The sequence below is a fragment of the Kaistella antarctica genome (genome assembly GCF_900109615.1).
GTDB classification, from domain to species: Bacteria; Bacteroidota; Bacteroidia; order Flavobacteriales; family Weeksellaceae; genus Kaistella; species Kaistella antarctica.
This window is the reverse complement of record NZ_FOIX01000003.1, coordinates 461,374-576,716: the sequence shown is the minus strand read 5'-3', so window position 1 is coordinate 576,716 and position 115,343 is coordinate 461,374. Positions and strand designations below refer to the sequence as shown.

The following is a 115,343-nucleotide window of genomic DNA, read 5'->3' as shown; positions in this document are numbered from 1 at the left end:
TCAGTACGGATGTTTCGCACCACATATCGGCGATAGTTGGAAGTATGCGGATGCAATTCGTGCTGGTAAAAAGAAGTGTGCGATAGCTACCAAAAATGTAGTGGATTATGTAAGGGATAATCGAGTGAAATTGAAAGCACTTCCAGATGATACTTAATTTTACTTATTACAGAATAGCATTGTCGTGCAAAATGCAGAGGAATTTTACCGCGAGAGCTTAGCTTCAGACGGACCTGCTTCTTGGAACTCAAGAGTTCATCATATGCATGCAACTGTTAATGATTTATTAGCGTTTTATGGAGATCATGCTAAAGGAATAGTTTGGGCACACAATACGCATATTGGCGATGCAAAATATTCCAGTATGCAAAAACGGGAAGAGAAGAATATTGGGCAGCTTAGCCGTGAAGACATGGGCGCCGATAAGGTATTGTTAATCGGCTTTACTACTTTTGAAGGTAAAGTAATTGCAGGATCTGGTTGGGGTTCGCCCATGCAGGAAATGAGCATTCCGCCTGCCATTCCAAATAGTATTGAATATAGATTGAATAAAATAGCTGACGAAAAATTCTATATGATTTTTGATCAGAAAGACCGAGAGGAGAAAAATCTAAAAATAATGGGTAATAGAGCAGTAGGAGTAGTATACAATCCTACCAGAGACGAAAGACAATTTGTACCGACAGTAATTCCTATGCGTTATGATGCCTTGTTTTTCTTTAAGAAAACTACAGCATTGAAAGTTTTAGAAAAATGACCCCTTTTTAGATGTGAACATGATTACTAACCATCGTGAATCTACTATAGATAAAAATATTTTACCATCAATATAAATTCCGTTTTTTATCATGACGGGATTTTTTTATCACATTCCTGAGATTGCCATTATCCCAGAAGTTACCGACAAGATGAAAACCCATTTCTAACAATTGAATTTTATATTTTTTAAATATATAGTTGTTGAAACTAAGGAAAATATCATGTCACAATCAGGATTTAATTTTTTCTTTCTGGTGCGCAATGATAATTAAGGCAATCATGATCGCGATTGAAATTAGCGATGCATTCAAAGTTCCCAAGTCCAAGCCACCTTTAGCAATAGGCTTGGTTAAAAAATCTCCGAAAGTTGCACCAAACGGGCGTGTAAAAACAAACGCAATCCAGAATAAAAGGATATGGTTGATTTTGGTAAAGGAATGCAGTAAGACGACCACGATAATAACTGACAAAGTAATCGCTGCTCCGACCAGATAACTCAAACCTAAACCATCATTCAAATAATCTCCAAAGGCAGTTCCTAAACTGTTTGAAAATAAGACTGCAACCCAGAAGAAGATTTCCTTTTGTTTTTCGACAATCGGCGAGACTTCCAGATTTTTGTATTTTAAATACCAAAGATAGAGGGTTAATAAAAGACAGGCAATCAGGATTAAACTTCCAAGCGCATAACCTAAATGCAAACTTCGGTCTATAAAATCTGAAATTTCAGTTCCTAAAGTTGTCGTTCCAATAATGACTAACCAGAAAAAAGCGGGAACATATTTCTTCGCTGAAAGTTGTAAGCAGAGGGTAATTAAAAAGAAAACTAAGGTAATCCCAATTCCTACAAGATACCCGAGATTTAGAGTTTGAGCGATAAAATCACCTAAAGTTTCGCCGAGTGTTGTGGCGACAATTTTCATTAGCCAAAAGAGTAAGGTGATTTTTGCTATTTTATTTAGCGATAAGTCTTCAGCAGAATTCATTGGTTTATTTTAAGTTGCACGCATCAACTTTGTATCCAATATTTTTCTAGTCCAAATAAAATTTTGTTAAATTTTTTCCGAAATTTCACAACTCAAAGAAATTACAAACTCAAAATAACGCCGTTTTCTTTCAATTGTTGAATTGGTTTTGAAAACCAGAATAAATCAAAATCCTCAAAAGTTTCTTCAAATTGAGTTTTCAGTTGTTGAAGCGTAATTTTCTTAGGATTATCGGTTGAATTCTCCGCGAATATTTTCATGAGCCAGTCTGCTTTAATACGGTCTAGTTCGATTTTTACAATATTGGTTTTAAGATGAAACGTTAATCTGCTTAACTCAAAAGCTCCCGCTCTAGTGTTTTTTACGAAAGTCTCTACATTTGCATTCTTATCCAGAAAAAGCAATTTTGAATTTCCCTTGAAAACCAAGCTTTCCTCTTCCAAAAGACAATCATGGATATAATCTGGGTGAATGGTTGTTTTGGGGATTTTAAAATCAAACCAATCTTTCAATGGGAGGTCAAAATTAATTCCGTGCATAAAGTTCAATAACGATTTCTTTAAACCAAAACTGAATTTATTATGATCAATTCCAGTTTCATCGGTAAAGTCGATATCGTTATGCGCAAAGAGTATTTCTTTCTTCAAAGGTTTTACGCCAAACTCTTCTGGGTTATTTCCGATCGGTGAGTGAGCAGTCATGGCAAACTGATGCCAGAAACCACTTTGCACAATTCCCATTTCAAATAATTGTCTGACCATTTCCAAGGAATCCACCGTTTCCTGAATGGTCTGCGTTGGAAATCCGTACATTAAATAAGAATGAACCATCACGCCAGCTTCAGTAAAATTGCGGGTCACTTTTGCGACTTGATGTACAGAAACACCTTTGTCTATTAATTTAAGCAAACGATCACTGGCAACTTCGAGTCCACCAGAAACAGCAACTAAACCTGAAGTTTTTAAAAGGAAACATAAGTCTTTGCTAAAGCTTTTTTCAAAACGAATATTCGTCCACCAAGTGACTACCAAGTTTCTTCGTAAAATTTCTAACGCTACTTCTCTCATCAAAGCTGGCGGTGCTGCTTCATCTACAAAATGGAAACCTGATTCTCCAGTTTGGGCGATCAATTCCTCCATCCGATCCACCAAAATTTTAGCGGAAATCGGTTCGTATAATTTAACGTAATCTAAAGAAATATCACAGAACGTACATTTTCCCCAATAGCAGCCGTGCGCCATGGTCAATTTATTCCAACGTCCGTCGCTCCATAAACTGTGCATCGGATTGGCGATTTCAATAACGGAAATATATTGGTCTAAGAGCAGATCGGTATAATCGGGCGTTCCGATGAAAGCTTGTTTATAATCAGATTTCGTTGTATTGTTTTTGTAAGTGACTTCTTGATTTTCTAAGACAAAAGTTCTTTTGAATTCACCTTCTGCTATCTCTTTCCCTGAAATCACATTTTCATAAACCAGTTCAATGGGCAATTCGCCATCATCTAAAGAGATGTAATCAAAAAATTCGAAGACGCGAGAATCCTTTAACTCTCTCAACTCCGTATTCGGAAAACCACCGCCCATCACAATTCTAAGTTCCGGATAATGTGTTTTAATAAATTGAGCGCACCGGAAAGCAGCGTATAAGTTTCCGGGAAAAGGAACAGAAAAACAAACCAATTTAGGCTGAACTAAATCTATTTTTTCTTTCAATAATTTTAAAGTAAAATCATCCGTAAAAGTTAAGTTAGAATTTAACTTTGAATAGAGTTCATCATAGGAATTCGCACTTTGACCAATCCGCTCCGCATATCTGCTAAACCCGAAATCAGCATCAATATTCTCTACGATATAATCTGAAATGTCTTCTAAGTATAACGTCGCCAGGTGTTTGGCCTTATCCTGCAAACCCATATTTCCGAACGCAAATTCCAGGTCATCAAGCTGATTAAAACGGGAAGCTTCTGGCAGAAAATTCATACTGCAGATTTGCCTTGCTAAAGTTGGATTATGATTTTGAAGGAATAGAACAACCTGATCGATGGTCTTAACATATTCTTCCCTCAATGCAAAAATTCGCTTTGAGTTTTCTGAAGTTTCTACTAAATTGATGTCTCCTGCAAAAACATTTTCAATTCCACTTTTTGAAAATAATTCTAAGATCACTTCAATTCCCAAATCAATCTGATAACTTGAAATATTTTTGGTATTCAAAAAACCTTTAATATAAGCCGTGGCCGGATAAGGAGTGTTGAGTTGGGTAAAAGGCGGAGTGATGAGGAGCAGATCTTTCAAGCGATTTTCTTTTTGCAAATTTATTTTAAATCTTTGGATTTAAGGCCATTGATTTTATTTTGAAAAAAACCGTCAGATGGTTCTAACGGTTTTTTAATTCTTTAATATCTCGTAATTTACAGTTCAAAATCTCCAGCAGATTCTGGCTGATAGAGTACTTCATCAATTACAATTTTCGTCATGCCTGAAGGAATTAGCCAATCGATTTCATCACCGACACGATAGCCAATCAATGCGGACGCAACAGAGGAAAAGATAGAGATTTTGCGCTCTTTAATATTCGCATCCGCTGGATAAACTAACGTAAACTCCATCGTCGTTTTATTATTCTGGAAATGAATTTTTACAATCGAATTCATAGTGACGACATCGCCGTCTACTTTGTCTTGTTCTACAATTTTTGCTGATTTCAATTCTGCTAGAAGTTTCTCAGCTTCTTCAGGTTTGATGCTGTTTTTAGCTTTAGCATCGGTAATAGATCTATGGATTTTATTGAAATCTTGTTTGGTAATAATAACTTGGCTCATGTTTTTAATGGGGATAAAATAAATAGAAGACCGTCTGAATTTTTCAAACGGTCTATATAAAAATATATTCTGAAAAATTTTACGAATCCTTGAATTGGAGATTTTTTTCCTCCAATAATTCTTGCTCTTGCTTTTTGTAAAAGCCGGAAGCTAGTTTTTCATGAATCGCCTCAAATGCTGCTAAAGTTTCATTAATTTCTGAATCGGTATGCGACGCAGTTGGAATTAATCTCAGCAAAATCATTCCTTTTGGAATAACTGGATAAATAACGACTGAGGTGAAAATTCCAAAATTCTCTCTTAAATCTCTGGAAAGTAGGGTAGCCTCTACGGTAGAACCTTCCATCATTACTGGAGTTACACATGTATTAGAGCCTCCTAAATTGAAACCTCTTTCTAATAATCCATTCTGTAATTTACGAACGTTCTCCCAAAGTTTTTCTTTGATTTCAGGTCTTGTGCGTAATAATTCTAGTCTTTTTAATCCTCCAATAACCATTGGCATTGTTAAAGATTTTGCAAAAACTTGCGAACGTAAATTATATTTTAAAATTCGGATAATATCCTTGTCTGCTGCGATAAATGCGCCGAAACCTGCCATCGATTTAGCGAAAGTTGAAAAGTAAACATCAACCTGATCTTGACAACCTTGTTCTTCACCAGCACCAGCACCTGTTTTTCCCAAAGTTCCAAAACCGTGAGCGTCATCAAGTAATAATCTGAAATTGTATTTTGATTTCAAATCGCAAATCTCTTTAACTTTTCCTTGCATTCCGCGCATTCCGAAAACTCCTTCTGTGACTACTAAAATTCCACCACCTTGTTCTTCTGCAACCTTAGTTGCTCTAATCAAGTTTTTTTCTAAACTCGCGATATCGTTGTGCTTATAGGTGAAACTTTTACCCATATGAAGACGTACACCGTCAACGATACAAGCGTGTGAATCGGCATCATAAACAATTACATCATGTCTGCCAACTAGGGCATCTATGGTAGAAACCATTCCTTGGTAACCAAAATTTAAAAGGTATGCAGATTCTTTCTCTACGAATTCGGCTAATTCTCTTTCTAATTGTTGATGCTGTTCTGTTTCACCAGACATCGCTCTCGCACCCATTGGGTAAAACAATCCGTATTCAGCCGCAGCTTTTGCATCAGCTTCTAAAACTTCTGGATGGTTGCAAAGACCTAAATAGTCATTTGCACTCCAGAATATAACTTCTCTACCTTGAAATCTCATTCTCGGACCGATAGGACCTTCTAGTTTTGGAAAAACAAAATAACCCTCGGCATAATCGGCAAATTGTCCCAATGGTCCTGGGTTTTCTCTAAGGCGATCAAAAATATCTTTCATTATTTAAATGTTATTTGTAACTACTCAAAGTTAATTATTTTAAACTAAAAAAACCTTTCGCTCATTACAAAAAGGTTTTTTCTTTATTTTTTTTTAATATTATCCTATTTGATCAATTCTGTTTTATAAACTTTGTCATAATTGTGAACTCCATTGTTTATAAATCCTTGGTCTGCCATCCATTGATCACTGTATACTTTAGTAATGTATCTGGACCCATGATCTGGATAGATCATCACCACGATATCGTCCTTTTGAAAAGGATTAGCGTTCGCATATTGTAAAAGTCCTTGCGTTACGGCACCAGTTGTATAACCACCCATGATAGCTTCTTTCAAAGCAATTTCGCGTGTTCGATAGGCAGCCATTTCATCATTGACCCGAACGAATTCGTCAATCTGATCAAATAATAAAGCTCCTGGAATTAGATTTTTTCCCATCCCTTCAATTTGGTAAGGATGAATATCTTCTTCATGAACTTCGCCAGTTTCATGATAGCTTTTCAGAATAGATCCAGAAGCGTCAACACCAATGATTTTGATATTAGGATTCTTCTCTTTTAAAAATTTAGCAGAACCTGAAAGTGTTCCTCCTGTTCCTGTACAGGCAACTAAGTGCGTAATTTTACCATCAGTTTGCGCCCAGATTTCGGGACCCGTACTTTGGTAATGAGCATCTATATTTAATTCGTTGAAATACTGATTGATGTAAATGGAATTGGGAGTTTCTGAAGCGACTCTTTTCGCAACCTCATAATAGGATCTGGGATCGTCTGCTGCTACATTTGCGGGACAAATATAAACAGTAGCTCCTAAAGCCTTCAGATAGGCAATTTTTTCTTGCTTCGTTTTATCACTTACCGCCAAAATACAGTTATAACCTTTGATGATGCAAACCATCGCGATTGAAAACCCCGTATTTCCAGAGGTGGTTTCAACGACGGTTGAGCCAGGTTTTAAAAGGCCTTTTTTCTCAGCTGCTTCGATGATATGAATTGCAATACGGTCCTTGGTAGAATGGCCAGGATTATATGATTCTAATTTAGCATATACGGTAGCAGGAATCTCTTTGGTAACTTCATTCAGTCTAACCAAAGGAGTATTACCAATTAGGCCCAGAATGTTATCGTGAACATTAGTCATTATTCTTCATTTTAGTCTATTAAAACCGAATGCAAAAATACTAAAAAATAAATAATTGAACTATCATTACCTTGGTTTGTATTTCAATCTATGAGATATGTCAGTGGACAACGTATTTTGCAGCGTTGTACATTTCTTGTAGAAACTTAGCGTATTGTTTAAATTTTGTTAAAATCATCATATAATAAGTTAAAAACCTTATTTTCGCAACATTGAAAATTTAATATGAAAAATTGGGCTTTTAAACAGTGGAACACCGTTTTAGGTTGGGTCGTGTTCGTCATTGCTTTTCTCACTTACCTCTCAACCATGGAGCGGAATTTTAGTTTCTGGGATACAGGAGAATATATTTCTTCTGCCGTTAAATTAGAAGTTACCCATGCTCCAGGTGCCGCACTTTTCCAATTGGTTGGTGCTGTTGTAGCCATGCTTGCTTTTGGTAATGGTGAAAATTATTCAGTCGTGATCAATGGATTGTCCGCTTTATTTAGTGCCTTCACCATTTTGTTTTTATTTTGGACGATTACGCATCTTGTGCGAAGATTATTGCATAAAGATTTTAATGAAGTTACCCAGCATCAAGAAATCTCCATCTTATTTGCTGGAGTTATAGGCGCCTTGTGTTTTACTTTTTCAGACACTTTTTGGTTTTCAGCTGTAGAAGGTGAAGTTTATTCAATGGCGTCAATGTTCATCGCCCTTTTATTATGGTTAATTACCAAATGGGAAAATGAATATTTAGAATCAGATAACGAACGCTGGATTATTCTAATTTTCTTTGTAACTGGTTTGTCAGTTGGGGTTCACATGATGGGAATGCTAGCGATACCAGCCGTTTGTTTCATTTACTACGCTCGAAACTATACCTTTTCCTGGAAAAGTTTTCTGTGGGCAAATGTTATTACTCTAGTGATTTTAGCGATTGTATTTAAAGGAATCTTCCCTCTAATCATGACTTTGTTTGGAAAGATGGAAGTTTTTGCCGTAAACGGAATTGGGATGCCTTTCCATTCGGGAACAATCATCGCGTTTATTATTTTAGTTGCACTCTGCTATTTTGCGTTGAAATACGCTCGGAATATTAAAAAGAATATCTACCAAACCATTATTCTTTCAGTGGTTTATATGATGATTGGTTTTTCTTGTTGGATGGTAATTCCGATTCGTGCAACCGCAAATCCACCTATGAACTTGAACAATCCTGATAATGCAATTGGGATGCTCGATTATTACAATCGGGTACAATATGGTGACTGGCCAACTTCTTACGGTCAAAATTACACCGCCTATTTAGATGCTAACGGAATTCAGAAAAACGAAGACGGAAGTTATAAAACGAGAAAAACTGACGATGTCTATGAAAAAGATGAAAAAGCAAAAACCTACCGTAAAGTAGGCGAACGATTCGATTACGTTTTCAGCCAAGATCATGTAAGCATTTTGCCAAGAATGTTTAACGAAGATAAAGGGGTGATGGAAAACTATATCGCCATGTACGGTGCGCCAGATTTCTCCTTTAATTATGAAAATGCAGACGTAGCGGATAGTCCGGAAGCTATTCAGATTTTTGATGATCTTCGTAAAAAATATGAGGATGGTACAATCAAAGCAGCTGATTATTTACAAGTCAAACCTTATAATTTAATCAATGTTCAAAAGCCTTCTTTAGCCCAAAATTTAGACTATTTCTTCACCTTCCAAAATGGATATTACTTTGTAAGATATTTGATGTGGAACTTCGTCGGTCGCCAAAATGACCTCGAAGGGAATATGGAAAACAACCGCGGAAACTGGATTTCCGGAATTTCATTTATCGATAATGCGATGTATGGCGATCAAAGCAAGATGCCGGCAAAATTTAAAAATGAAAGTACCGTCGGCTTTTTCTTTTTACCTTTACTTTTAGGATTAATCGGTTTCTTTTTCCAGCTCAATCGTGATTTCGGACGATTCTACGGCATCTTATCCTTGTTTATTATCACAAGTGTCGGAATTATTTTCTACACCGGTGTAAAACCCTTCGAAGTGCGGGAAAGAGATTACGCCATGGTCGGCTCTTTCTATGCTTTTGCGATTTGGATCGGTCTGGGAGCCGGTGCAATACTTTGGTATTTACAGGAAAAAGTAAAATCAAACTCTTTAAATATTGGAGCCGGAGTTATTCTTCTCGGAATTCCATTAATGATGGGTTTTCAGAACTATAATGTTCATGACAGAAGTGGGAGATACGCCGCTTACGATTACGCATATTCTACTTTAAAATCTTTACCGAAAAACGATATTCTATTTGTTTACGGTGATAATGATACCTACCCAATTTGGGGAATGCAAGAAACTTCCGGCATGCGACCAGATGTGAAGGTGGTGAATTTTACTTTGCTTTCCACCCCTTGGAATATTGATCAGGTAAAAAGAAGAACCTATGAATCCATGCCGGTTCCGTCGGTGTTTACGCATGAAGATTACCGTGATGGAACGAATGACCAGATCTTCATTATGGGCAAAAAGGATTGGGAGAATATTTTTTCAAATATGAAAGAGCAAGGAGCTCCTGATGATGTTTTCCCAGAATTTAGAAAGTTTTTATCCCAAGATTCGATGACGCTAAAAGAAGCCGTCAATTTTATTAAATTAAAATCTGATAATAAAGATGAAATTTTAAAGATGATTTTTGGGGAAGCAAAATATGAGAAGTTCAATTTCCTGCCTGTTTCTAAATTCGTTTTACCGGTCAACAAACAAAACGCTTTGAAATCGGGAACAATTGAGCAGAAGGATTTAGCAAGTACCGTTGATCAAATTACGATTGAATATAAGAAAACGAGCATGTTCAAAAACAATTTATTGTTGATGGATATTTTGGCAAACTTCGATTGGAAGCGACCGATTAACTTCTCTTCAGGCGGTATTTATGATCCTGAAAACTTATTCTTTTTGGGAGATTATTTGCAATATGACGGATTTAGTTACCGTTTAGTTCCGATTGAAACCAAAGAACGTGAAGATGGAGAAATGGGTAGAGTAGACGCCAACTCCTTATATAGTATTGTTAAAAATTTCAGATGGGGTAATTTCAAAGATTTGAATGTTCATTTCGACGAAACGTGTACTCAGAATATTGTAAGTTATAGAAGTTCTGCCAGCCGTGCTGCCGAAGCACTTTCTCTTTCTGGACAAAAAGCCAAAGCTGTGGAAGTATTAGATTTAGCTTCCAGAGAAATTCCAGTTTCAAAATATAATGATCCGCGTTCTTTAAGTTCAATGGTTTACGGCTACATCGTGGCTGGCCAAGAACAGAAAGGATTAAAGCTTGCCGAGGAATTGAAAAAAGGAATCTTTACGGAGTATGAATATTATAACAGTTTATCTGAAAGAGAACAGCGATTTGTCGGCAGACAAATGCGAACCAAACCAATGGAATATTCATTAGTAGTGGGAGCGGTTTCCGATGCGTACGCGAAAATCGGTCAGAAAGATAAAGGTTACGATTACTTGGTAAAATCTCTCGAACCAATAGATAAAAAATTCAATACTTTTATTAAAGATTTACAAACCATGGGCAAAGAAAAAGCTTTTAGTGAAGCAGATAAAGTTCAAAAGATTACGCCTTTTTACACCTATTTGTTTGACATTATGGAGCCTTATGATTCCACCTACTCAAAAGAAAAAGAAAGCCAAATTACCTCTGCGATTATGAAGGCCACGCAGTAAATTAAAAAAAAATTAAGTAAAATGACAGCATTAGAATATATTAAGCAAGTTCCGAAAGCAGAATTACATCTTCATATTGAAGGAAGTTTTGAACCGGAACTCATGTTTGAAATCGCTCAAAGAAATAAGATTGAAATTCCTTACGCAACGATTGAAGATGTAAATAAAGCGTATCAATTTAGCAACTTACAGGATTTTTTGGATATTTATTACGCCGGCGCAAACGTGCTGATCCACGAGCAGGATTTTTATGATTTGACGATGGCTTACTTTAAACAATGCGCCAAAGAAAACGTGCTGCATGCCGAAATCATGTTTGATCCGCAAACACATACCAAAAGAGGAGTGGAATTTTCTACGGTGATTAATGGAATCCAGCGCGCGCGTGAAGAAGCTGAAAAAGAATTTGGGATTTCTTCACTATTAATAATGAGTTATCTGCGTCATTTATCAGAAGAAGATGCTTTCGAAACACTGCAACAATCGCTTCCATACAAACATCTCATAAAGGCAGTTGGACTGGATTCTTCGGAAAAAGGAAATCCACCATCAAAGTTTCAAAGAGTTTTTGAAGCTTCTATTAAAGAAGGTTATGTTCCAGTAGCACACGCAGGTGAAGAAGGTCCCGCAGAATATATTTACGAGGCTTTGGATTTATTAAAGATTGCCCGAATCGATCACGGAAACAATTGCTTAACTGATCCTAAGTTAGTGGAAAGACTGGTTCAGGAAAAAATTGGTTTAACGGTTTGTCCGCTGTCGAATACGGCACTTCGAAATGTTGATCATATCGATAATCATCCTTTGAAAAAGATGTTGGATTTAGGTTTAAAAGTAACAGTCAATTCTGATGATCCTGCTTATTTCGGTGGCTATTTAACTCAAAATTATATTAGTTGTATTGAGGCTTTGGATTTATCGCTACAAGAGGTAAAGCAATTGGTTCGTCATTCTTTTGAATATTCTTTCCTTTCAGAACAAGATAAAGAGAAATTTTTAAAAATGGTATAATTAGACTTTTGATATTTAAGATGAAATTACTTTTATTTTAAGAAAATATTTTTATAAATCAAAAACGATAAAAAGAAGGAGCTAACCTGCGGGAAAGCTCCTTGTTCGTTATGGCCTTTAAGAGAGTTATTCAAATTTATTGATACGTCAAATTTTTTGCATAAATAGGTGAAATCACCCAAAGATTTTTATGATTATTTGTTATTTTTGTAAAAACATAACACCATGAAAAAATTACTACTCCTCTTTATCTTATCGTTCGGAATGTTATATTCCCAACAGATTACAGAAAATGAAATACCTGGAAAGGTTTATCCACTGACGATTCTCTCCCTTCAAAAAGCTGTAAACAATCAGAAGTCGTCTCCTAAACTGATTAAAAATTTGAACATCACTTTGCCAAATATGAACGGGCAAAAAGTTGTTTATAAGTTAATTGAAAATGATCTCACCGAGCAAAGAGCTGCAGCTGTAACTACTTTCAATGGCGTATCTGCAGATGGAAAATCAACATTGAAACTTTCTTTGTTTGAAGATCATATTATTGCCATCTTAAAAAACAGCGAAGGCTATTTTTATGTAGAACCGTACAATACTTCTACAGGAAATTATAGAGTTTATCCAGCGTTTGCAGATTTCGGAGTGAACTTTACCTGTGATAATGCCTTCGATTCAAATCTGATGCAAGAGCTGAATTCCGTGAGAGATAATCTAATATCAAAAGGTTCTGCGCCGAATTTTCCGTATGGCAATCAGCTTAGAAAATTTAGAATGGCCATTGCAACAACAGGAGAATTTACTCAGGCGTTTTCTGGTGATCAAAATATCGCTTTAGCTGAAGCTTTAAGTATGTTAAATTTGATCAATTTGATTTACGAATCTGAAGTTTCAATGACTTTTAATGTAATCTCGAAAACCACCGATAAAACATTAATTTTTACAGATCCAAATACAGATCCTTTCACAGTAAGTCCTTCATTTGCGAGTGCAGCAAATTCCCAAACTGGTTTTACGACCATGAATACAAACGGAACGTTGCCATATGCCTTATATGATATTGGCCATACTTTCCACATTATGACTGGTGGCGGAGCTCAAGGACAAGCTGGATCGCAACCGTGCACTGCTACGGCAAAAGCAAGAGCTTGGAGTCAATGGAACATCACGATGCCTAAGGCGATTACCGCAAATCTTATCGTTCATGAAATGGGTCATCAATTTACAGCAGGGCATACTTATAATGCGGTTGGAGGAAGCGCTGGAAGTCCAACTTTCTGTACTTCTGGCTGGAGCAGTACTGCAGCTGTAGAACCAGGCGCTGGAACAACCATTATGAGTTACGGAAATAATTGTACCGTACCAACCAATCAAACCAATACAGGAAATAATGGTTTAAGTTACTTCAATGCGAGAAGTTTGGACCAAATTACGAGTAATCTAACTGGACCGGCTAACTGTTTTACAACACAGGGAACCGGCAATCAGCTCCCTGTCGCAAATGCTGGGTCAGACATTACAATTCCAAAAAACACCCCCTTTAAATTAAATGGTATCGGTTCTGATCCGAATGATACTAATTTGTCTTATACTTGGGAACAAGCAGATATTGCAACAGCCAATGATAAAGGAGCGTTTGGCAGTACTATAGCCGGAGCGGGTGGTTATGTTGCGAGCAATAGTACGGCGAATGCTCCTCTCTTCAGATCTGAGCAAAGTAATTCAAGCACAGAAAGATATTTTCCGAAATTAACTTATGTTCTAAACAATCAGAATTTACCGCCAGTTAATGATGCGGAAGTTCTTCCTGCAGTAGCACGCACAATGAAATTTCGATTTACGGTGAGAGATAATAACGCACTATCGGGTGGCGTAGATTCTGATGAAATGGTCGTGACAGTTGATAACAGTGGACCGCTGCAGGTTACTTATCCGTCAGTCACGGGTATTACAATACCAGCTTTATCCGCTGCAACAATTACCTGGAGTGTCAATGGTACAAATGCTTTAAAATCAACGGTAAACATTTTACTCTCAATTGATGGTGGAAATACTTACCCTTATAACCTAGTCATCAATACACCTAACGATGGTTCTCAAAGTATCACAATGCCAAACGTCCCTCAGACATCTACTGCACGGGTAAAAATTGTGGCAGCTATCAATGCTAATGCAGAATTTTATGATGTTTCAGATAAAGACTTTACGATTTCATCCAGTTGTTTAGCTTACAGTTCATTTATCAATCCGACGTCAAGCGTTGTGGCCACAGTTGGAACCGCAGCCAGCAATCTTAATATGGTTGCTCCAGGCGCCGCAAGTAATTCGTACACCATTAAAAATATTGATTACACTACCGCAACATCGAATAATATTTTTGCTTACAGTGATATTACAATGACAGCACCTCAATTGGCAGTCAATAATTATCCTTCTGTTACCTACAGTTTTAAGGTGACCAAAACAGGTAGCTACGTATTTACGAAAACAGGTGCGTTTCTAATCGTAACAATCCATTCTGGCTCTCCTTATACGCTGGGCAATTTTGTAGCATCCAACGCTTACAATGTTAGTGGTAGCAGCTATTCTTCTTCCACTTCTACACAAAACATGGTTTTGCAGGAAGGTGTTACCTATTATGCCGTAATTTGTAATTTCAGCAATCCTGCTAATAATTTAACGTATGACATTATCAGCACGGGCCCTGGAAGTTTGTATAATTCTTTAACAACTCCAGCAGGCTTCAATTATACTTTCTTAGCAATTAGTAATCTAGACAGTAAAATAAAAGCAGTGAGCAGTACTGCTAACTTCACCTCTTTGCCAGTTGGAACTTATACTGTAAAAGGAATTTCTTATCCAACTGCAGTTAATAGCGCTCTGTTCGTTAATCAAACAGTTGCAGAAATCGCTACCGCGGGAACATGTTTTGCGATAAGTGGTAATGAAAGATCTTTGCAATTAACCAGTGGCTTAGCTACTTCGGAGAATTCTGATCAGCTTCAAGGATTTATGATTGCTCCTAATCCAGTCGATAATTATCTGACTGTTGTAAGCAAGCAAAAAATCACTAGTTACCAGATTTTGGATATTTCAGGAAGATTAATTGAAAGTAATGTTCTTAAAAACAAGACGATCAATTTCAGCCGTTTAAAAACCGCAACCTATCTCCTTTTACTATTAGATGAAGGCAAAGTGGTTCATCAGGAAAAGATTATTAAAAAATAATTAACTTTGAAAAGCCATCGTAAAGGTGGCTTTTTTTAATATCCATTATTATGAAATTTAATGCACTATTCATCTTTTTGCTTTGTTTCGGATTAGTATCTGGGCAGAAATCGCAGCAGTTTATTTTTAAATTCAATGTGAAAAAATGGAATCAAGAATTTACAAAACAGCAAAAATTAACCAGGGATGGAGTGTCTTCAATCAATCTTTTTGATGTTGATGGAAAGCCTGTTTTATTTAAAGTGTCAGAACGAAGCATCTCTGAAGTTGCCGTTCCAGATTTAAAAATCCTTAAAGGAAAATCTGCGGATAATCAAAAAATCATATCACTAACTATTTTAGCGAAATCGATGAGTGGAGCCTATTTAGAAAATGGCCTGCAATATTTTATAGAACCTGTTAAAGGCAGCTGCAATAAATATAAAGTTTATATCAAACCAAACTTAAATGAAAAGGGAGAGGTAGGACAAATCAATGATCATTTGAAATAAGGATTAGGGTGAAATTTTAATAAATAAATGGTCAACAAAATTTAAATAAAATTTGGAAAAATATTGTGCTTTTCTACGCGGTGTTAATGTCAGCAGAACTTCGATGAAGATGACAGAGGTTATCGAAGTATTTGCCGAAGCTGGAATGCAAAAAGTCACCACTGTATTAGCAACTGGAAACATTTTGTTTTCTTCCAATAAAAACCAGTCTGAATTAAAGCGGATTCTAGAGAAAGCGATGTCAGACTATTTTAATTATGAAGCTTTTATTTTCCTAAAAACGGAAAAAGAAGTTGCTGAAATTTTAAAAAACAATCCGTTTCAAAAATTGGAAGACCTCCACATTTATGTTTTTATAGGAGTCGAAAATATTGCCCAGCTACTTTTAGAACAATTCAATCAATCTACAAAATCTGAAAGTGAAAAAGGAGCGATTATCGATCAAACCTTTTATTGGCAGGTGGAGAAGGGAAATACTTTAGCTTCAACCTTCGGAAAAGTTTTAGGGAAAAAATTATTGAAAGAAAAAATGACGTGTCGGAATTTAAATACGATGGAGAAAATTTTAAAGAAATTTTAGTAAAAACCAAATATCAGTAACTGACTTTGGATCAGTTTTTTTTGTAGATCATTTTAAAACCGTTTAGTAAATTACTGAAATAATTCATCAAAAAAATCCGTATTTTTGTGACTCAACCGAAAGTCCAACATTAAACATCAATAATGATTCAATATCTAGAAAATATCCACCATAAAAATTCAAAAAACTTTTTCCTAATTGCGGGTCCGTGCATCATAGAAGGCGAAGAAATGGCTTTAAATATTGCCGAGAAAATTGTGGAGATGACTAATAAATATGAAATTCCTTATATTTTTAAAGGCAGTTTCAAAAAAGCAAATCGCAGTAGAGTAGATTCTTTCACCACCATTGGAGAAGAAAAATCTCTGGAAATTCTCAGAAAAGTAGGCGAGACTTTTAACATCCCAACCACAACAGACATTCACGAAAATAATCACGCCGCTTTGGCCGCTCAATATGTTGATGTTTTACAAATCCCAGCATTTTTAGTTCGCCAAACTGATTTACTAATTGCAGCCGCAAAAACTGGAAAATGTGTTAGTTTGAAAAAAGGACAATTTCTGTCGCCGGAATCAATGCAATTTGCCGTGCAGAAAGTGAATGATTCGGGCAACCCAAAAACGGCAATTATCGAACGAGGAAACTCTTTTGGCTACACCGATTTGGTTGTTGATTTCCGCGGAATCCCAACGATGCGAAATTATGCTCCGGTGATTTTAGATGTCACTCATTCTTTGCAACAGCCGAATCAAAGTTCTGGTGTTACAGGTGGAAGACCGGAATTGATTGAAACCATAGCAAAAGCTGGAATCGCTGTTGGTGCAGATGGGCTTTTCATCGAAACTCATCCAGATCCGAGTTGTGCACTATCCGACGGAGCCAATATGCTGCGCTTAGATAAATTGGAAGAGTTGCTGCAGAAATTAACACGCGTTCGAGAAGCAATTCTCTAATTTTTCGTTATCTTTAAAATCTAAATTTTTTACCTTGAAAAAAATTCTATTACTCCTTTTGGTGATGCCCGTTTTTGCGTTTTCGCAAATTAATCTGAAAGTGTTGGATGAAGATGGCAAACCGGTTTCCGAAGCCAATGTATCTTACAACAATCAAAATTTTACGACTGACGATACCGGTTTTGTAAAGATTCCGATTGCGGATGCTGAGCAACTTCTTTCTGTACAAAAAGGAAATTTTAGGGGTTTTAATAAAAACATTAAAATAACTCCAAAACTCCAAAATGTAAATGTTCTGTTCGTAAAAGCCGAAAGAGAAACTGAAATTGAAGAAGTTGTTTTTCAGAAAAAAGGAAAAGTAAAAGTGACCGACTTAACTTCAATGGAAATTTCTACCAAAGAAGCACAGCAAGTTGCTTCACTTTCTGGTGGTGTAGAGGGACTTTTGAAAACTTTACCCTCCGTAAATTCCAACGCCGAACTTTCTTCGCAATACATGGTAAGAGGTGGAAACTATGATGAAAACCTTATTTACATTAATGATATTGAAATCTATCGTCCGTTTTTAATTCGTAATTCTTTACAAGAAGGATTGAGTATTATCAATCCCGATATGGTTCGGTCTATTAATTTTTCGGCGGGTGGATTTGAAGCGAAATATGGCGATAAGATGTCTTCATCTTTAAATATTTACTACCGTCAACCCACGAAATTCGAAATTTCTGGTGAAGCGAGTTTAATTGGTGGAAGACTATCGACAGGTTTTGCGTCCAAGGATAAAAAGTTATCAGCAATGATTTCTGGACGGTATCGAAACACCAATTTGGTTTTAAATACTTTGAAAGAGGACACTGACTTTAATCCGCAGTACATGGATTTCCAAACCTACATCAATTATAAATTAAATGATAAATGGGGATTTTCTTTCATCGGATATTGGAGTAAAAACGATTACGAAATGATTCCTAAAGTGAAGGAAGTTGAATTTGGAACGTTGCAATCTCCTTTAAAACTGAGCGTTTTCTACAATGGAAAGGAAGATGACAAGTATAAAAATATGATGGGCACGGCGTCCATTAACTTTAAACCCAATAAAAAATGGGCTTTTACTTTAGATAATTTTGCCTATCAAAATCGCGAGCGTGAATATTATTCGATTGCCTCTGGTTATATGTTGCAAAGCTTTGACCCAGTTACTGGCGAGCCGATTGCCTCTTATGATGTGGGTGGACAAATTGATCATGCACGAAATGACTTATTGGTAAAAACGTATGGTGCTCAGTTTAAGACGAAATTTTCACCTAACGTCAACACTGATTTTGAAGTCGGAGTAAAATTCGAAAAAGAAAATTTAAGAGACTTTACGAATGAATGGCAGTTAGTCGATTCATTGGGTTACAGCACGCCTCGGAATTATGCAGAGCCTGGAACTTTGGATCCATCTCAGCTTCGTTTGAGATATAGTATTTCTGGCGCAAACCATATTCAGCCGACTAGAACTTCTGGCTATGCGCAATATTCTAAAAAGTTTTATTGGGGTGAAAACAGAATGTTCGTCAACGCTGGAGTTCGTGCTTCTCATTGGGATTTTAATGATGAAACCATTATTTCGCCACGTGCTCAAATTGCCATTAAACCAAATTGGGATATGGATATGTTATTCAAAGTTTCTGGGGGAATTTATTACCAAGCGCCTTTCTATAAAGAGATTAAAGATGTCGATGGGAAGTTTAATCCAGATATTAAATCACAACGTTCGATGCAAATTATCTTGGCGAATGATTACGAATTTAAAATGGTTGACCGCCCTTTCAAGTTGACCACAGAAGTCTATTACAAGAAAATGGATCATTTGATTCCATATTATTTAGACAATGTAAGAATCAGATATTCTGGTGAAAATAATTCTGAAGGTTATGCTTACGGAATTGACACGAGGTTGTTTGGAGAATTTGTGCCAGGCGTAGACTCATGGATTTCTGCCAGTTATTCGCGAGTTTATGAAAATATTGATGGGCGCGGAGATATTCCAAGACCGACCGATCCCCGTTTTAGATTCTCGATGTTTTACCAGGATTATATGCCTAAGTTTCCTTCAATGAGAGTCAATTTGACTTTGGTTTATGCCAACGGACTTCCGTCGGGAACACCGATTTCCTTGGATGAATTTGGCAAACCCGATTTTGAAGCACCTTACAAATACCAAAGATCTTTGCCTTCTTATAAAAGAGTTGACATTGGTTTATCAAAAGTATTCATCGATCAAAAAGACAATAAAGTGAACGGTGGTTTCTGGGGAAATTTTGAAGAACTAACTTTAGGAGTACAGATTTTCAACGCGTTCAACATTATCAATACTGTTGCCAATCAATGGGTGAATGATGTGAATACGGGTTATCAATATCCAGTTCCGGTGAGATTGACGGGGAGATTCTTTAATGTGAAGTTGGAATTTAAACTTTAAGTATTGTGATGAAGAAATTTAAAAATCGTTTTTCATTTGATTCTGTTCTATATAAACTACAAACCCACTGCAATTGCATTTGGTTTTGTTTTTTATGGATATTTTCCTGGATTTTGAGAGGTATGAAAAATGGCTTTAATAGTAATTACTTTTAAATTTTCGTCAATAGTATAAAAGACGATGTACGGGAATTTTTTCAGTGGTAATCCTCGGAAATTCTTATAGTAAATTTGGTAGTAAGGATTTTGTTTAATTTTATAAAGTGTCTTTTCGTAATCTTTCAAAAAATTCTGCGCAACTTTTAAAGTAGCTTTCTCTTTATAGTATGCCACAGCTTGTTTTTGATTGGTTTTGGCAACAAGTGTTATCTGAACCCTAAAGTCCATATTCTTTTTTTAATTCTTCTAGAGAATTAAAAGCATCTACACAATCTTCGGGAAGAATATTGTCTTGACTGTCCAAAATTTGCTTTTGGTCCTCAGAAAGAGTGAAAGGATTTCCGATTTCCAATACATTACTTTCAGAAATCACAAATTTCATTTTCAATGCTTTGATAAAAGCCTTTAAAGCATCGGCTTGCTCTGAAGAATTTGGTTCTATAATGAAAATATTTTGTGTCCGCATTGTAGTAAAAATATATAAACAAATGTACAAATTAATTTTCCCATCGAAATATTCTCAATGTAAATTCTAATATTTATACCCATAAAAATCCCGAAACTAAAATGGTTTCGGGATCTATTTTTATTCTGTGTCCGAATCAGTTTCGGTATTATATGAAATCGTATCATATAAATCCTTTCGGCGGTCACTCATCGTTCGCACCGCACCATAATGATGCAGTTCTTTCAGTAAATTCAAATCGACATCAACAATTAAAGTCATCTCTGTATTTGGTGTCGCTTCCCCTTTTATCGCATTGGAGGGAAAGGCGAAATCAGATGGTGTAAAAACTGCCGCTTGTCCGTATTGAATATCCATGTTATTAACACCTGGTAAATTTCCGACGCAACCTGCAATGGCAACATAGCATTCATTTTCAATGGCTCTCGCAGAGGCACAATTCCGAACGCGCATGTAGGCATTTTGAGTATCGGTAAGATAAGGCACAAATAAAATCTTCATCCCTTGATCGGCTAAAATCCTTGGTAATTCAGGGAATTCTACGTCGTAACAAATCACCAAACCAACTTTTCCACAGTCGGTGTCGATCACTTTTATTTGGTCACCACCTTTCATTCCGTAGAATTTTTTCTCATTCGGCGTGATGTGAACTTTGCGATGTTCGTCAATTTTCCCGTCTCGGTGAAGCAAATAACTGACGTTATACAACTCGTCATTTTCAACTAAAGGCATACTTCCACCAATAATATTGATGTTGTAACCGATGGCCAATTGCGAAAGTTTATTCTTAATTTCTTCAGTGAGTTCAGCCAGTTTAAACATACTGTCTCTCTCATTCAGATCATTGAAAGGAGCGAGTAGAGGCGTGTTGAAGAACTCTGGGAACATTATGAAATCTGATTTATAATCTGCCATTACATTTATGAAAAACTCAACTTGTTCGTAGAACGCGTCGATATCTTTAAAATGGCGCATTTGCCATTGAACCAAACCTAGTCGAATCACAGAATCCTGCATGGTATTGGGTTTCTTACTGTAATAGATGTTATTCCATTGCAGTAAAACGGCGTTTTCAGCTGAATGCAAATCTTCGGGTAAATAATTTTTTAAAACCCGAACTGGTAGAAAATTATTGGCCAGCTGAAAACTTAAAACCGGATCATATAATTCTTTCTTGCGAACTTGCTGAATATATTTTCTGGGAGAAAGCTCATGGCTATGCAAGTGATAATTCGGAATTCTACCACCGATGATAATCGATTTTAGGTTAAGATTTTCGCATAATTCCTTCCTCGCATCGTATAACCTCCGGGCCAATCTCAACTCTCTAAATTCTGGATCGACAAAAATTTCAATTCCATACAAAACAGTTCCCGTATCAGAATGCGTGTTAAAAGTATAGTTTCCTGTTATTTCTTTATACGTATGATCATCCCCATACAACTCATACTGCACAATTAGGGACAAGCAAACCGCCGCAATTTTGTCATCAACCGTAATACAAATTTGCCCAGCTGGGAATATTTTGATTAGTTTTTTAATACTTGTTTTTGACCAGATGTTTTCCGACATCGCCGGATAGGCTTTCTGCATCGTCTCTTTAAGCTCTTCGTAATCCTCTATTTTTAAAGGTCTAATATCTATTTGCATCTAACTTTTTTTATTTTTTTAAACTAATATTCCGGAACAGTGATCGTGCGAACTTCCCGTGGCTGAAGACAAAACATTGTTTTCATTGGTCATTCTTAAAACTCCCATCAACGCAAAAATCAGCGCTTCTTTAAAGTCAATGATTTCCTTTTCTGGAATGATGATTTCAGTTTTAGTTTTACTTTGTATTATTTCAACCAAAAAAGAATTATACGTTCCTCCGCCCGTAAATAATACTTTTTTTAGGTCATGATCATTAAAGACTTTTGCAACTTGCACCGCGGCATGTTCTGTAAATGTTGCTAATATATCTAAAGGATTTTCACCCTTTAACTTTGGTATAATATGTTCAGAAACCCATTCCATTCCTAATGATTTCGGAGGGTTTTCTTTATAATAACTGATTGAATTTAATTCTTCTAAAAGTTCAATGTCAACTTTTCCGGCTCGTGCAAAATCACCATTTTCATCAAATTCTTTTCCTAATTTATTGGCAAAAAGATTCAAGACAATATTAACGGGGCAAATATCAAAGGCGATTCTTTTTCCATTTTCTTTAAAAGAAATATTAGAAAATCCACCAATATTTAAACACGCATCATATTCAGAGAATAACTTCTCATCGCCGATAGGAACTAATGGTGCGCCTTTTCCACCCATTAAAACATCCTGACTGCGGAAATCATAAATTACGGGAATATTGGTGACTAATCTAATCGCTCGTCCATCTCCAATTTGAACGGTAAACTTTTTCTTTGGCTGATGAAAAATGGTGTGTCCGTGAGAAGCAATTAAATCGATCTTTTCTAAAGAGTTTTGGTTAATAAATTCTTGAACTTTTTGACCCAAATAAAATCCGTATTCCGAATGGAGTTCGAAGATTTCTTCTGCAGATAAATGAATAGCATTTCTTAACTTATTTTCCCAAATTTCAGAATAAGGAAAAGTTTCAGCATTTAAAATTTTAAAGTTCCATGTGCCAGAAACCTCTTTTTGGAAAGAAGCATAACAAATATCCAATCCGTCGAGGCTGGTGCCAGACATTAAACCCAAAGCGTGGAATTTCATGGTTTTAAAATTTTTTAAATATATGAATTTATGCTCGAAAGTGAAGAGATGCACGAATGCAAAGCAGCGAGCTTACCTTCCTTTTTCTGGAATTTTTTGCGCATTGATATCGCCCGAATTATTGTAGAAGGTATAAGCGGAGAAATCATCTTTAGCCCGCATTCCATTGGCGCCAACCAAGGTAGAGCCATCTTTATCAGTCACATAAACAGTGTCGGTGGTATACATTATTTTTTTTGCCTGATCCCAGTAAACCGACTGCATCGCGAACATCTGATTCTCATTACTGATAATTTTTACATTGCCTTTCGCTTCGTAAAATTTCTTTTTCTCGTTGAACTTCGCATATTTCGCAGATATTTTTCCCGGCGCGTCTGGTTTCTTTTTATCATAGAAAAGAATATTAATTCCCTTTCTGGCCACGATATACGGCGAATCTACATATTCATATTTCTCAATCAGTGGAGCCGTAGCACGCAACTTTATCAGCCCCGAATCCCGCTGAACGATATTGGCATTATTAATTATTTGCGACGGAAAATTAGTGTTCCTGTTTTTATTAATCTTAGTCAAATCTTCATCACAGGATATTAAAGCAAAAAATATAGCACAACTTAAAAAGCCGGCTATATTTTTATAGAATATTTCTTTAATGAAATTCATCTCTTAATCATAAAGTCGTTTATTAAACCACTTATCTGCAAAATTAATTCCTATTTTCAGGTTAATAAAGTTTTGACGAACAAGATTATTATCCAACGTTCCTCTTTTCCCCAGTTCAAGTCCCAAGTCAATTCCACTCATTCTGCTGGCACTCTTATTTTCAAAAGGAAGGGTCATTCCACCTGTAATTGCAAATTGGTTAATATTCGTTCCGTTAAAAGCGAGATTTCCCTTTTCATAATAGGCTCCATAACGATAAGTTACGCGAGAGAAATAATTTCTAAAGTTGTTGTAGTTTGGCAAATACCAACCTCCAGCAGCAATTTTGTACGAGTTATCATTAACAAAAGGCTTTCCTAAAAATTGAATCGTTTCCCCTTTTTTATAATCAACCTGAGTTCCTACAAACCACTTGGCGTCTTTACCATAACCCGCTCCTAAAGAGAATTCCATCGGAATTAGGTTTTTATCTTCGCTATATTTTTCCTCAATAATACTTTCATTATTTTTGGTTTCTCCAGCGGAGTAGTAATAAGTACTGTTAATATATCGGGTTTCCATTTGACCGGTATTTCCGAAAGTATAAGTTGCTCCTAGAGTGAACTTTTTATCGTTCTCTAATTTTTTCTGGTAAGCGGATCCTAAAGTAAAGTTGAAAGTTTTCACTTTATTCTTGGTTTCGTAACCGTTAATCAATTCAGCTCCTGAAAAGGTAACCTCGTTGATATCATATAGATTACCAAAGAAGAAGTTAGATCGAAGACCAAAAGCAAACTCAGGCGTAATCTGATAAGATAAAGCAGCTTGAACCGTGCTCAAACTTCCTTCACCGCGATAAAGGCTTGCCTGCTTGGTTCCAGTTGCTAATACTTCTGAAGTTAAAACAGTGTATTTTTTTGAACTATACGGTTGATAACCTAACCCAAATTTAACTTTATTGGAAATAGGGAAAGCAATCGTAACATTTGATAAATACGATGAATGCTTCGTCACACTCAAATTATCATTATTAGATTTAAAGAAGTTATTCTCATTACTTCCTTCAATTTTCAAAGTGGTTAACTCTAAATTCTTGTTAGCAGCTGGGTTGCTAAAGTTAAAGTTGTTGTTGAAATCCCAAATATATGCGGTAGAAATGCCACCCATCGCACTGATATCAGTCGTATTATCGTACTTAACATCACCGATTCCAAAGGCAGCATATGGAGAATTACCAATCGTTTGTGCGTTCAGGAAAAAACCTGCGGCAATCAATGGTAATACAAAAATTCTTTTCATTCTCTCTTTTTAAAAATAATGCGCAAATATCTTAAATATTACTGAATTGTGAAAGTAAGTTTGGTTAAAGTTTGTTAACCTTATCAAACGGAAAAATTTCTGTTATTTTGGTTAAAATCTTATTCCAGACTGATTTTTATTTGACAGCGATTTTAAATTTTTAACTTAAAGAAAACTGATAATTCCTGCAAGATAAAGAAAATTGTCAGCACTTTTGAGGTTGTTAAATATAACCTTTAAACTTAACGATTACCTTTTAAATCATCCAACAAAAATATTTATCTTTGAACCATGAATTGGGAACAAATTGTAGGTCACGAAAATCTGAAAAAGCTTCTGAAAGATAGCATTAGTAACAATCGGGTTAGCCACGCGCAGTTATTTGTCGGCAAAGATGGGTTTGGAACTTTGCCCTTGGCGATGGCGTTTGCTAAAGAAATTTTAAGAAAAGAAAATGACCAATCTTCGTCTAAAGTTGATCATCTCAATCATCTTGATTTGCATTTTAGTTTTCCTGTATTCAAGTCCAGTAAGAGCGGATTGGCAGATCAGTTTTTTGATGAGTTTAGAGAGATGATTTTAAAAAACCCCTATTCTAATAATGAAGATTGGAATGAGATTTTAGAATCAGAAAATAAGCAACTCAGCATTTACGTCGAAGAAATTGACGAGATCAATAAGAAGTTCGCCTTAAAAAGTTTTGAAGGAGGCAGTAAAATTCTCATCGTTTGGCAAGCCGATAAAATGAATACAGATGCCGCAAATAAATTCTTAAAATTTTTAGAGGAACCCCCAAAGAATACCTACATCATTCTCACTGCATCTAATACAGATTTCATGCTTCCGACGATTCTTTCCAGAACACAGATTGTGGAAATTCCAAGTATTAGTGAAGAAGATCTTGATCAGGTTCTACAAAAGAACCGCGAAATCAGCCCTGACAGAAGACGGGAAATTGTTTTTCAAGCACAGGGAAATTTTAATACCGCTCAGAAATTAACCCACTCTGATAATACAGAGTCTGAATTTGAAGAACATTTCGTCATGTGGGTTCGAAACGCTTTTCAAGTGAAGAAGAAACCTGAATTTCTGAAGAACATTGTTCTTTGGGGCAGAAAAATAGCAACCTGGAATCGTGAAAAACAAATGAACTTTCTAGAGTATTGTGCAGAAATGTTTCGGCTGGCTTTGCTGCAAAATTATGGTAATGAAAGTTTGGTCTACAGAAAGATAGAGTCGGGCGGTTTTAAATGGGATAGTTTTTCTAAGTTTATTCACGGTGCCAATATCGAAGCCATTCTAGAAGAGATTTCAACCGCAGATTATCATTTAGAACGCAACGGAAATACCAAAATAATCTGGACTGATTTAGGAATCAAGCTTTCGCGCTATATTCATAAAAAGATATAAAAAAACCACCAATCGGTGGTTGTATTTCTAAGCGGTTTTCTTCGTCTCTGATTTCTTTTCGGAAGCAGTACAGGCGCCTTTGCAATCTTTGTGATCTTTCATTGTGCAAACTTTCTCTGATTTTTTATCAGCCATCTTGCAATCTTTTTTGTCCTTTCCGGCGCAGCAAGATTTTTTCGGTGCTTCTTGGGCAAACCCTAAAGTGAAGAGTGAGATGGCCAGAACTGAAATAACTTTTTTCATTTTGCTTTGTTTTTTTTGTTGTTGAAGAATCAAAGTTAAATTAATTTTTAATTAAAGATGAATTTACTTTAATAATATTTAGCAATTAAAAGAAAGATTATTTTTCAAAAAATGCCAGTGAACTACCAATCCAAATCGCGTCTTTCTTATTAAAGTCAACATTAGCCATGGCAACTTTAGTCATTCTAGCTAAGTTGTCCATCAATAAAGGGTTCTCTTCATTTTCTTTCCAGAGGTAAAGCATGCGGATTTCTGATTTAGAAAACTCGCCATTGACGTCTTCAAAAAGAGGTTCGTAAAAGACTTTTCTTTGCATGATGAAATTATCTTTATCTGAAATAACATCGATGTCTGCTTGAACTGGATCGAGGTTAACGCCGCTTCCAGCAAAAGAAAACAAAGGTTTCAAAACAAAATCTTCTAACTTTTCTGAAGCAGGAAATTCTGACAGAAAATAACTTTTCGGCACGTACTGATGTTCTAATTTAGGCAAGATATATTTTGAAACTTTGAAAAACCAGTTTGGATGCGTCACCCACGTAACGTCAACTTCATCCCGGAAATCAAATTCGGTTTTTAAATTAAGGATGTGATCTAGTTCATCAAAAATCACACGGTTATAAATTCGATGAATCGGAATTAGTCTTCCCTCATTTTCATAAAAAAGTTTTTTACCTTCTTTTTTTACTTTGGTCAAACAAACCGTTTTAATTCCTAAATACTTTTCCGTTAAAGCAAAGTCAATACTGGTTTTTTGTTTCTCTGGATAAATTTCCATTAAAACTACATTCTCAGGATTTTCATTGCCAACAATAACCTCCTTTAAATACTGAATGTACTCGGGTTTGGGAAGTGAAGTTCGTAAATCTTTTAAAAAGGGAAAGAGCTCAGAAACCACTTCTTCGTATTCCTCCTGAAAAGCATAAAGAGTAGGGAAGGCTTGTAATTCAATCAATTGAGGTTCGATTTCTCCAGTTTCTGGATTTTTGCAAATCCCAAAATCGATAGCTAAAAAGTGAGGTTTGTGATGGTCATTCGGCACGCGACAATTATCCGGAACTGCTTGATCTAATTCCTCAGGCGACATTTTTTTGATCTGGTCAATAATGCTGTTGCATGCATCATCTAATTTATCTTTAAAGTCTCTCGTTAAAAATATCGGACTTTCTGAAACTCGAAAAAGTGCCTCTGTTCCTGCTCGTTTAGCAAGTTCATCTTTAAGCGCGGTATATTTTTCAGTGGTATATTCAGCATTAAATTGCTGTCGATATTTTGGAATCATGGTATTCGTTTTATTTAAAAATCAATGCGGGGAATTTATTTCCCACGTCATCAATTTATTTTTTTTAAAGTTTTAAAGCTTTTGCGAATACCGGCTGCATCATTAATAAAAATGACTTAAGCCATCACTAAACTTTTCATAATTTCTTGTGAAGCGTGTTGTAAAAATCTTGGTAGAATTTGCGCTTGGGTTAAGACAATTTTATCGGAATCGTCCATTCGGTCGACAGTTTCGAGATATTTCTCAACGCCGTAATTCTCAATCATCGCCGTTCTATTCTTATCAATTTTTAAATTTTCTAACATTCCTTTTGGATCTGCTTCTGGATGAAACTGAGTTCCAAAGATTTCAGGTGAAAATCGAATGGCCATTACGGCTCGTTCCAAATGAATATGTGGACGAACCTTCTCCAAAGCCACGACTTTCGTTCCCATCTCATTGATGGTTTCGTAATTGGGTTCGATAAATTGATAACTTCTGGAATCAACCGCATAGAAAGGTTCTGGTAGATTCTTCAACAAGAAATCTTCTTTACCTTCTGCAGTTCTATGAATTGGCATCACCCCAAACGAATACGATTTTCTTTTACAAATGTTTCCCAAATTCCAGTGGATACACGCGACCTGAAAAGAATGACACACTAAAAACGCAAACTTTTTTTGGTCCGAAACTCTATTGTGTTCTAAAAGATTATCTAAAAAATCGGCATATTTTGGTTCCCAAGCATAGCCTTCTTTGTGCGGATTTCCGGGACCGCCAGAAGAAATAAATATATCGAAATCCTGAATATCAGGGATTTCATCTTTAAATCTTACATCAAAAAGAGTAATCGAAACATCTTCATCAGCATGTTCCTTAAACTGTTGTGAAATTTCTCTGATATTGCGCATCCCTTGATTAACATGATTATTGTTCATATCAAGCAAGGCGATTTTTAACTTTTTCATTTTCTTTAATTACGATGCAAATTTAATAAATTCAAATTTATTCGTACGTAATTCCAAATTCAGTTTCTGCAATCATGTAATCTACAACTGCTTTCAGGTCTCCTGTTTCTTCGTAAACCTTTAACTGACGGTCTGCTCCAGTACCATTTTTCATAATTTCCCAGGCATATTCGACTTCTTTTCTGCAATCTAATTCATCAACTACATCATCAATAAATTCAAGTAATTCCTTCAATAAAGCCACAAAAGGAACGCTGGTTTCTTTTCCAAAATCGATGAGATGAGCATCAATTCCTTCTTTAGAAGCACGCCATTTATTTTCATTGAGTAAAAGTCTTCTGTAACTTCTGAAACTCATATTTTGTTCGTGCAGTTTATAAATCTTCGCGACCAAACATTGCATAATTGCTGCCAGACAAACCGTTTCATCAGTTCTCAAAGGCATATCGCAAATTCTAAATTCAATCGTTGGGTAGAATGGATGAACGCGAAGATCCCACCATATTTTCTTAGCATTATCAATGGTTCCGGTTTTAATCATCAAATCAATGTAGGCATCAAACTCCGCGACTGAATTAAAATAACTCGGAATTCCGGTTCTCGGGAATTTCGCAAAAACTTCGTGTCGATAAGATTTAAAACCAGTTTTACTTCCGACCCAAAAAGGGGAGTTGGTGGAAAGCGCATAGATATGAGGCAAAAAATAACGCATCACATTTTGAATTCTAATTCCTTCTTCCCGGTTTGGAATCCCAATATGAACGTGCAATCCGAAAATTAAATTGGAGCGGGCAACATCTCCCAAGTCACTCACGATTTTATCGTACCGCTGATCTTTCGTAATGGGATTGTTTTTCCAGTGAGAAAAAGGATGGGTTCCGCCGCCAGAAACACGCAGGTTATTTTCGTGAGCAACCTTAATCAGCCTTTTACGGAGATCAGTTAACTCAGCACGGACGCCAGATATGTTTTGGCAAATACCAGTTTCCATTTCAATAACAGATTCGTGCATTTCATGTTTTAAGTTTTCCTTTAAAGTTGCGTGGCCACCTTCAATTATTTTGGAAACATGTGAAACCAAATCACGACTTTCTGCATCAATAATTTGATATTCTTCTTCAACGCCAATGGTAAATCTATGCATCGTTTTTGTGTTTTTAAGGATTAAAATAGGTCAGTTTAAAAATTGATCTTTGTTACTTTTAAACTGAACTAAAAAAGTTATTTGATCGAATCTTTCACAAATGTTCCCCACGAAATATTAGGTTTACCTGCAACATATTCCTTCGCTTTTTCAATTGCTAGCTTAGCCGAATGTTCAACAATCCAGGCGAAATTTTCTTCACCCACCGAGTTTCTATCGGCATCTGGCGCAGGATTACAGAAATCAATGGCGTAAGGAATTCCATCTTTCACGGCAAACTCTACCGTATTAAAATCGTAACCCAAAGCTTCATTCATTTCAATGGTGTAATCATGAATAACTTTCAAAAGTTTTTCTCTTGCTTTTCCTTCTGTTTTGTGTGTCGTCGCATATCGTAAATGGTGCTCATTTCTCGGTTCGTAAGGCATAATGTGAACGTATTTTTTCCCTAAACAATAGACTCGATAATAATCTTCAAAGAAAATTTCTTCCTGAAGCATCATCACCAATTGTCCCGTTTCGCCTAATTTCGTCCACATATCTTCAGCATCTTCTACGCGGTAAACATTCTTCCAGCCGCCGCCATCGTGAGGTTTCATATAAGCCGGGAAGCCGATATAATTAAAGATATAATCCCAGTCATGCGGAAATTTTAGGTTTCGAAAAGAGGTTTCAGTGGTGTCGGTAGGTCGGTCATTTGAGGGTAACAAAACCGTTTTCGGCAAGGGAATTCCTAGTTTTGACATTAATGCATTATTAAAGAATTTCTCATCGGCACTCCACCAAAACGGATTGTTCATAATATAAGTCCCATTGAGCGCCGCATTTTTTAAATACGCTCGGTAAAAAGGAACATCTTGCGAAATTCGATCAATAATGACAGCATATCCATAATCCTCACCTTGCTCTAATTTATCGATCATTACGGGTTCGGCGATGATTTCTCCCTTACCGAGTTCATTTACTTTATCAATAAAAGCCCAGGGAAAAGTATCTTCCATACCGAATAAAATTCCTACTTTCTTTGCCATAATATTTTATTTTTTTTAATTAATGTGGTTTTTTTTTAAAATGTTTTTCTTTAAAACTAAGAGAAAAATCTGCCGATAAAAGTGGGGAAAACCATTCGCCAAAGTGGCCAGTCATGGTTAATCCATTTTTGCTCATCATACCAATGATCGATTCCTTTCGAAGCTAAAATGCCCGCCATTTCACGCGTCTGCTCTAAACAAATATCCTGGTCAGAAGTGCTTAAGACAATGTGCATATGATGGTATTTAAAGCTTTCGTCATTTTTAACAAATTCCCGTGGGCAGTTGTAATAAACCAAATCATTGCTAAAACCCTCCATAAAATTCCGGATTGAAAATGCACCAGAAAGACAAAACATATGAGAGACCACATTTGGAAAACGAAACGCAAAATTAGCCGCATGATATCCACCAAAACTTGCTCCTGCAACCGCCACGCGATGCACAGAATGCATTTGTTGAATGTAGGGCACAAACTCCTGAATTAAAAACTGCATATACAGCTCGTAATTTCTGATTCGTTCTGCCGCAGAAATATTCTTGTCATAGAAACTGAACTTATCTATAGTTTCAATATTATACAATTTTACTTTTCCCTGATCGATGAAATGATTAATACTTTCATTCAATTTAAAATCATGATTTTGAGTGTATTGCCCATTTGATGTTGGGAACATAATGATCGGATGGCCGAAATGTCCCGTAACTTCAACTCTCAAACTCATTCCTAAGATATGCGAGTAATAATCAGTGTGCTCAATTCTTGGCATAATGGTTTTAGATTTATTAAAAGAAAATTTAGGAAGTTGGTTTTGATTTCGGCGGCATAATACTAAGGTGATGGTCATTAATTTTCATTGCTGCATCATCCAAAAGTTCCTTAATCCTCTCTGATTTATCTGATTGATAAACCAAACCTACGTGGTAATCCATTGGTAGAAATTTGTATACTTCTGGTGCTTCAAATTCTTTACAGTCTGGATTTTTATCTCGAGATAAGCAGATGATCAGTCCGCCATAAAGATCAGTTGGTTTTGTTAATTGATAAGGTGTATCATTTAACCAGGCGTTTTCTATTCTTGCCCATTCGCGCCACAGATTAATTCCCGTGGAAGCTTCAACCAAATCTGGAATATGTGCGCCACCAACTCTTGAAGAAGTTTCTAAGAAATACCATTTTCCATCTTCTTTCCCACGGATAAATTCGGTATGAGTTGCGCCATGTTTCAGACCAAAGCTTTTTAAAACTTTTTTATTTGCTTCTTCTAAAGCAATAAATTCTGGTGATTTTTTTCCTAATGTTTTTGATCTGAAAATCCCGCCGTCGTGCGAAACTTCCATCGGTGGTGACAAATATTGCGAAGCCGAAACGAAGCAGATTTCGCTGTCGTAAACCAAACTGTCGACGTGAAAAACATCGCCAGGTTTAAAACTTTCTAAAAGAAAATGAAATCTTTTATCTCCCAGATTCTCGATGGCGATCCATAACTCTTCTTTTGTTTTAATTTTAACAATTCCTGTTGCAGAAGCTTCAGACCGTGGTTTTAAAACCCAAGGTGGTGCAATTTTATCTACAAATTCATTAACTGTTTCATCATTAAAAATGGAAGAGAATTGAGGAATATCAATATATGAATCTTTCGCCATTTGCCTCATGGCCAATTTATCGCGAAAGTAACGCTGCGTAGTTTGACCCATTCCTGGAATGCGAAAAGACTCGCGAAGCAAAGCTGCTTTTTCTACGTCGTAGTCATCTAAGGCGATGACTCTATCTATTTTTGTTCCTTTTAATAAATAAGAAAAACCCTGTACTAAATGGTCTAAATTCCAAACAGATGGTTCCACTTCTGGCATATAATATACTTCGTCTATCGCATGCCATGGCCAGTTTTTTTCTTTCGTACTCTCGGAAACAATTAGGATAACTCTATTGCCGAGCTTTTTCATCTCGTCGATAAAATCATATCCTTTATAATAGCAGGAAATACAAACAATTGTTTTCTCCTTCATGTAATAGAATTTAATAATTATTGAATTATCAAAAATTGAAACACTTTTACCTTAAGTATTTAATATCAATTATCGAAGTATGTTCAATATTTGAAAATTCTATTTCAATTATACAGAGAAAATTTTAAATATGCTAATTTTAGTTAAAACTTTTGCAGGAAATCGACCAATAATTGAACGCCGTATCCCGTTGCGCCCTTTTCTTTCATATATTGTACGTTTCCGAAAGCAACACCAGCGATATCAAGATGCGCCCAATTCGAATGCCCTTCAATAAACTGTTCTAAAAATTTGCCGGCGACAATACAATCTCCAAAAGGTTTTGATGATATATTTTTGAAATCGGCAACGTCCGATTTGAAGTCGTCTTTCCAAATATCCCAAAGAGGAAGATTCCATAACCGCTGATTCGTTTCATCTCCAGATTTTTCCAGTAATTTTTTCAATGCTTCATTGTTAGAAAAGTAAGCGCTACAAGTAGAACCAAACATTCTAACAGAACTGCCAGTCAGCGTTGCCAAATCGATTAAAGCATCGGTTTTATAGTTTTTCGCGAGATAGGAAAGTCCGTCGGCGAGCGTCATTCTTCCTTCGGCATCGGTATCTAAAACCTCGATTGTTTTACCGTTGTAAGCCCTAATTACATCGCTCGGAATATAAGCAGTATTAGAAACTGCATTATCCGTAATTGGTAAAATAACAATCAAATTCACAGGCAGTTTTAAAGTGGCCACAGCAATTAAAGTTCCGATAACGGCCGTAGCTCCGCCCATATCAGATTTCATGTAATGCAGATTTTCTGAACCTTTAATCGAAATTCCACCAGTATCAAAAAGAACACATTTACCAACCAAGCCGACTGTTTTTGCATTAGCAACTCCAGATTGATATTCTAAAATAGTAAACGCTGCTTCTTGCGAACTTCCCTGATTAACAGAAAGGAAAGCACCCAATCCTAATTCCTCCGATTTTCTACGATCGAAAACGGTTTGTTTTAAACTATATTTTTCTGCAATTTGATTCAGAAATTCAGAGATATGCGGAACTCTTTTAAAATTTTGCGGTTTATTTAACCATTCCATACAAGCAAATTGTCCTTCACAAATCGCTAATGTTTTAAGTTCTATATTTTTTAAATCTTCCTCTGAAACTTCATTTAAGATCAGCTGAAAATCAGAATGGAAGACTGCATGTTTCGCTTTAAATGGATATTCATAAGTTCCAACATATAAACCTTTTACTAAATTTTCAATCTGATCATTATTAAAATTTTCAGTATTGATGGAAGTCTTTTCTGATTTTATTTTTTTTCTATAATCGTACGTAAATTTTTCAGCGGTCGCCTGAATTTCAAAATTCTTCGGATCGGCTCCAAGTCCTATTAAATAATGAACAGCCTCATCTTCCAAAAGGATAAACGTTTCGTCCTTTTTCGCGGAGAATAAACTCTTTAATTGATCTTTAAAATTATCCTTTTTACTTTCCCACTGTTTTTCGGAGAAAAAAGAAAACTTTTGAGAAACTGATTTTATCTCTTGATTACTTAAATTGATGTTGATCATATTGTGTTTGGGATTACATTTATTTAATGTTGGTTGACTAAATCTAAAAATTCCTGTTCATCCAAAATTTCAATGGTTCCGATATCTTGCGCTTTTTTGAGTTTGCTGCCAGCTTTTTCACCAACGACTAAATAATTGAGGTTTTTAGAAACGGCAGAAATATTTTTTCCACCGTGTTTTTCGACCATTTCTTCGGCCGCTTCTCTGGTGAAAAGAGAAAGTTTCCCCGTGAATAAAAAAGTTTTATTTTCTAAAACTGTACTTAAAACTTCACTCGTGCTTTCTCCTTTTTCCAAATGAACGCCGTAAGATTTTAAACGTTCAATCATCAAGATATTTTCTGAATCATTAAAGAAGTTCACAATACTTTCTGCGATTTTTCCGCCAATATCGTCTACCTGAATGAGGTCTTCTGCCGTGGCATTTTTTAAATCATCAATCGTATCAAAGTTTTTCGCCAGTTTCTTAGCAACCGTTTCTCCCACATGTTTAATCCCAATTCCAAATAAAACTTTTTCAAATGGAATTTGTTTTGAATTTTCAACACCATCGATAATATTCTGGGCTGATTTTTCTGCCATTCTTTCCAAAGGCAAGATTTGTTCTTTCGTTAAGGTATAGAAATCAGCCGGATTCTCAACCAGTTTTTCACGATACAGTTGTTCGATCGTTTCAGCGCCCAAACCTTCTATGTTCAAAGCTTTCCGAGAAACGTAGTGAATCATTCTTCCCACAACCTGCGGCGGACAATGCAAATCATTCGGGCAAAAATGAATCGCCTGATCTTCAGTTCTGACTAACTCAGTTCCACATTCTGGGCAATGCGTAATATATTGGATTTCTTGACTATCAGGCTTTCTTTTATCTTCGTTAATACCGACAATCTTTGGAATAATTTCGCCACCTTTTTCGACATAGACAAAATCGTGTTCATGCAAACCGAGTTTTTTGATAATATCCTCGTTATGCAAACTTGCTCTTTTAACAATGGTTCCAGCTAATAAAACGGGTTTCAGGTTGGCGACAGGAGTAATTGCACCAGTTCTCCCAACTTGATAAGTGACGGTAACCAATTCAGTTTCTACTTTTTCTGCTTTGAATTTGTAGGCCATTGCCCAACGCGGAGATTTGGCGGTAAACCCTAATTGTGATTGCTGTTTTATTGAATTTACTTTTAAAACAATTCCGTCAATTTCAAAGGGAAGTTTGTGACGATGTTCATCCCAATAATTAATGAAGTCTTTGATTTCATCTAAATTCTTACATAATTTCGCCTGATCTGAAACTTTAAAGCCCCATTTTCTGGAATTCTGCAATAATTCCCAATGCGTTTCTGCCGGAGTTTCTGCAGAGATAAACTGATAGAGTACGGCTGATAATTTACGCTTACTCACTTCCCCAGAATCCTGCATTTTTAAACTTCCCGAAGCTGTATTTCTCGGATTCATAAATAAATCCAAACCTTCTTCTTCACGACGGACATTTATATTGTCAAAGTTTTTTCGCGTCAAATAAATTTCGCCACGCATGAAAAATGGACTTGGGAAATCACCTTTTAATGTTAAGGGAATATCTGAAATTGTTTTCACATTGGCCGTTATTTCATCACCCTGAAAACCGTCGCCGCGCGTTACGGCTTGTTTCAATTTTCCATTCTCATATAAAATAGAAATCGAAGCACCGTCATATTTTAGCTCAGCTACAAATTCGACCGGTTCATCAATGGTTTTGATGAGGCGTTTTTCCCAATCTTCTAAATCATCAAAATCGTAAGAATTATCCAGTGAATACATTCTGAATTGATGTTGAATAGTCGGGAAGTTTTTAGTGATTTCGCCACCCACTCGCAAAGTAGGAGAGTTGGCATCGTAAAACTCAGGATGCATTTTTTCAAGTTCCTGAAGCTCCTTTAATTTTAAATCAAATTCAAAATCAGAAATAGGAGCGGCATCTAAAATATAGTAATCGTAATTATACTGATGAAGTTCTGCACGCAGGTCTTCTATTCTTTGTTGAATTTTTTCGGGCATCTTAAGTAAGGATTTGTACAAAAATACTAAAACCTTTAAAACTTCTAAGTGATTATTTATGATTTAGCAAAACATCTCTTTGAGTGATAAAAATAGGTACAATATTGAAATGAATATGTTTTTATAACTGCCTGCGCCCCGGATAGCAATGGAAATCCTTTTTTTTTTGGAAGGATTTAGCCAAGGCAAAAAAAAGATTGCAATGGATAGCCGGAAATCGAAGATTCGACGTAGTCAAATGTGCGCCCAAAAACATGTTCAATAAATTTTTTTATTTATATTTATTCAACAAAAATTTCAAGATGAAGAAGAAAGATATTTTCCTAATCGGAGCTGCAATTTTAGTGGCAGGTGGAACAGGATTTGCGACCCATTTAGGTTTCAATTCCGTTTTATTATTTTCACTTGCTGCGGTCGCATTGGTGCTCGTCGCAATGATTGTTGGCAAAGCCACGGAACAGTTAGGAAGCAGGATGGGACCGGCAGCGACGGGAGTTTTGCAATCTGCTTTGGGAAATTTACCAGAACTTTTCGTCTGTATTTTTGCCTTACGAGCGGGATTGGATACGGTAGTTAAAGCAGCATTGGTAGGATCGATTTTAGGAAATTCGGTCTTGGTTTTTGGAATGGCTATTTTGTTTGGAGGTTTAAAAAACGGACGGCAGTATTTTCATTCTGAACCACCGAAAATGAATGCAGTGTTGATGATTTTAGCAGTCGCAGCCATGGCTGTTCCGACCTTGACTTATTATTTACATACGCCGGCAGAAAGTCATTTGAATAGCTTGGACGTGATTGTAGCGGTCGTGCTGCTGATTGTTTTCGGAGCTTATTTAAGTTTTTCAATTAAAGGAGATAAATCAATTACGCCGGACAAAAATGGTGAGGCGGAGGAAGCGACTTGGACTCTGCCAATCACGCTGATTGTTTTGGCAGCCTCAGGAGTTGGTGCTGCATTTGTGTCGGACTGGTTTGTTGAAGCGCTGAAACCTGCCATGGATTCTTTAGGAATTAATGATGTTTTTGCAGGTTTGATCGTAGTTGCGATTGCTGGGAATGCTATTGAGAATTTGGTTGGAATTCAGTTGGCCTTAAAAAATAAAGCAGATTATGCAGTTAGTGTGATTATGAATTCTTCGCTACAGATTGCGCTGGTTATTTATCCTTTACTTATTTTACTTTCATTCTTTTTGGGAGGTGCAATTTTATCTTTCGTGTTGAGTCCACTTTTATTAGCAGCTTTGGCACTTTCAGTGATGGTAAGTGCATTCATCGTTTTTGATGGCGAAAGTATTTGGTTGGAAGGAGTTGCTTTAATTGGATTGTATATTATTATTGCAACGGCTTTTTGGTGGGGATAATTATGTAACAGAAACCACAATTCATTAAAAACCTTGAAGATTTGTGTAATGAAAAGTTTAAATATTTCCGTAAAAACAAAAAACTTAATGTTGAACGATACAACATTAAGTTTCATTTAAATTTATAAAAGGAAAGTTTAATTATTGACTTAACATTTCTTCTATTTTCTGGGTCAATTTTTCGGCATTTGGAAGCATTTCTTTTTCTAAAACTAAATTGATCGGAACTGCGGGTAGGTTGAGTGAACCCATGGCTTCAACTGGCGCGTCTAAATACCGGAAACATTCGTTCGAAATACGGTGTGCAAAAGCTTCTGCGAAGGAGTTTTGAATTTGTTCTTCTGTCAGCACCAAACATTTTCCGTGAAGTTTTGCTCGTTCAAAAACTAGTTTTTCATCAAGTGGAATAATAGTTCTTAAATCGACAATTTCAACTCTTCCTTCGAAATTTTTCACCGCTTCTTTCGCCCAGTAAACTCCCATTCCGTAAGTGACGATGAGCATTGTTCGGCCTTTTTCGGTTTCCGCTTCGTCTGCTTTTAAGAGGATGTTTGCTTTGCCAAATGGTAAGATATAATCTTCGGCCGGTTCGACTGTTTTTGCATCTTCTGTTCCAGGAACTTTGCTCCAGTATAACCCTTTATGCTCCAACATCACGACAGGATTTGGATCGTAATAAGCTGCTTTTAATAATCCTTTGAAATCGGCTGCGTTGCTTGGATAGGCAACTTTAATTCCTTTAATATTTGCCAGAATACTTTCGACACTTCCGCTGTGATACGGTCCGCCGCCGCCATAAGCGCCAATCGGAACGCGGATGATATTGCTTACTGGAAATTTGCCGTTGCTCAAGTAGCAAGATTTTGAAACCTCCGTTATCAGCTGATTAATTCCCGGATAAATATAATCGGCGAACTGAACTTCAACTATTGGTTTTAAACCAACCGCACTCATTCCAACGGTAGACCCAATAATGTATGCCTCTTGAATTGGAGTATTAAAAACTCTTTTATTACCGAACTTTTTTCCTAAAGTCACGGTTTCTCTGAAAACACCACCAATTCTTTCGCCCACATCTTGTCCGTACAGCAAAGCTTCCGGATGTTTCCACATAATTTCCTGAATCGCGTGAATAGCTGCATCAACCATCACAATTTTTTCTTGTCCTTCTGGCTCTCTTTCGCCAACTTCTTCTGTAATTGGAGTGGGAGCGAAAACGTGGTCTTCAACGGTTTCAGGTTTAGGATCTTCGGCAGCGATGGCTTTTTGAAAATCTTGTTCGACTTTTAATCTGGCTTTCTTTTCTATTTGTTTTAAAAGTTCTTCGTCGGTGCCTTCTTCAAGCAATCGCTTTCTGAGTAAGACGCCTGGATCTTTGGCGCGGTGTTTTTCTAAATCGTCCTCATCACGATAGAATTCTCGTCGAACTCCAGAAGTGTGATGACCAATTAGAACTGTACTTGCACAAACCAGCATTGGTTTTCTTTCAGCACGTACAAAATCAACTGCCTTTTTCATAGCTTCGAAACTGGCTTCGAAGTCCGTTCCATCAACTTTCATTCTATTCAATCCGACAAATCCGGCGGCAAAATCATAGGCATCAGAAGTTCTGGCTTCTTCTTTGGTTACCGAAATTCCCCATTCATTATCTTGAACTAAAAATATAATTGGCAATTGATGAAGAGCGGCAAACTGAAAAGCTTCGGAAACTTCACCTTCTGTAACGGAATTATCGCCGAAACTGCAAATGACAACTGGATTTTTTTCGTATTCTTTTAACTTAAATTCTTGAATATATTTAATTCCTTGCGCAACTCCTGTAGTTGGAATAGCCTGCATTCCGGTGGCGGAACTTTGATGAATTATTTTTGGAAAATCTTCTGCTAAACTTGATGGATGGGAATAATAAGATCGTCCACCAGAAAAAGGATCGTCTGATTTTGCCAATAATTGCAGCATTAATTGATAGGGTTCGAAACCAATTCCTAACAACAAACTTTCATCTCGGTAATAAGGAGAAACCCAATCTTCTTTGGTTAACTGATAAGCGGTGGCGAGTTGAATCGCCTCATGACCGCGGGAAGTAGAGTGGACGTATTTGCAAATATTTCGGTTTTCTTCGTAAACATCTGCGGTAGCTTTGGCAATCATCATGTGACCAAATGCCTTCAGCAATATCTCTTGAGAAACAATTTCTTTTTTAATAATTTCCATAGTTAACAAAGATAAAAATTTTTGTGGAAGATAGAAATGATTAAGATTATGGTATATTAATCTTTTATTAAAAATTTGCTTTAAAGTTTTCTTCTTGAATTACCGGATTAGACAGTTTATCTTTATTCAGTGCGACTAAAAATAGTTCCGTTTTTGCAACTTTTTTTAAAAGAAATTTAATGCTAATTTTACCAAAATTCTTTTTAAATGTTCCTAATCTTCGATACTGAAACCACAGGTTTACCCAAAAACTTCAACGCTCCAATCACTGATTCAGACAATTGGCCCCGAATGGTGCAGATTGCCTGGCAACTGCACGACAGGGAAGGTAATTTGCTTGAAAATCAGGACTATATCATCAAACCAGAAGGATATGACATTCCCTTTTCGTCCCAAAGAATTCACGGAATTTCTACTAAAATGGCGACTGAAGAAGGTCGTGATTTGAACGAGGTTTTATTAGAATTTAAAGAAGCACTACAGAAAGCAGAAGTCGTTGTTGGACACAATATTGTTTTCGATTATAATATCGTCGGCGCTGAGTTTTTCCGCAAAGAAGTTGAGAATAATTTGCAGAGTATTCCGTCTGCAGATACCATGAAATTGGGTACGGATTTCTGTAAATTAGGTGGAGGAAAAAGTGGCAGGTATAAATCTCCCAAACTGACGGAACTGTACGAAAAGTTATACGACGAGAAGTTTGATGAAGCGCATAATGCTGCAGCCGACGTCAATGCAACGGCGCAAGTTTTCTTCGAGATGATGAGGATTGGTATTATTCCTTCTGAAACGCTCAAATTAACGAGCGCGGAATTACAACATTATATTAATCATCATCCTGGTTCGATTTCACCTTTTCCGATTATAATTAGACGACAAGTTGCTGACTCTAAAAAGAAAAAGAAAACATCTTTTAATAATACCGACGAAATTGAGATCGGAAGTTATTTTAATTTTCACAATCACAGTATTTACTCCTCGCTTCAAGCATCTTCGCATATTCATGAGTTGATTAAAAGAGCGCTGGATAATAATTTCCCTGCGGTTGGAATCGTGGATTTAGGAAATATGATGGGTGCGTTTAAATTCGTTTCTGAAGTGGAGAAAACCAACGGGAACATTAAAAAAACCTATCAGGAATATTTAGAAAAAAAACAGAAAGCGGAAGACGAGGGAACTGAATTTACAGAATCAGAACCTCGAAAAGAAGAGTTAATTCCAATCATCGGTTGTGAATTTTACATTTCAGATCGACCAGATCAAAAGCAATTTACCAAAGACGATCCCGACCGCAGAACGAATATGGTGCTGTTGGCGAAAAATTATAATGGCTATAAAAATCTGGCAAAACTCTCTAGTTTAGGTTACGTAAATGGATTTTATTTTGGAGTTCCCCGGATTTCTAAAAAGATGATTGCGGAATATAAAGAAGATTTAATCGCTGTAAGCGCTGGAACAAATGGTAATATTCCTAATGCTATTCTGGAATTTGGAGAGCAAAAAGGAGAAGATGTTTTTCAATGGTGGAAAACAACTTTCGATAATGATTTTTATGTCCAACTTCAAAATCATGAAATCGAAGAAGAGCATTATTTGAATGATGTTTTATTGACTTTCGCCGAAAAATATGAAGTCAAAATTTTAGCCCAAAACGAAACCTTTTATACCGAAAAATCAGAAGCACATATTCAGGATATTTTATACTGTATTAAAGATGGTGAGAAATTATCATCGCCAGTGGGAAAGGGATTTGGAAAGAGACGTGGTTTACCATCACATGAATATTACATCAAAAACACAGAAGAACTTAAACAAACTTTCCGTGAATTTCCAGATGCTTTTGAAGCGTATGATGAATTTGTGGCCAAGTTCGAACCCTATACTTTAAAGCATGATGTCTTGTTGCCTGAGTTTGGTATTCCTAATGAATTCTTGAATGAGGAAGATAAATTAGATGGCGGTAAACGTGGCGAGAATTCTTACTTGAGACATTTAACTTACGAAGGTGCTGAAAAAAGATACGGTGAAATTACGGATGAAATTAGAGAACGACTTGATTTCGAATTAGAAGTAATTGCCAAAACTGGATATCCAGGTTACTTTTTGATTGTGCAGGATTTCTGCAATGAAGCCCGAAACATGGGCGTTTGGGTTGGCCCAGGTCGTGGTTCCGCTGCAGGCTCTGCAGTTGCTTACTGTACCGGAATTACCAATGTTGATCCCATTAAATATGATTTGCTATTTGAGCGTTTCCTAAATCCAGAAAGGGTTTCGATGCCTGATATCGATATTGATTTTGATGATGAAGGTCGTGATAAAATCATCAAATGGGTAGTTGAAAAATATGGAAAAGCCAACGTTGCACAAATTATCACCTATTCTGTTTTAGGTGGAAAATCTGCCATTAAAGATGCGGGAAGAGTTTTAGATCTTTCAATCTTTGAGACTAATAATATTGCAAAATTAATTCCGGCTGTACCAGGAATGAATATTGCGAAAGCGTTTGCTAAGTTTGATAAATTATCTCCTGAAGATAAAGCCTTAGCGCAGGAAATGAAAGATATTCTGGCCAATCCAAAAGACGAACGTTATGAAGTTCTATCCGCTGCTCAAAAAATGGAAGGTTGTATTCGAAATACCGGAATTCATGCGTGCGGAGTAATCATCACGCCAGAAGATATTTCGAATTTAGTTCCGATCACGATTGCTTCAAAAGACGCTGATATTTTGGTGTCGCAATTTGATAACTCGGTGGCGGAAAATGCAGGTTTGTTGAAGATGGACTTTTTAGGTTTGCGGACTTTAACAATCATCAAACACGCCATTAAACTCATTAAAGAAAAACACGGCGTTGACATCGATCCAGACACCATTCCGCTGGATGATGCTAAAACTTATCAATTATTTAAAGAGGGTAGAACGGTCGGGATTTTCCAGTATGAAAGTCCAGGAATGCAAAAATATATGCGTGAACTGAAACCAACAGAATTTGCCGATTTGATTGCCATGAATGCTTTGTACCGACCGGGACCGATTAAATATATTCCTCTTTTTATCGCTCGTAAAAATGGGGTAGAAGAAACTATTTATGATTTAGAAGAGACCGAAGAGTTTTTAGGGGAAACCTACGGAATTACAGTGTATCAGGAACAGGTGATGTTGCTTTCTCAAAAACTGGCCAACTTTACAAAAGGGGAAGCGGATACTTTGCGTAAAGCAATGGGTAAAAAACAACGTGATGTTTTGGATAAAATGTATCCAAAATTTATTGAAGGTGGGAAAATAAATAACCTTGACGAAACCAAATTGAATAAAATCTGGAAAGACTGGGAAGCCTTTGCAGAATATGCCTTTAATAAATCTCACTCCACATGTTATGCCTTAATTGCTTATCAAACTGCCTATTTAAAAGCCAATTATCCAGCGGAATATATGGCGAGTGTCATGTCCAATAACATTAACAACACCAAGCAAATCACTCTCTTCATGGAAGATTGTAAAGGTATTGGTGTCGATGTTTTAGGTCCCGATGTGAATGAATCACAATATGCATTTGCGGTGAATGAAAAAGGACAAGTTCGTTTTGGGTTGGGTGCTATAAAAGGAATTGGTGAAGGTCCGAGTGAAGCAATTGTTGCTGCCAGAAAGGACGAACGGTATAAGAACATTTACGATTTCTTTGAAAAAATTCCATCTTCACAAATGAACAAAAGGGTGGCTGAAAGTTTGGTGATTGCTGGAGCTTTTGACGAGGTAGACCGCTATCATCGGGCTCAATATTTTGACATTGATACTACTGGAAAAACCAATGTAGAAAGGTTATTGCGTTACGGACATAGTTTTCAGGACAGTAAAAATGAAATTGAAAATTCATTGTTTGCAGATTTTGCAGATGAAGTACAAATAGAACAGCCCAAAATCAATCCGGCACCAGAGTGGCAAAACATGCACAAACTCAATAAGGAAAAGGAAATCATTGGTTTTTATCTTTCGGCGCATCCTTTAGATGAGTACAAATATCAGTTTCAGTTTATACAAGGTGCTTTGAGTAAAAAGGAAATTTTGGAAGGTAAAAAACAAGAAACTTTAGAACTTGAGAAAGTTATTCTGCCGATTGAAGTTTCAGAAATTGACGATTCAGATGATGATTTGGTCGATCTTCCGCCGGAGATTTTAGAAGGTGAAGACGATGCTTTGATTGAAGAACCAACGAAAATTGTGGAGCCACGCGGAACTTTTAATTTTCTAAATCTCGATGAAATTGAAAATTTTAAAAATGCGGTGTTTGCCAATCAACAAACTGATTTATTTAATAATGATAAATTAAGCTGGAAGGAAAAGCAAGCGTTGAAAAACAATTCGCCAGAATATATGGTTGCTGGATTAGTGACTGAATACACCGTGAAAGATGGAATGAATAGCGGAGAAAAGGTTGCCTTTTTGCTCCTCGAAGATTACAGCGGAAGTTATTCTTTCCGTCTGGGTGATCGCGATTATATGAAATTGCGCGATAGAATTGATGTTCAGAGATTTGTGATTTTTAAAATTAAATTCTCGCAAGCTAAGGACGGACGGGTTTTCGTCAACGTTTCCGATGTAATTGATCTTAAAGAAGCCTTTGAAAAATTCGCTAAAAAAATGACCATTGTTGTTGACATTAATGATTTAAGAAAATCTGATTTAGAGTTTTTCCGAAATCAATTTGATGAACATAAGGGTGAGCAAAAGCTCAATTTTTTCATTAAAAATCCAGAAGATGAAAGCCAACTCGAATTGATGAGTATGCAAACTATGATTCAGGTGAATGGCGATTTGCTGGAGGTCTTTAATGAAACTCAGAAGTATCAAATATTTCTAAATTAATCTTCTCAAATAACAATCTTAACTAATACAAAAATAGAAGCAGCTCCCACGAGCTGCTTTCTCGTTTTTTAAATAACATCCATAATTATCCTAAAAATAAACTAGGAAACTAATTTTGTTTACTAGTTTTCTTTCGTATATTTGCACGCTAATTATGGAAGATAACACCAATTTTATAACAAAGGTTTCGCAGCTGTTCATTGAAAACGGCGCGAAAACTTTAACGATGGATGATATTGCGAAAGCGTTCGGAATCTCGAAAAAGACGCTTTACGTAAAGTATAAGAATAAGGAAGAGTTGATTGAAGAAGTTTTGCAATTTAAACTTGAATCAATTATTACAAGATTAAAATACTTAGATCAAACCATCGAAAACGCGATTGAAAGAATGTTTTGCCGCGATGAAGAAATCGACAAAGTAGCAGATTCTAACAATTCGATGCTCATCAAACAATTGATCAAATATTATCCGACCATTTTCAATAAACACATGATTGAGTTTTCTGATAAATTTTCAGAAGTGCTGGTTCATAATATTTTGAAAGGAAGAGAGCAGGGTTATTATCGCGACAATTTTGATGCAGAAGTTTATGCAAAATTGTTCTTCCAGTTAATTATGTCAATGGAAAATCCTCTTTATATGGATCTAAATACTATTGATAGAGTATACTACAAACATGAGGTCATGAGCATGTACATGAATGCCATTACGAATGAAAAAGGAAAAGAAATTTTAAAAAATTTAAATTATTAATATGAAGAAAGTATTTCAATTCTTCGCACTCACCGCATTTTCAACTTTGACTTTTGCACAACAGAGTTTCTCGCTGGAGGAGTCTTTGCAATATGCAATTGATCATAATGTGAATGTTAGGAAAGCAAAAATAGACCGCACCATTGCGGATCAAAAAGTAAAAGAAACCATCGGAATTGGTTTGCCGCAGCTGGATGGTCAGGCAAAATATAATTATTTTCTTAACATTCCCGTGCAGCTACTTCCAGCAGAATTTTCAGGTGGTGAACCAGGAACTTACATTCCAGTGAAATTTGGTCAGAAACAAAGCATGACGGGCGGATTAACCTTAAGTCAACTTTTATTTAATGGTTCTTATATCGTAGGATTACAATCTTCTAAAACCTACAAAGAAACTGCAGCTTTAGTAGAAGAGAAAACAGAAATCTCTATAAAGGAAGGAATTATGATGGCATATTCGGCGGTCTTAGTGACCGATGAAAACATCAATACTTTAGAAGAAAACAGAAGAGTAGTTGAGAAATCCTTGTTCGATACCAAAGAAACTTACAAAGTTGGATTGATTGAATTTCAAAATGTAGAGCAGTTAGAATACAGTTACAAAAGTCTTTTAGCGGCTCAGCAAAATCTGAATAGAAGCCGAGAAAAAGTAGTGATGGCGCTTAAATATTTAATGGGCTATCCTCTAGACGAAAAAATAAGGCTGACTTCCACTTTAGATGAACTGTTAAAAAAGAATGAAACTTTAGTTGATTTAGATGGAAACATCAACACCGAAAATCATATTGATTCCCGCTTAGCAGAAAACGCAAAAACGATCTCCGAACTTATGCTTAAGCTGGAAAAATCGAAAGCATTGCCGACACTTGCAGCGGCACTTGCCTCAAACTATAATGCGTACAGCGACCAGTTCAGTTTTTTGAAATCTTCTCAGCAATGGTTTAACACATCTGTGATTGCAGTGCAATTAGATATTCCAATTTTTAGTGGTTTGCAGAGACATTGGAGAACGCAACAGGCCAAGTTAAATCTGGAAAAAGCAAAACTTGATGTTGAAGATACCAAGCGAAATATCAGCAACAAAGCCTTCGCAGCTACAATTGATTATAACAACGCTTATAATTCTTACAAAAATGCAGAGGAGTTAATCGCGCTTTCCTCTAGTATTTACAACAAACAGAGAATCAAATTTAATGAAGGAATGGGTACGAGTTTCGATCTTCAGCAAAGTGAAACCCAATTGTACGATTCCCAAGCAAAATATTATCAGGCAGCCATTGAGTTAATTCAAGCGAAAACAAAACTCGACGAAGCTTTAGGAAAACTTTAATAAAAACGATAACGACAAAATCAATTCAATGAAAAAAATATTAATACCAATTGTTATTTTAACCGGACTTGCAGCTTGCAAGAAAGAAAATAACGTACAAAGCGAAAAACTTGAAATTCTGATCAAGAATAAAGATATCAAAGGAATCGAAGCGTATAAAGAAAGACAGAAATTTAAAATCGACAGTCTTAATCAGGTGATGCTGAACATCGACGAAAATTTAGTTTCGATGGGAGTTGTGCCAGACGCAAGTGGCGTAGTTTCTACCAAAGAATTAGAGATTTCTAATTTTGTTCACAACGTAGAAATTCAAGGAAATGTAACGACTGATCAAGATGTAAAAGTTCAACCGCAATTCTCTGGAACATTATCCTTATTTGTAAAGAAAGGACAAAATGTAAGCCGAGGACAAGTGATTGGTAGAGTAGCAGATGGTGGTTTACGCGACCAATATCTGCAGGCTCAAAACGGAGTTGCTGCCATGAAAGCCCAAGTTGCGGGTGCGCTGTCTAACACCAACTTGGCGAAAATCGCTTACGAAAAGCAAGCCGCGCTGTGGAAACAAAAGATTGGGTCAGAGTTTCAATTGCTGCAAGCGAAAGCAAATTATGATGCGGCTTTAAAATCAGTTTCTGCGATGAACAGTCAGGTTTCTGGCTTGCAAAGAGCTGCCGATGCGGTGAAAGCCAACTTAGCGAAAACAGCCATCGTAGCTCCTTTCAGTGGCGTGGTTGATGAAGTTATCACCCAGAACGGACAAGTTGTTTCGCCGGGAACTGATATTGTAAAATTAATTTCTCTAGGAATGATGCGGGTTGAAGCTGATGTTCCAGAGACCTATCTAGCAAAAGTGAGACAAGGAACTTCGGTGAAAGTTTTCTTACCAACTTTAAATCAAACTATTAGTTCGAGCGTGAGATTGGTTGGGAATTACATCAATCCAACCAACAGAACCTTTAAAATTGAAATTCCAATTTCTAATAGTGGAGGCGTTATCAAACCCAATTTATTAGCGCAGGTGAAAATTGAAGATTACGTCAATCCTAATGCAATACAAGTTGCGCAGCAATATATTTTCGAAGATGCTTCAAAACGATCTTATGTTTTTGTCGCCACGAACATCAAAGGAAAAGATGCCGTCGCCAGAAAGGTATTTGTAAATCCAGGCGAGAAATCTGAAAATGTGGTTGAAATTACAACTGGCTTAAAAGCAGGAGATATCATCATTACTGATGGATCTAAAAACTTGAGTGACGGTCAGAAAGTGAAATTAGCGAACTAAAAAGAATTTAAATTAATTCGATTTTAATTAAAAAATATGAACGAAAATAAACACCACCAGAAAGAATCTTTCTTCTCGAGTTGGGCGGTTGATAATAGAACGACAGTTTACGTACTGACTTTTATTATCGTACTTCTTGGGATTTTCTCTTTCTTTTCGATGCCCCGAGAAAATTTCCCGGAGGTGGTTCAAAACAATATATACATTTCCTCTGTCTATCCTGGAAACTCTGCGGAAGATGTTGAAAAGGTAATTACCAAGGAACTTGAAGATAAATTTAAAAATGTCTCGGGCGTTACCAAAGTCACCTCCAACTCCTTTCAGGATTACTGTTTGATCGTAGTTGAGTTTGATGCGAAATTAAAAGTCGCAGAAGCAAAACAGCGGATTAAAGATAAAGTTGATGAAGCCAAAGGCGATCAGGATTGGCCAAGTTTAGATTCTGGCTCCAAAGTAGAACCCAGCGTTTTCGACTTGAATATTTCGGAAGAACTGCCGATTCTGAACATTAACTTAAAAGGGAATTATCCGAAATTCACTTTAAAACAATACGCCGAAGATTTAAAAGATGATTTGGAAGATGTGCCAGAAGTGAAAGAAGCGGTGATTCTGGGAGTTGATGACAATGAGGTGGAAGTCGCTTTGGATTTATTCAAAATGAATGCAGCGGGCGTAAGTTTCGACCAAGTTATCGGTGCCATTAAAAATGAAAATATCACCATTTCTGGTGGTAATTTAGTGACGGAAGGAAACCGGGAAAATGTTCGTATTAAAGGACAAATTTCGTCTCCTTCAGATTTGAATAATTTCATGGTAAAACCGGGCGTAAAAATTCGGGATATTGCCAGCGTAAATTTTCAGGAAAAAGAAATCACTACTTATGCGCGTGAATCGGGTAAAGATGTAGTGATGATCAACCTGAAAAAAAGGGCGGGAACCAATATGATTTCGGCAATTGATCAGGCGAAAGTTAAAATAAAAAATGCTCAAAAATCATATTTACCAAAAGATTTAGAAGTGACTTTAACTTCTGATCAATCATCAGAAGTAGAACATCAGGTTAATGAATTAGCCAATCACATTCTGATCGGAATCCTATTGGTAATGGCGGTTTTAAGTTTCTCTATGGGAATGAAAAACGCCTTATTCGTTGGAACGGCAATTCCATTATCGATGTTGATTGCTTTTGCAGTGCTTCAAATGGCGGGAATTACTTTGAACACCATGGTTCTTTTTGCAATGGTAATGGGTCTCGGGATGCTGGTGGATGATGGAATTGTAGTCGTCGATAACGTCTACGCCAATATGGAAAAAGGTTTGCCAAGGCGATTAGCCTCAAAATATGGTATTGGTGAAATTGCCTTTCCAGTTATTACTTCCACTTTAACTACTGTTTTTGCGTTCCTTCCGATGCTTTTGTGGCCGGGGATTATGGGTGAATTCATGAAGTATTTCCCAATCACCATTTCCGTAACCTTGATGGCCTCGCTTTTCGTCGCCTTAATTATTAATGCTTCGATGACAGCTGGTGCCATGACGCTGGAAAATAAAAATATCTCTAAAAATACGGCGAAGAAATACACCATTATTTTCGGAGTTCTTATTGTCGTTTTTGGAATTTTGAGAATAGCTACGGGCGTAAAATATTTCTTGGGAGTTGTTACTTTTTCCATCTTGGCCATTATTGCCATTTGGTTGTATAAAGGATTCTTCCACGACCGTATTGAACATTTTCAACATACCTTCTTCCCCAATTTGGCAGAGAAATATCAAAAATTTATCAGCAACTTATTGGAGGGTAAAAAGCCGAGAAATGCCTTCTTGGGAGTAATTGGAATTCTGGTTTTCTCATTCGTTCTTTACGGGGCGATGATGGGAATTGGTCGTTCCAAAGTTTTATTCTTTCCAGAAAATATTCCTCGACAGACCATTGTTTACATGGAATATCCACAGGGAACTGATATCGGAAAAACCAATATTGCCACCAAAAGAGTAGAAGGCCAAATTTTACAAGTTCTAAAAAAATATAAAGAGTCTGATGGGTCCAATTTCTTAGTAGAATCAATGGTAACATCAGTTGGAAAAGGCGCAACCAATCCACAAGTTGATGCCGGTTCACAAGCTGATACGCCCTTTAAATCTAAGATTACCGTTACTTATGTTGAGTTCGCAAACCGACGCGGAATCAATACCGCAGATGTGATGGAAGACATTAGAATGGCGATTCCAGATATTCCTGGATTTACTTATACCGTAGAAAAAGACGCCAACGGTCCGCCAGTTGGATATCCGATTTCTATTGAATTGAAAGGTGACAACTACGATGATTTGCTTGATGAAGCTCATAAAATGATCACCTACGTAAATGGTCAAAATATAGCTGGAATAGAAAAATTACAGGCCGACATTAATAAAGACAGCCCTGAATTGATTATCGATATCGACCGGGAAACTGCTGGGAACTTAGGGGTTTCTACGGCTTACACGGGAATAACTTTGCGTAGAGCTTTGTTTGGTCAGGATATTTCAACGTTCAAGGATGTGAAAGAAGATTACGATATTTCGGTAAGGTTGCAGCAGGATCAACGTAGAAATACGAGTATCTTATTCAACCAACCGATTACGCTGCAAGGTCCAAATGGAACGGTGCAAGTTCCGATGTCAACTTTCGCAACGATGAAAGAAGATAACACTTTTAACAAAATTAAAAGAAAGGATAACAGCCGTACCATTATGGTTTATTCGGGAGTTCTGAAAAATGCCAACTCTAATGAAATTGTGCAGAAAATTCGGTCTTCATTGAAGAATTATCAAACACCAGCTGGCATATCTTATACCTTCGGCGGTGAACAAGAAGAGCAAGGTAAAAACCTGAATTTTCTTTTGTTTGCGCTGTTCTTAGCGATGTCGCTCGTAACTTCAATTATCGTCTTCCAGTTTAACTCACTGTCGAAAACTTTAATTATTATGATGACGATTCTCTTAAGTTTCTCTGGAGTATTCCTAGGACTATCGATATTCGGAATGGACTTCGTAATCTTAATGACGATGATGGGAATTATTTCCCTGGCGGGAGTTGTGGTGAAGAACGGAATTGTCTTAATGGATTTCTTTGTGCTGAAGCTCGATGAGAAAGTCTTCGAAAAAGGAGTGGAAACTCATGATGACTTAGAATTGGAAGAAGTGAAAGAAATAATCGTGCAATCTGGGAAGGAAAGATTACGTCCGGTATTGTTGACGGCAACGACAGCGATTTTAGGATTGATTCCTTTAGCCATCGGATTAAATTTTGACATCGCGTCCTTTCTAACTACTTTGAATCCGCATTTCTCTTTAGGCGGAGATAACGTGGCGTTCTGGGGACCTTTAGCTTGGACGATTATTTTCGGACTTTCGTTTGCAACTTTCTTAACTTTGATTATGGTTCCAGTGATGTTCTACATTATCTCGAAACGAAAAATCAACAACCGAAGAAAGTACTTGAAAAAGCATTTGCATGATGCAGAGGAGGAAGCTGCAGAAATCGAAAGACTTCGCAACCTTTATCCTGATGACAGTCATTTACAAAATTTGCAATCAGAATAAATTTAATTTAAAATAGAAATCCCTGAAGATTAATTTTCTTCAGGGATTTTTTATGTTGTTAGTTCAACTGCTGTTAAGTACTAATTGTAAAATTAACTTTTCAATCTCGACTTTTATTACGAAACCCTAAACTTCCAATAATTTTAAGCCACCTCACTCGCCCTAGAAAAAAAGGATTTCCAATCAGGTCGTGCAGTAATTAGTTCGCTATATGATTGGTCCTTATTTTAATTTCCTGCTCGTGCTAACGATAAGTCAATATCAATAGTCAACAAGATATCCAATATTTCTCGCTAAATTTTTAAAATAAGAATAGCTATAAGCTTTAAACAAAAATCCCTGAAGATTAGTATTCTTCAGGGATTATATTAATAAAATGGAACAGCGTCTATTTTTCTCTGAGAAAGTTTAAAGAATCTAATGACTAAAAGAATGGCGGAAATTGTAAGTCCTAAACCGAGGGCAATCCACATTCCGTAAGCACCCATTTTCATGGTTACGGTTAAGAAATATCCTAACGGAATGGTGATAATCCAATACGCTACAAAAGTAATAAGAGAAGGAACTTTCACGTCTTGAATTCCACGCAATATTCCTAGAGCAACAACTTGTACACCGTCTGATAACTGAAATAATGCCGCGATAATCAATAATTTTGAAGCCAGTAAAATAACCTCTACATCTTCTTTTTGAGTAAAGAAAGTCGGTAAAATATTTCGACCTACAATAAAGAATAATCCGCAGAACAGCATGAAGATAAAGACGATTTTTATATTGTTGATTCCAACTTTTTTCAAACCGACAAAATCCCGTTCACCTGCTCTACGACCAATCATAACGGTTGATGCCACGCTAAACCCAATACTTAGATTAAAGGTGAAGGAAGCCATTGACAAAGCAATCTGGTGAGAAGCGATGTCATTTGCAGAAACTAATCCACAAATAAAAGCTGCTCCCGCAAAAGCCGTCACTTCGAAAAACATTTGTAGGGAAGTTGGGAACCCAATTTTAATCATTCTGGAAAACATCTCCTTTGAAAATCCAACAACTTTTAAAGAGAAATGCTTGATGTATCTTCTAGTTCCAGGCTGTTTCACTAAAATATAATATAAGAAAACGACCATGAATATTCGTGCAATTAAACTTGCTAAAGCAGAGCCGCGAACTCCCATTTCTGGAAAGCCAAACATTCCTTTAATAAAGACATAATTCAAAACAATATTAATCACATTGGCAATGATCGTCGCCTTTGTAACGCCGATCGTAAAGGATAATCCCTCACTAAATTCGCGCAAAGTTTGAAAGGCCATAAAAGGGACAATACTTAAAGTCATAATCGACAAAAACCCAATCGTATCTGGAATAACTTCTGGCGGCTGATCCATATGATAGAGTAGTGGTAGCGCCAATAATAGTAGAATCATCAGTAGTAAACCAATCGACATATTAATAATAAATCCATGGCGGAAAACCGAATTGATCGTATTGTGATCATTTCGAGAATGAGCTTCGGAAACCAAAGGCGGAATCGCCAATGAAAAACCTAAAGCAAAAACAAAAATAGAGAAGAAGACTGAATTACCCAGCGACACTGAAGCTAAAGCTTGTGCACCTAGCAATTTTCCCACAATTATATTGTCAAATAAATTTACAGAAACTTGTCCCACCTGCGTGAGCATTACGGGCAAAGCTAATTTTAAAAATGGATTGGTGTATTGTTTATCTAAGAAGGCTATTTTCATAAAAAAAATTAGCAGCAAATTTACTGCAAACTTTTTACATAAATTTATTTAAAGATTTTTGTTTCCGATAATGCTAAGAGTCAGCGTCGATTTGGTTAGCTGCGATTTAAATAATCATATTTAAATAAAGCGCATTTTTAATTGCAGCAGTTCCGTAGGTGTTATTAAAAAAGATAAAAGAGGTTCCTTTAAATTTCAAAATTTCAGCCGCTAACTTTTTAAGTTCCGTTTCAGCGTATTCAGATTTAAACATTTCAGGATTACCATGAAGCCTGTAATAAGCGAAATCATCATTGTTGATGATAAAATCAGTAGGAATATCTTTCGGAATAGAAACCCCAGCGAAGACAATATTATTTTCATTCAAAGAATTTTGCACTTCAATATTCCACCAGGATTGATGGCGAAATTCTACGACATTCAAATAGTTCTTATCTACTGTGGCGATTATTTTAGCTAAATTCTCAACAGTGTAGTGAAAGGATGGAGGAAGTTGAAAAAGGAAACCAGCTAATTTTGTCCCAAGATTTTCGGCCAGATATTGACAAAATTCTGTCGTCTCGTTCTTTGTATCATCCAACTTCTTTAGATGCGTAATGGTTTTGGGAATTTTAATAAAAAATTTGAAATTAGCTTCCGTTTCCTCAACCCATTTAAGAATTGTTGAAGGTCTGGGTCTTCTGTAAAAAGTACTGTTAATTTCGACAGCATTAAGATGTTTCGAATAGAAATTTAAATAGTCCTTTGACGGTAAATTTTCTGGATAGAATAGCCCTTTCCAGAAACCTACCGCAAATCCCGAGCATCCTATGAATGGTTGCTTATTCACCTTTTATTAATCCATTAGTTAAACCTTCCCACTGAATTTTACTGCCAAGCAACATTCCGCCTAACGCCACGGTTTTATTACGGATTTTCTCTAGAACTGTTTTGTCTTTCGTATTAGGAATTTCATTTCGAGCATAAACTTCTGCAGAGATTGTTTTGTTCTCTCTTCTTATTATAAAGTTAGACGTTGCATCGGAATCTAAAAAGTGCGTGATCTTGTCAGAGGGAAGAGTTGGATTAGAAGTCGGTCGAAGCCTCATATAAATTTCTTCAGAATGGTCTTTTATTTCTTCTTCGTAAACTTCCACCTGAACCCAATCTAAACCATCTTCAGCTGGATTATGAAGTAACGGAATCTTGATGCTGATGTAGTTTCCGACTTGGGGTTTCTCCAGCGATAATATACCAGTTGAACCGTGCAAGGTAAATTCAGCTTTCTCTTTCCCCGCAAAAAACTCCCAGGAATTAACATCTAAAAAACGTTTTTTTACTAGCTCAAAATGATTAATTGCCTGCTGTTCCGTTTCTAAATCTATCTTCGAGATTGCTATACTTTCAGCACCTTTTATTTGTGGAGGAATTTGATTTTTCATAAGTCTTGCATTTTTAATTCTGATTAGTATATAAAAAAATAGCGATCAATAGACCGCTATAATTTTTATTTAGCTTTAATGTTGATTTCAGTTTTAGCCAACTTGGTTAAGTCTTTATCGCAGGTTTTTTCTTCTCTCAAAGTTTCCAGCAATAATTTTAAAACTGCTTTCTCTCCAAGTAACTTCGCGTAAGTTGCCATGGTGCCGTAGGAAGCGATTTCGTAATGCTCTACTTTTTGCGCCGCGGCAATAATTCCGGCATCTCTTACTGCTCCCGGCTGCGTTTCCTCCATAATTTCTTTGGCTTCTTTGAGCAGGCCAGCCATTGCTTCACATTTTACTGCTTCTGCCTTTATTCCCAAAGCCTTGAAGGCATCTTCTAACCTAACCACCTGATTTTTTGTGTCTGCTAAGTGATCATTAACCGCTCTTGCCAAATGAGGGGAAGTAGCATTCTTAGCCATTTTTGGTAAATTTTTCACTAAGGCTTTTTCTGCCCAGTATAAATCTTTTAATCCATCAATCATGAAATCTTTCAATTCATCTGCCGCATCTTTTTTCGGTGCGATTTTTCCTTTTGGTGTTGCTTTCTTTGCCATAATATTATTTTTAATGTTTATGAATTTGAAATAATCTGTTGCAGTTTATTTCTAGATGCTGGAATAGTATCATGTAGTATGCCAAAAAACTAACGCTTTAAAAACGCCATTAAAAAAAGCCAAATAAATTTTATCTGGCTTTAATCTTTTAATAACGAAATACAATTTGTGTAAATCTTAATTATTTTCTTACGAAACTTGCAACATCTTCGGCACTAATCGTAGCAGATCCTAGAATAATTAATCGCTCTACAACATTTCTAAGTTCTCGAATATTACCGGTCCAGCTGAAATTTTCTAAAGCTTTAATCGCTTTATCATCGAAGCTTTTTAAAGCGGTCCCATGCTCATCAGAAATAATTTTAGCAAAATGTTTGACCAAAAGTTTAATGTCATCTTTTCTTTCATCCAAAGAAGGAACGTAAATTTCAATGACAGAAAGTCGGTGGTAAAGATCTTCTCTGAATTTACCAGCTTTAATTTCGTCCTGCATATTCTTATTGGTTGCAGCAACAACTCTAACGTCAACTTTTATTTCTTTGTCGCTTCCCACGGGTGAAACTTTACTTTCCTGAAGCGCGCGAAGAACTTTGGCTTGAGCAATCAAAGACATGTCACCAATTTCATCCAAAAAGATGGTTCCGTTATTGGCAAGCTCAAATTTTCCTTGCTTATCTTTTATTGCTCCAGTAAAACTTCCTTTAACGTGTCCAAACAATTCTGATTCAATTAATTCCGACGGAATTGCCGCGCAATTCACTTCGATCATCGGTCCTTTGCTGCGATCACTTTGAGCATGAATGGCGTGCGCAACCAACTCTTTTCCGGCGCCGTTGGGTCCTGTAATGAGGACTCTTGCATCTGAAGCGGCTACTTTTTCAATCATATCCTGAATCTTTTTCAAGGCAGGCGACTCGCCAATCATTTGATATTTCTTATTGACTTTCTTCTTTAAAGTCGTGTTTTCATTTTTTAAATGCATGTTAGATTTCTGTAGATTTCTTTTATCTAAAGCATTTTTAACACTTGTAATTAATCTGTTAATATCAATAGGCTTCGATATAAAATCATAAGCGCCAACTTTTAAACAGTCAACAGCGGTGTCGATATCAGCATGACCAGAAATCATCACAAAAGTAGTGTCTGGCTTTATTTGGAGCGCTTGCCTCAATAATTCTGTACCAGAAACTTTAGGCATTTTAATATCGGAAACCACCAAAGCGAAATCTTCTTTTTCAATTTGTTTGAAGCCTTCTAAACCATCTTCAGCAATAATGAATTCGTATTCAGGCAATTCTTCAGAAAGTATACTTTGTAAGACGCCAGAAATGGCTTTTTCATCTTCAACAATTAAGATTTTTTGCATTATAAAAATTTATGGATTTAATAAAAAATTCGTGTGAATTTGGCAAACTATGTAGCAATAATCGTACCTAAAAGGTTTTTATTGGGAATCTCGCGCACCAAAAATAGCAGATCCAATTCGAACCGAGTTGGCACCACATTCAATTGCGATTTCATAATCGCCGCTCATTCCTAAAGATAAAGTTTCTAGCTTTTGTTTTTGAGAAAGCTGGCCGAAAAGTTGCTTTAAGACGTTAAACTCTTTCGTAACCTGTTGCTTATTGTCGGTAAATGTTGCCATTCCCATTAAGCCTACAATGCTGACATTTGGAAATTTACCATTCAAATATTCTAAATATAATTCCTTTGTCTCATTGATTTCCAAGCCATATTTGGTATCTTCTTCAGCTATTTTAACCTGAAGTAGTACCTTAATATTTCGCTCGTTATTTTTAGCCTGCCTATCAATTTCTAGTAATATTTTTTCGGAATCAACACTTTGAATGGTATCGATAAACGGTGCGATATATTTTAGTTTATTGGTTTGTAAATGACCGATTAAATGCCACTGAATATCCGACGGTAATTTTGGATGTTTCTCGATCAGTTCTTGCACCCTATTTTCTCCAAAAACGCGTTGCCCTAAATCATAAACTTTTTTAATGCTTTCTACAGGATGAGTTTTAGAAACTGTAACAAGTTGAACATTAGAAGGTAAACTGGAATTAATTAGTTGATAATTCTCTGCAATATTAGAAAATTCTTGCATGCTAAATATAGTTTTATATGAGAGATAGTTAGAAAAATTTCGAATTTGTAATTTAAGGAATTATTCTTTTATTTACAATAATATTTAGCTAGATGCAGTCATCTTCAGAAATAAATTTTGATTTGGGTGTATTCACGTATATTTATTTACAATTAATTTTTAGATTTGTTTAAACTAAAAATACAACATGATGAGTAATTTAGAAAAACATTTAATTACAAAAAAGGAAAGTGACCTGTTAGCCAGCGAATATGAAAAAACCAATTACGGCGCAATAAATTCCAAACGACCCGCCAATAAACCTGACGCTAGACATTTTTCTTACGATTTAGAAGTATTGCAAGACTATATTAATTTGATTCGGGAAGAAATGGGAAAGAGAGGAGTAAATAAAAAAGGCATCAGAGTAACGTTGGGAAAATACCCTGATAATAATTTTGATCCTCGATTAGATCCTATCTGCAGTGGCTATCAAACGATCTTTTTCTCCGCAGAAAACATGGATTCAGCTGAACAAATCGAAAGTGTAAGCCGAACCAATGATTTAGAAGATCTTCCTCAAATGAATTATGGCCAAATTCGTCCACCTTACTAAAAATAGATAAAATGCTTGAATGGAACAGAAGTGTGGTGAGCATCATCCAACTTTTATTAGTGATAGCATTTTTTCTACTGCTACTCTTTAAAAGGAAGAAATTAGGAAAGGGAATTATTTATTTGATTATTTCAAGCTGTATTGTGGTAATCATTGATACCTTTCTATTTTTTACAATTTTGAACAATCCCAAATTTAACAGTACACCCGTGTACACCATAGGAATGAACTTGTTTGTTTTTCTACTTTTCTTCTGTTACTTTCGCAAGATTTTACAAACAAAAGTTTTTAGAGCAATAAACTTGATCTTGATTCTGGTTTTTTTGGCGAGCTTCCTTTCATTTGCAATCTTTTCTGAAACTTTTTTCACTCAATTTTCTATCAAATTTTACGTCATAGAAGTAGTTATTTTAATGTGCAATATTTATTTAGTTCTTAATGAAACTTTCAATTCTGACAAAATTCTAAACATTAAATTATATTATCCGTTTTGGGCGTGTATTGGCTTGATGTCTACGTACTTAGGAGTGACTCCTTTACTGATTATTAGTAATACTGCTTCAGAAACGATGAATATCAATATATTTTTCATAATTTTATTTGTTGTTAATCTTATCGGATATTCTATTCTCATAACAGGGATATTTTACGCGAAAAATATTAATTCGAATAAATGAATCTTACGGAAACTGATTTTCTGCTGACTATTACTACGTTCATCATTTTAATAGTTATTTTAATGATGGTTCTAGTTTATGGCATCTTCATTAAGAAAAAATCAGAACTTCTTTTATCTCAACAAAAAAAAGAAGCGTTATTCGAACAAGAATTAGCGATCTCTCAGGTGGAAATAAAAGAACAAACCTTAGACTATATCGGGCAAGAACTGCATGACGATCTGGGTCAGAAACTTTCCGTCGCAAGATTGATGACCAGCAAAATAGCAATGGCTGATGAAAAAGACAAAACCAATATAGCCCACGAAATTAACATGTTGATTGGGGAATGTATTCAGGATATCAGAAACTTGTCGAAGTTATTTATCAGCAAACAAGTGCGGCATTTTGGATTTGTTGAATCTTTGGAGCGCGAAATTTTTAGAATTGAAAGATTGCATTTGATGGAGGTGGAGTACAAGATAAACAATCATCATATAGAAATTAATGCGGACCATGCCCTGATACTTTTTCGAATAGTACAAGAGTGTATCAATAATGTGATTAAACATGCAAGATCCAATAGAATCTTGATTAAAGTTGAAGATCATTTAAACTTTATTCAAATTAATATTAACGATTATGGAATTGGATTTAATGCAAAACATAGAAATGACGGAAGTGGGTTAGCAAATATAAAAAATAGGGCAAAGATTATTAATGCAGATTTTAAGATTAAATCAGCCGAAAATCTTGGCACCGAGATTACCATTACTTATAAAAAATAGCCAGGATGGAAAGAATTAAAATTGCAATTGTAGATGATCATAAATTGGTCTCTAAAGCAATAGAAAATATGATTTCATTTAATCCAAAATTTGAAGTGGTAATGAACTGCGCTAGCGGCGAGGATTTCTTGAAACAATTAGATTCTCGGAAAGTTCGTCCAGAAGTAGTTTTGATGGACATCAATATGCCGCGAAAAAATGGCATCGAAACAACCGCAGAATTGTCTGCGAAATATCCTGAATTAAAAGTAATCGCTCTGACAATGGAGGATAATGAAAGCACCATCATCAGTATGCTGAAAGCAGGCGCTAAAGGTTATTTGCTAAAAGATATGTCGCCAGATATCCTTTTTGATGCCATCAATATCGTTCATGAGAAGGGAGTTTTCTATACCGATTTGGTTTCCCAAAGTCTACTGAAAATTAAAATTGAACAAAAGGCCGTGCGAGAACTCAACAATCTATTAAAAGAGCGTGAAATAGAATTTATAAAGTTAGGATGTTCCGAATTAACTTACAAGGAAATCGCCGAACAAATGTGTGTAAGTCCCAGAACCATCGATGGCTACAGAGATTCTGTTTTTGCAAAGCTCAATGTGAAAACCCGAGTAGGAATTGTGCTTTTTGCTATTAAACATGATATGTGTTAAATTAGGGTGATTTCACCCTTTTATTCTATTGATTTAAATAATACTTTTGTCTCACAAATGAAAACACAAATTGTGAAAAGAAAAACAAAAAGCCGATTTTAATCGGTTTTTTGTTTTTTTTAAAAGTCAATTGTATCAAGTAAAATATTTATAAAATATCGATATAATCTAAACTGCTTAATCTACTTTCCATCAATCCTCCCCAAAATAGTATTTTTAAATAACTCCATTCCCTCTGTAGCTGACGTTTTAAAATAATTTTCGCCTTGCGTGTAGCTATTTGGTAAATTTGGATCGATGACAAATACTTCACAATTCTCAGGGATATAACTAATCAGACCTGCTGCGGGATAAACACTCATGGATGTTCCAATCACTAAAAATATATTGGCCTGAGAACATATTTCCATAGCTTTATCCATCTCTGGCACCATTTCGCCAAACCAGACAATATGCGGACGTAATTGAATACCTTCCAAATTAAGATCGCCTAAATTTAAATCTTGTTCCCAATCTACAATTGCATTCTCAGAATCTACAGGTCTTGCTTTTTTTAGTTCACCATGAAGATGAATTATCTTTGTTGATCCCGCACGCTCATGTAAATCGTCAACATTTTGGGTGATAATCTGAACATCAAAATACTTTTCCAGTTCTGCTAAAATTAAGTGTGCTTTATTGGGTTCGATTTCATTAAGCTGCCGTCTTCTTGCGTTATAAAAATCCAATACCATCTTTGGGTTTTTCTCAAAACCTTCTGGACTCGCCACATCTTCCACGCGATGATTTTCCCATAAACCATCCGAATCGCGAAAGGTTTTCACCCCGCTTTCTGCAGAAATGCCAGCGCCCGAGAAAACAACTAGTTTCTTTTTCATTTGACTTTTTTTTTAAAACTACAAAAAATTACAAACTTTTCCTAAGTCCTGCTATTTTCAATGTAAAGCAAATCTTTATTAAATTTGTGTAATAAAAATAAATTCAATGTCAAAAGTAGACGGAAAATTTTCACTTAGACAAGCCACTTTAAATGATCAAGAAAATATTTGGAAAATTCTGCAACAGGCTATCGAAAGGAGGAAACTCGATTTTAGCAATCAATGGCAAGATGGATATCCTAATCCCGAAAGCATTAAAAATGATATTGAAAATAATTTTGGTTTTGTGTTGGAAGCAGAGAATGAAATTATAGGTTATGCTGCAATCATTGACGAGATTGAACCTGCTTATGAAATAATCGAGGGACAATGGCTATCAAATCAAAAGTATATGGTTGTTCATCGCGTGGCTGTTTCAAATAAATATATAGGAAAAGGAATTGCAACTATAATCTTTCAAGAAATTGAAAAAATAGTAATCTCAAGAAAAATTCATAGTATCAAAGTAGATACTAATTTTGATAACATTCCGATGCTAAAAATTTTAGATAAACTGAGCTATGCCTATTGTGGGGAAGTTTATTTTCGTGGCTCTGCCAGAAAAGCTTTTCAAAAATTACTTATTTAAAGTGATGACCTTTTCTAATTTTATTCGCAATTAATCGCTAAACAATTGTTTAATCACTAAATTTGTATTCAACCAAAAACAAAATAGAAATGTCAAAAAAAGCTATTTTAGCAATACTCGACGGATGGGGAATCGGACTCGATCCTAGTGTTTCTGCAATTGCCCAAGCCAACACACCTTTTATTGATTCTTGCTACGAGAATTTTCCACACACCACTTTAGAAGCAAGTGGTATCGCAGTGGGATTACCTTTCGGTCAAATGGGTAATTCTGAAGTTGGACATATGAATTTAGGTGCTGGAAGGGTAGTTTACCAAAATTTGGTAAAATTAAATATGGCTGTTGAAAATGCCACTTTAGGCAAAGAAAATGCCATTACAAAGGCGTTCGAATACGCTTTTCTTAACAATAAAAATATACATTTTATCGGTTTAGTTTCAGATGGAGGAGTTCATTCCCACATCAATCATCTTAAAGGTTTACTCACAGCCGCGCATGAATTTGGCCTAAATAAAAATGTTTACGTACACGCTTTCACAGATGGTCGCGATTGCGATCCACACTCGGGCAAAGGTTTTATTGAAGACCTTTTAGATCATATGAAAAAAACTACCGGCCAGTTAGCAACAGTTGTCGGGAGATATTACGCGATGGATCGTGACAAAAGATGGGAACGGGTGAAAATTGCTTATGATGCCATGGTAAATGGGATCGGAGAAAAAACTCGTGAAGTACTACAGATAATTGAAAAAAGTTACAAAGACGAGATTACCGATGAGTTTTTAAAACCGATTATTTGCCTTAAAGACAATAGTTTACCGGTTGCAAAGATTGAGAATGATGATGTTGTATTTTGTTTTAATTTTAGAACAGATCGAGGAAGAGAAATCACTGAGGTTCTTTCTCAGCAAGCGTTTCCGGATTTCGGCATGCATCCTTTAAATCTTTATTATGTAACGATCACAAATTATGATAAAAAGTTTCAAAATATACATGTAGTTTTTGATGAAGAGGTACTGCAAGAAACGATGGGCGAGGTTTTAGAGCGAAATGGAAAGAATCAAATTCGTGTTGCTGAGACAGAAAAATATCCGCACGTTACCTTTTTCTTTTCAGGCGGACGTGAAGCGGAATTTGTAGGCGAAAGCCGATTGTTGTGTCCAAGTCCGAAAGAAGTGCCGACTTATGAGTTTAAGCCAGAAATGTCTGCTTACGATATCACTCAAAAAATACTTCCCGAAATTGAAAATGAAGCTGCAGATTTTATTTGTTTAAATTTTGCCAATACCGATATGGTTGGTCATACAGGCGTTTTTTCTGCAGCAGTGAAGGCCGCAGAAGTTGTTGATGAATGTATTTCTAAAGTTGCAACCGCAGCTTTTGAACATGGTTATACCGTTTTCATCTTAGCAGATCATGGAAATTCTGATGTAATGAAAAACCCAGATGGCAGTCCAAACACCCAACATTCCACTAACCTCGTTCCTTTAATTGTAATGGATAAAGATAGAAAATGGAATTTAAAACCAGGAAAATTAGGAGATATTGCTCCGTCAATTCTAAAAGTAATGGGCATTGAAATCCCGGAAATAATGACAGGTGAAATTTTAGTGAGCTAATTTTTTATTTATTAATTTCAATATTCAAAGCGGTAACGAGGGTTGCCGCTTTTTTCATGTAATGTAATTGACATTTATTTTTAAAAAAAACGAGATTAGAGTATAACATCAGACAGTCAAAATATAATCTGATAAAATTTGGTTCCCTAATTTATATTTTACTAATTTTCTAAATTAATAATAGAATAACTTTGATTTAATAGTTTTTTTTATGATTTTTGCTTAAAACGGCAGAATTTTGGTTAGCACTACTAGTTCAATTCAACAAAGCAATTATGCTATAAATAAGATAAATAAATTATCTTTGTCTACAATATAAAAGAGTAAAAATGTATAATAAATTAATAAGAATAGAAGTGATGAGAACTCTTGGCAAAAATGTCAACGAGTATATCGACTCCTATCTGACGCCCGCAGAAAAAATATGGCAACCCACAGATTTTTTACCTGATCCTTCTTCAGATAGCTTTCATCACGATGTAGAAGAGCTTCAAACCTACGCTCAGGAAATGGGTTATGATTTATTTGTAACCTTGATTGGAGATTGCATTACAGAGGAAGCTTTGCCAAGTTATGAATCTTGGATTATGGGAATTGATGGCGTAAATCAGGAAGAAAGATCTGGTTGGTCACAATGGGTTAGAAACTGGACAGCCGAAGAAAATCGCCACGGTGATTTGCTCAATAAATATTTATATTTATGCGGTCGCGTAAATATGCGTGAAGTTGAAATTACAACGCATTATCTTATACAGGATGGTTTAGATATTGGAACGACCATGGACCCGTATCGTAATTTTGTTTATACAAGTTTTCAGGAGACTGCAACCAATATTTCACACCGAAGAGTAGGTTCTTTGGCGAAACAAAGTGGAAACACCAAACTTTCCAGAATGTGCGGAGTAATCGCTGCTGATGAAGCGCGACATGCCAAAGCATACAAACATTTCGTGACCAAAATTTTCGAACTTGATCCTTCAGAAATGATGCTTGCTTTCGAAGATATGATGCGTAAAAAAATTGTAATGCCTGCTCATTTAATGCGCGAATCTGGCCAGAAAGCAGGCGAGCTTTGGGGACATTTCTCCGATGCAGCACAAAGAGCGATGGTTTACACCGGACAGGATTACATTAATATTTTGAGTGAACTATTAGAAGACTGGAAAATTGAACACATTACGGGACTCAATGAAAGTGCAGAAAAAGCGCAGGAATATTTAATGAAACTTCCTGGCAGATTGCAAAGAGTTACCGACAGAATTTCAACTCCAGATCAGGAATACCAGTTCAAATGGATTAAATCTTAGACAACCAAATCTTCATATATAAATGCCAACTAAGCCAATGTCTTATTTGGCATTTTTTTATCTTAACGGAAGAGTACTAATCGTCGCTAAACACTAATAACGACCTAAATTTATTATCTTTGCACCATTGAAATTTTAGAAATAATGAAGAACAGTAAAAAACTTGCTATTGATTTTGACGGAACTATCGTTGATGATGGATATCCTGGAATTGGAAAAACAAAAACTTTTGCTTTTGAAACCCTTAAAAAACTGCAGGCAGAAGGCTACAGATTAATTTTGTGGACGTACCGACATGGAAAAACTTTGGATGAAGCAGTAGAGTTTTGTAAAAAAAATGGCGTTGAGTTTTATGCGGTGAATTCTAGTTTTGAAGGAGAAGTTTTCGATAATGAAAACGCGTCTCGAAAAATTGATGCTGATCTCTTTATTGATGACCGAAACCTTGGCGGATTCCCAGGTTGGGGAGAAATTTATAATATCATCAATGATCGAATAGAATTTCGCGTTGAAGGAAAGGAGGTTTTGGCTTATTCTAAAATGAAAAAAGATAAAAAGAAAGGATTATTCTGGTAACAATTTATCCGCAATTTTTAAATCTTTCCTCTAACTCTTAAGACTCTTTACTACATTGATACAATTAAAAACAATAGAAGAACTTCGCTTAATGCGAGAAAGCGCACAATTGGTTTCGAAGACTTTGGGCATGTTGGCCAGGGAAATAAAACCCGGCGTAACTACTTTACACCTTGACAATTTAGGTGGACAGTTTATTCGCGATCATGGCGGTGAACCTGCTTTTTTAGGAATGTATGGCTTTCCAAAAAACCTTTGCATTTCTCCAAATGCTGAAGTAGTTCACGGAATTCCGAATGATAAACCTTTGGTAGAAGGTGATATTTTATCAGTCGATTGTGGCGTTTTTATGAATGGATTTTATGGCGATCACGCGTATTCATTTGAAGTTGGTGAAGTTACACCAGAAGTTAAAAAATTATTAAAAATCACCAAAGAATCTCTTTATAAAGGAATCGAGCAATGTGTTCGCGGAAAGAGAGTAGGAGATATCTCAAATGCCATTCAAACCTATTGCGAAGCTCACGGCTACGGAGTTGTTCGTGAATTGGTCGGTCACGGTTTAGGTCGGAAAATGCATGAAGATCCACAAGTTCCCAATTATGGTAAAAAAGGAAGTGGTAAGGTTTTAAAAGATGGAATCGCTTTGGCAATCGAACCGATGGTGAATTTAGGGACTGAAAAAGTGAAATTTCACGATGATGGCTGGACAGTGACTTCCCTTGATATGTCACCATCAGCACACTTTGAACATGATGTTTGTATCATTGCTGGAAAACCGGTTTTACTTTCAACTTTTAAGTATATCTACGAAGCGCTGGGAATTGTCAGTGACGAAGAAAAACCATTTACTTTGGATTTTTAATGAAAAAAATTACCAAATTTCTTTTAAACAAAATACCAAGACCTTTGCTTATCAATTTAAGCATATTTCTAAGACCTATCATTTATCTATTTTTTAAAGGAACTAAATTTTCCGATCCTATTGATGGAAAATCCTATCGAAAATTTCTTCCCTATGGTTATGGAAAACAACGCGAGAATGCACTTTCTCCAGGAACTTTAAGTTTGGAGCGCCATCGTCAAATGTGGCTGTTTCTTCAAAATGAAACCGACTTTTTTACCAAAAATTATAGAGTTCTTCATATCGCGCCAGAGCAGGAATTTCTGCGTAGATTCAAAAAAATGAAGAATCTGGATTATACTTCTGCAGATTTATATTCACCGATTGTCGATGTAAAAGCAGACATTCTAGATTTGCCTTTTGAAAATGAAAGTTTTGATGTTGTCTTTTGCAATCATGTTTTAGAACACATCGAGGACGATCAAAAGGCGATGAGCGAATTATATCGGGTTATGAGAAAAGATGGTTGGGGAATCTTTCAAGTTCCAATGAAGAATTCTTTAGAGAAATCTTTTGAAGATTTTTCTATCAAGGATCCTAAAGAAAGACAAAAACATTTCGGGCAATACGATCACGTTCGCTGGTACGGAATGGATTATTTCGATCGGTTAAAAAAAGCTGGATTTGTAGTCGATATTAATTTTTATTCAAAGAAATTCAGCAAAGAGGAGATTGCTCGTTTTGGCTTGATGGAAAATGAAATTCTACCAGTCGTTGCCAAGAAATAAAAGTATCATCTGAATGAAAAAGAAATATTTCATCCATCTTGTAAAGTCGATTCCTTTGTTGCCGATTATTTATTTTCAGGGAAAGAGAATTAAAAAAGAGATTCAGTTTTTACCTGAAGCAAAAGATCCCGAAGGTTTTTTTCGTAGCAATTTTGATAAAACTTTAAAAGTCCTATTTATTGGGGAGAGTTCCTTTGGCGGAGTTGGATCCGATTTTCATAAAAACAGTTTTGCTGGATATTTTTCTAGAGAATTAAGTGCTGCATTTCACTTCAATGTCGACTGGAAAGTTTATGCAAAAACGGGTTATAACGTAGAAAAAGTTCATCAAACAATAATTCCTAAAATTGTAGAAAATGAATGTGATTTATTGGTGATTGGAATTGGTGCAAATGATTCTTTTGAATTCACGCAGCCAAAAAAATGGCTGGAAAACATTCAAGTATTAATCGACTCTTTAAGAAAGAAATTTCCAGAAACTCCAATCTCGTTTGCGCAGTTGCCGACAATCGAAGCGTTTCCCGCGCTTACAAAAGAGATGCAATTTGTTTTAGGAAATCATAAAGATCTTCTTGCACAATATCTTTACATCCAAACTTCAAAAAATAAAAACATCTATTTTCCGACTAACAAAGTTAATATTAAAGAATGGTTGAAACAATTAAATGACGATCAAACGATTGCAGATTTTTTCAGTGATGGCGTTCATCCGTCAGAGCTTACTTATAAGATATGGGCTAAGGAAAGTGTAGAATTTTTATTAGACTCCAAATTAAAATTTTCTTAATCCTTCGATAGATTTTCCAGGGCTTTCAACATATCGATTCCTTTTCCTAAGACTGGTTTAAATAAATCTCCATTCTTTTTAATTCGTTCCAAAGCATTATGAATATTGAAGTCAGTCGGCTTCAAACCAGCTTGCAGTTCCTCCCATAAAATTGGCATTGAGACTGGTGCTAAAGGTTTCGGGCGGATACTATAAACACTTGCTAAAGTCTGTCCTGTACGGTTTTGCAGATAATCTAGATAAATTTTTGCTTTATCGCGTTTTTTTAAACTTCGTTCCAAAGTGGTTAATTCAGGTAATTTCTGCTGGACTTTCTGCATTAGAAGATGGGCAAAATTCTTCACTTGTTCCACCTCATAATCTTCTCCCATCGGAATAAAAATATGAACTCCAGAACTTCCAGAAGTTTTGCAAAAACCTTTAATTTTTGTTTGATCCAAAATATCTTTTACACACAACGCAGTTTCTATCACGTCATCGAAAGTGTTTTTATCCGATGGATCTAAATCTAAAGCTAACCAAGTCGGTTTCGTCAAATCTTTTACTGTAGAATTCCAGGGATTCAAATCGATACAACCTAAATTGTTGAGGTAAGCCAAATCATCAGCGGTATTGCAGATTAGATATTCGATATCTTTTTCATTAGATTCAGAAAAAACGGATACTTTCTCAATCCAATCTGGAGCATCGCTTCCAGCATCTTTATGATAAAAACTTAAACCATCAATTCCATTAGGAAAACGATTTAAAGATTGCGGACGTTTTTTTAAATGTGGCAGAATATATTTAGCCACTGATTGATAATATTGGACAACTTCACCTTTGGTAATCCCGCTTTCAGGAAAATATATTTTATCTTGATTGGTGAGTTTAACCGTTTTATTTACGGTTTTGGTTTTAGTTTTCAAAGGTTCTTCTTTCCGATTTTTCAAAGAAGAATTATCATCAATTTTTTCACTTTCTTCTTCCAATAAATCTTCTTTTTCTTTATCAGTGCGAAGTCCCATAAAAACAGGATGACGGAAAATTCCATCTTTCGTTTTTTCGGTATATTTAATTTCACAAACCAACTCTGGCTTCATCCAGGTTGCAGATCCATTGGTTTTTGGGACTTTGTCAAACGGAGAATTTTTGACAATTAAAGGCTTGAATTGTTCATACAAAGACTCTAATGTTTTATCAGAAAACCCAGTTCCAGCATGTCCGCAAAATTCCAGGTGACCGTCGATAAAAGTTCCTAAAATAATCGCACCGAAATTTTTTCGACCTCCGTTTGGTTCGGTAAAACCACAAATCAAAACATCTTCTGTATTTTGAAATTTAATTTTCAACCAATCCGACGATCGAACGCCTTCAGAATAAATGCTGTCAGCCTTTTTTGCAATCATTCCTTCTAATTCCATTTTTTTAATCTGATCAAAAAAATCAATCCCTTTTTCTGGAATATGTTCGCAATATTTTGCCACATCATTTTCGACCAAAGCTTCCTTCAATAATTCTTTGCGTTGAAGTAAAGTTAAATTTTCAGTCGAATGTCCGTTCAGCCAAAGCAAATCAAAGACTTGATAAGTCATCGCCAAATTTGGGTTTTCGCCTATTTTTTGCAAAGATTGAAAGTCGGGTTTTCCATTGCTGTCGTAAGCGACGATTTCACCATCCAAAACCATCTGGTGATTTTGATCGTCGAGGGCATCAACAATTTTCGAAAATTTATCGAAGTAGGAGAGTCCATTTCGAGAGTAAAGTTGAATGTCTTCTTCTCGCAAATCAGCGATGGCGCGGTAACCATCCCATTTAATTTCAAAAATCCATTCTTCATTATCAAAAGGTTTTTCACTGCTTTGAGCCAACATCGGTTTGATATAATCTTTCAATTTTTTCTCGCCACTAAGCGCTGGCGCGTAGTTTCGAAACGTTTGAGATTCTTTAACTGGAGATTTTACTTTTTTTTTACTGGGACGATTCTCCTCTCGAACTGTTACTTTAGATTTTTTAGGAACATGTTCTTCGGAATCGTATTCATCTAGGGCAAATTGATCTTTATGTTTGATGAGCAACCAGGCATTTCCGTCTTTTGGATTTTTAATTTTAACTAAAGCAAATTCACCTTTTAACTTTTTGCCATGAAGAATAAACTTGAGCGATTCTTTGTGAAGCTCATGTCTCATCACTAAATCATTCGATTTACCTTCTACTTTTTCCAAAGGTTCGTACGTTCCGGAATCCCAAATTTCAACTTCGCCACCGCCGTAATTTCCTTCTGGAATCGTTCCTTCAAAATCTTTATAAGAATACGGATGATCTTCCGTCATCATTGCCAAACGCTTATCTTTAGGATTAAGCGAAGGACCTTTCGGAACCGCCCAACTTTTCAAAACTCCATCCATTTCTAATCTGAAATCATAATGCAGTCGAGAAGCAGAATGACGCTGAATCACAAATTTTAATTTGCCGTCATTTTTTTGCAGTTCACCTTCTGGCTCAGGGGTTTCCTCAAACTTTCGTTTTTTGTTATACTCTTCTAAAGGCATGATTAGGAAACTTTTTTAGTTTTTTTGGAACCTTCTAAACTGGCTTTTAATTGAGCCATCAAATCAACAACCTTTCCGCTGTCCTCTTTGGTATCTTCTACCTTTTTTACCTTTTTGCCTTTTGCCTTTCTTTTAATAATCTTCAATAAATCGGCAGAATACGTATCTGTGAAAGTGCTCGGATCAAATTTTTCTGAAGTCTGCTCAATTAAGGAAACAGCCATTTTCATTTCACCAGGTTTGGGCGTTTTCTTGGTCGGAATCTTTAAATCATCATAAACCCGAATCTGCTTAGCAAACCGCAAACGGTTAACAATTAGAACATGATCGTCATACGGTCGGATCATTCCGAATATTTCTTTATCTCGCATCACAAACGTACCAATACCAGCCATTTTTGTTTTCTGCAGCGCTTTTAATAATAAGTTGTAAGCATTCTCAGCATTTTTCTGAGGTTCCAAAAAGTAGGGAACTTCAAAATAAACGGAATCAATTTCGGCTTCTTTTACAAAGTGTTCGATAGAAAAGACTTTGGTTTTTTCGGGACTTGCGGCGGCATAATCATCAGCATCTAAAATAACATATTTGTCATCCATTAAATATCCTTTAACGATGTTTTCCCATTTCACTTCTTTGCCTGATTTCTCATTAACTCTTTTGAATTTAATATTGGAAAAATCACTTTTATCCAGCATATCTAAATCGAGTTTGCTATCCTCGACGGCAGAATACATTTTTACGGGAATATTAACCAATCCAAATCCTATCGCTCCGTTCCAAATTGACTTCATAATTTATTATTTAAGGTTTATCAATAATGAAATAATTATGCCTTTAAAAAAAATCAGATATTTAGTTGTGGAACTGCGTCATTTTAAATTACACAATCAAAACAACACCCACGAAAATTCCTTAACTTTGCCCTTACTTTAAAATTAAAATACATTGAGCGATCATAAAGCAGGCTTCGTAAATATAGTTGGAAAACCCAACGCAGGTAAATCAACACTTCTTAATCAACTGATGGGCGAGAAGCTCGCGATTGTTACCCAAAAAGCGCAAACTACCAGGCATCGTATTTTCGGGATTTATAACGAAGACGATTTACAGATTGTCTTTTCAGATACGCCAGGCGTGCTGGATCCAAAATATGGTCTTCAGGAAAGAATGATGGATTTTGTTAAGGATTCTTTGCAAGATGCCGACGTTTTTCTTTTCATTATTGATATCACCGATCGCGCAGAGCACAGTGAGTTTTTAGTTGAGAAATTAAATAAGATTCCAGTTCCTGTTCTGATTTTGATTAATAAAATTGATGCTTCTAACCAGGCTGATTTGGAAAAAATGATGGAATTCTGGCACGAACAAATTCCAAAAGCAGAGATTCTTCCGATTTCCGCCCTAACTGGATTTAATACCGAAGTGATTTTACCCAAATTAAAATCAATGCTACCTATAAATCCGCCATATTACGACAAAGATCAATATACGGATAAACCAGAACGCTTCTTCGTCAATGAGACGATTCGCGAAAAAATCCTTTTAAATTATGATAAGGAAATTCCATATTCGGTAGAAGTGGTGACCGAGCAATTTAAAGAAACTGATGGCATGCTCTTCATTGATTCCGTGATTTATGTTGAACGCGATACGCAGAAAGGGATTATCATTGGTCATAAAGGTGACGCCATTAAAAAAGTAGGAACGGAAGCAAGAATTGATTTAGAAAAATTCTTTTCGAAGAAAATACATATAAAACTTTTTGTTAAAGTTAAAAAAGATTGGCGTAAGAATGATCGGGATTTAAAAAATTTCGGTTATTGATCGATGCTAAGATGAAAATTTTGTATTTTAGAGGTTTTTGTTAATTCCCTAATCTATTTATTTAAATGAATTACTTTTCTTCAACCAAAGACAATCCTACAGTTAACAATATAATTATGTTGTTGGTGCGAGTTTTTGTCGGTATCGCAATGATTATTCTACACGGCCTGCCGAAATTAGAAAAATACATGGCGGGTGGTGAAATTAAGTTCTATGATTTTTTAGGAATGGGTGCAGGCGCCACTTTGATACTTGCGATTTTATTAGAATTGATTGGTGCCTTTTTAATTATGATTGGCCTATTCACCCGAGCGGCCGCCTTAGTTCTAATGGTGGTGATGTTTATCGCAGCCTTCGGCGCTCATTATGGAGATCCATTTAGTGTGAAAGAGAGTAGCCTTTTATTTCTTTCGATTTTTGCTTTGATATTTACTTTTGGACCCAGAAATTTTTCAATAGACAGTATGATTTCGAAACGAAGAGAATCACGCTGGTAAATAAAATCAACTTAAAATAACCATCAATTACACAAGCTGTTTTTGGTGGTTTTTTTATTTAAATTTCCTACTTGCTAGAAACATTAATTTTCGATACTTTTGAAAAAAGAGTATACATGAAAAAAAGACTGACTGCTATTGCATTACTTTTCGTAGTTTTTGCAAGTGCTCAAGAAAGCATTACGTACCAAAAACCATCCTCTGAGATTATGCAGCTGGCAGATTTCGAACGAGCGCCTTCGGTTATTATGGACAGCAAAAGAGAGCAAATGATTTTCTCTTATCGAGATACCTATAAATCATTAGATGATCTGAATCAAGATGAAATGAAATTGGCAGGATTACGAGTAAATCCCGTCACCAACATTGCGAGTACGATGACTTACGTTAATAATTTAAAGACCCGTAAGTTAAAAGATAAATCAGAAGTTCAGGTAAAAGGCTTACCTGCAAATGCAAGAATCGCTTATCTTGGATTTTCTCCCGACGAAAAGAAACTGGCTTTTACTAATACAACCAAAAATTCAGTTGAATTATGGATCTTGGATCTTGGTTCAAATACCGCAAAAAAGATTTCAAATCAACCACTGAATGCCAACTTAGGAAGTCCTTACGTTTGGATGGCCGATTCTCAGAATTTATTGATCAAACAGATTCCTTCTAACAGAAGTGCTTTGATTGATGAGAAACAAAATCTGCCAACTGGTCCAACGGTTTCTAACTCAGACGGCCAGGTTTCTCAAAATAGAACCTATCAGGATTTGCTTAAGAATCCACAGGATGAAGCCAACTTTGAAACGTTAGCAAAATCTGAATTGGTCAAAATCTCCGTTAATGGAGATCAGCAAAAATTCAAGGGTGATGCCATCTACACCTCAATGAACTATTCGCCAGACGGCAATTATTTGATGTTAACGACAATTGAAAAACCGTATTCATACATTGTTCCTTTAAATAGATTTCCAATGAATTCTATGGTCTATGACAAGAATGGAAATTTAGTAAAAACAGTTAACGAAAGTCCACTTAATGAAATTATGCCAAAAGGTTTTTCATCGGTGAGAGAGGGAAAAAGAAACATGAGTTGGAGAGCTGATCAGCCGGCAACTTTGGTTTACGCCGAAGCTTTAGATGGAGGAGATCAAGCAAAAAAAGTGGCTTATCGTGATGAATTGTTTGTTTGGGAGGCACCATTTAATGCAGCACCAAAATCATTCTTTAAGACTCAACAAAGATATAGCGGAATCGATTGGTCCAATGGAAATGTCGCGATTGTTTCTGATAGTTGGTATGACACCAGAAATTCAAAATCCTATTTAATTAATTTAAAAGATAATTCTTCCAAAATTATTAATGATCGGAATTATCAGGATGTGTATAGCAATCCTGGGAATTTTGCCGAAAATAAAAATCAATACGGAAGAAATGTAATTGACATTAAAAACGGAAAAGCGCATCTTATAGGTGCCGGTTTTACAAAAGACGGACAGTTTCCTTTCATTGACGAGTTAGATTTAGGATCGATGAAAAAGAATAGACTTTACACGTCTAAATTAAAAAATTCTAAAGAAAGTATCGTCGATATCTTAGATGCGAAAACTGGACAGGTTTTGGTGGTTGAACAATCGCCAAGTCAATATCCAAACTACTTTGTAAGAAATATTAAAAACGGAAAAGCAACTGCGGTAACCAATTTTGCTAATCCTTTTGAAAGCATTAAAGATGTATACAAAGAAGTCATTACTTATAAGAGGAGCGATGGAGTAGAACTGACCGGAACATTATATTTACCTGCAAATTACGATCGTAAAAATCATAAAGAAAAATTACCTTTACTAATTTGGGCTTATCCAAGAGAGTTTGTTAATAAAGATACAGCGGGACAAAACACCCAGAATCCAAATGATTTTACGTTCCCGAGCTATGGTTCATTTATTTATTGGGTGACCAAAGGTTATGCAGTTTTAGATGACGCTGCGTTCCCGATTATCGGTGAAGGAAAAGCACAACCCAATGACACTTTTATCACGCAATTGGTAGCCAATGGCAAAGCGGCTATCGACGCAGTCGATAAATTAGGATACATCGACAGAACGAAAGTTGCCGTTGGTGGACACTCTTATGGAGCGTTTATGACAGCGAATCTATTGACCCATTCCAACGATTATGCGTGTGGAATTGCAAGAAGCGGCGCCTATAACAGAACATTGACACCATTTGGTTTCCAGAGTGAGCAAAGAAATTATTGGGATGTTCCGGACATCTATAACACAATGTCACCATTTATGACTGCTGATAAAATGAAAACACCATTGTTATTAATTCATGGTGAAGCAGATAATAATCCGGGAACATTTACTTTGCAAACGGAAAGATATTTCCAAGCTTTGAAAAATTTAGGAGCTCCAGTGAGAATGGTTCTTTTACCAAAAGAATCTCATGGTTATGCAGCCAAAGAAAGTATTTTGCACACGTTATGGGAACAAGATCAGTTCTTAGAAAAATGTTTAAAAAACAAGTAATATTTAAAAGAGTCTTCCAAATTGGGAGGCTTTTTTTTATTTAAATTAAAGTGAAATATTTTTAAAATACCGTGTAAACACCAGCTGATTTCCGACCTAATAATTTTAATTTTATCGGTGAAACCTAAAAACCTTTACCCATGGAAATTTTTAAATCTAAAAACGGCGTGAGTGTTCGCGCTTACAAAGGAGATGCAATCACGCTTTTAGCTTTTGACGTGACGAACAAACTGGCTAGCAACCTGGCTGGTTTTACTATTTTTTTTCGATGCAAACAGAAGAACGATGTGGGACAGTTTCTTTACAATAGATTAACCTTTAATCCGGATTTTATAAGTGAAAATCAAATTCCCTTAAACGATAAAAATTCTACTTTGTATTCGCCGATACAGAAATTTAATTGGGTTCACGTTCCCAATACAGATATCAGTACGCGTCAGGCAGTATTCGGAGATTACGTCTATACCATTACGCCAAGACACATTGTGGACGGAAAACTACTTCCGCTAGATCCTGACTTATCGGTGGAAATTGAAATTCCTGTCAAACCTTTCGAAGAGAAAAGCGCTTCGGTAGGATTTACGAGAGGTTTCGTTTCTTCGGTGGCGTATGCGACCCGATTTAGCCGGAAAAATAATGCGGTAAGACCTAAAAAAAATGATTCCCTGACATTCGATAATAAACAGATTGCCGACACCGCTAAAAGGTGGAGTACTACGAAAAGAAAATATGAACAAGTTGCTTATACCTTCGAAGAGCAACATGAATGGTTAGGATGGCAGGCGAGAAATAGAATCCTGGAATTTCTGGACGAGACGATCCAGGATAAAAAATTAAGTCTGAAGGTTTTTGCTTTTGATTTAAATGAACCTGAAATTTGTAAAAAATTACTGCAGTTGGCTAAAGAGAATCGGCTGTTGATGATTTTAGATGATTCGAAAGGGCATTCCGAAAGTGACGCTTGGGAAAGTGTTTTTGAAACAGAATATTTAAAAATCGGTGATCCTCAAAAATTAAAAAGAGGTCACTTCAGCGCCTTGGCTCACTGTAAAGTAATGATTCAGCTAAAAAATGGCGTTGCACAAAAAGTACTCACAGGATCTGCGAATTTCTCCACTAATGGTTTGTACGTCAATAGCAATCATGTAATCATTTTTAAAAATAGCAAAGTTGCCAAACTGTATTCAGATATTTTTGATGAATCTTTTGGAGCTGAGAAAATGAAAAATTTTAAGAGCAGTGCAATGGCAGCTGTAGACCATGAGATTTTAAAAAGTACCAGTTCGCCAAAAATGACAGTTACTTTTGCACCGCATAAAAAAGAAGATGCAGAGCGAATTTTCACCAGAATCAGGGAGAAAATTGAAAAGAGCGATACCACAGATTTACTATTTGCCCTTATGAATGATCGCAGTGCAGGCAGCATTTTAAGTTCTGTGCGAAAGCAGATCAGCAATGAAAACGTTTTCAGTTACGGAATTACCGATACGATTGGCAAAAACGATAGTGATTTCGGCATCTTCCTTTATAAGCCAAATTCTAAAAAAGGAATAAGAGTCGCCGCGCGCGGAATCGAAAATAATTTACCCGAACCTTTTGGAACAGTTCCCGGAATCGATGGTTATGCGATTCATCACAAATTTATTGTAGTTAATTTCAAAGGGAAAAATCCGGTAGTGTATTGTGGCAGCAGTAATTTGGCTTTTGGACCTGAACAAAAAAATGGAGATAATCTGTTAGAAATTTTTGACAAACATATCGTGACTGCATTTGCAATCGAAGCCTTAAGACTGGTAGATCATTTCCATTGGAGAAATACAAAACTAAACAACTTAGATCACTTATATCTGGATAACCTTCAAAACCATAAAAAGTGGTTTGATTCGTGGATGACCGAGGGTGATTTGAAATGCAGACAACGAAAACTGTATATTAGAAAGTAATTTTGCCGCAAGAGGGAAAGTCTTACCTCGAATCACAAAACATAATCCAATTTAACATAATATAAATTATAGGCCTTTTTGTGATTTTGTGGATTAACGGAATCAATCGTAAACACTTAATTTTTGCAATACTGTATTCCGACCCTCATTCAATTTAAATTCGTACAGCCGATTCTCAACGTTTAGGTTTTAGAATAAAAAAATCCTAAATTTTCTACTCTGCATATTTGATGGGATTTTCAGGAAAAGTATTTTTTAAGGAGATAATCTGCCCGTTTCTGGAAAGTTTACATTCGGCAGGTTTATTTTTAAATATTTTAAATGTTATTAGTATTGGCTCAGCTCCATTATTTTCATTTAATTTTCGGAAAGCAGCTAGAATTTCATTTGCCTCAAAATAATAATCAATGCCATATTTGTCTGTATTTCCAAATCTTACGTGAAATGTTTTTGGGATGTTTTCATTAACATTTAAATTTTCTTCTTCTACATCATAAATTTGTTGCTCAGCAAATGAATAAGCATTAGCGTTCATTAAATGATCGCCGGCTTCTAAATCTGTCGTCAAAATCCAATGATATTTGTTTTGAAGCAAATCTGAAAAATCATTAATACTATCAAGTCCTTCAAAATCTTTGTATTTTTCGCCCAGACTTTCTTTATAAATCAACTGTTCCAGATCTCCTGTTGTTTCTTTTGCCTGGTAAGAAGCAATTTTAATGGAAGGAAAATCTTCCTGATCTATTTTCAAAACCATTTTTCCTTTTGGTAAAATCTCAAGCGATAATTTGGTAAGATTGGCAACTTTGCTTTCCGCGTTTCTGATCAGATCGTACGGAATTTTTGTTTGTAAATGATAGAATTTTCTTTCATCCACAGAGAAATATTTCAAATTTATTGAATCTGGTAATAGTTCCTCATATGTTGGAAAATAAATTGATTCCCGGCTTTCAGAACTTGTCAAATCCCTTGAGTCTGAATCAATGGTTCTGGTCGAGTGATTAAAATTATTATAAAAAATACCATCGATTACTTTAATAATGTTAGTATTCTTAGATGCTGCGTTTTCAGAAAAACTTCTAATTTCAGCAGTCCATGAAACTTTTTCATTTTCCTTATTCTTAACTTTCGTTATAAAATAAAGCATAATGAGTATTGCTAAAATGCCCGTCAGCAAAATGTTGACGATATTTAAAATTTTATTTTTCATATCGATTTAATGTTGATAGGCTTTTGCTAAGGCCCCTAAAAACCAAAAGACTGAAAAACCAATGATAGAAGCTATAATGAGAAAGATGGTGAAATATTTAAAAGTCTTATTGTAAGGCTCCCCGACCAAGGACAGTTTCAAAATAATAGCGATGATGGGTATGGTGAAGAATGAAATCACCATCAGTAAATCTTCATCGCCAGCAGAAAAAAGATTAAGATAATCCACATAAATAAACACCATCACTTGAATGCAGAAAAGTAGGAAAATTGTTATAAATGGATTGTTTTTAATCATTATTTATTAAAACTACACAAAAATAGGTATTCGTCAAAATTAAATGTATTAATTCTCTGTAGTTAGATTTAATACTGCGTTAAAGTACTTTTCTTATTTAACATAATATATTACTTCCAAAATAATTATCGTAATTTTAAGGATCAAAAATTTAACTTTATAAAATATGAAAAAGATTATTCTATCTGCACTTGTAATGTCGCTGACCATGATAAGCTGTGAGAAAAAAACAACGGATTTGGTAACAAGCGATGATTCTTTAGATTCAATGATAGTGGTACCAGAAACCAATGAGCCAATTGAATCTTCTTCTTTGCAAACGTGCTATATGCAGGCCACTGGGAAAGATTCCGTTTTTGTGTCGTTAGAAGATAACTTAGGAACTATTATCGGAAAAATGCGCTACAAAAATTTTGAAAAAGACAGTTCTGTTGGAGATTTGGTCGGAAGTCAAAATGGGGATACTTTGAAATTAATGTATACTTTTGAAGCGGAAGGAACAACTTCTGAGCGTGAAATCTATTTCTTAAGAAAAGGTTCAGATATCATCGAGGGAATTGGTGAGCACACCACTGAGGGAATCAAATCTAAGTACGAAAATTCGGCAAAACTTAAATACGAAGGTCATATCTTAACCCAAGTTGACTGTACTGATTTTGAAAAAAAATTCAAAACAAAGTAAGTCGGTCCTTTATCAATAAAATTGAATACCAGCGATAGAGATAAAATTTCACTAAATATTTCCTTAAAATCTTTAATTATCCTAAATTAGAACAAACAAAAAAATATGTCATATTATCCACTGAACTCTATTCCAGATTATTTCGGAATTGACAGTTTACTTACTGAGGAACACTTACTTATACGCCAGTCTGTTCGTGATTGGGTAGAGAGTTTTGTGATGCCGAAAATTGATGAAGCCGCTCAAAATCATACTGATATCCCTGACTTAATGAAAGAACTAGGAAAAATCGGCGCGCTCGGTCCTTATATTTCTGAAGAATATGGCGGTTCTGGCTTGGATCAAATTTCTTACGGAATCATTATGCAGGAACTAGAAAGAGGCGATTCCGCTGTTCGTTCCGCAGCGTCTGTACAGAGTTCTTTAGTCATGTTTCCAATTAATGAATATGGTTCTGAAGAGCAAAAGAAGAAATTCCTTCCTCAATTAGCAAGTGGTAATATAATCGGAGCTTTTGGGTTAACTGAGCCTAATCATGGTTCTGATCCTAGCTCTATGGAAACTTATTTCGTCGACAAAGGCGATCATTATTTATTGAATGGCGCAAAAATGTGGATTACGAATGCTCCGGTTTGCGACATCGCCGTAGTATGGGGGAAAAACGAAGAGGGAAAAGTTCAAGGTTTAATTGTTGAAAGAGCTTTCGATGGTTTTACCACTCCAACAACTCATAATAAATGGTCACTTCGTGCCTCTAAAACTGGTGAATTAGTTTTTGATAACGTGAAAGTTCCGAAAGAAAATCTATTGCCAAAAGTGACTGGATTGAAAGGTCCGTTATCTTGTTTAAATTCTGCGCGCTATGGAATTTCATGGGGCGTAATTGGAGCTGCGATCGATTGTTATTGTACCGCGGTTCAATACGCAAAGGAAAGATCACAGTTCGGAAAACCGATCGCTTCATTTCAATTACAACAGAAAAAATTAGCCGAATTTTTAACGGAAATCACCAAAGCACAATTGCTATGTCTTCAGTTAGGAAATTTAAAAAATGATCATAAAGCAACTCCAGCTCAGATTTCAATGGCGAAACGAAACAACGTCAAGATGGCGATTGAAATTGCCAGAGAATCCAGACAAATTCTTGGAGGCATGGGCATTATGGGAGAATTCCCGATGATGCGACACGCTGCAAATCTCGAATCAGTCATTACTTATGAAGGAACGCATGATATTCATTTGCTGATTACCGGCATGGATATTACAGGAATTAATGCTTTCGGATAAGAAAATTTAAACCTTCAAGATTTTAAAACTTGAAGGTTTTTTTTACCACGTTTGTTTCACTTCTTCAACAAAATCGCTGGCTGGATTCAAAATTTCAGCAATGACGTTTTTAACCCAATTCATCGGACTTACCAAGGATTGATTGGAAATTTCTTCCTCACCATAAATCTGCAAATTCTGAACGCCTTTGTTTGCTTCTGCAAAACTCCAAATTCCGCATTCTATAAAGTTGTCAGGGTATTTATTATCATTTAAAACGGCATAGGCGTACACACATAACTGCATCGCCTGTTTAAAATCATCTCTGAAAAATAACTGCTCCAATTTTTCTGCCTGTTCCTCTTTTTTTGCTTCTTTAATTAAAAGGTTTTTCGTCTTCGCCGTTTTATAATCGATGATTCTCAACTTTCCATTGAGTCGGTCAATTCGGTCGATGAATCCGTAGAAGGAAACTTTATCCGTTTTTCCTTCGTCTAAATAATAATCAACATTCTCAAAATTCCCTTCAACGCTTAAGATTTCTAAGGTATTTCCGTCCGCAATTAATTTCTTATCAAATTCTAGAATAGTGCGCACTACCCTTTCCGCAATTGATTTATGAATGTAGTTCATTCCTTTTTCATAGAAATCAGTTTGATGATTCAATTTAATAATCGCCTGACTCATTACTTCAACCAATTGTTGATTTGAAAACTCTAAATCATTAACCGATAACTTTTTACCCAAATGCTTCTCATAGATAATTTGAAGTGCATAATGAACCAGATTCCCATAACTTCTCTGGGAAAGTTCCTCTTCCATTTCGCTGGTTTCTCTCGTTCCCAAAATTTTTGTCAGATAAAAATCAACCGGATTATAAATGAAAGAAGTAAGATGAGACGGCGAAACTCTCTTTTTCCACTCTTCTAACTTTTGCAGGACAGAAGACGATTTTTCAATTTGAATGACTTGTTTATTAATTGGTTCCGAGGAATTTTCAATAATGATATGTTCAATTTGATGATGTTTATCTTCGATTTCAATTTGAGTGATAAATCTGCTTTTTTCACCCGTATTAACTCCAGAACTTAAAGCATTAAAAAGCAAATGAACATTTTGGGAATCCTGTAAAAGACGATAAAAATGATAAGCATAAATACTGTCATTTTCTAAAAAAGTATGCAAATGAAAATGTTGACGAACATCAAACGGTAGATAGGTGTTTTGCGAATTTCCAAGCGGAAGCTTTCCTTCGTTCGTTGAAAGTAGAATGATATTTTCAAAGTTTAACAATCGTGTTTCCAAAAGTCCCATAACCTGCAAACCTTGCAACGGTTCCCCTTGAAAATCAATCGTTTCAGAACTGACTAGTTGATTAATCAATACCTCCAGCGTTTCCATTTTTATTTCAAATGAATACGGAGAAAGTTGATTTTTAATAATTTTAAAACTCTTCTCAAAGTGAGAGATATTTTCGTATAGAATATCATCTAACTCTCTGAATTTTAATTGATAACAGAAAGAAATTAACTCATCAATGAATTGATTAACCGAAGTTGGCTTTTCAAATAAATTAAAATAAGAAAGGTCTGAAAGAAAATCTTTGAACTGCTTCTTTGAAATGTAGACAATATTTCTCTGTTCAATTTTTGCTTTAAAATCTAAAATGATTTGCTGATCAATCTCTTCATTTGGAAGTTCTTCTAGAACCGATAAAACATCATTATAATAATAAGAAGAATCTTTTTTCTCTAATTGTTTTTGCAAATAGAAAAGTTGCTTCATCGCATTACTAAAACCGAGATTCTTCAACGGAAATCCCATCGTAATATTCAAATGTTCTACACTACTCATCGCATCTAGACACGTGGGAAGTAGATTTTCATCTAACAAAACAACCGCGGTTTTTGATAAGTCTTCATCATTTATCTCATTGAAAATTTCAGGTAACACTTTCGCTTGCGTTATATTCCCGGAAACTTCATAGACTTTGATGTTCTTCGATTGAGCAAAATCATTTTCAATCCAGTTGAAATTTCGGGTTTCAGTAAACTCCTTCCAGGTTTTAATGATGCGCAAAAACTTACCAGCTTCTTGTCTTTCATCATTAATATAATATTCATCAGCTTGGAAAAAACATTGCGCTTTGTCCCACTGCATTAAGTTTCGAACTAGTTTTTCTTCCACTGGCGTAAAGGCATTGAATCCACAAAACACAAATTTTCCGTCTGTATTTTGAGCATAATCCGCAATTTTATTCTTCGCAGATTCATGAATCATTCCTGATGTTGCCCAGTTTTTTTCATTTAACTTTTGCTTTAATAAAGGTAGAAACAAATTCATTCTCTGCCAGAAATTAAGGAACTTTCTTAATGATCCATTTTCGCGAACTTCTAAATTCTCCGACCAGTTTTTAATTTGCTCGTCATCAAACATATATTCTAAGACCGCTTTGTCGGAATCAGAAAATTTCAAAATATCATCCCAGTCTTTTAATATTGTTGGAAACCATTTCAAAAAATTAGCGAAATCTTCTGACTGCTGAATTTCCCGATATACGTCAAAAGAATAAAGCCACAAGGCAATCCCTTGAACTGGTTGCTTGTCTGCGATATCTTTAATCAAGTCCTCTATCGTGAAAAAGTTCGGCAACATCCCCGAATATTGCTTTTCTTTTAATATTCTCTTAATAAAGACAATGGGCCTTTTACCAGGAAGAATAATATTAAAAGTCGAAAGATCCGAATCTTGCGTTAAAAGTGCAGTTATAATTTTATTTAAAAATTTCATGGATTTTTTCTTAATTGATGACGATGGTCTAAAGGAAATTTAGAAATTGAAAGTAAGGAAAATTTAATAAAAAAGCATCAAGAAAATTTGAATTCTTGATGCTATTATAATAATGTATTTTCAGTTAACAGTTAAGAACTTATTTCACTGTAACCGTTTTTTCAATCCAGTTATTTTCTCCCGCCGCGTTTTTACCATTCCAGAATTTGAAGAGATAATCTCCTGGAGTCTGCGGCTGAAAATTAATTTGAGATGCCCGAGTAACTTCTTCACCACAGTCTGTAGCAGTAGTGAATTTGAAAGAACTCACCGACCGGGTAAGTTGGTCCGTATAAATATAATCATACCCATAAAAACCTTCGCATTTCGTATTGAAATTAGAAAATGTTTTAATGGTTTGTATGCTGTAAACCGCCATAGTGTCCTGTGGGATTTTCACACTGTCAATCTTAACTCGATCGACACTTTGAACCAAATCTTCTTCATTACGATCGTTACAATTCATCAGCGTAACTACCATTAGAAGAGATAAACTAAACTTTATAAGATTTTTCATAACGCAAAAAATTTAAGAAAGATGAATGTGAATTGAAATTTTAACTAACAGTTAAAATTTCCTTTAGATAAATATACTACTTTTTTAGTATCAAAAAACTCTCCTTTAAAATGTTCTTTTAGCGGGAATAATTCAGCTTTTAAACCAGACAGTTCTTCCCCTAAATCACCACCTTTTAAATAAAGAACGCCATTATGTTTGGCATTAATTTGTTCTTTCAAAAATTTACCTCTTAACCAGCGCAAAAAAACGGGCATTTGAGTAACTGCTCGACTCACCACAAAATGGAACTGATCTTTTACCGTTTCTGCTCTTCCATGAATTGCGATGATGTTTTCTAAACTAATCCCCATTGAAACTTCGTTAACCACAGTGATCTTTTTACCAATCGAATCAACCAACGTAAATTGAACTTCTGGAAATAAAATAGCCAAAGGAATTCCAGGAAAACCTCCACCTGTACCAATATCTAGAACTCTGGTATTCGGTGCAAACTCCATCACCTTGGCAATTCCTAACGAATGCAAAATGTGTTTTTCATAAAGAGAATCCATATCTTTTCTAGAAATGACGTTGATTTTTTCATTCCATTCCTGGTATAATGCTTCAAGGTCAGCAAACTGTTTTTTTTGTTTTTCGGAAAGATTAGGAAAGTACTTCTCTATTAATTCTACAGACATTTTATATGAAATTTTTTACAAAAATAAACAAAGCATTTCACAATAATTTGGTTTGTGAGTTCAAACTAAAAATTTATCTTTGATTCACTTAAAAATAGATATGGATAGATTTTCAGACCGGCTGAATCGAATGAGTTTCTCACAAACTTTTGTAATGAGCAACAAAGTGCGAGAAATGAAAGCTGAAGGAATTGATGTCATCAGTTTAACACTAGGTGAACCTGATTTTGATGTTCCGGCAAATATTAAAGAAGCAGCTTTTGCAGCAATTAATAATAATTTTAGCCACTACTCGCCTGTTCCAGGATTTTTAGATTTAAGAGAAGCCATTTGCGGAAAATTAAAAAGAGATAATAATTTAAACTATAACGCTTCACAAATTTGTGTGTCAAATGGTGCCAAACAAGCGATTCTCAACGTGCTCGCTTCCATTATTAATGATGGTGATGAAGTAATACTGCCCGCACCCTATTGGGTGAGTTATGATGAAATGGTAAAAATGATGGGCGGAAGCTCCGTAATTGTAGACACTTCTATCGAAACCGAATTTAAAATTACAGCAGAACAGCTGGAAAAAGCGATCACTCCGAAAACAAAAGCATTGCTCTACAGTTCTCCCTGCAATCCATCGGGAAGTTATTATACCTATGAAGAATTAGAGAGTATCGCGAATGTGATTGCAAAATACCCACAAATAACGATTATTTCCGATGAGATTTATGAATTTATTAATTACGATGGTAAACACACTTCAATTGCTGAATTTCAACAGGTATACGAACAAACTGCGGTGATCAACGGAATGTCAAAAGCGTTTGCAATGACCGGCTGGAGAATCGGTTATTCGGCTTGTCCGACTTGGTTGGCAAAGGCCTGTGAAAAAATTCAGGGACAAATGACAAGCGGTGCAAATTCAATGGCTCAAAAAGCGTCTATTACTGCATTAAAGACCGATCCAAGTGAATATCGTTTTATGATTGATGAATTTAAAAAACGCAGAGATCTGGTTTTCTCCTTGATAAAAAATATTCCCGGTTTCAAAGTCAATTATCCCAAAGCAGCCTTTTACTTTTTCCCGGATATTTCGTTTTATATTGGTAAAACTTTAAATGGAACTTATATTAAAGATGCTGATTATTTTGCGATGTTTTTGCTTGAAAATGCTCACGTTGGAACGGTTGGCGGCGTTTCATTTGGTAATGCTAACTGTATTCGGTTTTCTTATGCCGCGTCTGAAAAAGATCTTACAGAAGCAATGAACAGAATTCATGAGTTTTTAGATCACGTAGAAATTACCTAAAATATATCCATAAAAAAAAACCGGTTTGAAATTTTCAAACCGGTTTTTATATATTAAAAGAAAGAATTAAAATTTAATAATGTCTTTCATTTTTTCGTTTTCTTCGTTGACCATATCGTCGTCTACCAAAATTTTACCAGAGTGTTCGTCAATGATAATCTTTTTACGTTGAGCAATTTCCATTTGTTTTTGTGGAGGCAAGGTAAAAAATGATCCTTTCGGCGCACCTCTTTCAAGTCCTACAACTGCTAAACCGTTTGGTGAATTGGTACGGATTCTTTGGTAAGAAGCCAATAATCTCTCATCAATTTTTTTAGCGAATTCTTTTGATTTTTCGATCAGGAAATCTTCTTCTTTCTGAGTTTCAGAAACTAAATTTTCAAGCTCCTCTTTTTTGAATTTTAAGTGGTTTTTCAAATCTGCAATTTTAGAATTTAACTCTTCTAGAGTTTCATTCTTATGACCGATCGTGGCACCAAATTCATTAATTCTTTTTTCTGCAAGTTGCATTTCAAGCTCTTGGTATTCAATTTCTTTATCTAAAGATTCGAATTCCTTATTGTTTCTTACGTTATCTTGCTGAGTCTTATATTTTTCAATCAAAGATTTTGCGTGATTAATCACTTCGTTCTTTGTATTGATTTCATCGTTTTGAAGCTTGATTTCACTTTGGAATTTTTCTGACCTTTTGTCTAAACCTTCGATCTCGATTTCTAAATCTTCTACTTCAATAGGCAGTTCACCTCTTGTACTTCGGATTTCGTCTAGTCTTGAATCGATAATTTGTAGGTCGTAAAGTGCTCTTAGTTTGTCTTCAACGGCGATTTCTACTGTTTTTTTAGCCATATTTTATAAAAAATAGTTTACAGGGTTGGTTTTCTCGGTAGATTTTGAGACTGCAAAGGTAGTGAAATTTTGTGATAAAATCTCAACTAAATGCTCAGTTACAAATTGTTCAGATTCAAAATGGCCAATATCGCAAGTCAACATTTGACCTTCGCCCAAGAAATAATCGTGGTATTTAAGATCGCCTGTTAAATACGCATCACAATTTTGGGAAAGTGCGGCTGCTATTCCACTTGCGCCACTTCCACCTAAAACTCCAACTCGTTTTATTTTTTTGTTGGTAAAATTAGAATGACGAATCACCTTCAAATTGAATTTATCTTTAATATATTTCAAAAAGTCATCTTCAGTAATCGCTTCCTCAAAATCGCCAAATCGACCTAATCCTAAGTACTGATTTTCATTCTCTAGGTGAATAATTTGATAGGCAACTTCCTCATAAGGATGCGCGGATCGCACTGCAGCAAGAATTTGATTTTTTTTATAACTCTCAAAAACCACAGCAATCTTCGCTTCTTTAACAATCTCTCTAACATTCTTGGTTCCAGAAAACGGATCAGATCCTTCCATCGGCCTAAACGTACCTTTGCCAACCAAAGAAAAACTGCACTCATCATAAAAACCGATATTTCCGCCACCAGCTTCAAACATGGCATCTTTTACTTTTTCAACTGAATCAATTGGTACCATCACTTCTAATTGATGCAAATCTTGCTTTTTCGGCATTAGGACTTTTTGGTTTTTCAGGCCTAGCTCTTCGCAGATTCGAAAATTCACGCCTAGATAGTCATTATCAAAGGCGGTATGAATCGCATAAATTGCAATCTTATTTTCGATGGCTTTAAGTATTGCTTTTTCAACATAATTTTTTCCAGTAATAGATTTTAGACCGGAAAAAATGATCGGATGAAAAGTAACAATAAAATTTAAATCTTTGGCAACCGCCTCATCTATTACATTTTCGAGAGTATCATGACAGACAAGAATACCCGTTATCTCTCTATTTGGATTTCCGCAAAGTAAGCCTACGTTATCATAATCTTCTGCTTGTGCTAAAGGAATACTTTTTTTTAAAACTAAAACAGCTTCGCTAATTGTCATTTTGTTATGTTTGCAACGAATTTAAGAATTAAATTTGTAATCATATCGCCAATATTAATGGAAAGAGAACATAATTTTTTACCAGAGCGGATCCGATGGAAGCGCAAAATATTCCGGATTATTTTCAAATCGGATACCAAATTAGGTAAGTATTTTGACATCTTGTTGTTAGCACTAATCCTGCTGAGCACCTTGATTGTAATGATGGAAAGCGTAAGGATTTTCGATGCAAAACTTCATAAATTATTTGTAATTATTGAGATTGTGATCACCGTTTTCTTCACGATAGAATATGTGTTGAGAATCATGACCATAAAAAATAAGAAAGATTATGTTTTTAGTTTTTTCGGAGTTATTGATTTTCTAGCAATTCTACCTTTCTACCTAAGTTTATTCTTTCCAATTACCAAGTATTTCTTAATTATCAGAATGCTGAGAATGTTAAGGATCTTTAGAATCTTGAATTTAATGGATTTCATGAATGATGGCTATTTCATTGTGACGGCCTTAAAGAATAGCTCTAGAAAAATTTATATATTCCTTTTATTTCTGATGATTTTCTCAGTGATTGTAGGATCCATGATGTTTATGGTGGAAGGACATCGAGAAGGTTTTGAAAGTATTCCTCAGAGCGTCTACTGGGCGGTCGTAACGGTGACAACTGTTGGTTATGGAGATGTTTCACCAGGAACACCTTTGGGTAAGTTTCTATCCGTATTATTGATGTTAGCAGGTTATTCCATCATTGCAGTTCCGACTGGAATTGTTACCGCAGAAATGAGAAACAAGCGCCAGGAAATTGGTAAGAGATGCGACCGTTGTGGGAATGGCGACATCGATGATGACTCACGGTTTTGCAAAATTTGTGGTGAGAAAATAGTTTAAATAAAAAAGGTGCATTAAAAAATGCACCTTCTCCTTTTCCTAATCATTTGTGTTTCGATTAATAATTTCTCAATCTGTAATCATTTTGGAGTGTAAGAAAAATCATCATTTGTGTTTTTGATTGGTTATTCGTGTTCACCCGATTTTAAATAAAAGTTTGCAATAATTCAGTTTATATCAACTATTATCCAGCTGATCGTGATTTATTGTAGTAAAAGAATAGGAAAATAAAAATTTCATCATAGCTCTGTTTTGTTTTACAAATATAAAAGATAATAATTTCACAATACACAGTTAAAACACCCTATTTTATCAAATATAAAATTTGAAGCAGTAAAAATTATTATTAATCTTTGTGATGTAGATAATAATTACCGTAAATAGTTTTATTACAAAGTTGCAATTTTAAATAAAACACATATTCTAAAATAAAAAAACACCTCAATTTCTTGAAGTGCTTTAGTGAATTTATCATTTGGTAGAAGCCGCTCAAAACGGTATTCCTAAATTATTTTGTCGAAATAGAGTTCACTTTAACCAATTTAACATCGAATATTAACCAGGCATTTGGTGGAATAATTCCTCCAGCACCGTTTGCTCCATATCCTAATTCTGATGGGATTAATAAAGTTGCAGATTCACCTTCATTTAATAAAAGTATTCCTTCGTCCCAACCTTTAATCACCTGTCCTACCCCAATTGGAATTTCAATCGGTTCATTTCTTTTGAAAGAAGAATCGAATTCTGTCCCGTCAACTAATTTTCCTGCGTAGTGTACAGAAACATTATCACCAACATTGGCTTTCTTACCCTCAGTTTTTTCCGTGATTTTGTAGTATAAGCCAGATGGAATTACCTGCATCGTCGCCTTTAAATCATCAACTAATTTTTGTTGATTAGCGGCGAATTCTTCTGCTTTCTTTTTTTTATCAGCTTCTATTTTATCAAGAATAGCTTTGTTGTTTTCTTTAATTTTCCCTTTTCCTTCAGAGAAGATTTTAGCGGCGTCATAAGTTTTGTAGTCGTCACCTTTAGAGAAAATCGCTACTTTTTCTAAAACCACATCAGTTTTAGGCTTGTCCTGAGCTCCCTTTTCAACGGTCGCAATAGAATCAACCACTTCAAGACCGTTCACTACTTCACCAAAAATAGTATGCCTACCATCTAAGTGAGGAGTTGGAACTTCTGTAATGAAAAATTGAGAACCATTTGTGTTCGGTCCCGAATTCGCCATTGATAAAATCCCTTTTCCTGTATGTTGCAGGTCATTTCTTTCATCATCGAATTTATAACCTGGATCGCCCATTCCGGTTCCTTTTGGATCACCACCCTGAATCATGAAATCCTTGATCACTCTGTGGAAAATAGTTCCGTCGTAAAAAGGAACACCTTTACCTTTCGCGGTGTTGTCAATTTTACCTTCAGCTAGTCCAACAAAATTGGCAACCGTAACAGGTGCTTTTTTGTCTTCAAATTTTACAATCATATTTCCTTTTGACGTTTGGAAATTGGCGTAAAGTCCTTCTTTCAGGCCTGCGTAAGTTTCTTTGTCTACGTTCATTTTTTTATAAATTGGGGTGCAACTTGCGATCGAAATCGCTGCTATCGCGATTAGTAAATTCTTTTTTAACATAAATAGCAATATTTTATAGTACTTTTAATTTTATTATTAAAGGCATATCGGTGGCAATCTGATCATTATCACCATAGGTTCCAAAACCTAGGGCGGACGGAATCAAAAGAGTGACTTCTTGCTCTTTTTCCATATATCTTAAAGCATCTTCAACTGGTTTCAATTCTTCGAATCGACCGAAAACCACTTCTTTTTTTTGGACCGAAGCTTCATATAATTTCACCAAATCAAAATCGTGAATATCATACTGGTAAGAGATTGCTTCACCATTATTTTTTCTGGTTTGATTTTGAAGTTCTTTCACATTGACCCAATAATTCAAACTCATTGGGAAAAATGCTTCATCTTGATTTTTAATCCATTCTTCAATCTGATTTCTCTCCAATAGATTAAGGTTTTTCGACCTGTTCTTTGAAATATTCAAATCTTTCTCACTCAAAATCCCACCGACTGGCGCATGGGTTGGTTGATGTTTTACACAACCAATCAAAATAAAAGAGGAAAGTAGGATTATTTTTTTCATAAAAACTTTTGCGAAAATAAGCATTTCGAATTACATTTAAAAACGAAAAAACCGAGAAAAAATTATTCTCGGTTTAAATTTACTATCAGCATTGAAACTTAAGCTGTTTCTAATATCTTTTTTTCTACTAAAACTCTCCAGCCGAAAGGATCTTCGGCAACATTAGTTTGAAGATCAACCAAGTCTTTCTGAAGCGTCAAGGCGAAACTATCTTCTAAAGTTAAAATTGGTAATTCTAATTTTTCACCTTCATAACCGATCGCTTTGAAAACAGTTGTTACTACAGCCGTCCCAACGCCCCAAACTTCTTTCAGCGATCCGTTTTTGTGTGCTTCTACAACTGATTTTACAGAAATAGGTTCTACTTTTAAATCAATTCCTCTTTTTTGAGCTAATTGTATAAAACTATCTCTGGTAACTCCATCTAAGATTTTTTCAGAAGTTGGTGGTGTGTAGATGGTATCGTTAATTCTAACAAAAACATTCATTGTTCCACTCTCTTCGAAATACTCATGTGTAGAATCGTCCGTCCAGATGATTTGCTCATAACCTTCTTCGTTGGCTAATTTTGTTGGATAAAAAGAAGCCGCATAATTTCCAGCTGCTTTGGCAAAACCGACTCCACCATTTGCTGCTCTGGAGTAATAATCAGAAATTTTTACGGAGACTGGTTCAGCATAATAACTTTTTGCTGGAGTTGCTACGATTGCGAACATATATTTATTAGCAATTCTAGCTTTTAAAGCTTCTTCGGTCGCGAAAATAAGCGGACGAATATATAACGAATTCCCTTCACCATAGGGAACCCAATCTCTATCTAAATTAACTAAAGCTTTCAAACCTTCCAAAAAAACCTCTGCAGGGATTTCTGGCATTGCCAGTCTCGAAGCAGATTTATTAATTCGGGAAAAATTCTTTTCAGGCCTGAAAATGAAAACCTGATCATCTTTATCTTTATATGCTTTCATTCCTTCGAAGCAAGCTTGTCCATAATTAACAGCCATCATTGCTGGAGAAAACGGAAGTGGCCCATAAGGCATTAGTTTTACATCACCCCATTTTCCATCTGCATATTCACAAATTACCATGTGATCGCTAAACATATTTCCAAAAGAAAAGTTCTCTGGATCAAATTCGGAAATTCTTGGATTAGTAGATTTTTGAATTATCATTTTTAAAATTTTTATTGGTCTTCTACAAATTTATAATAATTTTTTTAATATCAAAATTTTAAATTAATTTTGAAAAAAATTACAATGGAAAGAGAAATTAGAACTACCTCTGATCGAAGCAAAACATTATATATCAATGGTTTAAATGAAAACTATCATTCGCATCACGGAGCCCTTCAAGAAGCTCGACACGTGTTTATTGATAATGGCTTAAATTTAATATATGATTGCGAAATTAATATTTTAGAACTCGGTTTTGGAACAGGTCTTAATGTTTTAGTCACAATTGATGAATTTTTGAAAACTGACAAAAATCATATTATTCATTATTTTAGTTTGGAAAAGTATCCCATAACGTCAGAGGAAGTTCAAGAATTAAATTACGGATCTCTTTTTGAAAAACCAGAAATGACTGAAATTTATTATAAAATCCATTTTGCTGAATGGGGTAATTCAACCGAAATTTTGCCAAATTTCTTCTTAACCAAATATCATTGTGATTTTTTCGAACTTGAGAATTTAAAGTTACCAGAAATTGATTTGGTTTATTTTGACTGTTTCGGTGCTAGAGTTCAACCTGATTTATGGGAAAACCCAATTTTTGAAATGGTCGCAGATACAATGAAATCTGGCGGATTATTAACTACTTATTCTTCTAAAGGCAGTGTTCGTCGCATTTTGCAGGAACTTGGATTTACGGTAGAAAAAAAAGCGGGACCTCCTGGCAAACGTGAAATGATCAATGCTATTAAAAATTGAAAAACAATTTGAAATTTCCTAGCTTTGTTACTATTGATAAAACAAATCCTAATTATGATTGAGAAAATTAATGTAAGAGTGTATGCAATGATTGTGAAAAATAGTCAAGTAATGGCTCTACACGAAGAATACGTCGGCCAGCAGCTGATGAAGTTCCCGGGTGGTGGATTGGAGTTTGGGGAAAGTATTTTGGAATGCGTAAACAGAGAATTGGAAGAGGAGCTCAACATCAAAGTTAAAAATGTGGAGCATTTATATACGCAAGAGGATTTTCTAGTTTCGAAATTTCGCGACAATGAACAACTCCTAAGCATTTATTATCAAGCAGAAATGGTTGATGAAAACGAACTGCTCATTATGGATCCTTGTATCGAAGAAATAGAATGGGTTTCCCTCGCTGCCGAAGAAAACCCATTTTTGTTACCAATTGATAAAATTGCTTTCGAGGTTTTAAAGAAAAAATTGCTATAAAACGTCGTTTAAAACTTTTGCCAAACGCAAGCCTCCATATAGTAATTGGCGCTCAACAAGTGGTTGAAACTTATAATTATAATCGTAAGAATAATTTACATCAGCTTTCGAATTTGCGTAAATTCTGTTCGCGGCGCGATGGCTATCAAATAACCAATCTTCTAAAGTTCCCAACTGAATTGTTTTTACCTCTTCTTTGGATTTTACATCTAAAACGCGGGCGTATTCAGTATAACTGTATTTTTCGAAGTCGACCATTTTCGAATCCCAAAGCGTGTGTAAATTAGTTGGTGATCCAAAGTAATTGAGCTTAATTCTATTGCCTCCTAAATCTTCTAAACGACCGATGTGAAGCGGTTGAGCTGAATCTCCAATCAAATGGATAAGAAATCGTAAAGCAATTTCGCGATCCTGAGCTGAAGTGTTTTTATCTTTAATCTGGTCAGAAAGAACTTTAATTTGAGTATAAATGTTCGGTCCCTGTTGCGCTTTTAAACTTTCTGAAAATTCTTTGATATTTGTTTGTGGGGGTACATTCACATAATGCCATCTTTCTGTAGGTTTCCAAACACCCGTGGTATCGGATTTAATTTGATCTGGCCAGTTGGCCCAATAAGCCAGCTTCTGGTCACTAATAATTTTCTTTAACTGTCGTTTTGCTTTTCCCGAAAGGTGATTTTCTGCAATTTCTGCAATAACTCGATGACCGGTTGTTCCCCATGAATAACCGAAATTAAAACTCAGTAATGCCAGAAGCAAAACTGAGTTTTGAAAGATTTTTCTCATATTATTTTTTAACTTTAAAGGTAAGATACCCTGGATAAGGTTGCAAATATCCGCTATTCCAATTACTTTGCAGCAATGATTCGATAAATTCATCACTTCTATCGAGATGCGGATTGTAAGGTTCTTTAATACTGACATCTGCGATATTCCCTTTGACGTTCCACCAGAAAGCACTCCAACCTCCTCTAAGTTCTTTAATAATGTCGTAAACGGTTTTGCCAGTGGCGCGGTTCATCAACTTTGCGAAGACTCTGCCTTCTGTAGTCGTTAAGTCTCGTAATTGAAGTTCATATTGATCAGCCAGTTTTTTTTGACGATCGTTAACGTACTGCTTTTGGGAATTTTTGTCAAGAGTTTGCATCTCTTGCTGAATGTCTTCATATTGTTCTAAAGCAGTCAGAAATAATGGGTAAACTCTATTCAACTTTTTATTCAGAAAATAGAAATAATTACGGTCGAGCTGATTATTAAAACGAGGTTTATTTAATAGGACAAGTTCATCCATCACCACCACATTCTCGCCATTTATTTCATAAATTCTTGCCTTTTGGGATTCGTCGTAGTAATATTTAATTCCGAATTCATCTGTTTTTAAAAGTTCAGCAGGATACTCACTTATTGGTTTTAACGTCGTTAATAACTCTTGAGCATTTGTGTGAAGTCCGAAAAACAGAACAAATAATAAGAACAGTTTGCTAAATTTCATTATTTTTACCTTCTATAAAATCAAAATCTAACTTAACAAAATTCATTCCCTTCTCATGAAATTTGAAAACAATTCATTACAATTCTTAGAAACTTATTTAAACACTGCGTCCCCCACTGGTTATGAACATAATGGCCAAAAAATTTGGATGGATTATTTAAAACCATACGTTGATCAAATTGAAGTCGACCATTACGGAACATGCTATGGAATTATAAATCCTGAAGCAGAATTTCGAGTCGTTATTGAAGCTCACGCTGATGAAATCTCTTGGTATGTCAATTACATCACTGATGAAGGATTAATCTACGTCATTAGAAATGGTGGCTCAGACCAAATGATTGCACCTTCGAAAGTAGTTCATCTTCATGGTGAAAAAGGCGTCGTGAAAGGAGTTTTTGGTTGGCCGGCGATTCATACCAGAGGAGCGAATTCTGATGAACCTATTCCGAAATTAGATAATATTTTTATTGATCTTGGCTGTTCTGATAAAGAAGAAGTCGAAGAATTAGGAGTTTTTGTCGGAACAATGATTACGTATCCGGATGAATTCTTCCAATTAAACGATAAATATTTTGTCTCACGAGCTTTGGATAATCGGGTTGGCGGTTTCATGATTGCCGAAGTAGCAAGATTGTTAAAGGAAAACAAGAAGAAACTTCCCTTCGGCTTGTATGTTACCAATTCTGTGCAGGAAGAAGTTGGTTTGTATGGCGCTAATATGATTGCGGATACCATTAAACCACATATTGCAATTATAACGGACGTTACTCACGACACTTCTACCCCAATGATTGAAAAGAAAAAAGAAGGTGATACAAAATGTGGTGACGGACCTGTGATTTTCTTTGCACCCAGCATTCATCATAATATTCGGGAATTAATCGTAGAAACTGCAAAAGTAAAAAAAATCCCTTTCCAGCGAGCGGCTTCGAGCAGAGCAACCGGAACCGATACTGATGCCTTTGCTCATTCAAATGGTGGAGTTCCATCGGCTTTAATTTCATTACCGTTGAGATATATGCATACGACGGTCGAAATGGTTTCTCAAGATGATGTTGCCAACGTGATTAAACTCATTTATGAAACTTTATTAAAGATTAAACCAACTATGAACTTAAAGTATCATTAATTTGGAAAGTCAATTAAAAAGAGAAAAAGTAAATTGTAAAAAAGTCAAAATGAAAACAAAATTAATCTCACCCTCGCTTCTATCGGCAGATTTTGGTAATTTGGAAAGAGACATTGAAATGTTAAATCAATCTCAGGCAGATTGGTTGCACGTTGATGTGATGGACGGAAGATTCGTTCCTAATATTTCCTTTGGATTTCCAGTAATGAAAACAGTAAAGCAATATTCGAAAAAGTTTATTGATGTGCATTTGATGATTGTGGAACCTGAAAAGTATGTAGAAGAGTTTATCGATCGAGGCGCAGATTTGGTTTCTGTGCATTATGAAGCTTGCATTCATTTGCACCGAGTTATCAATTTAATTCAAGAAAAAGGAGCGAAAGCCGGTGTGGTTTTGAATCCAGCGACGCCCGTTTTAATGCTTGAAGATATTATTGCTGATGTAGATTTGGTGTTACTCATGAGCGTAAATCCGGGATTTGGTGGACAAAAATTTATTGAAAACACGTACAAGAAAATCGCTGAAACCAAAGATTTAATTTTATCAAATAACTCCACAGCTTTAATTCAGATTGATGGAGGTGTAAATCTGGATAATGCTTCAAAACTTTTCGATGCTGGTGCAGATGTTTTAGTCGCAGGTAATGCAGTTTTCTCAGCAGACGATCCCGCAAAAATGATCGAACTATTGAAAATCTAAAATAAGATCTTAGAAAAAGATAAAATGTAGAGCATTCAAATAAAATGAAAAACCTTTTAGTATCAAAACTAAAAGGTTTTTTTTTTAAAGTATTCATCAAAATAAATTGATGAAAAATTCTATAATTTCTTAGAAAATTTCTCTTCCTGAAAAGTGGAAACTCGCTTCAATCAAAGCATTTTCATCTGAATCTGAACCGTGAACTGCATTTTCGCCTACGCTTCTTGCAAACATTTTTCTGATGGTTCCTTCCGCAGCATCTGCAGGGTTTGTTGCACCAATTAAAGTTCTGAAATCTTCAACTGCATTTTCCTTTTCCAAAACTGCGGCAACGATTGGTCCTGAACTCATAAAGTCAACCAATTCTCCGTAAAAAGGTCTCTCAGCGTGAACTTCATAGAATTTTTTTGCATCTGCGTTCGTAAGTTGAGTTAATTTTAAAGCTTTCACTTTATAACCAGCTTCTGAAATTTTTCCTAAAATAGCACCAATATGTCCGTCTGCAACAGCATCTGGCTTGATCATGGTGAATGTAATTTTACCTGACATAAATCTTGTTTTATTGTGGCGCAAAAATACAATAACTTTTCTATATTTGTATTGAAAATTCATACAGAAGCGAGCCAAATTTATTTTGGCATGGAAATTGTAAATTTATTTCCGATTCTCAATGTTTAATTTGAGTTTTCATGGTTATTAGTTTTTACCCAGCTTCGGCTGGGTTTTTTTTATAGCGCAGAATTCTCCTCAGCTTCTTCCATGATTTTCAAGTATGTAATGTAACGCGTCTCCTCAATTTCTCCCGCTTCAATTGCTTCTAGGACAGCACATTTCGGTTCGTTGATGTGCATGCAGTTGTGAAATTTACATTTCCGACCAGTTTTAAAAATCTCGGGAAAATAATGTTGAATTTCTTCTTTTTGAACGTCTATCATTGCAAACTCCCGAACTCCAGGGGTGTCAATAACGCTTCCGCCAAAATTCCAAAAATGCATTTGTGCAAAAGTGGTTGTATGTTTTCCTTTTAAATGAGTAGATGAAATTTCGGAAGTTTTAATATTAAATTCTGGCTGCATCGAATTAACTAAAGTTGATTTCCCACTTCCGGAATGTCCAAAAAATACGGAGACTTTATCTTTAATGATATCTTTTAATTGCTCTAAATTCAACTTTGAATAAGAGGAAATCTCTAAGGTTTCATATCCTATATTTTGATACATTGCTTCAATCTCCGCCGAAATTTCTTTCTCTTCCTCAGAAAGTACATCCATTTTATTAAACAGAATTAATGGTTTAATGTTGTACGCTTCACAACACGCCAAAAAACGGTCGAGAAAACCGTACGATGTTTCCGGATGTTTAAGGGTAAATATAAAACAAGCAACATCAATATTCGACGCAATAATGTGTGCTTCCTTAGAAAGATTTACTGCTTTCCGAATTAAATAATTTTTACGTGGTTCAATTTTAGTAATCCAAGCTACATCATCGATTTCCAACGAAAACTCTACTAAATCGCCTACTGCTAGAGGATTAGTTAAGCGGGTTTTTATCAATTTAAATTTCCCGCGAATACGAGCCTCGAAAAATCTGCCAGTTTCATATTCTAAAACCTGGTACCAACTTCCAGTGGATTTTGTGATGAGTCCTTTCACTAATAATTATTAATAGAAATTAAATTTAAAAATATAATTAAATACTATTTTGAACCTCAATCGATTCTTCGTGAATTGCCTTAAAAACTTTTTCAATGAATTCTGCAGACATTCCCGATTCATCAGCTTTTTGAGTCGCATATTCCGTAATCACTTTCCATCTTTCCGGTTGAAAAATTGCGATGTTGTTGTCTTTTTTCAGACTTCCGATTTGTTCAGAAACCTTCATTCTTTGAGACAACAATTCAATCAGCTGAAAATCTAGGTCTGAGATCAAAGTTCGATGACGTCCCATTTCTCCATCAAAGGCAGAAATGTCAGAATTTCTAACTTGTAAGTTTTGAAGTAACTCAGATAAAGTCTCAGGCGTAATCTGCTGGGCAGCATCACTCCAAGCGTCATCTGGCGAGCAATGTGTTTCAATCATCATTCCCTCATAACCAACATTCAAAGCTTCCTGAGCTATTCCTGCTAAACCAGTTCTGTTCCCACAAATATGCGACGGATCTACCAACATTGGAATGTTTGGATATTGATTTTTAAAATCTAAAGCAATCTGCCAATTCGGAATATTTCTATATTTTGTTTTTTGATACGTAGAAAAACCACGGTGAAGAACACCCAAGTTTTGAACATCTTGACCCAACAATCTTTCTAAAGCGCCAATCCACAAAGCCAAATCAGGATTAACTGGGTTTTTTATCAAGACTGGTTTGTTCGTTCCTTTTAAAGCTTCAGCAATTTCCTGCACGGTAAAAGGATTTACAGTTGAACGTGCACCAATCCATAAAATATCGACATCAGCTTCTAAGGCAGCAGCCACGTGATGCGCATTCGCAACTTCAGTTGCAGTTTTAAAGCCGTATTCCTGTTTAACTTTTTTCAACCAGTTTAGACCGATCACTCCTACTCCTTCAAAACCGTTTGGTTTCGTTCTAGGCTTCCAGATTCCTGCTCTGAAAATAGGAACATCAGCATTTGATTCTTTGATTCTTTTGGCTGTCTCAAGCATTTGTGCTTCACTTTCTGCACTGCAAGGACCAGCAATAATTAAAGGCTTGGAAAACTCTTTAATCCAATTGTTTTCTAAATTCTGTAAATTCATGGTGTGGGTTGAGAAATATTTATTTTAACTGAAATCCAACTTGAAAAGATCATCTAAATCTTTTAAGAGCGGATTTATCTCGGCAAATTTATCAAAAATCTTTCGTTTGGTGATAATTTCTTTTTTCATGGTGACGTCAACTGAAAATTCAACGCTAATATTGAAATGATTGACTTTGTGCATGAAATGATTGAAGAAATCGGAGCGTACTTTGTCAAACTCTACTTTTGCCGATTCTGATGGATAGGTAATTACGACGATGTTTTCGTCTTTCTTTTTTAGTTTAAAGGAATTAATTGCATTATAAACAATGACATCTTTTTCCTGAAGTTCTACCAAGAATTTTTTCCATTCAATTTGTAAATCAGTTTCGGAGAAATGCTGACTTGGCAAATCTTTCTTCGTAGAAGCAATTATTTTATCAGGCTCTTCTTCCTCTGATTTTGTCAAAGCTGCACTAATGCTGAACTGGGATGGTTTTTTGGGTAATCCAATCGGTTCAGAAGTTTTGAGAACTACTTTTTTAACTTCCTCCGGAATTTCTTTTGGAATTTCTTTCGGTGTTTCTTTAGCAACTGGAGAAGTTACCATTACAGCAGAACTAAGAAAAGGCGCTAAAATCAGATACTTTTTTTTTTAGAATCTGCTGTGTTTGCAGATAAGGAAGAAAGTTGCATCAGAGCAATTTCCACGGTCAAACGCGGATTTTTGGAGTTTTTATAATTGATGTCTGCATGATTACAAATCTCAATGGCATCAACTAATTGTTGTGCATTCCATTTTTTGCTCTGCTCCAGAAACTTAATTTTAGTCTTTTCACCAACTTCAATTAAACTGACGGTGTGTGGATTTTGAGCCATCATCAAATCACGGAAATGACTTCCTAAACCTGCGATAAAAATATGAGGATCAAATCCTTTTTTAATAATCTCATTTAAAGTAAACAGCGTGTCTGAAATTTTATTTTCATGCGCTAAATCTACAATTGAAAGATATTGTTCGTAATCAAGAACATTCAAAACTTCGGCTGCTTTTACCAGAGTAATATTTTTCTGTGAAAAAGTGGAAAGTCGATCAAAGATGGAAAGTGCGTCACGAAGTGCTCCATCTGCTTTTTGAGCAATTAAATAAAGCGCATCATCTTCATATTGGATTCCCTCTTTCTCTGCTATTTTCTGCAGATGAATTTGAATATCCTCAATGGTAATTCGCTTAAAATCATAAATCTGGCAACGGGATAAAATTGTTGGAATGATTTTATGCTTTTCAGTCGTGGCCAAAATAAAAATGGCGTGCGCTGGCGGTTCTTCTAAAGTTTTCAAGAAAGCATTAAAAGCCGCTTGAGACAACATGTGAACCTCGTCGATAATATAGATTTTATATTTCCCAACTTGAGGTGCGAAACGAACTTGATCGGTCAATTCCCGAATATCATTAACCGAGTTATTAGAAGCTGCATCAAGTTCGAAAATATTATAAGCAAAACCGTCTTCCGAAGTGGAACCGTCTCTCTCATTAATTTTACGAGCTAGAATTCTGGCACAAGTAGTTTTACCGACGCCTCTTGGTCCGCAAAAAAGAAGTGCTTGTGCTAGCTGATTTTCTTCGATGGCGTGTTCCAGAGTTTCTGTAATATGACCTTGCCCAACAACAGTATCAAACTCTTGCGGACGGTATTTTCTTGCAGAAACCACGAAATTTTCCATTGGTCAAAAATAGGGAAATAATTGAGAATAAAAAATTGAAGCCATGAATTATTATCCCCAAATTCCTTTAAAATTAATACAAATTTAGTCGTCAAAGATTGAAAAATAAAAAACTCTCAAAACTTTTGATTTTGAGAGTTGAGTTTATTTATTTTCGATTTGAAATAAAATTTTGAAACTTGCGCACTCTGCAGCCCGACTTGAATGAAGCTCTTTTTGCAAAACGAAATGGAGCAAAAAAGCGGGAATGGAAGGCGGAAATGTCTGCCCAAATAAACAGTAAAAACTGTTTAACTAATTTTCCCTTCTTCCAGAATTTCGCGCATTTGATATTCCTGCACCAATTCGATAGCGTTCGTGACCACATCACTCAACGCAGTAATAAATGTTCCATCTTCTGCCATGCTCATCGCATGTTTGAGCGCTTCGATCTCTTTCGGAATCGATTCATAGCTTACCGTACTATCAGATTCCTGAATTCCAGAAATAATTAATTCGTTGATTTCTTCCTCCGTTCTGCCACGCAAATGTTTTTCATTTCTAATGATGATATAATCGAACATACGCCCGGCGATTTTACCACATTCTCTGATATCTTCATCGCGACGGTCGCCAACTCCAGAAATGATTCCGATTTTTTTAGTGGCTTCTACGTTGCTCAGATAATCTTCTATGGCTTCATATCCCGCAGGATTGTGAGCAAAGTCAATTAAAACCTGGAATTTCTTAAATTTAAAAATATTTAATCTTCCCGGCATCAACATCGGACTTGGGATAAAGGTGCGCAGCGAATTGGCAATATCCTCGATTTCAAAACCGTAAAGATAAGTTGCTAAACTGGCAGCCAAAACATTAGAAATCATGAATTTGGCTTTCGCTTCCATGGTAATTGGAATGTTTTGCGCTTTGGCAATTCGAATTTTCCAATCTCCTTTTTTGATGGTTACAAAACCTTCTTCGTAAACGCAAGTCACTTTTCCTTCCTTTGCGAATTTTTTGATGTGAGGATTGTTTTCATCCAAACTAAAAATTGCAATTTTAGAATCCAAATCAGGCATCAGCCTCATTGAATAAGCATCGTCTGCGTTTAAAACACTCCAGCCATCTTTCCTCACGGAATCCATAACTACACGTTTAACCTTAGTCAAATCTTTCAAGTTATGAATGTCGTTCATTCCCAAATGATCTTCTTTAATATTGGTTAAAACACCGATATCACAAGAACTGAAGCCCAGTCCAGACCGAAGAATACCACCTCGAGCAGTTTCCAAAACGGCAAATTCTACGGTGGGATCTTTTAATATAAATTCTGCTGATAAGGGTCCAGTTGTGTCTCCTTTTGTCAACATCGTATTTTGAATATAAATTCCATCAGAGGTTGTGAACCCTACTCTATATCCATTATTTTTAATAATATGAGAAATCAATCTGGTGGTGGTGGTTTTACCGTTGGTTCCAGTAACCGCAATAATTGGAATTTTGGCCGGTTTACCTTGAGGATAAAGCATGTCAACCACTGGTGCAGCCACGTTTCTTGGCAAGCCTTCACTTGGTGCCAAATGCATCCTAAAACCTGGCGCAGCATTCACTTCTAAAATGGCGCCACCGCTTTCTCTTAGAGGTTGCGTAAGGTTTTCCGCCATAATATCAATTCCAGCCACATCTAATCCGATAATACGGGAAACCCTTTCTGCCATTACGATATTCTCGGGATGAACCATGTCGGTCACATCAATTGAAGTTCCACCTGTTGACAGATTAGCCGTGGATTTTAAATAGACGATTTCTCCGTTTTTAGGAATGCTTTCTATGGTGTAATTTAGTTTTTCTAAAAGCTCGTTGGTGTCTTTATCAACAGAGATTTCAGTTAAAACATTTTCATGTCCGTACCCTCTTCTTGGATCTAAATTTTCTTTGTCAATTAACTGCTGAATATTGCGCTCTCCATCGCCAATAACGTGAGCTGGAACTCTTCTCGCGGCGGCAATCATCTTATGATTAATGACCAAAATACGGAAATCATATCCTGTAATAAATCGTTCGACAATTACCTTTTGACCATAATTCTGTGCGTGAATTAACCCGATTCTGGCTGTTTCAAAATCATTAACATTGATTGAAGAGCCTTTGCCATGATTACCATCTAGCGGTTTTAAAACAATCGGATAACCGATTCTTTCGATGACGCTGGCTAAACCTTCGTCATCGTGAACTAAATCACCTGTAGGTACAGGAATCGCAGCTTCATCGAGCATCTTTTTAGTCAGTTCCTTATTACAAGCAATGTCAACAGCAATCGAGCTGGTATTGCCCGTAATCGTCGCCTGAAATCTGGTTTGATTTACACCGTATCCTAATTGAACCAAGGAATTTCGGCCCAATCTAATCCAAGGAATATTTCTGGCTACAGCTTCTTGTACAATACTTCCGGTTGAAGGACCCAGTCTTTCTCTCTCACGGATTTCTTTTAAATTTTGAATGCATTCTTCCAAATTATAATCGCGCGCGTCAATTAAACATCTGGCAATTTCTACTGATTGTTCGGCAGCGAAAATTCCAGAATTTTCTTCTAAATAACTGAAGACAACATTATATACGCCGGGAGTTCTGGTTTCTCTGGTTCGCCCAAAACCAGTATCCATACCTGCTAAAGTCTGAATTTCTAAAGCAATATGTTCAATGACATGACCCATCCAAGTTCCCATTTCAATCCTAAGGAAAAAACCACCTTCAACGCCTTCCGAACAACGGTGAGTAATAAGTGATGGCATAAGCAATTGCAAACGATCTCGGAAACCATCTACTTTATTGGTCGGTAAATGTTCCATTTCTTCCAAATCCAAACGCATCTGAATCAATTTTTTTCTCCTGATGCTCCAAATGTTAGGTCCGCGTAAAACTTGTATTTTATCAATTTTCATAGGTAATCGCTGTCTTTTTTAGTCGGTAAAAATTATTTGAATATCAAAGATAAACGAAAACCTTAATAATTAGGAAAAAATAATAAAAAAAGGGAGCAATTTTTTCAATACCGTACTCCTTTAAGTATTGAGAAGTTAACCAAATTGATTGCGTATTATTGAAGGAAGAAGGAATTATTTTTTAAATTTGCACTCTATGAAATCAGTTGGAAAATTAATGATTATTGGTGGCGCTGTTAACAAAGGCAGTTTTTCAGAAACCGATTACGATCAAAATATAGAAAAAAACCTGAATTTTTTTGAGAGAGGTATCCTTAGAAAAATAATTGATGAATCTCGCTTAAAAGAGGATTCGGTGATTGAGGTTATCACGACTGCTTCTCAAATTCCACAAATTGTGGGGCCCGAATATAAAAAAGCGTTTGAATTTCTGGGCGCAAAAAATGTTAATATATTAGATATAACCAATCGAGAACAAGCCAATAGCGATGGTATTACAGCGCGCGCAACGGCTGCAGATGTTGTGATGTTTACGGGTGGCGATCAGCTTAGACTGACTTCTATTCTGGGCGGAACGAGATTTCATGATATCATTCTTCAGAAATACCAAGAAGAAAATTTCATTTATGCCGGAACTTCAGCTGGTGCAGCGGCAGCCTCAGAAAATATGATCTACCAAGGTTCCAGCAGTGAAGCTTTACTTAAAGGGGAAATTAAAACAACGCAAGGTTTGGGTTTTATCGACAATGTAATTGTTGATACTCATTTTGTGCAGCGAGGAAGAATCGGAAGATTGTTTCAAGCAGTGGTTAACAATCCCAGAACATTAGGCATTGGTTTGGGAGAAGATACGGGCCTATACATTGACAAAGGAATTATGACAGCCATTGGTTCTGGATTGGTGATTTTGGTTGATGGTCGTTTTATTAAAGATACCAACCTCACCAATATCGAATTGGGCAAACCAATTTCTATCGACAACCTGATTGTTCACGTATTATCCCAAGATGATTTCTACGATTTAAAAGAGAAAGATTTAACGATCGTTCATTCCCAGTACGGTAATTCGCCAGATTACAAATAGCATAAATAAGATTTTAAAATAATGAAAATAATCATTCATGGTGGCTTTTTCTCGGAAAGCGATCAAAGTCACGAAGTGAAAATTGAGAAACAAAATTCTTTAAAAAAAATTGCCAAACAATCTTTTGAATTCTTACAAAGTCATTCCGCCGAGGAAACCGTGGTGCATGCTGTAAAATTGCTAGAAGATGATTTGTTGTACAATGCCGGAATGGGTTCTCAAATTCAGAGTGATGGGAAAATTAGAATGAGTGCTTCTTTAATGAATGGCCAAACTCAAAAATTTTCAGGAGTCATAAATATTGAAAATGTAAAAAACCCAATTGAGGTTGCGCAGGTTTTAATGAAAGAAGACGATCGCGTTTTGGGCGGAAATGGTGCAAAAATTTATGCTACCGAAAATGGCTTCGAAGATTTTTCAACTGAAATCCCACAACGTAGAAAGGAATATGAAGAAAAATTAAAAACCGGTGGAAAAGGAACCGTTGGTTGTGTCGCTCTAGATCGGGAAGGACGACTTTCCGCCGCTACAAGTACGGGTGGAAAAGGCTTTGAACTCGTGGGAAGAATTTCTGATTCAGCTACTGTTGCGGGAAATTTCGCTAATGAATTTTGCGCCGTTAGTTGCACAGGCGTTGGAGAAGACATTGTAAGCAACGCCACGGCAGCGAAGATTGTGATAAGAGTTACTGATGGTTTTTCAATTAAAGATGCTGTAGAAAAAACCTTTTACGAATTAAAAGAAATTGATGGATTCGCGGGTGCAATTGCCATTGATAAAAACGGAAATATCGCTCATCAAGATTCTCATCCTACGATGGTTTTTGCGAGTTATGATGGAGAAAATTTTGAAGTTTTTGAATAAGAAACTTCCTTTAGATTTTTGCTTGCATAATATTTGATATACTTTTTCCTAACATTAAAAAAAATACGATGAAAAAATTATTTGCTCTAACAGTTCTCGGAACTTTATGTTTTGCAAGCTGTGCTCAGAAAGAAGAAAAACGTGAAGAATTTAAAGAAGAACACAGCGTCATCGAAAAGCGGAATGCTGGTGTAGATTCAGCAACTTTTAATGATGAAGGTCAAGTGGAAGATTCACTCTCAGTAAAATAAAAAAATGCGTCGATTGACGCATTTTTTGTTAGTAGTTAAATAAAACCGATCCCCAAGTAAATCCACTTCCGAAAGCGGAAAGTAGTACCAAATCTCCTCTTTTTATTTTCCCATTTTCGATGGCTTCACTTAATGCCAAAGGAATTGAAGCTGCTGTTGTATTACCAAAACGCTGGATATTATTGTAGACTTTCTCATCGGGCAACCCGAAACGTTTTTGCACGAATTGGGCAATTCTTAAATTCGCTTGATGCGGAATGAACATATCTAAATCCTCTGGTGTTTTACCTGCTTTTTCTAAAGCTTCCAACATGGTTTCCGGGAAACGAGTTACGGCGTGCTTGAACACAAAGTTCCCATTCATAATTGGATAAATTTCCGCATCGGTTACATTTTCTGGTTCCACTCGCATGCGATCGCTCCAACCGAATTTGGACCCTGGGAATTTGGTACATAATTCTTCGGCATGTTTTCCTTCAGAATGCATGTTGGTGGCTAAAATATCACCCGCATTTTTATCTTCTGTGGCGGATAGAATTATTGCTCCTGCTCCATCTCCAAAAATTACAGAAACCCCGCGACCGTCATCAGAAAAATCCAAACCAAAAGAGTGAATTTCTGCACCAACAACTAAAATATTTTTATACTGTCCAGCTTTAATGAAAGCATTGGCAACACTCATGGCATAGACGAATCCCGAACACTGGTTCCTTACATCTAAAGCACCAACCGTTTCGCAGCCCAACATTTCCTGCAAAAGAACGCCACAACCAGGGAAGTAATAATCTGGTGAAAGGGTTGCAAAAACAATATAGTCGATATCTTTACCAGTCATGCCAGCCATTTTCAAGGCAGATTCAGCGGCTTTAAATCCAAGATATGCGGTGGTTTCATCAGAATCATTTCTGTTTTTACGATGATGCCTTTCTTTGATGCCGGTTCTTTCGGTAATCCATTCATCGTTGGTAGTCATCAATTTAGACAAATCATCGTTGGTCACTATATTTTCAGGCACGTAATGGCCCACTCCTTTTATATAACTTTTAATCATAAAATTTGTAATTTAAATCAAAGATAAATATTATTTGAGACATAAGAAGTTTTGTTGAATTGAAAACTAATTTTAACTTAAATTTGCCAAATGGCTATTGAAATTTTTTATAAAAATGATCATTGCGAATGGATCGATGTGGAAAGTCCGACTGAGGAGGATTTAGATTTTTTACACAATCGATACAATATCAACTTTCTTCTTTTAGAGGATACGATTGACGCTAATCATTTACCAAAATTTGAACAAGATGGCGATGTGAATTTTTTTTTGATGAGGGAAAATACGCAGTTAGAACGATCTAATCTCAATACCATCAGCGATATCTCGACCAAATTGGGTGTGTTTTTAATGGACAATGTAATCATCACGATTCACCGCTTGAAAAATAGAAGCATTTACGAATTCAAAAAAGAAGTTGAGCTTCCCATTAATACGGAAATTACGCGAGACAACATCGCTCTAAATTTAGCTTTAAAAGTAATGAAGTCTTACGATGATGAATCGAAGAATCTGCTGGAAATAATGGATCAAATCGAAAGCGAGATTTTCCTTAAAACAACTAATCATTCCAATCATATCCGCCGACTTTACCGCTTAAAAAGAAAATCTGGATTGAATACGAGAATCCTCAACATCTCGACTGTTTGGGTTGATAAATTTAAATTGCTACAGCTTGACGACACGGCAGTTACCGATTTAAAGGATAAACACAAAGATGTGATTGCCGACTTTGAACATTTGAATACGCAAGTGGCCAGTCTAATTTCAATGTTTTTGGCAATGAGCGATCAAAAAGCCAATCAGGTTATGAAGGTCCTGGCAATTTATTCAATGTACTTTTTCCCTATTACGTTTATTGCGGGAATTTATGGAATGAACTTCGACTTTATGCCCGAATTAAGTTTAAAATATGGCTACTACATTACGCTCGGTTTAATGGCGGTAATCACGTCGATCACTTTTTTATACGTTCGCAAAAAAGGCTGGTGATTTTTTAAATTGGAAAACCAGAGATTGCTTTGCTAAAAAATAAAATAGAAGCCACTAGAATTCAATACAAAAAATCCCAACCTTTCAGTTGGGATTTGCTATTTCTAAAAGAAATTTTTTAATTAAAAGTTTAAAACACGAACGTCAATTCGTCTGTTCTGTGCTTTACATTCATCTGTATCATTATCTACACAAACCGGAAACTGAGCTCCGTAGCCTTCTGCTTCAACTCTATCCGCGGCAATTCCCATTTCTAGTAATTTAAGCTTGGCAGCTTGAGCCCGTAGATTTGAAAGTCTCAAATTTCCTTCTTCACTTCCTGTATTATCAGTGTAACCACCCAATTTTACTTTTGAGGTAGGATAAGCATTTAGAATTTCAGCTAGTTTGTCCAATTGATCTTCTGATCCTGGTTTTAAATCGCTGCTACCACTCTGAAAATAAAGATTTTCAATGGTGTACCATTTATTTTGATCTAAAATCTTCTGGTCTTCTAACTTTAAGCCGTTATATAAGGCGAACAGCTGACTGTTTTCTCCGACACCTATTGATTTGTTACTCAATCTAATTTCCTGAATATCGCCAGTATCATAAACGAAGTCTCCATCTTCATTAAGAGTTCCTTTTACCACAGGTACCGGAATAGTAGAATTTGTATTCACTACAGTAGTTGGTGCAGAAGTAATTCCCGCAAATCGCTGTAATGATTCTAATTTCTCTCTTCTATTTTCTTCTATTTTATCTTTATGTAAGACCGCCAATGTTGGTGCAATTACCAAAGAAATAATCGACATCAATTTAATTAAAATATTCATCGATGGTCCTGAAGTATCTTTGAATGGATCACCAACAGTATCTCCAGTCACCGAAGCTTTGTGCGCTTCAGAACCTTTGTAATGCATCTCACCATTAATTTCAACTCCTTGTTCAAAAGATTTTTTAGCATTATCCCAAGCACCACCGGCGTTGTTCTGGAACATTCCCATCAATACCCCGCAAACAGTAGCTCCTGCTAAGAACCCTCCTAATACTTCTGGTCCGAAAATGAATCCCATTAATAAGGGAGATACCAAAGCAATCGCTCCAGGAAGCATCATCTTTTTAAGTGAAGCATCCGTAGAAATTGCCACACATTTTTCATATTCCGGAACTGCTTTTCCTTCTAAAATCCCTGGGATTTCACGGAACTGGCGACGAACTTCTTCTACCATTGCCATTGCTGCTTCTCCTACCGCTTTAATAGCTAAGGAAGAGAAAATAAATGGAATCATTCCACCAACAAATAGTCCAGCCAATACATCAGCTCTATAAATATCAATACCATCGATACCTGCAATTCCTACAAAAGCTGCAAATAATGCCAGGGCAGTTAAAGCCGCAGAAGCAATTGCAAAACCTTTTCCAGTTGCTGCAGTTGTATTTCCAACAGCATCTAAAACATCTGTTCTTTCACGAACTTCTTTTGGTAGTTCACTCATTTCAGCAATTCCACCAGCGTTATCAGCAATCGGCCCGAAAGCATCAATTGCTAATTGCATAGCTGTAGTTGCCATCATTCCAGCGGCAGCGATTGCTACTCCATAAAGTCCTGCACATAAATAGGAACCGTAAATTCCACCTGCTAAAACAAGAATTGGTAGTAACGTAGACTCCATTCCAACTGCCAGTCCACCAATAATATTAGTCGCATGTCCAGTCGATGATTGTTTAATAATACTTTTTACTGGTCCTTTACCCATCGCGGTGTAATACTCAGTAATGATACTCATTAAAGTTCCCACTACTAATCCAACGATGATGGCTCCGAAAACGCCCATTTTTGTAAACTCATGGCCTCTTAAACTCATGGTTTCAGGCATTAAATAAGTCACCAAGAAATAAGAAGAAATTGCGGTAAGAACAATACTTCCCCAGTTTCCTAAATTTAAAGCATTCTGAACTGGAGCAATATCTAAACTGGTTGTTTCACCAATCTTCACAAATAAAGTTCCGATCATTGAATATATAATTCCTGTACCGGCGATAAGCATTGGTAAAAGAATTGGCGCAAAACCTCCGAAAGCATCGACTGATAAAGTTTCTCTTCCCAGAACCATGGTAGCCAAAACGGTCGCAACATACGATCCGAATAAATCGGCACCCATCCCAGCAACATCACCAACGTTATCACCAACATTATCGGCAATCGTGGCCGGGTTTCTTGGATCATCTTCTGGAATACCCGCTTCTACTTTACCAACTAAATCGGCACCAACATCAGCTGCTTTGGTATAAATACCACCACCAACTCTGGCAAAAAGGGCAATTGATTCTGCACCTAATGAGAAACCAGTCAGAATCTCGATGGTTCTTTCCATCTCATGAGAATCAACACCAGCGCCTGGAGCAAAAATTTGTTTGATGATAATGTACAATCCACCTAATCCTAAAACCGCTAAACCTGCGACACCCATTCCCATTACGGAACCTCCGGTGAAGGAAACTTTAAGAGCTTTAGATAAAGATGTCTTGGCAGCTTCGGCCGTACGGACGTTGGCTTTCGTTGCAATCTTCATCCCAATAAATCCTGCCAAAGCAGAAAGAATTGCACCGAGAACGAACGAAATTCCAATACTCCAGTGCGAGTTGGCACTTGTACCGCCCATCACCGCTAGTAAAATGGCAACGACAATAACGAAGTAGCCCATTACTTTGTACTCGGCTTTTAAGAAAGCCATGGCACCATCTGAAATATAACCGCTGATTTCTTTCATACGGTCATTACCTGCATTTTGCTTACTCACCCAGGAGCTTTGGACAAAAGTGTAGATTAAAGCAATAATACCAAATATTGGTACTAAATAAAATAAATCCATAAATTACTTTTTAATGTTAATTATTAATACTATAAATTTTTTATTGAAAACGAAGACCGAAAATACGCCTTTTTTTTTCGTTTTAACTATTTTTTAACAAAAAAAAATAGACAAATGAAAACATTTGCCTATTAAATCGTAAATAATTTCAGCAAGCTTAACCGCCAAATTTATTAGCATAATCTTGCTGCGAAGCTTGGATTACTTTTTTAGCATGTTCCGCTCCATATACTTCATGAATAGTACATTTCGCTGGCTCATCTGGAAGATTCTTGTAGGTCAGGAAATAATGCATCAAACGTTTCACTTCAGCTTGTGGCAATTCCGAAATATCTCTGAAATGCCCAAAAGCATGATCGCCCTTCATTACCGCAACAATCTTGTCATCAGCTTCTCCCTTATCGATCATTTTGAACCCACCAATTGGTAAAGCCTCCATAATCATACCGCCCGAATTAATATTATGTGAACTTAATACGCAAATATCTAAAGGGTCTAAATCACCAGTATCTACATTCTGCGCGCCGCTCTCTACAGCTAATCTTAAAACTTCATCATGACAATAGGTTCTTGGAATAAAACCGTACAAAGCAGGAATGATGTTTGAAAACTGCTGAGGCCTATCTACTTTTAAATATCCACTTTGTTTGTCGATTTCATATTTAATGGTGTCACTTGGTACAATTTCCACAAAGACGTTGACAACATCTGGTGCTTCATCCCCTACTGGAATCCCATGCCAAGGATGTGCTTTAAAATTCGGTATCATTATTTTATTTTAATTTATAATTAAGTTTTCTTTTCTAAGATCTTCAATACAAGACGAAATATAATCTTGCTCATTCATATAATTCATTAAAAAAACTGTTTTAAAATCTTGCAATGTACTTTCATTACTGAGGTTTTCATAAGTTTTATGAAGCAAGTGCAGAATACTGCTTTTTGAATTAACTACTTTAGTCCAAGAGTTTTTTGTTAAGTAAAGTTGCTGCGAAGCATTATAATCAAACTCTTCATTAATCGTTTTTTCAGTTAAGAACAGAAATTCGTGCGCCTCCAAATCTTCATCAAACTTAGACACTAAATTGGCGGGTTTAATCCTTTCCAAAAAAAGCGTTATTCTTTCGTAGGCATGAATTCTTTGTTCCGATTGACCTTTTACCGTCATAAAATTAAGTTCCTGATTCTTAAATTTGATGTAGCTGTAAACAAACTGTCGAGCGTAAATCAAGAAAGGAATCGCAATTACTAGTGCAAATGCATATGGAAAATACGGTGATTCTATCATGTGTTTTTTCTACGGTGCAAAATTAGTGATAATTCTGTATCTCTTCATCAAATTTGTCAATAAAGTAATCTTAGAATTAGTCAAAGCTGCATATTGATATGAAACTGCGCCAAAACGCTCATTAAACTTGGCAACATTCTCAACTTCACTGCCCATAAAATCGAAATTTTTATCCTCACAAAAATCTTGCAAGCAATGATCAATCATAATTGACGGGAAGTTAGGGTTGGTTAAAGGATAACCATTAATGAACAGACTTAGATATCGATTTTTTTTACCTTCATACAAATAAACGAAAGACTGAATCTCTTTTTTAAATTCGAGAATTCTCAAATGACCAATATTATTATCTAAAAGCTTTTCAAAAATTTCAAAATAATTTTGATTGTCTTCTTCTTTATTTGTTCCTTTTATATTTTTAAAAAAAAAGGATTTGTCACTTTCTTGCCATTCTTTTTTCAAAATAATATGACCAACTAAATCGCCAATGATTCTAACATTTCTTCTTCGATGACTGCTGTAATTTTTTTTGATGGATGCATAGTTATCTTTTTTTAAAAAATAAGAAGTTCTTTTCTCAGTAGCTTGTGCAAAATGATTATCGCCATTAAAGGCATAAATCAAAACTAAAAAATTCTGGTTTAAGAAATCATAAAATTGCTGATTGACTTCAGAATCGTCGTCTTTAGAAAACACTCCTAATTGCTGACAAAGTTTCGGCATGAGAATAAAAGTCAAGCCATATTTACGAACGTAGGAAACCGGCATTACGATTTCGTAGTCGCCCCTAACTAATAGAAACCATTGCCGATTTGAGACAATATCTAAAAACTGTTTATCGGCATAATCGGCATTTTGACAGGCGTTTTCTAAACATTGTGAATATTGAGCAAAATCAATTTGGTCGTACTTAACTATTTTAATCATAATAAATTTTCGTCTGCAAAACTGAAATAAGCGTTTTGCGCAATAATCAAATGATCCAGCAACTGGATGTTTAAAATTTTCCCTCCTTCAGAAATTTGTTTGGTGATTTTTAAATCTTCAGGACTCGCTTTGAGATTCCCCGAAGGATGATTGTGTGCAATAATAATTCCAGTAGCAAGATGCTCGAGGGCGGATTTAAAAAGAATCCTTACATCAACGACGGACTGATTAATTCCACCTGATGACAATTTATTTTTGCCCAATACTCTATTATTCTGATTGAGATAAATTGCCCAAAATTCTTCAGTTTGCAAATCTGATAAATAGGGAAGTAAAATTTTATAGCTTTCCTGACTATTGGTTATTTGTAGTTTTTCCGGAACTTCTTGTGCGGCTCTTCTTCGTCCAATTTCGAGAGCAACCGCAATCGAGATCGCCTTTGCTTCGCCTATTCCTTTAAATTTCATTAAATCAGAAATTTGCAAGAGCGATAGATTATGCCAGTTATTTCCAACCGAATTAAGAATTTTGCGACCTAATTCTACAGCTGAATCTTCTCTATTTCCACTTCCCATAATGATCGCCAACAATTCCGCATCTGAAAGTGAATTTTTACCTTTTAATAAAAATTTCTCTCTGGGTCGATCGTCTTCTGCAAGGAACTTAATAGACATCTCAAAATTTTGTTGAATTTAACTTCTAAATTTAATCAAAAATATTCGAATCGAATTCGAGTAAAAATTACAGTCCTTGAATAATCGATCCGTCTTTCATCACCAGCTTCCGATCTGTAGTATCTGCCAGAAGCGTGTTATGGGTCACAATCACGAAGGTCTGATGATACTTATCACGTAAATCAAAAAAGAGTTGGTGCAAATCATCCGCATTTTTAGAATCTAAATTTCCAGTCGGTTCATCAGCGAAAATAATTTTTGGCGAGTTAATTAAAGCTCTGGCAACAGCAGTCCGTTGGGCTTCTCCACCTGACATTTCGTTCGGCTTATGATGAATTCTATGCGCGATATTTAAATCTTCAAAAAGCGAATAGGCTTTCTCAATTGATTCCTTCTCATTTTTACCCGCAATTCTGGTGGGCAACAAAACATTTTCCAAGGCAGAAAACTCAGGCAAAAGTTGATGATATTGAAATACAAATCCTATGTTTTCATTTCTAAATCTAGACAATTGTCGGTCGCTCATATTCACGAAAGATTGTCCAGCCAACTCGAGTACCGTATTATATTTCTTCGGAATAGTCGGTTTATCGAGTGTACCCAAGATTTGCAATAAAGTTGATTTTCCGGCACCGGATTCACCAACAATCGAAACCACTTCGCCTTCTTTGATGTGGACATCTACTCCTTTTAGCACTTCTAAATCTCCGTAAGACTTATGAATATTAGTCGCTTTTATCATGGCTTCAAAAATAGTGAAATTTTGCGAGGTTTTGCGCAAGGGCGAAGTGCATTGTTGGAGTTCCTTTTTGTTTTTTGCAAAAAAATAAAAAGAACGACTGCACGCAGACCGACCCGAGGTGCGGGAAAGAATTGGCGAGGGTTGCGCCCCAATAAAAAATCCTTTCAAAATGTATTGAAAGGATTTTATAAATAGCGCTAAAAAATTAGAGTAACAACGTTAAAGGTTGTTCCAAATAGGTTCTTAATGTTTGTAAGAATTGCGCTCCTGAAGCACCATCAACTACTCTATGGTCGCAAGCTAGAGACAATTTCATCGTATTTCCGACGACGATCTGCCCATCTTTCACAATTGGTTTTTCAACAATCGCTCCGACAGAGAGAATCGCAGAGTTTGGTTGATTAATAATTGAGGTAAAAGTTTCGATACCGAACATTCCTAAATTAGAAACTGAGAAAGTGGAACCTTCCATTTCGTTCGCTTTCAAACCTTTCGATTTCGCACGTCCAGCCATATCTTTTACGCCTGCAGAAATCTGATTGTAATTCATTTGATCTGCATTTTTCAAAACAGGTACAACTAATCCATCAGGG

Annotated in this window: 96 protein-coding genes and 1 pseudogene (2 of these 97 only partly in view); 41 read left to right on the top strand and 56 right to left on the bottom strand. The window is 35.8% G+C overall.

Going from position 1 to position 115,343, the window contains the following annotated elements; translation table 11 throughout:
- Window positions 1-757, top strand: a pseudogene (locus BMX49_RS14895) (erythromycin esterase family protein); it begins 536 nt to the left of the window's first position.
- Between the two features lie 232 nt (window positions 758-989).
- On the opposite strand, the gene BMX49_RS11170 reads toward BMX49_RS14895, so the two are convergent.
- From BMX49_RS11170 to BMX49_RS11150, 5 genes are all read right to left on the bottom strand, one after another.
- Window positions 990-1,745, bottom strand: a complete 756-nt coding sequence (locus BMX49_RS11170) for a COG4705 family protein (protein WP_034720792.1) — start codon at window positions 1,743-1,745, stop codon at window positions 990-992.
- Window positions 1,746-1,846: 101 nt separating this feature from the next.
- Window positions 1,847-4,042, bottom strand: a complete 2,196-nt coding sequence (locus BMX49_RS11165) for a B12-binding domain-containing radical SAM protein (protein WP_034720790.1) — start codon at window positions 4,040-4,042, stop codon at window positions 1,847-1,849.
- 116 nt (window positions 4,043-4,158) lie between these two features.
- Window positions 4,159-4,569, bottom strand: a complete 411-nt coding sequence (rnk, locus tag BMX49_RS11160) for a nucleoside diphosphate kinase regulator (RefSeq protein ID WP_051803843.1) — start codon at window positions 4,567-4,569, stop codon at window positions 4,159-4,161.
- A gap of 79 nt (window positions 4,570-4,648) precedes the next feature.
- Window positions 4,649-5,923 carry an aminotransferase class I/II-fold pyridoxal phosphate-dependent enzyme gene (locus BMX49_RS11155; RefSeq protein WP_034720789.1) on the bottom strand — a complete coding sequence of 425 codons (1,275 nt, stop codon included), beginning with the start codon at window positions 5,921-5,923 and terminating at the stop codon, window positions 4,649-4,651.
- A gap of 104 nt (window positions 5,924-6,027) precedes the next feature.
- Window positions 6,028-7,065 carry a PLP-dependent cysteine synthase family protein gene (locus BMX49_RS11150; RefSeq protein ID WP_034720787.1) on the bottom strand — a complete coding sequence of 346 codons (1,038 nt, stop codon included), beginning with the start codon at window positions 7,063-7,065 and terminating at the stop codon, window positions 6,028-6,030.
- Window positions 7,066-7,290: 225 nt separating this feature from the next.
- On the opposite strand from BMX49_RS11150, the gene BMX49_RS11145 reads away from it, so the two are divergent.
- From BMX49_RS11145 to BMX49_RS11115, 7 genes are all read left to right on the top strand, one after another.
- Window positions 7,291-10,776 (top strand): glycosyltransferase family 117 protein, encoded by a 3,486-nt coding sequence (locus BMX49_RS11145; protein WP_034720786.1) that lies wholly within the window; start codon window positions 7,291-7,293, stop codon window positions 10,774-10,776.
- Window positions 10,777-10,797: 21 nt separating this feature from the next.
- The gene (locus BMX49_RS11140; RefSeq protein WP_034720783.1) at window positions 10,798-11,787 is read left to right on the top strand and encodes an adenosine deaminase; all 990 of its coding nucleotides are present in this window, start codon (window positions 10,798-10,800) and stop codon (window positions 11,785-11,787) included.
- Between the two features lie 225 nt (window positions 11,788-12,012).
- Window positions 12,013-15,012 (top strand): zinc-dependent metalloprotease family protein, encoded by a 3,000-nt coding sequence (locus BMX49_RS11135; protein ID WP_034720780.1) that lies wholly within the window; start codon window positions 12,013-12,015, stop codon window positions 15,010-15,012.
- A gap of 50 nt (window positions 15,013-15,062) precedes the next feature.
- Window positions 15,063-15,503 carry a hypothetical protein gene (locus BMX49_RS11130; RefSeq protein WP_034720778.1) on the top strand — a complete coding sequence of 147 codons (441 nt, stop codon included), beginning with the start codon at window positions 15,063-15,065 and terminating at the stop codon, window positions 15,501-15,503.
- A gap of 52 nt (window positions 15,504-15,555) precedes the next feature.
- Window positions 15,556-16,083: a DUF1697 domain-containing protein gene (locus tag BMX49_RS11125; protein ID WP_034720775.1), complete on the top strand. Its 528-nt coding sequence runs from the start codon at window positions 15,556-15,558 to the stop codon at window positions 16,081-16,083.
- Between the two features lie 143 nt (window positions 16,084-16,226).
- A complete protein-coding gene (kdsA, locus tag BMX49_RS11120) occupies window positions 16,227-17,036 on the top strand; it encodes a 3-deoxy-8-phosphooctulonate synthase (protein ID WP_034720773.1) in 810 nt (269 codons plus the stop codon).
- A 34-nt stretch (window positions 17,037-17,070) separates the two neighbouring features.
- Window positions 17,071-19,500, top strand: coding sequence for a TonB-dependent receptor plug domain-containing protein (locus BMX49_RS11115; protein ID WP_034720770.1), 2,430 nt, complete (start codon window positions 17,071-17,073; stop codon window positions 19,498-19,500).
- A 92-nt stretch (window positions 19,501-19,592) separates the two neighbouring features.
- Here BMX49_RS11115 and BMX49_RS11110 read toward each other — a convergent pair whose 3' ends face one another.
- From BMX49_RS11110 to bamG, 6 genes are all read right to left on the bottom strand, one after another.
- The gene (locus tag BMX49_RS11110) at window positions 19,593-19,886 is read right to left on the bottom strand and encodes a type II toxin-antitoxin system RelE/ParE family toxin (protein ID WP_034720768.1); all 294 of its coding nucleotides are present in this window, start codon (window positions 19,884-19,886) and stop codon (window positions 19,593-19,595) included.
- Window positions 19,876-20,124 (bottom strand): DUF2683 family protein, encoded by a 249-nt coding sequence (locus BMX49_RS11105; protein WP_034720766.1) that lies wholly within the window; start codon window positions 20,122-20,124, stop codon window positions 19,876-19,878. The genes BMX49_RS11110 and BMX49_RS11105 overlap by 11 nt, the downstream gene beginning before the upstream one ends.
- Before the next feature lie 120 nt (window positions 20,125-20,244).
- The gene (locus BMX49_RS11100) at window positions 20,245-21,774 is read right to left on the bottom strand and encodes a carbon-nitrogen hydrolase family protein (protein WP_034720764.1); all 1,530 of its coding nucleotides are present in this window, start codon (window positions 21,772-21,774) and stop codon (window positions 20,245-20,247) included.
- Window positions 21,775-21,792: 18 nt separating this feature from the next.
- Window positions 21,793-22,842 (bottom strand): anhydro-N-acetylmuramic acid kinase, encoded by a 1,050-nt coding sequence (locus BMX49_RS11095; RefSeq protein WP_034721558.1) that lies wholly within the window; start codon window positions 22,840-22,842, stop codon window positions 21,793-21,795.
- A gap of 72 nt (window positions 22,843-22,914) precedes the next feature.
- Complete coding sequence (lptC, locus tag BMX49_RS11090; protein WP_034720763.1) at window positions 22,915-23,505, bottom strand: LPS export ABC transporter periplasmic protein LptC; 591 nt, start codon at window positions 23,503-23,505, stop codon at window positions 22,915-22,917.
- Between the two features lie 3 nt (window positions 23,506-23,508).
- Window positions 23,509-24,783, bottom strand: coding sequence for a BamG family beta-barrel-assembly machinery protein (bamG, locus tag BMX49_RS11085; RefSeq protein WP_034720761.1), 1,275 nt, complete (start codon window positions 24,781-24,783; stop codon window positions 23,509-23,511).
- Window positions 24,784-25,074: 291 nt separating this feature from the next.
- On the opposite strand from bamG, the gene BMX49_RS11080 reads away from it, so the two are divergent.
- Entirely contained in the window at window positions 25,075-26,193 is a 1,119-nt protein-coding gene (locus tag BMX49_RS11080) for a DNA polymerase III subunit (protein WP_034720759.1), read from the top strand.
- A 27-nt stretch (window positions 26,194-26,220) separates the two neighbouring features.
- Here BMX49_RS11080 and BMX49_RS11075 read toward each other — a convergent pair whose 3' ends face one another.
- The 9 genes from BMX49_RS11075 to ligA all read right to left on the bottom strand — a co-directional run bounded on the left by BMX49_RS11075 (window position 26,221) and on the right by ligA (window position 36,442).
- Window positions 26,221-26,436, bottom strand: a complete 216-nt coding sequence (locus BMX49_RS11075; RefSeq protein WP_034720757.1) for a hypothetical protein — start codon at window positions 26,434-26,436, stop codon at window positions 26,221-26,223.
- A 97-nt stretch (window positions 26,437-26,533) separates the two neighbouring features.
- Entirely contained in the window at window positions 26,534-27,718 is a 1,185-nt protein-coding gene (locus tag BMX49_RS11070) for a hypothetical protein (protein WP_034720755.1), read from the bottom strand.
- A gap of 116 nt (window positions 27,719-27,834) precedes the next feature.
- Window positions 27,835-28,665 (bottom strand): type 1 glutamine amidotransferase, encoded by an 831-nt coding sequence (locus tag BMX49_RS11065; RefSeq protein ID WP_034720753.1) that lies wholly within the window; start codon window positions 28,663-28,665, stop codon window positions 27,835-27,837.
- Window positions 28,666-28,702: 37 nt separating this feature from the next.
- Window positions 28,703-29,809, bottom strand: a complete 1,107-nt coding sequence (locus BMX49_RS11060) for a carboxylate-amine ligase (RefSeq protein ID WP_034720752.1) — start codon at window positions 29,807-29,809, stop codon at window positions 28,703-28,705.
- 77 nt (window positions 29,810-29,886) lie between these two features.
- The gene (locus BMX49_RS11055; protein ID WP_034720750.1) at window positions 29,887-30,840 is read right to left on the bottom strand and encodes an ATP-grasp domain-containing protein; all 954 of its coding nucleotides are present in this window, start codon (window positions 30,838-30,840) and stop codon (window positions 29,887-29,889) included.
- 56 nt (window positions 30,841-30,896) lie between these two features.
- The gene (locus BMX49_RS11050) at window positions 30,897-31,610 is read right to left on the bottom strand and encodes an alpha/beta hydrolase-fold protein (RefSeq protein ID WP_034720748.1); all 714 of its coding nucleotides are present in this window, start codon (window positions 31,608-31,610) and stop codon (window positions 30,897-30,899) included.
- 28 nt (window positions 31,611-31,638) lie between these two features.
- A complete protein-coding gene (locus tag BMX49_RS11045; protein WP_034720747.1) occupies window positions 31,639-32,850 on the bottom strand; it encodes an ATP-grasp domain-containing protein in 1,212 nt (403 codons plus the stop codon).
- A 143-nt stretch (window positions 32,851-32,993) separates the two neighbouring features.
- Window positions 32,994-34,412 (bottom strand): leucyl aminopeptidase family protein, encoded by a 1,419-nt coding sequence (locus BMX49_RS11040; RefSeq protein WP_051803841.1) that lies wholly within the window; start codon window positions 34,410-34,412, stop codon window positions 32,994-32,996.
- Window positions 34,413-34,435: 23 nt separating this feature from the next.
- Window positions 34,436-36,442 (bottom strand): NAD-dependent DNA ligase LigA, encoded by a 2,007-nt coding sequence (gene ligA, locus BMX49_RS11035; protein ID WP_034720744.1) that lies wholly within the window; start codon window positions 36,440-36,442, stop codon window positions 34,436-34,438.
- A 302-nt stretch (window positions 36,443-36,744) separates the two neighbouring features.
- On the opposite strand from ligA, the gene cax reads away from it, so the two are divergent.
- The gene (gene cax, locus BMX49_RS11030; protein ID WP_034721553.1) at window positions 36,745-37,803 is read left to right on the top strand and encodes a calcium/proton exchanger; all 1,059 of its coding nucleotides are present in this window, start codon (window positions 36,745-36,747) and stop codon (window positions 37,801-37,803) included.
- 141 nt (window positions 37,804-37,944) lie between these two features.
- On the opposite strand, the gene BMX49_RS11025 is transcribed toward cax, so the two are convergent.
- Window positions 37,945-40,017 carry an alpha-ketoacid dehydrogenase subunit alpha/beta gene (locus tag BMX49_RS11025; protein WP_034720742.1) on the bottom strand — a complete coding sequence of 691 codons (2,073 nt, stop codon included), beginning with the start codon at window positions 40,015-40,017 and terminating at the stop codon, window positions 37,945-37,947.
- Window positions 40,018-40,224: 207 nt separating this feature from the next.
- Between BMX49_RS11025 and dnaE the strand changes: the two genes are divergently transcribed.
- The 5 genes from dnaE (at window position 40,225) to BMX49_RS11000 (ending at window position 51,831) form a co-directional block, all read left to right on the top strand.
- Complete coding sequence (gene dnaE / locus BMX49_RS11020) at window positions 40,225-44,880, top strand: DNA polymerase III subunit alpha (RefSeq protein ID WP_034720738.1); 4,656 nt, start codon at window positions 40,225-40,227, stop codon at window positions 44,878-44,880.
- Between the two features lie 154 nt (window positions 44,881-45,034).
- The gene (locus BMX49_RS11015) at window positions 45,035-45,634 is read left to right on the top strand and encodes a TetR/AcrR family transcriptional regulator (protein ID WP_034720734.1); all 600 of its coding nucleotides are present in this window, start codon (window positions 45,035-45,037) and stop codon (window positions 45,632-45,634) included.
- 1 nt (window position 45,635) lies between these two features.
- Window positions 45,636-46,964 (top strand): TolC family protein, encoded by a 1,329-nt coding sequence (locus tag BMX49_RS11010; RefSeq protein WP_034720733.1) that lies wholly within the window; start codon window positions 45,636-45,638, stop codon window positions 46,962-46,964.
- Window positions 46,965-46,992: 28 nt separating this feature from the next.
- Window positions 46,993-48,246, top strand: coding sequence for an efflux RND transporter periplasmic adaptor subunit (locus tag BMX49_RS11005; protein WP_051803840.1), 1,254 nt, complete (start codon window positions 46,993-46,995; stop codon window positions 48,244-48,246).
- A 36-nt stretch (window positions 48,247-48,282) separates the two neighbouring features.
- Window positions 48,283-51,831 carry an efflux RND transporter permease subunit gene (locus tag BMX49_RS11000; protein WP_051803839.1) on the top strand — a complete coding sequence of 1,183 codons (3,549 nt, stop codon included), beginning with the start codon at window positions 48,283-48,285 and terminating at the stop codon, window positions 51,829-51,831.
- Window positions 51,832-52,199: 368 nt separating this feature from the next.
- Here BMX49_RS11000 and BMX49_RS10995 read toward each other — a convergent pair whose 3' ends face one another.
- The 6 genes from BMX49_RS10995 to BMX49_RS10970 all read right to left on the bottom strand — a co-directional run bounded on the left by BMX49_RS10995 (window position 52,200) and on the right by BMX49_RS10970 (window position 57,706).
- A complete protein-coding gene (locus tag BMX49_RS10995; protein WP_034721547.1) occupies window positions 52,200-53,567 on the bottom strand; it encodes an MATE family efflux transporter in 1,368 nt (455 codons plus the stop codon).
- A gap of 112 nt (window positions 53,568-53,679) precedes the next feature.
- Window positions 53,680-54,402, bottom strand: coding sequence for a DUF72 domain-containing protein (locus BMX49_RS10990; protein ID WP_034720731.1), 723 nt, complete (start codon window positions 54,400-54,402; stop codon window positions 53,680-53,682).
- On the bottom strand, window positions 54,395-54,994 hold the full coding sequence (locus BMX49_RS10985; RefSeq protein ID WP_034720729.1) for a hypothetical protein: 600 nt from the start codon (window positions 54,992-54,994) through the stop codon (window positions 54,395-54,397). Before BMX49_RS10985 ends, BMX49_RS10990 begins: the two co-directional genes overlap by 8 nt.
- 65 nt (window positions 54,995-55,059) lie before the next feature.
- Window positions 55,060-55,593, bottom strand: coding sequence for a ferritin-like domain-containing protein (locus tag BMX49_RS10980; RefSeq protein ID WP_034720727.1), 534 nt, complete (start codon window positions 55,591-55,593; stop codon window positions 55,060-55,062).
- Window positions 55,594-55,774: 181 nt separating this feature from the next.
- A complete protein-coding gene (locus tag BMX49_RS10975) occupies window positions 55,775-56,959 on the bottom strand; it encodes a sigma-54-dependent transcriptional regulator (protein WP_034720724.1) in 1,185 nt (394 codons plus the stop codon).
- A 78-nt stretch (window positions 56,960-57,037) separates the two neighbouring features.
- A complete protein-coding gene (locus BMX49_RS10970) occupies window positions 57,038-57,706 on the bottom strand; it encodes a YggS family pyridoxal phosphate-dependent enzyme (protein WP_034720722.1) in 669 nt (222 codons plus the stop codon).
- 190 nt (window positions 57,707-57,896) lie between these two features.
- On the opposite strand from BMX49_RS10970, the gene BMX49_RS10965 reads away from it, so the two are divergent.
- The 3 genes from BMX49_RS10965 to BMX49_RS10950 all read left to right on the top strand — a co-directional run bounded on the left by BMX49_RS10965 (window position 57,897) and on the right by BMX49_RS10950 (window position 60,395).
- Window positions 57,897-58,301, top strand: coding sequence for a hypothetical protein (locus BMX49_RS10965; RefSeq protein WP_126337105.1), 405 nt, complete (start codon window positions 57,897-57,899; stop codon window positions 58,299-58,301).
- Between the two features lie 673 nt (window positions 58,302-58,974).
- The gene (locus BMX49_RS10955) at window positions 58,975-59,745 is read left to right on the top strand and encodes a sensor histidine kinase (RefSeq protein ID WP_034720717.1); all 771 of its coding nucleotides are present in this window, start codon (window positions 58,975-58,977) and stop codon (window positions 59,743-59,745) included.
- Window positions 59,746-59,750: 5 nt separating this feature from the next.
- The gene (locus BMX49_RS10950) at window positions 59,751-60,395 is read left to right on the top strand and encodes a response regulator transcription factor (RefSeq protein WP_034720716.1); all 645 of its coding nucleotides are present in this window, start codon (window positions 59,751-59,753) and stop codon (window positions 60,393-60,395) included.
- A 182-nt stretch (window positions 60,396-60,577) separates the two neighbouring features.
- Here BMX49_RS10950 and BMX49_RS10945 read toward each other — a convergent pair whose 3' ends face one another.
- A complete protein-coding gene (locus BMX49_RS10945; protein ID WP_034720714.1) occupies window positions 60,578-61,273 on the bottom strand; it encodes an SIR2 family NAD-dependent protein deacylase in 696 nt (231 codons plus the stop codon).
- Between the two features lie 106 nt (window positions 61,274-61,379).
- Here BMX49_RS10945 and BMX49_RS10940 point away from each other — a divergent pair, with 106 nt between their 5' ends.
- The 7 genes from BMX49_RS10940 to BMX49_RS10910 all read left to right on the top strand — a co-directional run bounded on the left by BMX49_RS10940 (window position 61,380) and on the right by BMX49_RS10910 (window position 67,822).
- Window positions 61,380-61,901 (top strand): GNAT family N-acetyltransferase, encoded by a 522-nt coding sequence (locus tag BMX49_RS10940; protein WP_034720710.1) that lies wholly within the window; start codon window positions 61,380-61,382, stop codon window positions 61,899-61,901.
- An 89-nt stretch (window positions 61,902-61,990) separates the two neighbouring features.
- The gene (gene gpmI / locus BMX49_RS10935; RefSeq protein ID WP_034720706.1) at window positions 61,991-63,520 is read left to right on the top strand and encodes a 2,3-bisphosphoglycerate-independent phosphoglycerate mutase; all 1,530 of its coding nucleotides are present in this window, start codon (window positions 61,991-61,993) and stop codon (window positions 63,518-63,520) included.
- A gap of 329 nt (window positions 63,521-63,849) precedes the next feature.
- On the top strand, window positions 63,850-64,827 hold the full coding sequence (locus BMX49_RS10930) for an acyl-ACP desaturase (RefSeq protein WP_034720703.1): 978 nt from the start codon (window positions 63,850-63,852) through the stop codon (window positions 64,825-64,827).
- A gap of 144 nt (window positions 64,828-64,971) precedes the next feature.
- Window positions 64,972-65,403 carry a BT0820 family HAD-type phosphatase gene (locus BMX49_RS10925; RefSeq protein WP_034720701.1) on the top strand — a complete coding sequence of 144 codons (432 nt, stop codon included), beginning with the start codon at window positions 64,972-64,974 and terminating at the stop codon, window positions 65,401-65,403.
- A 55-nt stretch (window positions 65,404-65,458) separates the two neighbouring features.
- Window positions 65,459-66,268 (top strand): type I methionyl aminopeptidase, encoded by an 810-nt coding sequence (map, locus tag BMX49_RS10920; protein ID WP_034720700.1) that lies wholly within the window; start codon window positions 65,459-65,461, stop codon window positions 66,266-66,268.
- The gene (locus BMX49_RS10915; RefSeq protein WP_034720699.1) at window positions 66,268-67,035 is read left to right on the top strand and encodes a class I SAM-dependent methyltransferase; all 768 of its coding nucleotides are present in this window, start codon (window positions 66,268-66,270) and stop codon (window positions 67,033-67,035) included. Before map ends, BMX49_RS10915 begins: the two co-directional genes overlap by 1 nt.
- A gap of 13 nt (window positions 67,036-67,048) precedes the next feature.
- Complete coding sequence (locus tag BMX49_RS10910) at window positions 67,049-67,822, top strand: SGNH/GDSL hydrolase family protein (RefSeq protein WP_034720697.1); 774 nt, start codon at window positions 67,049-67,051, stop codon at window positions 67,820-67,822.
- On the opposite strand, the gene ligD is transcribed toward BMX49_RS10910, so the two are convergent.
- Both ligD and ku read right to left on the bottom strand, forming a co-directional pair.
- Window positions 67,819-70,353, bottom strand: a complete 2,535-nt coding sequence (ligD, locus tag BMX49_RS10905) for a DNA ligase D (protein ID WP_034720695.1) — start codon at window positions 70,351-70,353, stop codon at window positions 67,819-67,821. The two genes, BMX49_RS10910 and ligD, sit on opposite strands and share 4 nt — an antisense overlap.
- Window positions 70,354-70,355: 2 nt before the next feature.
- A complete protein-coding gene (gene ku, locus BMX49_RS10900) occupies window positions 70,356-71,144 on the bottom strand; it encodes a non-homologous end joining protein Ku (RefSeq protein WP_034720693.1) in 789 nt (262 codons plus the stop codon).
- Window positions 71,145-71,298: 154 nt separating this feature from the next.
- On the opposite strand from ku, the gene era reads away from it, so the two are divergent.
- The 4 genes from era (at window position 71,299) to BMX49_RS10880 (ending at window position 77,139) form a co-directional block, all read left to right on the top strand.
- Window positions 71,299-72,177, top strand: a complete 879-nt coding sequence (gene era, locus BMX49_RS10895; RefSeq protein ID WP_034720690.1) for a GTPase Era — start codon at window positions 71,299-71,301, stop codon at window positions 72,175-72,177.
- 65 nt (window positions 72,178-72,242) lie between these two features.
- Window positions 72,243-72,674, top strand: a complete 432-nt coding sequence (locus BMX49_RS10890; RefSeq protein ID WP_034720687.1) for a DoxX family protein — start codon at window positions 72,243-72,245, stop codon at window positions 72,672-72,674.
- Between the two features lie 116 nt (window positions 72,675-72,790).
- The gene (locus BMX49_RS10885) at window positions 72,791-75,196 is read left to right on the top strand and encodes an alpha/beta hydrolase family protein (RefSeq protein ID WP_034720686.1); all 2,406 of its coding nucleotides are present in this window, start codon (window positions 72,791-72,793) and stop codon (window positions 75,194-75,196) included.
- Between the two features lie 140 nt (window positions 75,197-75,336).
- A complete protein-coding gene (locus BMX49_RS10880; RefSeq protein ID WP_051803838.1) occupies window positions 75,337-77,139 on the top strand; it encodes a phospholipase D-like domain-containing protein in 1,803 nt (600 codons plus the stop codon).
- Window positions 77,140-77,353: 214 nt separating this feature from the next.
- On the opposite strand, the gene BMX49_RS10875 is transcribed toward BMX49_RS10880, so the two are convergent.
- Together BMX49_RS10875 and BMX49_RS10870 are read right to left on the bottom strand one after the other, a co-directional pair.
- Window positions 77,354-78,349 carry a hypothetical protein gene (locus BMX49_RS10875; protein ID WP_034720685.1) on the bottom strand — a complete coding sequence of 332 codons (996 nt, stop codon included), beginning with the start codon at window positions 78,347-78,349 and terminating at the stop codon, window positions 77,354-77,356.
- A gap of 6 nt (window positions 78,350-78,355) precedes the next feature.
- Window positions 78,356-78,646: a hypothetical protein gene (locus BMX49_RS10870; RefSeq protein ID WP_034720684.1), complete on the bottom strand. Its 291-nt coding sequence runs from the start codon at window positions 78,644-78,646 to the stop codon at window positions 78,356-78,358.
- Between the two features lie 166 nt (window positions 78,647-78,812).
- Here BMX49_RS10870 and BMX49_RS10865 point away from each other — a divergent pair, with 166 nt between their 5' ends.
- Both BMX49_RS10865 and BMX49_RS10860 read left to right on the top strand, forming a co-directional pair.
- Window positions 78,813-79,328, top strand: coding sequence for a hypothetical protein (locus tag BMX49_RS10865; RefSeq protein ID WP_034720681.1), 516 nt, complete (start codon window positions 78,813-78,815; stop codon window positions 79,326-79,328).
- A gap of 105 nt (window positions 79,329-79,433) precedes the next feature.
- Window positions 79,434-80,615, top strand: a complete 1,182-nt coding sequence (locus tag BMX49_RS10860; RefSeq protein WP_034720678.1) for an acyl-CoA dehydrogenase family protein — start codon at window positions 79,434-79,436, stop codon at window positions 80,613-80,615.
- Between the two features lie 42 nt (window positions 80,616-80,657).
- On the opposite strand, the gene BMX49_RS10855 is transcribed toward BMX49_RS10860, so the two are convergent.
- The 3 genes from BMX49_RS10855 to rsmG form a co-directional block, all read right to left on the bottom strand.
- The gene (locus BMX49_RS10855) at window positions 80,658-83,384 is read right to left on the bottom strand and encodes a PD-(D/E)XK nuclease family protein (protein WP_034720676.1); all 2,727 of its coding nucleotides are present in this window, start codon (window positions 83,382-83,384) and stop codon (window positions 80,658-80,660) included.
- Between the two features lie 139 nt (window positions 83,385-83,523).
- Entirely contained in the window at window positions 83,524-83,940 is a 417-nt protein-coding gene (locus tag BMX49_RS10850; RefSeq protein WP_034720673.1) for a hypothetical protein, read from the bottom strand.
- Window positions 83,941-83,984: 44 nt separating this feature from the next.
- Entirely contained in the window at window positions 83,985-84,620 is a 636-nt protein-coding gene (gene rsmG / locus BMX49_RS10845) for a 16S rRNA (guanine(527)-N(7))-methyltransferase RsmG (RefSeq protein ID WP_034720671.1), read from the bottom strand.
- 100 nt (window positions 84,621-84,720) lie between these two features.
- Here rsmG and BMX49_RS10840 point away from each other — a divergent pair, with 100 nt between their 5' ends.
- Entirely contained in the window at window positions 84,721-85,920 is a 1,200-nt protein-coding gene (locus tag BMX49_RS10840) for a pyridoxal phosphate-dependent aminotransferase (protein ID WP_034720670.1), read from the top strand.
- Between the two features lie 66 nt (window positions 85,921-85,986).
- Here the strand turns inward: BMX49_RS10840 and BMX49_RS10835 are convergent, their stop codons facing one another.
- Window positions 85,987-86,766 (bottom strand): zinc ribbon domain-containing protein, encoded by a 780-nt coding sequence (locus tag BMX49_RS10835; protein ID WP_034720668.1) that lies wholly within the window; start codon window positions 86,764-86,766, stop codon window positions 85,987-85,989.
- Window positions 86,767-86,769: 3 nt separating this feature from the next.
- Window positions 86,770-87,867 carry a Nif3-like dinuclear metal center hexameric protein gene (locus BMX49_RS10830; protein WP_034720667.1) on the bottom strand — a complete coding sequence of 366 codons (1,098 nt, stop codon included), beginning with the start codon at window positions 87,865-87,867 and terminating at the stop codon, window positions 86,770-86,772.
- A gap of 57 nt (window positions 87,868-87,924) precedes the next feature.
- On the opposite strand from BMX49_RS10830, the gene BMX49_RS10825 reads away from it, so the two are divergent.
- Window positions 87,925-88,752 (top strand): ion transporter, encoded by an 828-nt coding sequence (locus tag BMX49_RS10825; RefSeq protein WP_034720666.1) that lies wholly within the window; start codon window positions 87,925-87,927, stop codon window positions 88,750-88,752.
- Between the two features lie 508 nt (window positions 88,753-89,260).
- Here the strand turns inward: BMX49_RS10825 and BMX49_RS10820 are convergent.
- From BMX49_RS10820 to BMX49_RS10810, 3 genes are all read right to left on the bottom strand, one after another.
- Window positions 89,261-90,313, bottom strand: coding sequence for a peptidylprolyl isomerase (locus BMX49_RS10820; RefSeq protein ID WP_034721543.1), 1,053 nt, complete (start codon window positions 90,311-90,313; stop codon window positions 89,261-89,263).
- Window positions 90,314-90,398: 85 nt separating this feature from the next.
- Window positions 90,399-90,908 carry an FKBP-type peptidyl-prolyl cis-trans isomerase gene (locus BMX49_RS10815; RefSeq protein WP_034721540.1) on the bottom strand — a complete coding sequence of 170 codons (510 nt, stop codon included), beginning with the start codon at window positions 90,906-90,908 and terminating at the stop codon, window positions 90,399-90,401.
- Between the two features lie 98 nt (window positions 90,909-91,006).
- Window positions 91,007-92,080, bottom strand: coding sequence for a branched-chain amino acid aminotransferase (locus tag BMX49_RS10810; RefSeq protein WP_034720664.1), 1,074 nt, complete (start codon window positions 92,078-92,080; stop codon window positions 91,007-91,009).
- A gap of 84 nt (window positions 92,081-92,164) precedes the next feature.
- Here BMX49_RS10810 and mnmC2 point away from each other — a divergent pair, with 84 nt between their 5' ends.
- Window positions 92,165-92,839, top strand: a complete 675-nt coding sequence (mnmC2, locus tag BMX49_RS10805) for a tRNA (5-methylaminomethyl-2-thiouridine)(34)-methyltransferase MnmC2 (protein ID WP_034720662.1) — start codon at window positions 92,165-92,167, stop codon at window positions 92,837-92,839.
- A 54-nt stretch (window positions 92,840-92,893) separates the two neighbouring features.
- Window positions 92,894-93,310, top strand: a complete 417-nt coding sequence (locus BMX49_RS10800) for an NUDIX hydrolase (protein WP_177169192.1) — start codon at window positions 92,894-92,896, stop codon at window positions 93,308-93,310.
- On the opposite strand, the gene BMX49_RS10795 is transcribed toward BMX49_RS10800, so the two are convergent.
- A complete protein-coding gene (locus BMX49_RS10795) occupies window positions 93,305-94,096 on the bottom strand; it encodes a S1/P1 nuclease (RefSeq protein WP_034720660.1) in 792 nt (263 codons plus the stop codon). The two genes, BMX49_RS10800 and BMX49_RS10795, sit on opposite strands and share 6 nt — an antisense overlap.
- Window position 94,097: 1 nt before the next feature.
- Window positions 94,098-94,802: a DUF4294 domain-containing protein gene (locus tag BMX49_RS10790; protein WP_034720659.1), complete on the bottom strand. Its 705-nt coding sequence runs from the start codon at window positions 94,800-94,802 to the stop codon at window positions 94,098-94,100.
- A 55-nt stretch (window positions 94,803-94,857) separates the two neighbouring features.
- Between BMX49_RS10790 and BMX49_RS10785 the strand changes: the two genes are divergently transcribed.
- Both BMX49_RS10785 and rpe read left to right on the top strand, forming a co-directional pair.
- Window positions 94,858-95,934 carry a M42 family metallopeptidase gene (locus BMX49_RS10785; protein WP_034720656.1) on the top strand — a complete coding sequence of 359 codons (1,077 nt, stop codon included), beginning with the start codon at window positions 94,858-94,860 and terminating at the stop codon, window positions 95,932-95,934.
- Window positions 95,935-95,983: 49 nt separating this feature from the next.
- The gene (rpe, locus tag BMX49_RS10780) at window positions 95,984-96,634 is read left to right on the top strand and encodes a ribulose-phosphate 3-epimerase (RefSeq protein WP_034721536.1); all 651 of its coding nucleotides are present in this window, start codon (window positions 95,984-95,986) and stop codon (window positions 96,632-96,634) included.
- Between the two features lie 129 nt (window positions 96,635-96,763).
- Here the strand turns inward: rpe and BMX49_RS10775 are convergent, their stop codons facing one another.
- From BMX49_RS10775 to cphA, 6 genes are all read right to left on the bottom strand, one after another.
- Window positions 96,764-97,183, bottom strand: a complete 420-nt coding sequence (locus BMX49_RS10775) for a nucleoside-diphosphate kinase (RefSeq protein ID WP_034720653.1) — start codon at window positions 97,181-97,183, stop codon at window positions 96,764-96,766.
- A 179-nt stretch (window positions 97,184-97,362) separates the two neighbouring features.
- A complete protein-coding gene (gene rsgA / locus BMX49_RS10770) occupies window positions 97,363-98,289 on the bottom strand; it encodes a ribosome small subunit-dependent GTPase A (RefSeq protein ID WP_034720651.1) in 927 nt (308 codons plus the stop codon).
- A 37-nt stretch (window positions 98,290-98,326) separates the two neighbouring features.
- Window positions 98,327-99,394, bottom strand: coding sequence for a chorismate mutase (locus tag BMX49_RS10765; RefSeq protein ID WP_034720649.1), 1,068 nt, complete (start codon window positions 99,392-99,394; stop codon window positions 98,327-98,329).
- A 24-nt stretch (window positions 99,395-99,418) separates the two neighbouring features.
- Window positions 99,419-99,985 (bottom strand): DUF8439 domain-containing protein, encoded by a 567-nt coding sequence (locus BMX49_RS14890; protein WP_246005122.1) that lies wholly within the window; start codon window positions 99,983-99,985, stop codon window positions 99,419-99,421.
- A gap of 29 nt (window positions 99,986-100,014) precedes the next feature.
- Window positions 100,015-101,100 (bottom strand): DNA polymerase III subunit gamma/tau, encoded by a 1,086-nt coding sequence (gene dnaX, locus BMX49_RS10755; RefSeq protein ID WP_034720646.1) that lies wholly within the window; start codon window positions 101,098-101,100, stop codon window positions 100,015-100,017.
- Between the two features lie 290 nt (window positions 101,101-101,390).
- Window positions 101,391-104,021, bottom strand: a complete 2,631-nt coding sequence (gene cphA, locus BMX49_RS10750; RefSeq protein WP_034720645.1) for a cyanophycin synthetase — start codon at window positions 104,019-104,021, stop codon at window positions 101,391-101,393.
- A 196-nt stretch (window positions 104,022-104,217) separates the two neighbouring features.
- Between cphA and BMX49_RS10745 the strand changes: the two genes are divergently transcribed.
- The 3 genes from BMX49_RS10745 to BMX49_RS10735 all read left to right on the top strand — a co-directional run bounded on the left by BMX49_RS10745 (window position 104,218) and on the right by BMX49_RS10735 (window position 106,220).
- A complete protein-coding gene (locus BMX49_RS10745) occupies window positions 104,218-105,105 on the top strand; it encodes a cyanophycinase (RefSeq protein ID WP_034720643.1) in 888 nt (295 codons plus the stop codon).
- Between the two features lie 21 nt (window positions 105,106-105,126).
- Complete coding sequence (locus BMX49_RS10740) at window positions 105,127-105,969, top strand: isoaspartyl peptidase/L-asparaginase (RefSeq protein ID WP_034720642.1); 843 nt, start codon at window positions 105,127-105,129, stop codon at window positions 105,967-105,969.
- Between the two features lie 68 nt (window positions 105,970-106,037).
- Window positions 106,038-106,220 (top strand): hypothetical protein, encoded by a 183-nt coding sequence (locus BMX49_RS10735; RefSeq protein WP_034720640.1) that lies wholly within the window; start codon window positions 106,038-106,040, stop codon window positions 106,218-106,220.
- A gap of 28 nt (window positions 106,221-106,248) precedes the next feature.
- Here BMX49_RS10735 and BMX49_RS10730 read toward each other — a convergent pair whose 3' ends face one another.
- Window positions 106,249-107,271, bottom strand: a complete 1,023-nt coding sequence (locus BMX49_RS10730; protein WP_034720637.1) for a 3-oxoacyl-ACP synthase III family protein — start codon at window positions 107,269-107,271, stop codon at window positions 106,249-106,251.
- Window positions 107,272-107,361: 90 nt separating this feature from the next.
- On the opposite strand from BMX49_RS10730, the gene BMX49_RS10725 reads away from it, so the two are divergent.
- A complete protein-coding gene (locus BMX49_RS10725) occupies window positions 107,362-108,264 on the top strand; it encodes a CorA family divalent cation transporter (protein ID WP_034720634.1) in 903 nt (300 codons plus the stop codon).
- A gap of 122 nt (window positions 108,265-108,386) precedes the next feature.
- On the opposite strand, the gene BMX49_RS10720 is transcribed toward BMX49_RS10725, so the two are convergent.
- From BMX49_RS10720 to BMX49_RS10690, 7 genes are all read right to left on the bottom strand, one after another.
- Window positions 108,387-111,119, bottom strand: a complete 2,733-nt coding sequence (locus tag BMX49_RS10720) for a sodium-translocating pyrophosphatase (RefSeq protein ID WP_034720632.1) — start codon at window positions 111,117-111,119, stop codon at window positions 108,387-108,389.
- A gap of 157 nt (window positions 111,120-111,276) precedes the next feature.
- Window positions 111,277-111,888 (bottom strand): inorganic pyrophosphatase, encoded by a 612-nt coding sequence (locus BMX49_RS10715; RefSeq protein WP_034720630.1) that lies wholly within the window; start codon window positions 111,886-111,888, stop codon window positions 111,277-111,279.
- A 9-nt stretch (window positions 111,889-111,897) separates the two neighbouring features.
- On the bottom strand, window positions 111,898-112,407 hold the full coding sequence (locus tag BMX49_RS10710) for a DUF7935 family protein (protein ID WP_034720628.1): 510 nt from the start codon (window positions 112,405-112,407) through the stop codon (window positions 111,898-111,900).
- A 9-nt stretch (window positions 112,408-112,416) separates the two neighbouring features.
- Window positions 112,417-113,334, bottom strand: a complete 918-nt coding sequence (locus tag BMX49_RS10705; protein WP_034720625.1) for a hypothetical protein — start codon at window positions 113,332-113,334, stop codon at window positions 112,417-112,419.
- Window positions 113,331-114,008 (bottom strand): RadC family protein, encoded by a 678-nt coding sequence (radC, locus tag BMX49_RS10700; RefSeq protein ID WP_034720622.1) that lies wholly within the window; start codon window positions 114,006-114,008, stop codon window positions 113,331-113,333. Before radC ends, BMX49_RS10705 begins: the two co-directional genes overlap by 4 nt.
- A gap of 67 nt (window positions 114,009-114,075) precedes the next feature.
- Window positions 114,076-114,750: an ABC transporter ATP-binding protein gene (locus tag BMX49_RS10695; protein WP_034721532.1), complete on the bottom strand. Its 675-nt coding sequence runs from the start codon at window positions 114,748-114,750 to the stop codon at window positions 114,076-114,078.
- 205 nt (window positions 114,751-114,955) lie between these two features.
- A protein-coding gene (locus BMX49_RS10690) for a dihydrolipoyl dehydrogenase family protein (RefSeq protein WP_034720620.1) crosses the window boundary here: on the bottom strand, window positions 114,956-115,343 show its final stretch. Its footprint extends 1,259 nt past the window's final position; 388 of the gene's 1,647 nt are visible here — the last part of the coding sequence; its start codon lies off the right edge, out of view; its stop codon occupies window positions 114,956-114,958.

Coding starts and splice junctions, on each gene's coding strand:
- BMX49_RS11000 (WP_051803839.1), top strand. CDS start 48,283: ATGAACGAAAATAAACACCACCAGAAAGAATCTTTCTTCTCGAGTTGG.
- BMX49_RS11170 (WP_034720792.1), bottom strand. CDS start 1,745: ATGAATTCTGCTGAAGACTTATCGCTAAATAAAATAGCAAAAATCACC.
- BMX49_RS10890 (WP_034720687.1), top strand. CDS start 72,243: ATGAATTACTTTTCTTCAACCAAAGACAATCCTACAGTTAACAATATA.
- BMX49_RS10795 (WP_034720660.1), bottom strand. CDS start 94,096: ATGAGAAAAATCTTTCAAAACTCAGTTTTGCTTCTGGCATTACTGAGT.
- BMX49_RS10855 (WP_034720676.1), bottom strand. CDS start 83,384: ATGAAATTTTTAAATAAAATTATAACTGCACTTTTAACGCAAGATTCG.
- BMX49_RS10970 (WP_034720722.1), bottom strand. CDS start 57,706: ATGCAAGAATTTTCTAATATTGCAGAGAATTATCAACTAATTAATTCC.
- dnaX (WP_034720646.1), bottom strand. CDS start 101,100: ATGGAAAATTTCGTGGTTTCTGCAAGAAAATACCGTCCGCAAGAGTTT.
- kdsA (WP_034720773.1), top strand. CDS start 16,227: ATGATTCAATATCTAGAAAATATCCACCATAAAAATTCAAAAAACTTT.
- BMX49_RS11070 (WP_034720755.1), bottom strand. CDS start 27,718: ATGATTCCAAAATATCGACAGCAATTTAATGCTGAATATACCACTGAA.
- BMX49_RS11045 (WP_034720747.1), bottom strand. CDS start 32,850: ATGAAGGAGAAAACAATTGTTTGTATTTCCTGCTATTATAAAGGATAT.
- BMX49_RS10880 (WP_051803838.1), top strand. CDS start 75,337: ATGGAAATTTTTAAATCTAAAAACGGCGTGAGTGTTCGCGCTTACAAA.
- BMX49_RS10730 (WP_034720637.1), bottom strand. CDS start 107,271: ATGATTAAAAGTTATATAAAAGGAGTGGGCCATTACGTGCCTGAAAAT.
- BMX49_RS11005 (WP_051803840.1), top strand. CDS start 46,993: ATGAAAAAAATATTAATACCAATTGTTATTTTAACCGGACTTGCAGCT.
- BMX49_RS10940 (WP_034720710.1), top strand. CDS start 61,380: ATGTCAAAAGTAGACGGAAAATTTTCACTTAGACAAGCCACTTTAAAT.
- rpe (WP_034721536.1), top strand. CDS start 95,984: ATGAAAACAAAATTAATCTCACCCTCGCTTCTATCGGCAGATTTTGGT.
- BMX49_RS10950 (WP_034720716.1), top strand. CDS start 59,751: ATGGAAAGAATTAAAATTGCAATTGTAGATGATCATAAATTGGTCTCT.
- BMX49_RS10925 (WP_034720701.1), top strand. CDS start 64,972: ATGAAGAACAGTAAAAAACTTGCTATTGATTTTGACGGAACTATCGTT.
- gpmI (WP_034720706.1), top strand. CDS start 61,991: ATGTCAAAAAAAGCTATTTTAGCAATACTCGACGGATGGGGAATCGGA.
- BMX49_RS10745 (WP_034720643.1), top strand. CDS start 104,218: ATGAAATCAGTTGGAAAATTAATGATTATTGGTGGCGCTGTTAACAAA.
- BMX49_RS11150 (WP_034720787.1), bottom strand. CDS start 7,065: ATGACTAATGTTCACGATAACATTCTGGGCCTAATTGGTAATACTCCT.
- BMX49_RS11015 (WP_034720734.1), top strand. CDS start 45,035: ATGGAAGATAACACCAATTTTATAACAAAGGTTTCGCAGCTGTTCATT.
- ligA (WP_034720744.1), bottom strand. CDS start 36,442: ATGCCCGAAAAAATTCAACAAAGAATAGAAGACCTGCGTGCAGAACTT.
- BMX49_RS11050 (WP_034720748.1), bottom strand. CDS start 31,610: ATGCCAAGAATTGAGCACACTGATTATTACTCGCATATCTTAGGAATG.
- BMX49_RS10910 (WP_034720697.1), top strand. CDS start 67,049: ATGAAAAAGAAATATTTCATCCATCTTGTAAAGTCGATTCCTTTGTTG.
- ku (WP_034720693.1), bottom strand. CDS start 71,144: ATGAAGTCAATTTGGAACGGAGCGATAGGATTTGGATTGGTTAATATT.
- BMX49_RS10765 (WP_034720649.1), bottom strand. CDS start 99,394: ATGAATTTACAGAATTTAGAAAACAATTGGATTAAAGAGTTTTCCAAG.
- BMX49_RS10825 (WP_034720666.1), top strand. CDS start 87,925: ATGGAAAGAGAACATAATTTTTTACCAGAGCGGATCCGATGGAAGCGC.
- BMX49_RS10980 (WP_034720727.1), bottom strand. CDS start 55,593: ATGGCAAAGAAAGCAACACCAAAAGGAAAAATCGCACCGAAAAAAGAT.
- bamG (WP_034720761.1), bottom strand. CDS start 24,783: ATGAAAAGAATTTTTGTATTACCATTGATTGCCGCAGGTTTTTTCCTG.
- BMX49_RS11010 (WP_034720733.1), top strand. CDS start 45,636: ATGAAGAAAGTATTTCAATTCTTCGCACTCACCGCATTTTCAACTTTG.
- BMX49_RS10705 (WP_034720625.1), bottom strand. CDS start 113,334: ATGATTAAAATAGTTAAGTACGACCAAATTGATTTTGCTCAATATTCA.
- BMX49_RS10710 (WP_034720628.1), bottom strand. CDS start 112,407: ATGATAGAATCACCGTATTTTCCATATGCATTTGCACTAGTAATTGCG.
- BMX49_RS10840 (WP_034720670.1), top strand. CDS start 84,721: ATGGATAGATTTTCAGACCGGCTGAATCGAATGAGTTTCTCACAAACT.
- BMX49_RS11135 (WP_034720780.1), top strand. CDS start 12,013: ATGAAAAAATTACTACTCCTCTTTATCTTATCGTTCGGAATGTTATAT.
- BMX49_RS11100 (WP_034720764.1), bottom strand. CDS start 21,774: ATGCAAATAGATATTAGACCTTTAAAAATAGAGGATTACGAAGAGCTT.
- BMX49_RS10775 (WP_034720653.1), bottom strand. CDS start 97,183: ATGTCAGGTAAAATTACATTCACCATGATCAAGCCAGATGCTGTTGCA.
- lptC (WP_034720763.1), bottom strand. CDS start 23,505: ATGAATTTCATTAAAGAAATATTCTATAAAAATATAGCCGGCTTTTTA.
- BMX49_RS10725 (WP_034720634.1), top strand. CDS start 107,362: ATGGCTATTGAAATTTTTTATAAAAATGATCATTGCGAATGGATCGAT.
- rsmG (WP_034720671.1), bottom strand. CDS start 84,620: ATGTCTGTAGAATTAATAGAGAAGTACTTTCCTAATCTTTCCGAAAAA.
- BMX49_RS10930 (WP_034720703.1), top strand. CDS start 63,850: ATGTATAATAAATTAATAAGAATAGAAGTGATGAGAACTCTTGGCAAA.
- BMX49_RS11040 (WP_051803841.1), bottom strand. CDS start 34,412: ATGATCAACATCAATTTAAGTAATCAAGAGATAAAATCAGTTTCTCAA.
- BMX49_RS10820 (WP_034721543.1), bottom strand. CDS start 90,313: ATGAACGTAGACAAAGAAACTTACGCAGGCCTGAAAGAAGGACTTTAC.
- BMX49_RS10875 (WP_034720685.1), bottom strand. CDS start 78,349: ATGAAAAATAAAATTTTAAATATCGTCAACATTTTGCTGACGGGCATT.
- ligD (WP_034720695.1), bottom strand. CDS start 70,353: ATGCCTTTAGAAGAGTATAACAAAAAACGAAAGTTTGAGGAAACCCCT.
- BMX49_RS11140 (WP_034720783.1), top strand. CDS start 10,798: ATGACAGCATTAGAATATATTAAGCAAGTTCCGAAAGCAGAATTACAT.
- cax (WP_034721553.1), top strand. CDS start 36,745: ATGAAGAAGAAAGATATTTTCCTAATCGGAGCTGCAATTTTAGTGGCA.
- BMX49_RS10985 (WP_034720729.1), bottom strand. CDS start 54,994: ATGAAAAATCAAATTCCTCCACAAATAAAAGGTGCTGAAAGTATAGCA.
- BMX49_RS10800 (WP_177169192.1), top strand. CDS start 92,894: ATGATTGAGAAAATTAATGTAAGAGTGTATGCAATGATTGTGAAAAAT.
- BMX49_RS10785 (WP_034720656.1), top strand. CDS start 94,858: ATGAAATTTGAAAACAATTCATTACAATTCTTAGAAACTTATTTAAAC.
- radC (WP_034720622.1), bottom strand. CDS start 114,008: ATGTCTATTAAGTTCCTTGCAGAAGACGATCGACCCAGAGAGAAATTT.
- BMX49_RS11065 (WP_034720753.1), bottom strand. CDS start 28,665: ATGAAAAAGTTAAAAATCGCCTTGCTTGATATGAACAATAATCATGTT.
- BMX49_RS10695 (WP_034721532.1), bottom strand. CDS start 114,750: ATGATAAAAGCGACTAATATTCATAAGTCTTACGGAGATTTAGAAGTG.
- BMX49_RS10885 (WP_034720686.1), top strand. CDS start 72,791: ATGAAAAAAAGACTGACTGCTATTGCATTACTTTTCGTAGTTTTTGCA.
- BMX49_RS10835 (WP_034720668.1), bottom strand. CDS start 86,766: ATGGCTAAAAAAACAGTAGAAATCGCCGTTGAAGACAAACTAAGAGCA.
- BMX49_RS11110 (WP_034720768.1), bottom strand. CDS start 19,886: ATGGACTTTAGGGTTCAGATAACACTTGTTGCCAAAACCAATCAAAAA.
- BMX49_RS11105 (WP_034720766.1), bottom strand. CDS start 20,124: ATGCGGACACAAAATATTTTCATTATAGAACCAAATTCTTCAGAGCAA.
- BMX49_RS10915 (WP_034720699.1), top strand. CDS start 66,268: ATGAAAAAAATTACCAAATTTCTTTTAAACAAAATACCAAGACCTTTG.
- BMX49_RS10870 (WP_034720684.1), bottom strand. CDS start 78,646: ATGATTAAAAACAATCCATTTATAACAATTTTCCTACTTTTCTGCATT.
- BMX49_RS10715 (WP_034720630.1), bottom strand. CDS start 111,888: ATGATACCGAATTTTAAAGCACATCCTTGGCATGGGATTCCAGTAGGG.
- BMX49_RS10945 (WP_034720714.1), bottom strand. CDS start 61,273: ATGAAAAAGAAACTAGTTGTTTTCTCGGGCGCTGGCATTTCTGCAGAA.
- BMX49_RS10860 (WP_034720678.1), top strand. CDS start 79,434: ATGTCATATTATCCACTGAACTCTATTCCAGATTATTTCGGAATTGAC.
- BMX49_RS10815 (WP_034721540.1), bottom strand. CDS start 90,908: ATGAAAAAAATAATCCTACTTTCCTCTTTTATTTTGATTGGTTGTGTA.
- BMX49_RS10740 (WP_034720642.1), top strand. CDS start 105,127: ATGAAAATAATCATTCATGGTGGCTTTTTCTCGGAAAGCGATCAAAGT.
- BMX49_RS11055 (WP_034720750.1), bottom strand. CDS start 30,840: ATGGCAAAGAAAGTAGGAATTTTATTCGGTATGGAAGATACTTTTCCC.
- BMX49_RS10850 (WP_034720673.1), bottom strand. CDS start 83,940: ATGAAAAATCTTATAAAGTTTAGTTTATCTCTTCTAATGGTAGTTACG.
- BMX49_RS10955 (WP_034720717.1), top strand. CDS start 58,975: ATGAATCTTACGGAAACTGATTTTCTGCTGACTATTACTACGTTCATC.
- BMX49_RS11145 (WP_034720786.1), top strand. CDS start 7,291: ATGAAAAATTGGGCTTTTAAACAGTGGAACACCGTTTTAGGTTGGGTC.
- BMX49_RS11075 (WP_034720757.1), bottom strand. CDS start 26,436: ATGAAAAAAGTTATTTCAGTTCTGGCCATCTCACTCTTCACTTTAGGG.
- rnk (WP_051803843.1), bottom strand. CDS start 4,569: ATGAGCCAAGTTATTATTACCAAACAAGATTTCAATAAAATCCATAGA.
- BMX49_RS10830 (WP_034720667.1), bottom strand. CDS start 87,867: ATGACAATTAGCGAAGCTGTTTTAGTTTTAAAAAAAAGTATTCCTTTA.
- BMX49_RS10735 (WP_034720640.1), top strand. CDS start 106,038: ATGAAAAAATTATTTGCTCTAACAGTTCTCGGAACTTTATGTTTTGCA.
- BMX49_RS10810 (WP_034720664.1), bottom strand. CDS start 92,080: ATGATAATTCAAAAATCTACTAATCCAAGAATTTCCGAATTTGATCCA.
- BMX49_RS14890 (WP_246005122.1), bottom strand. CDS start 99,985: ATGGTAACTTCTCCAGTTGCTAAAGAAACACCGAAAGAAATTCCAAAA.
- cphA (WP_034720645.1), bottom strand. CDS start 104,021: ATGAAAATTGATAAAATACAAGTTTTACGCGGACCTAACATTTGGAGC.
- BMX49_RS11080 (WP_034720759.1), top strand. CDS start 25,075: ATGAATTGGGAACAAATTGTAGGTCACGAAAATCTGAAAAAGCTTCTG.
- BMX49_RS11025 (WP_034720742.1), bottom strand. CDS start 40,017: ATGGAAATTATTAAAAAAGAAATTGTTTCTCAAGAGATATTGCTGAAG.
- BMX49_RS11130 (WP_034720778.1), top strand. CDS start 15,063: ATGAAATTTAATGCACTATTCATCTTTTTGCTTTGTTTCGGATTAGTA.
- BMX49_RS10975 (WP_034720724.1), bottom strand. CDS start 56,959: ATGCAAAAAATCTTAATTGTTGAAGATGAAAAAGCCATTTCTGGCGTC.
- BMX49_RS11095 (WP_034721558.1), bottom strand. CDS start 22,842: ATGAAATTCCACGCTTTGGGTTTAATGTCTGGCACCAGCCTCGACGGA.
- dnaE (WP_034720738.1), top strand. CDS start 40,225: ATGTTCCTAATCTTCGATACTGAAACCACAGGTTTACCCAAAAACTTC.
- BMX49_RS10790 (WP_034720659.1), bottom strand. CDS start 94,802: ATGAAATTTAGCAAACTGTTCTTATTATTTGTTCTGTTTTTCGGACTT.
- BMX49_RS11155 (WP_034720789.1), bottom strand. CDS start 5,923: ATGAAAGATATTTTTGATCGCCTTAGAGAAAACCCAGGACCATTGGGA.
- BMX49_RS10965 (WP_126337105.1), top strand. CDS start 57,897: ATGAGTAATTTAGAAAAACATTTAATTACAAAAAAGGAAAGTGACCTG.
- BMX49_RS10720 (WP_034720632.1), bottom strand. CDS start 111,119: ATGGATTTATTTTATTTAGTACCAATATTTGGTATTATTGCTTTAATC.
- BMX49_RS11060 (WP_034720752.1), bottom strand. CDS start 29,809: ATGCATAGATTTACCATTGGCGTTGAAGAAGAATATCAAATTATTGAT.
- BMX49_RS10865 (WP_034720681.1), top strand. CDS start 78,813: ATGAAAAAGATTATTCTATCTGCACTTGTAATGTCGCTGACCATGATA.
- mnmC2 (WP_034720662.1), top strand. CDS start 92,165: ATGGAAAGAGAAATTAGAACTACCTCTGATCGAAGCAAAACATTATAT.